This window comes from Methylobacter svalbardensis, from assembly GCF_037671525.1.
GTDB classification, from domain to species: Bacteria; Pseudomonadota; Gammaproteobacteria; order Methylococcales; family Methylomonadaceae; genus Methylobacter_A; species Methylobacter_A svalbardensis.
Genome location: NZ_JAWPOH010000010.1, coordinates 1 through 96,717 on the forward strand (window position 1 = coordinate 1; position 96,717 = coordinate 96,717).

Here is a 96,717-nt window from a genome sequence, read left to right on the forward strand (position 1 = left end):
CTTCCAATGCAATTTTGGCTTTTTGAGCCCCTGTAAAAATCTTCCGTTTGCTTTCGCTCATTTCCTGCTTCTCATTTTTCGACAGAGCATAGCTTAAACTATTGTCCGGAATTCGGGGTCCACTATAGATCGTTGATCAAAAAAAATATGTGGCTTGTATTAAAATTTTTCTTTACAAGCTTGCCATAAGTAATTAAAAAGTGAGTTTTTAAGGCTAGATTAATTATAACTATGAACATATCTAAATCTGTATCGGATAAATCCACGGCTGAAATTGGTGTCGACAAAAACAAAGACGAAGGCGATCTTGATATTGAAGGCTTCGATTTGGGTTTGAGCAATGAGTATATAGCGCTTCCTAACGAAAGTGAGAAAGCTGCAAAAAAAATGGCGGCGCGAAGAAAAATTGAACTTTATTGGGAAAAAAAACGCCTGCAAGAACAGCTTGGTGATTTTTATGACGATGATCTTGACCTTGATTTTTAATTTAGCAACAGTAAAGAGGGCAAGGCTGCGTTTATTTATCACAGAGTGATATTTTCTTTTTTTATTAAGCAACAACATGTTGGCTGTTTTTTATGGCTGGGAGTCGGATGTATAATTATGCTCAACCGATGATTTAATCCGATTTGCACGTTTTCGGTAGCCCATCCCATGGTTTTTATAATCGGGTGTTCGTGAAAATAAAATGCCGTTTATAACGCATTTATCAGGAAACAAGAGGTGCCGATATGATGAAAGAACTCTTCCCCCTGCCCAAGGTCTACGGTCTGCTAGAGCCGGGGCCTGTTGTGCTGGTCACTACCGCCAGAGAGGGTCGAGCCAACATCATGACCCTATCGTGGCACACCATGCTGGAGTTTGAGCCGCCGCTCGTAGGCTGCGTAATCAGTAACGGGAACTTCACCTTCGAAAGTTTGAAAATAACCAAGGAATGCGTAATCAATATTCCAACGGTGGAGCTGTCGAAAAAAGTAGTGGACTGTGGGAACACCTCCGGACGAACGGTCGACAAGTTCAGGGAGTTTGTTCTCACGCCAGTGGGGGCATCGTGCGTCACGGCACCGCTTATCGACGAATGCTACGCCAATCTCGAATGCAAAGTCGTCGATGAGAATCTGGTAATCAAATACAACTTCTTTATCCTTGAGGTTGTCAAAGCTTGGATAGACCCACAAATGAAACATCCGCAGACGATTCATCATCTTGGGGATGGCGCGTTCATGGTTGCCGGTGAGACGATTTATCTGCCTTCCAAAATGAAATAACCCTCGCAAACTATATTTCTATGACCCGGATAGCGGTGGTTTTTGATGGTTTTTTGATAAAACCGGCAAATAATTTTTACAGTAATCCCGCTCAGTGGTAAATATTACGTCAGTGGTGCCTTGTAAATTTAAAAGATAATGCCTAATTGGGTAAATTTTTCGATACCTTATTAATCTCCGCTTTTTGCTGTTGCGATAGATAAGTCCCGCCCAAAACCACCGTCATTATCAAAAGAAAAGCTACCGAAGCTATGCGTCTGGCTTTTTTTCCCTGTTCATAGTTGTTCATGATCGACTCCTTAAGTCTTAAAAAGTTGGAATAATACAATACTTAGTTCACGAGCGCAGCGTGTTCGTGCTGGCTTTCTCGACGACCGCATCATATTCTGGGGCATCGCTTTGGACATTGCTTTGCTCTTGGAAGAATTGCGCAAGTTTGTGGTTGACAGACTGAAGAAGTAAACGTTGGATATGTGGATTTAATAAGGCGTTGATTTTGCGCGTTTAAGCCAGCCTTAAGACTTCTTAAGCTAAGATTGGGCCAGATTTAAGTAAAAAAGGCTCTACCTTATGAATAAAATCATGCTAGCAGTTCCTGTTTTTTTAATAGGCAGTTATTTTCAAATAGCCGAAGCGTCCGGACATCGCTCGGTTAATAAAGCTTCCAACCACGCTGTAACAACAGCCCATAAAGCCAAAAAACATTCAAATAATCATCGGAGCACGGCTTCCTGGTATGGCCCTGAGTTTCATGGCAAAAAAACTGCCAGCGGCCAAACCTATGACATGTATGCGATGACCGCCGCACACAAATCGCTGCCCCTTTTGTCTTACGCCAAAGTTACCAACCTGAAAAATCATCGTAGCGTTGTTGTCCGCATCAATGACCGAAATGCTGTTCACGGAAAAAGAGCCATGGATTTATCCTATGCCGCCGCAAAAAAACTTGGTATTTCAGGACTAGGGTCTGTAGAAATTACGCCGCTGAGTCGTAATGAAGCATTATTACCATTGAATAACGACAGTAAAGCAAGCAAACACGGTTAATCTGAAAGACCGTAAATCACATCCCTCAGTGTCTCGCATCGAACCCGCTTAAACATCAAAACAGGGCGACAGAATGTCATCCATCAGCGTTAAATAACATTCTAGGGTTAGTAGCCCGCAGGGTTGTTCAAAGCAAATTTCTTGATGCGTATATCAACGTAAACTCGCTAAATTATAAATTCGTTTCGCTATCTACATGATCTTCTGGGTTAAGGCCGAAAGAATCAGGGCGTACGTTTATGATTAGGATCGTGTAAAATGTAGTCAAATAATCGACCCATTCAGCAACAAGGAATTTTTAACAAAAGCATGTCAGAAACCAATGAAACCTTAGTGATTTATCACGCCGATTGCCTGGATGGTTTAGGCGCTGCATGGAGCGCATTTTGTAAGTTGGGCTCTCAAGTCCGTTACATTCCCGCTTCCCACGGTGACGCTATTCCCGATTTTGAACAGGGAGCAATACTTTATATACTGGATTTTTCCTATCCGCCGCAGCTATTGGTCGATGCCGCAGCAAAAGCAGGGCGGATCATTCTTATTGATCATCATATAACCGCGATGGAGCAATGCGATGACTTTTTTAAGTTACAACCGCTTCCTGAAAACTTGTCGATCAATTTCGATATGTCGAGGAGCGGTTGCATCTTAACTTGGCAGCATTTTTTCCACGATCAAGAGCCACCTCAAATCCTGTTGCATATCGAAGACCGTGATATTTGGCATTTCAAGCTGGACGGAACCCGAGAAATAACCACAGCGCTGTTCGAGAGAATGCCTATCAATTTTTCTGAAATAGGCGCGCTTGATCTTGCGGAGCTGTTGGCGGTAGGCCGCATCCAGCTGGCGCAATTTACAGGAATGGTGAACAGGCTCGCAAAATCTGCACACAGTGTTACGGTGGCGGGGCGAGTCGGACTTGCGGTTAATGCGCCGTCATTATTCTCCAGCGATCTTGGGCATGTGTTAGCAGAAAAATCAGGTACGTTTGGCATGACTTATCAATACAACGGCAGAAAACAGCAATGGCATTTCTCGCTACGCTCAATCGGTGATTACGATGTGGGTCATTTGGCATTGGGTTTTGGCGGGGGGGGGCACAAGAACGCTGCGGGTTTTGTGTTGGATAACAATCCGTTTTTAACTATTCAGTAGATGTCGACTTGCTGAGAATACGGATTTTACGGGTTTAAACGGATCTTAATCCTCAGCTAATGCTATTCGGAATATAATATGTCAACTGAATTGATAGCAACCCTATAGCAGGAACCCTGATGAGCATTATTCGTCAAGACGACCTTATTCAAAGTATTGCCGATGCTTTGCAATATATTTCCTATTATCATCCGCTGGATTTTATCAAGGCTATGCATGAGGCCTATAAAAAGGAAGAGAATCCGGCTGCCAAGGACGCAATTGCGCAAATTTTAATCAACTCCCGGATGTGCGCCGAAGGCCAACGCCCGATTTGTCAGGATACCGGCATAGTCACGGTGTTTTTAAAAATCGGCATGGATGTCCGATGGGATGCAGATCTGAGCGTCGCCGATATGATTAATGAAGGTGTCCGACGCGCTTATCGGTACCCTGATAATGTGCTGCGCGCTTCGATACTGGCTGACCCTGCAGGCAAACGTCTCAACACTAAAGACAATACTCCGGCAGTGATACACATGGAAGTTGTGCCCGGCGATACGCTCGATATTGACATAGCCGCTAAAGGCGGAGGTTCCGAAGCCAAGGCAAAGTTTGCGATGCTCAACCCTTCGGACAGTATCGTTGACTGGGTGCTAAAAACCGTCCCTACCATGGGCGCGGGCTGGTGTCCGCCTGGCATTCTGGGCATAGGCATAGGCGGTACCGCTGAGAAAGCCATGCTTATGGCTAAGCAGGCGTGCATGGGCTCGATAGATATTCAGGAATTGATCGCACGCGGCCCTAATAATGCGTTGGAAGAATTGCGCCTGGAGCTGTATGACAAAGTCAACGCGCTGGGTATCGGCGCGCAAGGTCTGGGCGGTCTTACCACGGTGTTGGATATTAAAATCAACGATTATCCGACGCATGCAGCCAATAAACCGGTTGCTGTCATTCCTAACTGCGCCGCCACCCGTCATATGCATTTTGTGCTTGATGGCCGTGGCGCGGCCGAATTCAAACCGCCTCGCCTGGAAGATTGGCCGGAAATTACCTGGGATGCAGGCGCTACTGCCCGCAGAGTTAATCTGGATGCCGTGACCCAGCAGGATTTGGAAAGCTGGAAGCCCGGAGAAACGTTGTTACTCAGCGGCACCATGTTGACCGGCAGGGACGCGGCACACAAACGCATGGCTGAGTTTTTTGAACGGGGCGAAGCATTGCCTGTCGATTTTACCAACAAGTTTATTTACTACGTGGGGCCGGTCGATCCGGTTCGCGATGAGGTGGTCGGCCCGGCAGGTCCTACGACCGCAACACGCATGGACAAATTCACCGAAGTGATGCTGGATAAAACCGGTTTGCTCGGCATGATTGGTAAAGCCGAGCGTGGGCCTGCGGGAATTGCGGCGATTAAAAAGCATAAAGCCGTTTATTTAATGGCGGTTGGCGGCGCGGCTTATCTGGTGTCGAAGGCCATCCGTCAATCGCGTATTGTCGCTTTTGAAGATCTCGGCATGGAAGCCATACACGAGTTTGTTGTCGAGGACATGCCGGTCATGGTTGCTGTTGATACAACGGGCGTCTCGGTGCATCAAACCGCGCCAAAGATCTGGCAAGACCGGATAGGCAAGATTCCCGTTGTGGCGGAAGAAAGTTAAATAGAAAAGATAAATACTTTAATTAACCACGAAGAACGCAACTGACACAAGGTTTTTATCTTCATGGATTTATGCCTTAAGTCGATGTATATGCCGATATTTTTAGGTGTCTGTTGACTTTTGAAGTCGAAAAATATTATGTTGACAACTAAAATAATCGAGCTTGAATTTATAAAAATGCACCCCCATTATATTTTTCGGTTGCCAGGTTACATCAAGGGAATTCAGAAGATATACAGTTTTAGATGAAAAACAGCCTGAAAGTAGAGTATTGAATTGTGTTGATTGGTAATTGCAGTTATCTTAAGCAATAATTATTAAAATAATAAGGAGAAATCGGATGTCAAAAGGTCAAAATTTACAGGATAATTTTTTAAATGCGCTTCGAAAAGAGCACACGCCTGTGTCTATTTTCCTTGTTAACGGGATAAAGTTACAAGGCAAGGTGGACTCATTTGATCAGTACGTCGTTATGCTGAAAAATACATCGAGCCAGATGGTTTATAAACATGCCATATCTACCATTGTCCCGAGTAAAGCGGTAAAAATGCCGCATGAAAACGAACCTCATGAAGAATGATTAAGCCTTTAAGTGAATGTCCTTTGCTGCAGGAAAATCTGCAAGGCAGCGGCGGTCTCTGTAGGAAAAATAAGCATTTTTTTATAATTACACCTATGAGGTATTTAATTGTTTGATCGTCCCGAATCAGGTGAACGAGCCGTTCTTGTTCATCTGACACTTCGTTCCATGCATGAAGATCTTTTAGAATTAAAAGAATTGGCCAAGTCCGCAGGAACCGATCCTGTCTATGTGCTAACAGGCAGTCGCAAAAAACCTGATCCAAAATATTTTGTCGGCAAAGGCAAGGTTGAAGAGCTTAAAGGTATTATCGAAACCTATGAAGCCGACATCGTCTTATTTAATCACCCGCTTTCACCCAGTCAGGAAAGAAATCTTGAAGGTTATTTAGGCGTTCGCGTGGTCGACAGAAATGGGCTGATTTTGGATATTTTTGCCCAGCGTGCGCAGACCTTTGAAGGCAAATTACAGGTAGAATTGGCGCAATTGCAGCATTTATCAACACGGTTGGTTCGCGGTTGGACGCATTTGGAACGTCAAAAAGGCGGTATCGGTCTTCGCGGGCCGGGTGAAACTCAGCTGGAAACCGATCGGCGCTTATTGGGTTTGCGCATCAAACAGATTCAACAGCGTCTGGATAAAGTCGATAAGCAAAGGCACCAGGGTCGCAGCAAACGGAAAAAAGCCGAAGTGCCGTCAGTTTCTTTAGTGGGCTATACCAATGCCGGTAAATCAACCTTGTTTAATAAGCTGACCGGTGCCGACATTTACGTGGCCGATCAGTTGTTTGCCACCTTGGATCCGACCTTGCGCAACTGCCAGCTGCCCAATAATAGCGAGATTGTATTGGCCGACACCGTAGGTTTTATACGGCATTTGCCGCATGAGCTGGTGGCGGCGTTTAAATCCACGCTGCAGGAAGCCAGCGAAGCGGATTTATTGTTGCATGTCATCGATGCCAGCAGCGATGACCGGGCAGAAACGATTTATCAGGTCAATCAGGTGCTTGAAGACATCAAGGCCAATGAAGTCAGGCAACTTGAAGTTTTCAATAAAATCGATTTATTGGATAACATCCAGCCGCGTATTGAACGGGATGATGTCGGTAATCCGGTGCGGGTATGGTTGTCCGCCGAAACTGGAGCCGGTGTAGACCTGCTTTATCAGGCATTGGCTGAAATATTTTCAAATACTAAAATCAAAAGAAAATGTTATTTGCAGCCTGATCAAGGCGAAATAAGAGCAAAATTATTTGCCTGCGCCAAAATAATCAGTGAAAAAACCGATGATTTCGGCGGCTGTGAGTTAGTTATTGAAATTGATACCAAGTATTCGGGTTTGCTGAAATCGGTTGACGTCGAAGAGATACTTTAAATAAAGGTACAAGGCGAAAGTCCTCGATTTTAGCCTTGTACCTTAGTCTGGTTCCAGCAAAGCTCGGAAGTAAAAGTTGTGTATGACGGATTGAAATTTAAATTGCTAACCGCATAAATAGCACCACCCAATATGTTGGGGTTCGCAAAGTTCCCCAACATATTTCTTTTTAAACCTACTCCTTTAACGCCTTCAATACCGCTTGCATCGTCGCATTGGCATCGCCAAACAACATGCGGGTGTTTTCCAGTACGAATAACGGATTACCTACGCCGGCATAGCCTGAGGCCATGCTGCGTTTAAGTACGATGGTGGTTTCGCCTTTCCAGCATTCCAGTACCGGCATACCGGCAATCGGGCTGTTGGGGTCATCCAGCGCTGACGGATTGACGATGTCGTTGGCGCCGATCACGATCGATACGTCAACATGCGCCCAATCTTCATTGATTTCGTCCATTTCATAAACGATGTCGTAAGGCACTTTGGCCTCGGCTAGCAGCACGTTCATGTGGCCGGGCATTCTTCCTGCAACCGGATGGATGCCGAAACCGACTTTCTTGCCTTTATCCCGCAACAGCTTGGTGATTTCATTAACGGTGTGTTGAGCCTGAGCGACTGCCATACCGTAGCCTGGAATAATGACGATGTTTTTTGCAGCCAGCAATAATTGTGCGGTTTCTTCAGCGTTGATCGGCGTGACTTCGCCTTCAATGACTGCGGCTTCTCCGCCTGAACCGGTACCAAAACCCCCGGCAATCACGCTGATAAAGTTGCGGTTCATCGCGCGGCACATGATGTAACTCAAGATCGCGCCGCTGCTGCCGACCAATGCGCCGGTCACAATCAACAAGTCGTTGCTTAACATAAAGCCGGTTGCCGCCGCCGCCCATCCCGAATAGCTGTTGAGCATGGACACCACCACCGGCATGTCAGCGCCGCCGATAGCCATGACCATGTGTATGCCGAACAGCAGGGCAATTACAGTCATCAGCAGTAAGGGGGATAAACCGCCGCCGGTTTCAGTTTGTTGTAAAAACAGCCAGCCCAGAACCACGGCTGCAATCAGCAAGCACAAATTGAACCAATGACGACCCGGCAATAACATCGGTTTGCCGCTGATACGTTCGCTGAGTTTGCCAAAAGCAATTACCGAACCTGAAAAGGTCACTGCCCCGATAAGAATACCGATGTAAATTTCTATTTCATGGATATTTTTTTCTACGCCGCTTAAGCTCAAAGAGCTGTCCATAAAATTGGCATAACCCACCAACACGGCAGCCATACCTACCAGGCTGTGCATGATGGCGACCAGTTCCGGCATTTGCGTCATTTCAACTTTTAATGCAGCTCTAGCACCAATAGCGCCGCCGATTAGCAAGGCAACGATTAAAATGGCGTAGGAGGTAACCGATGCGCTTAATGCGGTAGCGATAATGGCAATCGCCATGCCTAACATGCCGTAATAATTGCCACGGCGGGCTGTTTCCTGATTACTTAAGCCGCTCAGGCTGAAAATAAACAGAATGGTGGCGACGATGTAAGACATCGTGACTAAACTATGGGACATCATATTCTCCGGTTATTTTCTGAACATTTCTAACATACGGCGAGTGACTAAAAAGCCACCGGCAATATTGATAGATGCAATGAGTATCGCCAATCCGGCAAGGATGCTGATATTCTGGTCCTGAGCGGAAACCTGCACCAAAGCGCCGATCACAATAATGCCGCTGATCGCATTGGTTACGCTCATTAAAGGGGTATGCAGCGATGCAGAGACATTCCATATCACCTGATAACCGATGAAACAGGCCAGCACAAATACGGTAAAGTGCGTCATGAACGATGTAGGGGCAACTGAACCGATACCGAACAGCACCAATCCGGCAATAACTAAAGGTAGAAATTGCTTAATCACGCTTGGTTTTTGTTGTTCCTTTACCGATGCATAAGCGGGTGCTTCGGTTTGCGGGGCAGGGGCGGCGGAGAGCTTGGGAGGCGGCGGCGGCCAGGTGATTTTGCCTTCCTTAATCACCGTGGTGCCGCGGATCACCTCGTCGTCCATATTGACGTTGATCGTGCCGTTTTTTTCGGGACAAAGTTCGGTCAACAAGTGCCTGAGGTTGGTCGCATAAAGCTGGCTCGATTGATTAGCCAAACGACTGGGCAGATTGCTGTAACCGATAATGGTCACGCCGTGTTTTACCACCACCTGATCTTTCTCGGTCAACGCGCAATTGCCGCCTTGTTCGGCAGCCAGATCGACAATAATACTGCCCGGCTTCATGGATTTAACCATGCCTTCGGTGATCAACTTAGGTGCCGGTTTGCCTGGAATCAGCGCGGTGGTGATAATGATGTCCACGTCCATCGCCTGTCTGGCAAACAAGGCCATTTCAGCTTCTATAAATTCCTTGGACATGGTTTTGGCGTAACCGCCGATTCCCGAGCCTTCTTCTTTAAAGTCCAACAGCAAAAACTCGGCATCCATGCTTTCGATTTGCTCTTTAACTTCTGGCCTAGTATCGAAAGCCCTGACGATTGCTCCCATGCTCTTTGCGGTACCGATGGCGGCAAGACCTGCTACACCGGCGCCGATAACCAGCACTTTAGCGGGAGGAACTTTACCGGCAGCGGTAATCTGTCCGGTAAAAAACCGGCCGAAATGCTGTGCGGCTTCAATGATCGCGCGATAACCGGCAATATTGGCCATGGAGCTGAGCGCATCGAGTTTTTGGGCTCTGGACATGCGCGGTACGCTGTCCATAGCCAGCACCGTCGCATTTTTGGCCGCCAATTGCTGCATCAACTCTTCATTTTGCGCCGGCCAGATAAAGCTGATTAAACGACCGCCTTCGGACAACATGTCAATTTCGTCCAGCGCCAATTCGGGATGACGCTTAGGGGCGCGAACCTTCATGACGATGTCTGCTGATTTCCACAGCGTCTTGGCATTGTCAACAATCTCAACGCCCACTTCCTTGTAGGCTTCATCAGAAATATTCGCGGCAAGTCCGGCACCTTTTTCGACCAGGACGGAAAAACCCAGTTTTATAATTTGTTCGGCGGCCTCAGGCGTAGTGGCCACACGTTTTTCACCTGGGTGAATCTCTTTAGGTATACCAATCTTCATACAATCTCCAAGGGGAGTGGTTTAGAGCATAGTGAGCAAAGGTTTTAACCTTCAGTCAAAACCTCAACATGGAGGATAGGAGATTAAGCCCTATTTTTCAATAAAAAACATAAAACGGGTGGGCGAGTGCTGGTTTTGTAGGGGCAGGTGCTTTTTTTTTATGGGTATGCTTAGGGAACAGGATGTAACCTGTTTCGGCGCGCAAATTTCCCTAAGCGCTCTTTTTCTAAGAAGGACTGAACGTTCACCGACGGGCTAATGGTTTATGAAAATTTTTGCTTTTAGCCGTTTTGTGGCTGATGGTTTTAGTTTTAGTTTTAGTTTTAGTTTTGGTTGCGGTAATCTTTTTTTTATGACTCGCTTTGAGTTTGGTTTTTATCCGGCCAATACTCTTACGTTTAGAATTATGCTTGATGCGGCTAAATGTTGGTTTTGAATGGGTAACGGCTCCATTGCCGCAGTCAAGCTGGTAGGGCGGGGTGCCTGCTGAGGTTGTAGGCATGGTGATGATGTTTCTTGCTGGATAGCCGTTAGTTTGATAAGCGAAACCTGCATCCATTTTTTGCATCATTAACTGGTAGCGCTCATTGCTGCTGGTGCCGCCCATGACCACACCGATCAGATGTTTGCCGTTTTGATGGGCCGCACCGATCAGGTTGAAACCCGAGCCGCAAGTGAATCCGGTTTTCATGCCTTCGGCACCGGGATAATTGGCTGTGAATTTGTTGATGCTGTGCAGTATTGTCCCTTTGTAATTAAAGCTATGCGCAGAAAAATAGTGATAATATTCGGGGAAATTGCGCTGAGCTTTCCATGCCAGAATGGCCATATCTCTGGATGTGGTTACTTGCCAGTTATTGGGAAGGCCGGTTGCGTTCTTGAACTGGGTGTTGTACATGCCCAATGAATGTGCTTTTGCCGTCATGTTAACGGAAAAATGGTCTTCCGTGTCGCCTAGATGTTCGGCAAGAACAACTGCCGCGTCATTTGCGGAACGGGTAATTGTGGCTAAAATGGCGTCTTCGACGGTTAAATGTTCGCCGCGTCTTAAGCCCAATTTGCTATTGGGTTGCTGTGATGCATGAGTTGATACGGTTAAGGTGTCGTGCAGATGAATTTGACCGGCTTTCAAGGCGTCAAATGTCATGTACACTGTCATTAGTTTGGTTAGCGAGGCCGGATACCATGACTGAGTCGCTTCTACTTCATGTAAAACGTCGCCGTTATTTGCGTCAATGATGATGGCTGTATAACGGCCATAGCTGACCTCGGACACTGCAAATAGCCATACAACATTTAGAATAAATAGCGTTAATTTAACTTTAGTCATTTAAAGATTGTTCTCAAAAAAGGGATAATTAAAGGCACAAGTGTGATTTTCATTGGTGTTTGCTTTTATTTAAAGTGTCCTAGCAACACGGCCACGCCAAATCCTAAGCGCTGTAAATTTCAAAAAAGCGATGATTATAAATTGCGATGATCATAATGAGTAATTGGATTTTAGTTTTTAGTAAAAAGAGCCGAAAAATATGCTGCATATTGATGCATTACACGGCGTTCAGCACATTCTAGATCCTAGGAATGGTGGCTAAATAGCCTAGACAACATGGAATTATTGATGGGGCGAGTAAAGCCGCCCCACACAAATACGTTTTTATGCCTAAAAACTTATACAAGTATAAGGCGGCTCTCCTTTGCATATTCCCCAAAAACTGCCGAAGTCACCTTCTTCACTAGGCTTCCAGCTCTCTGAAAATGCTTCGAATACTACGCCGTCCCAGCCTTTTTCAGCCAGTTTTTTGAAAGTGGACTTAACGACCAGCGCTTGGTTTTTTATGCCTGCAACACCGCACTGCTGCTTGGTCAGTTTATTGATTTCAGTGCCGCCTTCGGGGCCATTCGGCCAGCCGAATTCAGTTAGAGTTACCGCTTTGCCGGGATAAGTCCGGCGTATGTCCTCAATTCGGGCAATATGAAAATCAGCGGCTTTTTTTGCCGGAATACAGGGAAAAACACCGGAATATTTATTTTCCCACCAGGGAAAAACGTTGATGCCTATCCAATCGACTTGCGCACCAAAGTTGGTTTGATGACAAGGCGTAGTGCGATTACACCATTCCCACCAAATATCAATGGTCGTAATAGGTTGGGATACGCCTGCTTTGCGCAGGCTGTCTATGCAACGGGTGATTTCACCATCAAGGGCATAACCGTGACGAGTTCTGACTTCGGAACCGCAGCTTAATTTTATGATGGTTTTGGGAAAGGCTTTTGCCACTTCAATACCGCTGGCTATGGACCGTGAATTGACTGCGATGTCGTCATCCAGCCAGATGATCGCAATGACTTTAAGCTTTCGCGCCTTGGCGGCGGCAAAAGTGTACTCCAGTCCGTTCATAACGCCGTAAGTCATGATGCAGCGGAAAGGGGTTTCCTTAATCAATTTATCCAGCAGCTGATCGATTAACTCTTTGGATGGATGGGCGCCATAATCGGGATTAAGCTTGCCGACATAGGGACTAAAAGCAGCGCATTGTAATGCGCCGCCTTTAGTGGTTTTTGTGGTTTTTTCGCGTGCCGATACATTCTGGCATACAGCTAGCATGATGAAAATCATAATGAATGACAGTAACTGTTTCATAGAACTCTCTAATAGTAGAATTATGTGGGTTGGGTTAAGCGTTAGAGACTGTGAAAGAATGAATGAGTACGGCATAAAAAGTACTATTAACCATGAAGTTCATGAAGAAAACGCCGGGGCAATCAATGCATTAAATCTTAATGCTCTTCATGTGCTTCATGGTTATTTCTTCTATATCGAATACTTTCACAGTCTCGTTAGCTTAATATTTACATCATTATCTAAGCAGAAAAACACCACGAAGATCACGTGCTACTACTGTTGTAATTATTTCAACCATTTGTTTTTTATAATAAAAAATGGGGTTACGCAGCCTATCAATACACAAACAATCAACACTGCCAGAACAGTCTGATTCCAGTCTACCGGATAAATATCGGCTTTGATAGGCGAGCTGATGCCGGGAATGCTGGGCAAATCGCCATCGCCGCCATCGACTTTCAATTGCGCTTTCATGCCTTTTTCCATATGTTGCGCGAGTTCGCAATGCACTAGGTAGGTTTTTTTCTGGCTGGGCACAATCAGCGAAGCCTTCAATTCGCCCTGGCCGTAAAGCTCCAGATGAAACATGCCTTGCGGATAGATATAACCCGGCAAGCCGTGAATCATCAATTGGTGGCGAATCTGGTCGTCATTGATAAAGGTGATGTTGATGCGGGAGCAGGGCGCGACATCCCATTCCTGAGTGTCGAAGGCAAACATTTTGCCGGGAAATTTCAGCGCGTGTTTGTGTCCGGCGCGGATGGTGATGTTGACGTCGCCGGACACTTTCGGGCAGTCTTTGGGCAGATTGTCGCTGTTGGCGTTCATGATCATGCCTTTTTCGTCCATGATCATGCTGCCGTGATACATCAAGGCCATGGTTTCATCGGCTATTGCCGAGTGGCTGTACAAGCCCAGTATGATTAACAGTGTGATTAAACCTTTCATTGCTTTTGTTTCCGTTTGTAAACCAGCGCCACAAAAACAGACAGTCCTATGGCCAAGCCAGCCGCCAGGCCGAATACGATGATGCGGAGGTAATCGGGCGCAATCAATGCGGCTTCACCGAGTAGCGGTGCAAAATCGCCTTCACCCCAGACCGCTTGTTTTTTGGCGTAGTAATCCTTGTTAAACACTTGGTCAAGAAAGGCGTCATGCATTTTCGGCATGCCTTGTTCATCAATCAGCGGCTTGTAGGCCAGGATTGCCATGTTGCCGCCGGGTTCCATGCCATCGGTGGTGGTGCCGGTGGGGACGTGGTCATGAAACATCCACAGGCCGGGGCCGTAGCTGTTTAAGCCGTTATTTTCGGTACGCAAACGCAGATCAAGCCGTTGCGCCGGTGCAATGTCGAACACGTCACGCGTTATTTGTGACGCTGCCGACAACTCAACGCCGTCGAAAGCGGTGATGGTGGCTTTGTGCCCGTGAATATGCAGCGCGACCGGAGAGCGCTGGGCGTTGGCGATATGAAGTTTTATGTCTTCGTTGTCATTGGCGACGATGACTGCATCTCGCAGTGTGTACGGGAAGGAATGGCCGTTCAGCAGAAAATAGTTTTCAAACGATTCGGTCATGTTATATTCGCGGTTCATCCGCTGTGCGATAAGCCTGGGGTCATTCGCATTCTGGATGATTTGCGCCAGCTTTTTATCCACGGACTGATAATGCAAATCATATTCCTGACTGTAGGATTCTTTCACCGCAACGGCAGGGTGGCGGACTTGTCCCGCACCAATATTAAAGGTCTGTATCCAGTTATTGGGCCGGTTTTCTTCGACGATAAACATGCTGCTCAAGCCCATTATGGTGTGCTGGGCGGTTTGCACATGGCAATGATAGAGCATGGTTCCGGCATGTCTGGGTTGTATTTCATAAGTATGGCTTTTGCCGGGGAACACCGGGTGTTCTTCCATGCCGTCATTATCGTTGCCGGCAGCGGTTTCCCAAGGGTGATCAACACCATGAAGATGGATGGTGTGCGGTAAATAATGGGTGTTTTCCAGCGTGATGTAAACCTTGTCACCTTGCTCAACCCGAATCACCGGGGACGGCGCGCGCAGCAGCGGATTGGCGACCAGCGAGTTGAAATTTTTAACGGCCATGCCGCTGGATTTGGGCGCGAAAACCCAAAGCCCCGGCTGAATGCCGGGGGCAATGTCGTAAGTATTGATCAGAAATTCGCCATCGGGACTCGCGCCGTTGAGTTCCACGACTTCCAGTTTGATGCGGATGATGTCGGGATCGCCATCGCCGTCCAGGTCGTCAGTCGTGGTCAGGGCATCCTGGGACAAATGCGATTGCATCAGGGTATTCATCGATACATTGTTGGCGCCTTTGACCGCAACGGCAATGTCGTAGGGGTTATCAGGCTCGCATGACAGCGCTGCATCGATTTTTACGCCATCGATGACCTGCGCCTGTCGCCATTCGGGGTGTTCATTAGAGCAAGGCTTTTCTACCGCATCGGTTTCTCCCGAGCGGTTGAAAACGGTCGCAGGCGGTGTAATGCCGGCTTTTTGTAACCGGGCCGGTACAAAATAAACGGCAACAGCGACTAATAAAGGGATAAGCAGTATTGCTAAAAGGAGGAGGGATCTTTTGGGCATATAACGACAGAAAATGTTCTACAAAGTAGAGTTATTGTAAAGGTCTGCCAAGTTAAAACCTAGGCGCATTTTTAAATGCGGGAAATGGCGATAATATACCGAAGTTAGATGCTCTGGAAGTCCGGCGTTATTTTAAATAACACCGTAGCGTATTATACTTGGTATAATTTCATCAGATTTTATGTTCACTGGGTGGTCTGTTGTTAAAAGAACAGACCACCTTTCCAGCCTTTGTTTGTACAAATCTTTACTTGGTATTCATGCATGTCTAATTCGAACTCGAACTCGTACAATCCTGATCTTGATTGGACCCAGGTAAGGGAAACCTCAAAAATGCTCATCTTATCGGCTATTCAAGTAGAAGATATGATGATTGAAGCTGATTTATCGGTCAATACGCTGACCGAATCGTTTACCTCTGTCGTTGAACATATGCAAGCCATTAATAAACATCTGCTTGCGCTTAATTCTTGTGACATAAGGGATGAGGCATTGGTGTGCTGCTCGGAAACAACCGACAAAATTCAGGCCTCTATAGTCGCTTTCCAGTTTTATGATCGGATGCAGCAATGTTTGCAGCATGTCACTTCAAATCTAAAGGGATTATCCGAACTGGTGGAAAATCCCAAGCGTCTTTATAATCCGACCGAATGGAAACAATTTCAGCACGAAATTCGTTCACGGTACACGATGGAATCAGAAAAACTGATGTTCGACGCCATTGTAGAAGGCAAGACTATAGATGAAGCGCTTTCGATAAAAAACACCCATCAAGAAGAATATCAGTTCGATAATATAGAGCTTTTTTAATAAATAATGTTACTTAAACGCATAGTTATCATTTGTACATTGCCATCTGTTCTTGCCGGTTGCGCTGGATTGTATGGTTCGCAGCCACCTGCTCCCGTGTATGGCGGTCAACCGAAGATTCAAAAGCCTTCAGTCGGTACACCCAAAAAACCCAAGTCGGATAAAGAAATTGTTAAAACGCAGCCGCTTAAAGACTTTTCGGAAGTAAACCCCGAACCCTTTTCCCCTTCAGAACCAGCATCTTCAAGTCCCGTTACTTTAGAAGCACTGGAACCCTCAGCGCCGACGCCACCGTCTCCTTCGGAATTAACGCCGTTTCAACCCATAGAGGCCACAGTTCCGTTGTCGCCCGTAGTAACGGCTTTAGTTTCAGCAGCCAATCAAAACACCAATGCCGGTGATCTTGATTCGGCGGCAACCTCCATAGAAAGAGCTATCAGAATCGAGCCAAGAAATGCGACTTTGTTTTATAAATTGGCGTTATTAAGATTGAAACAATCAAAGCCTCGTTTGGCAGAAGATCTGGCAAAAAAATCCGCGTTATTGGCTGCTACCGATAATACCTTGAAAAAACACTGCTGGTTGTTGATAGCTCATGCCCGAGAAATACAACAGGATTTTTCCGGAGCAAAGGCAGCTCGGGCAAAAGCAGGCAGTTTTTAATGGGTATCTTGTGACTTTAGGCCAGGGTTAGGTTAAGGAGCGATCTAGGTTGAATTCGTTTTTTGCCTTCGTCCTTCAGGGTTTCATCATATAGACTTTGGCTATTCAGAATTAAGACTGTCAACAAAACTAGAGTTTTTCAAATAAATCAGGAGAAAAGCCATGAGCAAGGTAGACGACATTAATACCGAAATACAGCATATGCAGCAGCAAATGCTGGTTTATTTGCAAACACATTGGCGACTGTTTCTGGCGGAAGGGATTTTCTTTATTATTCTTGGGCTTTTAGCGATAGTGGTGCCGCAGTTTTTTACGGTGGCGATAGTCGTATTTTTAGGCTGGATTTTGCTGTTCGGCGGAATCGTTCATGTTAGCCGTGCTTTTGTTTTTCAAAATATGCCCGGCTTTGTCTGGTGGTTATTTATGGGCATCTTGCAGGTTCTCGTCGGTTTTTTATTTATCACCAAACCGGTTGCCGGCGCACTGACTTTGACGATGTTGATGACGATGTTTTTTGCGCTGGAAGGCATTGCCAAAATTTCCGTGGCATTGATGATGCGGCCCTTGGCTAACTGGGGCCTTATTCTGTTCAGTGGCATTACGGCTTTGGTTTTTGCGCTGATCATCTGGATCAGTTGGTCTGAATCGGCGCAGTGGCTGCTGGGCTTGTTTTTGGGAGTTAATATGGTTTTTCTGGGTTGGTCGCTGGTCAAAATAAGCCTGCACCATAAAGTGCAATAAGCTGTGCAAAAAAACGATTATGCCACAAAAACACCCTAAAAATCTGATCATAAAGGTACTGGTGGTCGGCGCAATCATCGCTGTTCTGAGCTATTTATTTTATCCCGACGTCGGCCAATTTAGTATTATGATCAACGGCGAACCGGTCGCAGAGCCGCTGGTTCGCTTTGCCGCCGTACCGACATTTTTGTTGATCATGATTGTAACCGGCGTGCTGATGGTATTGCTGTTTTTGGGTGTCGGCGTGTTTATGTTTCTGTGCGTGATGTTTGCTGCATTGATAGGGATTTTTATCATGGCACCTTATTTTTGGCCGGTGCTGGTTATTGTTTTATTGATGGTAACGTTGATGACTCTGGGTAATGGCAATAAAGGCTAACAAGCAGCCGCCAAGGATTGCCCCCTACATAGCTCCATTTTTTGTTCAGGCGTTACAATATGCGCCATTGTGGTTAACTCATTGGTCTTATTCAATATGGAAAAAATAAAGGTTCTTTTCGTTTGTCTGGGCAATATTTGCCGGTCGCCTACGGCTGAAGGTGTGTTTACCAAACTGGTCAAGGATCATGATTTGGAAGATTATTTCGCTATCGATTCGGCCGGTACTCATGCTTATCATGTCGGCAAAGAGCCTGATTTACGCTCCCAAGCGGCCGCCCTTGAACGGGGTATTGATTTATCTGGTTTGCGTGGCAGACAAGTCATTAACGGGGATTTTGAGGATTTCGATTTTGTGCTGGCGATGGATGATGAAAATTATTCAATACTGATCAATGTCTGTCCTGAGCAATACAAGACCAAAGTTAAGTATTTTCTTGATTACGCGCCGCAGCTGGGTGAGCGCCAGGTGCCTGATCCTTATTATGGCGGCCAATACGGTTTTGAGCGGGTGCTGGATATGATTGAAGAGGCCGCCGCCGGTTTTTTAAAAGCCTTGCAGGAATCGGGTAGCATTAAACAAAGAGGATAATGTCATGGCAATAGTATCGAATACCGTCGCTTATCTTGATGGTGATGTAGTACTGGAGGCTTTTTTTGCCTTTGATGATCAGATTTCAAGCCGTAGGCCGGCGGTTTTAATTAGTCATGCCTGGGCGGGTCGGGATGATTTTGTTGCCGAGAAAGCCAAAAAATTGGCCGCCTTAGGTTATGTCGGTTTTGCGGTTGATATGTACGGTAAGGGCGTTTTAGGCACTAGTCCCGAAGAAAATATGAAGTTGATGCAGCCTTTTATGGCTGATCGTGCCATGTTGCAACAGCGCATGAAAGCGGCTTTGGCGGCGGTGAGATTGATGCCGTGGGTTGACGACAGCAAAATCGCCGCGATCGGTTTTTGTTTTGGCGGCTTGTGTTCGCTTGATTTGGCCAGAACCGGCGCTGATATTAAAGGCGTAGTGAGTTTTCATGGCTTGTTGGCTGCGCCTGAAAATGCGCAGGGTAACGCGACTAAGGCAAAGATTTTGGCGTTGCATGGACGGGATGACCCGTTGGTTCCGGCTGAGCAAGTGCTGGCCTTCGAGCAGGAAATGACCGAAGTCGGCGCAGACTGGCAGTTGCATACCTATGGCAATACTATGCATGGATTCACTAATCCGCTTGCCAATGACCCTGTATTTGGTGCTGTCTATCAGCCTGACTCGGATCGGCGCTCGTGGATAGCGATGCAAAACTTTTTGACGGAAATATTCGGCTGATAAAGCGAGTAGGGTGCGCCGTGCGCAGCTTGGGATTAAATCGACGCTTAACCTTCGCTCAGAGACTGTGAAGGTATTATCCAAATCGAGCTGAAAAAATTATTTACCACAGAGAATACGAAGGACACGGAGAAAATAACACCATTAATTCAATGCATTAAAAATTCTGTGCCCTCGGCAACTGCTCCTGCGTTGCTCTACCTCCTGCATAATCCACAGGGATGTGGTGAATGCAGATATTGCAGGAGCAAATATCTGTCCTTGCAGTCGTCCGTGTTCTTCGTGGTTATTTCTTAGACCCATGCTAAAAACGAATTTTTCACAGCCTCTCAGCTGTCCCGGTTTAAGTTGGTAGCCGTTTAATGTTTTACCTGTTCCCCGTAGTTTTAATTACCCTCTGTCTGAAGCAAAACGGGGTTGTTTGCAGCGAAAGATATAAAGCATTATCAGCTTCGACACTATTGAGACAATTTGTTATAATCTCTGGCTTATTTCATGCCATGTAGTCACACTTAAAACAAGAAAAACCAGGATAAGTGTGTTCGTACTTAGTCACGAAACCATGCCGGTCTGTATTAACGGCACACTGTATGTATAGGGATCAATGTCAAACTTCGCTAAAGAAATAATACCTGTCAATCTCGAAGACGAGATGAAACAGTCCTATCTCGATTACGCCATGAGCGTTATCGTCGGTCGAGCCCTTCCAGATGTCAGAGACGGCCTTAAGCCGGTGCATCGCCGCGTGTTATATGCAATGAGCGAGCTTGGCAATGACTGGAACAAACCCTATAAAAAATCGGCGCGTGTCGTCGGTGACGTGATCGGTAAATATCACCCTCATGGCGATACCGCGGTTTATGACACCATGGTACGGATGGCGCAGAATTTTTCGATGCGTTATATGCTGATCGACGGACAGGGCAATTTCGGTTCGGTTGACGGCGATTCTCCTGCGGCGATGCGTTATACCGAAGTGCGCATGTCGAAAATCGCTCATGAATTACTGGCCGATCTTGACAAGGAAACCGTCGATTTTGCGCCGAACTATGACGAATCGGAATCAGAACCTAAGGTCTTGCCGACCCGGGTGCCGACGTTATTGATTAACGGTTCATCGGGTATCGCAGTCGGTATGGCGACTAATATTCCGCCGCATAACTTGTCTGAAGTCGTCAGCGCCTGTCTGGCGATGATCGATCAGCCGGATCTTACCGTGCATGATTTGATGGCTCATATCCCGGGGCCGGATTTTCCTACAGCCGCTTTTATTAATGGCGCGGCAGGTATTTACAGCGCTTATACCACCGGTCGCGGCAAGATTTATTTGCGCGCGCGCTGCCATTTTGAAGACATCGGCGACAGCAGTCGGCAAGCGATCATCACCACGGAATTGCCTTATCAGGTCAACAAGGCGAGATTGCTGGAGAAAATTGCCGAGCTGGTTAAGGAAGGCAAGCTTGAAGGCATTTCCGGTTTACGCGATGAATCGGACAAAGACGGCATGCGCATGGTGATTGAGCTGCGTCGCGGCGAAATGCCCGAAGTGGTGCTGAATAATCTGTACAAGCAGACGCAATTCCAGACCGTGTTCGGCATCAATATGGTTGCCCTGCTGGATGGTCGTCCGCATTGCATGAATCTTCTGGAGATTATCAGCGCCTTTATCAACCACAGACGGGAAATTGTTACCCGCAGAACGATTTATAATCTGCGCAGGGCCAGGGAAAGAGCGCATATTTTAGAAGGGCTTGCGGTTGCTTTAGCCAATATCGATGAAATGATTGCGCTGATTAAAGCGGCTGCCAATCCGGCCGAGGCTAAAGTCGGTTTGTTGGAAAAAAACTGGGATGCAGGGCTGGTTTCAACGCTGCTGGAGCGCGCCGATGCGGATCGTTCGCGGCCGGAAGACTTGGCTGCAGAATTTGGTATTCATGCCGGGATTTACCGGCTGTCTGAAACCCAGGCTCAGGCTATTCTCGATTTGCGTCTGCATCGCTTGACCGGTCTGGAGCAGGACAAGATAGTCAATGAATACAAACAGCTGCTGGAACAAATTGATGAGTATCTGTTTATTCTGGGTAGCGATACTCGCCTGATGGAAATCATCAGAGAAGAGTTGGTTGTTATCAAAGATCAGTATTCTGATCCGCGCCGCACCGAAATCTTGCAAAATCATTTGGATCTGTCCGAGGCGGATCTGATTACCGAAGAAGATATGGTGGTGACCATGTCGCACGAAGGCTATGTCAAATCACAACCGTTGAGCGATTACACGGCACAACGGCGCGGCGGTCGCGGCAAGTCGGCCACAGCCACCAAGGAGCTGGATTATGTCGATAAGCTGATTGTGGCCAATACCCACGATACTATTCTGTGTTTTTCATCACGGGGAAAAGTTTACTGGCTGAAAGTCTATCAATTGCCGGTTGCCAGTCGCGCCGCCAGAGGCAAACCTTTCGTCAATTTGCTGCCATTGGAGCAGGGCGAAAAAATCAATGCGATATTGCCGATACGCGAGTTTACCGACACTAAATTCATTTTTATGGCGACCTCGGCGGGTACCGTCAAAAAGACGCCGTTAAAGGAATTTGAGCGTCAGCGCACTAACGGTAAAATCGCCATCGATTTAAGAGAAGACGATACGCTGGTGGGCGTTGCAGTGACCGATGGTCAGCAAAACGTGCTGTTGTTCAGCAGCACCGGTAAGGCGGTCTGTTTTAATGAAGCGGATGTGCGCTCCATGGGCAGAACGGCGTCCGGGGTGCGAGGAATTCGTTTGCAGGAAGGGCAAAAAGTCATTTCGCTGATTATCTCGACCGAAGGTACGGTGCTGAACATCACCGAGAACGGTTATGGCAAGCGCACCAAGCTGGAAGAGTTTACCTGCCATAAACGCGGCGGCCAGGGTCTGATTGCGATACAAACGTCGGCGCGTAACGGCGCTGTGGTTGGCGCGGTGCTGGTTAATGATAATGACGAAATTATGCTGATTACCGATGGCGGCACCCTGGTGCGTACCCGGGTTGACGGCATCTCGGTGGTCGGCAGAAATACCCAGGGTGTAACGATTATTCGATTGGGTAAAAAGGAAAAAGTCATCGGCGTGGATCGTATCGAAGGTTTAGCCGGGGTAGATGATGCCGATGATGATGAAGGTACTTTTTTAGCCGATGCCGAATCAGAGCCGGATGCATCGGATGAAACAACCAATGACGACAGTGAATCAGGTGAGGAATCGTAATGTCCAGAGTTTATAATTTTAGCGCAGGTCCGTCTGCATTTCCTGAATCGGTATTGCAGCAAGCGCAACAAGAAATGCTGGAATGGCGCGATAGTGGCATGTCGGTTATGGAAATGAGTCATCGCGGCAAGCATTTTTCCAGTATTGCCGAAGAGTTGGAAAGCGATTTGAGAGCGCTGCTGGCCGTTCCTGAAAACTATAAGGTTTTGTTCCTGCAAGGCGGAGCAACGGCGCAGTTTTCGTTGATACCGCAGAATATCCTGAACGGCAAGACCAAGGCCTGTTACCTGAATACCGGCGCCTGGTCGGAAAAGGCGATCAAGGACGCCAAGGCTTATTGCGATGTGGTGGTTAGCGCCAGTTCGGAAGCGTCAAAATTTACCACGATTCCCGATGCTGCCAGCTGGGCAATCGACAATCAGGCGGCTTATCTGCACTATACCTCGAATGAAACCATACACGGCGTGGAGTTTCAATCTTGCCCGGATAGCAAGGGCTTGCCGCTGGTGTCGGATATGTCGTCTAATATTTTATCGCGCAAGATCGATGTCAGTCAGTACGGCCTGATTTACGCCGGAACCCAGAAAAACATGGGGCCAGCGGGCGTTACCGTAGTCATCGTCAGGGACGATTTGGTCGGTCATGCGCCTAAAACGGTACCTTCGGTTTTTAACTATGCCGAACAGGCAAAAAATCAATCGATGCTGAATACACCGGCAACCTATAGCTGGTATCTGGTCGGGTTGATACTTAAGTGGTTAAAAGAGCAAGGTGGTGTTGAAGGCATAGAACAGCGCAATATCGCTAAGGCAGCGAAATTGTATCAGGCCATCGACCGGTCGACTTTGTATTCCAATCCGGTAGAGATAGCGTCTCGTTCACGGATGAATGTCCCCTTTATTTTGGCCGACGAAAGCCTGGATAAACCGTTTTTGGCGGCAGCAGAAGCCAATGGTTTGTTTGAGTTGAAAGGTCATCGTTCAGTGGGCGGTATGCGGGCCAGTATTTATAATGCGATGCCGGAAGCCGGCGTGCTGGCTTTGATCGATTTTATGGCTGAATTTGAACGCAGCCATTAATCGACAATTTAAAAATTGAATCAGGCTACTAAGGACACTTCCATGCCATCCGCTACTCCGCTTTCTGAGTTAAGAGATAAAATTGATGCCATCGATAAGCAGATTCTGCAATTGATTAATCAACGCGCATCCTATGCAATGGAAGTTGCCAAGACCAAGACTGCACAAGGTGAACAAGGGTCGTTTTACCGTCCGGATCGAGAGTCATTGGTATTGCGGCGCATCAAAGACTTAAATCAGGGGCCGTTAACCGATGATACGGCGGCTCATTTTTTCAGGGAATTGATGTCGGCCTGTTTGGCGCTGGAAAAACCGCTGGATGTGGCTTATTTAGGTCCTGAGGGCACATTTACCCAGCAAGCCGCCATTAAGCATTTCGGTTCAGCGGTTAAAACCGTACCGGCTACAACGATTAACGATATTTTTAATGCGGTGGAAAACGGCAACTGCCAGTTTGGCGTGGTGCCGGTCGAAAATTCCACCGAGGGCGTCATCAGCCATACGCTGGATCGGTTTTTAAATTCGCCGCTGAAAATTTGCGGCGAAGTTGAAATCAGGGTGCATCAAAACCTGATGGGGCTGGTAGATAGTCTGGATGAAGTCACCGAGGTGTTTTCACATCAGCAATCGCTGGCGCAGTGTCGGCAGTGGCTGGATAACCATTTGCCGAATGCCAAGCGAACTGCGGTCAATAGCAATACCGAGGCGGCAAGATTAGCATCAACCCATAAACAGGCGGTTGCGATAGCGGGCATTGTTGCGGCTGAGATTTATCGATTAAACGTCATCGAAAAGAATATCGAAGACGAATCCAATAATACCACCCGTTTTATCATTATCGGACAGCAAATATCGACGCCAACAGGTAACGATAAAACCACTCTGGTCGTTTCTACAGGCAATCAGCCCGGTGCGTTGCACAGAATACTTGAGCCTTTCGCAAGATTGAATATCGGCATGGTGCATATCGAATCCAGGCCGTCACGTCAGGGATTATGGGATTATGTGTTTTTCATCGATATCGAAGGCCACTGTGAAGATGATGATGTCAGTCAGGCGCTGGCTATATTGAAAGACAACGTTAATATGCTCAAGCTATTGGGTTCTTATCCTAAAGCCGTACTCTAAAATTTCTTTCTCATCCTTTGGGTGAGTATTAAACGATCTCAAACAGACCCCATGAACAACACTGATAAAATTTATAATCTTGCCGTGTCCGGCGTGCAAAAGCTTATTCCTTATACGCCCGGAAAGCCGATAGCAGAGCTTGAGCGTGAGCTGGGTCTGACTCACATTATAAAACTTGCGTCCAATGAAAATCCTTTAGGGCCAGGAAAAAAAGCCTTGGCTGCCATACAGGCAACTTTGAAGGATTTGGCCCTGTACCCGGATGGCAACGGTTTTGATTTAAAGCTCGCGCTGGCTGAAAAATATGCTGTCGATATGAGCCAGATTACGCTGGGCAATGGTTCCAATGAGATTCTGGAACTGGTAGCCAGGGCGTTTTTAACACCCGGACTTGATGTGGTTTTTTCGCAGCATGCTTTTGCGGTGTATCCGTTGGTGACTCAGGCAGTTGGCGCTACGGCGGTTGTAGCACCCGCCTTAAATTACGGTCACGATCTGGATGCGATGCTGGAACGGGTTACCGATAAAACGCGGCTGGTTTTTATAGCGAATCCCAATAATCCAACCGGCACATTGTTGAATCATGCCTATTTGGAGTTATTTATTAAGGCGTTGCCGGACACTTGTATCTGTGTGCTTGATGAGGCCTATTGTGAATTTGTTGGTGACCAAAGCGCCGGCAATTCAATATCCTGGCTGAAAAAATACCCTAACTTATTGATTACTCGCACTTTTTCTAAGGCTTACGGGTTGGCTGGATTGCGTATCGGCTATGGCTTATCCAGTCCGCAACTAGCGGACATCCTGAATCGGGTGCGCCAGCCTTTTAATAATAATATGCTGGCCTTGGCCGCTGCCGAAGCCGCGTTGACGGATATTGAATATCTGCAAAATACCCTTGTCGTTAATGCTCAAGGCATGCGGTTTGTAACAGAAGGCTTCAAAGCTCTGGGTTTGGAATGGATTCCATCGGCAGGTAATTTTGTGCTGGTCGACCTGAAACAGCCTGCGATGCCGATTTATGAGGCTTTGTTGCGCAAAGGGGTTATCGTCAGGCCGGTTGGTGTGTATGAATTGCCTAACCACCTGCGCATCACCATAGGTACGCAGACCGAAAATCAGCTGTTTCTACAAGCATTAACTGAAGTTATATCTGTGTTATGAATACACGAAGAATTTGTAGGGGCGACTTCATGCCGGGCTGTCCTGCCCGGCACCCTACGAGCCAGTGCAAATCTGCTCCCGGCAGATTTGTCAGTCGCCCTGGGGCGAATGAATCCGCCCTTACAGTAGCTGCTAATGTTTAATCGGCTTTGCATTATCGGCGTCGGTTTAATCGGCGGCTCTATTGCCCGTTCTGCACGACAGCAGGGTTTATGCAATAACATAGTCGGCTACGGCCGTAAGCAGGACGAGAAAAATCTGCAAGCGGCAAAGCGCTTGGGTGTTATTGATGACTATACTCTGGAGTTGGCGGAAGCCGTTCAAGGTACCGATTGTGTGGTGATTGCCACGCCGGTTGCAAGCATCGAAAGCATTTTTTCTCAGCTTAAACCCTTGTGGTCGGATGATGCGATTTATACTGATGTGGGTAGTACCAAAGGCAGCGTTATCGCCGCAGCAGAGCGGGTTTTCGGCAGGGTTCCTGATAATCTGGTTCCTGCTCATCCGATTGCCGGAGCAGAGCAAAGCGGAGTTATAGCTTCAGTGGGCGACTTGTTTGTCAATAAACGCCTGATTATCACACCGGTCGGAAATACTCAGCCTGAAGCTGTGCAAAAAATTCAAGGTTTTTGGGAAGGGCTGGGGTCGTTGGTGTCGGTGATGGAGGTGCAACATCATGACAGCGTATTGGCCGCAACCAGTCATTTGCCGCATATTCTGGCCTTTGCCTTGGTCGATATGCTCGGTCATAAGGACGAGCAGAGCGAAATTTTTCAATATGCGGCCAGCGGGTTCAAAGATTTTACCCGGATTGCATCCAGCGATCCTACGATGTGGCAGGATATTTGTACGGCTAACAAGGATGAAATCATTCCTTTAATTGAGCAGTTAAAGGATGAATTAGATAAAATACAATGTTTGCTGGAAAATGATGACAGCCAGCAACTTTTTGCAACCTTTACGTATGCCAGAAATGCTCGGCAACGCTTTCTTGATCAGTTCAATACTAATTAATATGTCAAAATCAATCACATTTCAGGTTCAACCCGGCGGTAAGTTACACGGCGAGGCACGCGTGCCCGGCGATAAATCCATGTCGCATCGATCAATCATGCTGGGTTCGCTGGCGACCGGCGTTACTCATGTAAAAGGCTTTCTCGAAGCGGAAGATGCGCTGGCAACTTTGCAGGCTTTTCGTGATATGGGTGTTGAAATTGAAGGCCCGGTTAATGGCGAATTGACCATACACGGCGTCGGCAAACATGGTTTAAAAGCGCCTAAAAAAGATTTGTATCTGGGCAACTCAGGTACGTCCATGCGTTTGCTGAGCGGTTTATTGGCAGGTCAGGCATTTAACTCGGTATTAACCGGCGATAAATCATTATCCGGCAGACCGATGAAACGGGTCACGGATCCGTTGGCAGCGATGGGTGCCAATATAAAAACCACAGAGCGCGGCACAGCGCCCTTGCATATCACCGGCAGGGCGGGGCAGTTGACCGGCATTGATTATGCGATGCCAATGGCCAGCGCACAGGTTAAGTCCTGTCTATTGCTGGCAGGCATGTACGCGCAAGGCGTAACCAGCGTTACCGAGCCGGCGCCTACCCGCGATCATACCGAACGGATGCTGTCAGGGTTTAATTATCCGGTTAAGCGGCAAGGCAATAAAGTCAGCATTACTGCTGAAGGCAGTTTGACGGCAAGCGATATTGATGTGCCCAGCGATATTTCATCGGCGGCATTTTTTCTGGTCGGGGCGTCTATTGCACCGGGTTCCGATCTGTTGTTGAAACACGTGGGCATTAATCCTACGCGTACCGGAGTCATCGACATCCTCAGATTGATGGGTGCCAACATTGAAGTGCTTAACGAGCGCACTGTCGGCGGTGAGCCGGTAGCTGATTTGCATGTTGTTTACAGTCCCCTTAAAGGTATAGATATTCCCGAACATCTAGTGCCTCTGGCTATCGATGAGTTTCCGGTGTTGTTTGTCGCCGCAGCATGCGCAGAAGGCCAAACACGGTTAACCGGAGCGGAAGAGCTCAGAGTAAAAGAGTCGGATCGCATTCAAGTGATGGCAGACGGCCTGCAAATATTAGGCGTAGATGCACAACCGACTGAGGATGGCATGATTATTCAGGGCGGTTCGATAGGAGGCGGCGAGGTTGTATCTCATGGCGACCACAGAATAGCGATGTCGTTTTCAATTGCCGGTTTGCGTGCTAGTGCGCCCATTACTATCCATGATTGTGAAAATGTGAATACCTCGTTCCCCGAATTTAGAGACCTGGCAAAACGTTTAGGTCTTGATCTTGTTTGCAGGGAAGAGTAATGAATATTCCGGTATTGACAATTGATGGCCCTAGCGGTGCCGGAAAAGGCACGGTTAGCCGGGCGGTAGCTAAAAAAATGGGCTGGAACTATCTGGATAGCGGCTCTATTTATCGTTCGCTGGCGGTTGCGGCATTAAAACAGCACGTTGATTTGGAAAATGAAGTCGCCATTGTCAATATCGCTAAGGCGATGGTGCTGGAATTTGATTGCGGTGATGAATTGGTCATCAGGCTTGATGGGGAAGACATAACCGCCCAGCTAGGTTCTGAGATTACAGGTAATGCTGCTTCCATTGTTGCGGCGCTTCCCGAAGTCAGGCAGATTTTATTGCAAAAACAAAAAGATTTTAAACGGTTGCCGGGGTTGGTTGCAGATGGGCGTGACATGGGGACAGTGGTTTTTCCTGATGCTGAAAATAAAGTATTTTTAACTGCCAGCGCCGCTGAAAGAGCCAAGAGGCGATATAAACAGTTGATAGAAAAAGGGATTGATGCTAACCTAGCGCGGATAACAAACGAGATAGAAGAACGCGATCGCCGGGATATGGAGCGTAAAGCCGCTCCGTTAGCTATGGCCAGTGACGCGCTTTATATCGATTCTTCGGATATGACGCTAGAGGCTGTCATTGAAGAAGTACTGAATTTAATCCGTTAAGGGTTTTTTATGTGGTCACCTCAAAATTGTTTGAGTGTGATTTTTTTTAACTTTGATAAAGAAAAGGCTTGTTCGAGTTTCGACAGGCTTGGGAATGGAAAATGAGCGAAAGCTTTGCTGAATTATTTGAAGAAAGTCTAATCAAGACGGAAATGCGTCCTGGTGCCATGTTAATGGGTACGGTTGTTGATATCGAAAACGATATGGTCATCGTCAGTACGCATTCTAAATCAGAAGGTGTCATTCCAAAATGGCAGTTTCTCAATAACGATGGCGAATTAGAAGTTGCCATTGGCGACGAAGTCGAGGTTGCCCTTGATTTATTTGAAGACGGCCTTGGAGCTACACTTCTTTCTCGTGATAAAGCGAAGAAAAATAAAGCTTGGTCAGAACTTGAAAATGCTTTTGAAAAAGAAGCAACCATTGTCGGTCGAATTACCGGCAAAGTTCGCGGTGGTTTCACTGTGTCTGTTGGTGCATTACGTGCTTTCTTGCCTGGTTCATTGGTTGATGTTCGCCCAATCAGAGACACGACTTTCTTAGAAAATCGTGACCTTGAATTCAAAGTTATAAAAATAGATCAAAAACGTAACAACGTGGTTCTGTCTCGTCGTGCTGTGGTAGAAAAAGAATACAGCGCAGAAAGAGAAGAATTGCTGAAAACGCTGGAAGAAGGCGCAGTCGTTACCGGCGTAGTTAAAAACCTGACTGATTATGGCGCATTTATCGATCTTGGCGGTATTGATGGTCTGTTACACATCACTGATATGGCATGGAGACGCGTACGTCATCCGTCCGAGTGTGTAGAAATCGGTCAAGAAATTAAAGTTAAGGTTCTGAAATACGACAAAGAGAAAAATCGTGTTTCATTAGGCATGAAGCAAATGGGTGAAGATCCATGGCAAAACATTGCTCGTCGCTATCCTGCGGGCACACGCGTATTCGGTAAAGTCAACAATCTGACTGATTACGGTTGCTTTGTTGAAATTGAAGAAGGCGTAGAAGGTTTGGTTCACGTTTCTGAAATGGACTGGACTAACAAAAACGTTAACCCTTCTAAACTCGTTCAATTAGGCGATGAAGTCGAAGTAATGGTTCTTGAAATTGATGAAGAACGTCGTCGTATTTCTTTAGGCATGAAACAGTGCAAAACCAATCCTTGGGATGAATTTGCAGCAACGCATAACAAAGGCGATAAAATCTCCGGAAAAATCAAGTCAATTACTGATTTTGGTATTTTCATCGGTTTGGATGGCGGTATTGATGGTCTGGTTCATATGTCCGATATTTCCTGGGCAGATGAAGGCGAAGCTTCTGTTCGTGACTTCAAAAAAGGTGACGAACTGGAAACTGTTATTTTAGCGGTTGATTCCGAACGCGAACGTATCTCTTTAGGTATTAAACAACTTGAACAAGATCCATTCCAAAACTTCCTGGCTACACACGAAAAAGGTAGTTTGGTAAAAGGAACGGTTAAAGAAGTTGATGCTAAGGGTGCGGTTATCACTTTAGATGATAATGTCGAAGGCTATTTACGTGCTTCTGAAATCCAACGTGATCGTGTTGAAGATGCCAGAACCTTGTTAAAAGAAGGTGATGCACTTGAAGCTAAATTCATTGGCGTAGACAAGAAAAGCAAATCAATTTCTTTATCTATTAAAGCTAAAGATAGCGATGAAGAGACTCACACTATTAAAGATCATTCTCAGCAATCGGTTAGTGCATCTACATCGACTACATCTACTTTTGCTGATCTCTTTAAGCAACTGGAAAAATAAAAAATCATAAGGGGTATGTACAAACCTGCCCCTTTTAATTTTATTGAGTAACTACTCAACAGAGCCAATTTTATAATGGACACGGATGCTAAAAGTGGGCGCCTCTAGGCGACATTGATTAGATGGATTTAAACGGATTTTAATAAGTCAAAGACTTAGATTTATCTGTTATTTTATCAGTAATTATCTGTCTAATCTGTGTTATCCGTAATCCATTATTCTAACTGCTGAGCAGTTGCTTTATTTGTTTGTTTTCGCAGGACAGAATGTGACAAAATCAGAATTAATTGAAGCTCTTGCCAAACATCAACCGCATCTGGCACAGAAAGATGTAGAGATAGCGGTAAAATGTATCATTGAACAAATGAATCAGGCGTTATCTTCCGGGGAAAGAATCGAGATTAGGGGTTTTGGTAGTTTTTCGCTACATTTACGTCCTCCTCGTATGGGGCGGAACCCTAAAACAGGTGAATCTGTAGCCTTATCAAAAAAACATGTGCCTCATTTCAAGCCCGGTAAGGAGCTTCGTGATAGGGTGGATGCTTCGCGAGATAAATGTAAGATAGTCGATTAATCGTTAGTGTGTTAAGGCTCTGTAAAACTTATGCAGAGCTTTAATGTTAACGTTTTTGAAGTAAAAAGCATTACCCTCCTTTGTTTTTATATCCCCCATTTCTGTTTGAGTTTTTGTTTGTTCAATGCTAGCCATTGAATGGCAATAATAGGTATTGCTGAATCTATTTCGCCGTTCTCCAGCATATGATAGACCTCGTCAAAATCAACAGCGCGTACTAAAATATCCTCGTCTTCATGATCTAAGCCATGAATGCCACCGACTTGAGTGCTATCGACTTTTCCACAAAATAGGGTGATCCACTCGGATGAACCGCCCGGTGTGGTATAAAATTCATTGATGACCATCAATTGCTGAATTTCACAGCCGGCCTCTTCCCAGGACTCTCGATATGCGACTTCCTCGGCAATTTCACCTGCTTCGATGGCTCCAGCAACAATTTCTACTAGCCAGGTTTTATCCGGATTTAAAATTGCTCCCGCTCTGAACTGTTCGATCAGTATGACCTTATCGGTGTTGGAGTCATATAACAGAACTGCGACGCAACTGCCGCGCACGAACAACTCGCGAGTTATTTCAGCACTCCATCCGCCGCCAAACAGGGTGTGTTTAAGCCGGTATTTTTCCACGCGGAAAAAGCCCTGATAAACGATGTCCTTGCTTAAGATTTCAAATTGTTTATCCATGATTGCCTTTGTGCTCAACTTTATAAATGACACCGCGCTTATCATCGCTAATTAACAGGCTGCCATCCGGCATTTCCAGAATATCAACAGGACGGCCAAGCACCTTGCCGGTTTTGGTTAACCAGCCGTCAATAAAAACCTGCTCGGCAACTGGCTGGCTTTGTTTGAATTTCACCAACACAACACGATAGCCTTGAGGCTCGGATCGGTTCCATGAGCCGTGTTCTGCGACAAACAACTGATTTTTAAATTCGACCGGAAATTGCTTGCCCCGATAAAAACGCAGTCCCAACGGTGCCACATGGGCCTTGAACTTCCATACCGGTGCGGTAAATTGTCTGCATGTTTTATCTGCTGCAAGATCGGGATCAGCAATGTCACCGCCATGACAATAAGGAAAGCCGAAATGTTCACCGGTAGTTGTCCACTGATTAAGTTCATCGGGCGGCAGATCATCGCCCATGTAATCGCGGCCATTATCGTTAAAAAACAAGGCATCGGTTTCCGGTTGCCAGTCAAAGCCCACCGAACTCCTGATGCCTCTGGCAAGAATTTCAAAGCCGCTACCGTCGGCATTTAACCTGACCAGCGATGAATAGATTGGTTTTTCAGGTTCGCAAATATTGCACGGCGCTCCGACGGTCGTGTATAGCTTATTATCGGGGCCAAAGCGAAGATATTTCCAGCCGTGATGTTGTTCAGATGGGAATTGATCGTAAACCACAACGGGTTTAGGCGGATTAGCTAATTGCTGGCTGATGCGGTCAAAACGAACAATGCGATTGACTTCTGCCACGTATAGCGTGTCGTTTTTGTAGGCAAGGCCGTTGGGCATAGTTAAACCGCTGGCGATGATGTAACGCTGATCCGCTACACCATCGCTATTGCTGTCCTGTACGGCATAAACTGCGCCTTCAGTTCCCGTGCCGACAAACACCACGCCGTTATCACCCAAAGCTAAACTGCGGGCATTGGGCAGGTTATCGGCAAAAATAGACAGGGTAAATCCTGCCGGTACATGCAGTTGTTTTACTATGTTCTGATGACTGTTTTGTTCAGCAAAGGCTAAATAAGGATTAATTAAAAATAAAGCAAGCAGTATTACTTTTATAATAGGCATCAGAATATCCTTCATCAATAAATTTAAATTATAGTCCCATTCTTAGGAGGGTTGGAATGTGTTATTCAACCCCCATATTGATCAAACCTTAACTTATCAAAAGGCTTAAGCATATGATGCGTATTTTTCTTTTTCTGGCAACCAATGTGGCAATATTGGTTGTGGTCAGTATTGTTTTTAATGTGTTGGGCTTAAGCGGCACGCTGGATGCTCAAGGCATCGACCTTAATCTGAATGCTCTGTTAGTCATGTCGGCCATCATCGGTATGAGCGGCTCCGTTATTTCTTTGGCCATGTCTAAATGGTCTGCAAAAAGAGCGATGGGAGTGCACGTTATTGAACAACCTCAAAATCAAACCGAGCAGTGGCTAATCGACATCGTAGCCAAACAAGCTAGGCAGGCGGGTATCGGTATGCCGGAAGTCGGTATCTTCCAAACGCCTGACGCCAACGCGTTTGCTACCGGCATGAGCAAAAACAGCGCGTTGGTAGCGGTCAGTAGCGGTCTGCTGCAAAACATGAACGCCGATGAAGTTGAAGCGGTTGTCGGTCATGAAATCAGCCATGTTGCCAACGGCGATATGGTGACGATGGCATTGATGCAGGGCGTAGTGAACACCTTTGTGTTCTTTTTCGCCACCATTATCGGTCATCTTGTCGATCGTGTAGTATTTAAAACCGAACGCGGTTACGGTCCGGCCTATTATATTACCCAGATGGTAGCTCAAATTGTCCTGGGGATTTTGGCGTCCATGCTGGTGATGTGGTTCTCCCGTTACCGGGAATTTAAGGCAGATGCCGGTGGCGCTAAGCTGGCCGGACGGGAAAAAATGATTGGTGCTCTGCGCGCCTTACAGCGCGGACACGAAGCAGAAGATCTGCCGGGACAATTGGCAGCCTTCGGCATTAATGGCAGCGGTGTGAGCAAGTTGTTTATGAGCCATCCGCCATTAGAAGAGCGCATTGCCGCGTTACAAAATAACCGTTAACTCAACTTACTGTAGGGGCGACTTTAGTCGCCCTTTAATACTGGGCGACTACCAAAAGTAAGCGCTTTAAGCGAAGTGGCCCCTACATCATGCCCCAACATCAATTCATTCGCTTTGCCCTAGCTCTGTCATATGACCAATACCTTAAGGTCTATCAAGGCATGGCCAAAAATGTTTCTGTCGTTGCCGATGATGGTAGAAGAATCGCCTTTCCGGCGGGCAAAGTTCAAACTTTTTTAACCAATCAAGGCATCAATGGCTATTTTGAAATGGAGTTAACGCCTGAAAACAAATTCGTCAGCATTAAAAAATTAAATTAAAGCCTTATGTTTATCCGTTTTTCAGGCGTCGATAAATTCTCATTACTCAAATTGAAGGTGTGCGATTGAAAACAGAAGTTCTGGTGCTGGGCGGTGGCCCTGGAGGTTACACGGCGGCGTTTCGTGCGGCCGATTTAGGTAAGCAAGTCACCTTGGTCGAGCGTTATCCGGTTTTGGGCGGGGTTTGTTTGAATGTCGGCTGTATTCCTTCAAAAACCCTGTTGCATGTGGCTGCGGTGCTCAATGAAGCCAAAGAAATCAAGCCGGCCGGAATCGGTTTTGCCGAACCTGATATTGATTTGGAAAAGCTGCGCAACTGGAAAAACAACATCAGTACCCAGCTTACTACGGGCTTGGCGGCGTTGGCAAAGCAGCGCAATGTAACGGTTATTAAAGGCGTTGGGCGTTTTGTTTCCGATACGCAACTGTTGGTTGAAGATGGCGACGACACCCAGACCATAGAGTTTGCGCAGGCCATTATTGCGGTCGGCTCCCAACCGGTAAAAGTACCGTCGTTTCCCAATGACGATCCCCGGCTGATGGATTCCACCGATGCGCTCAATCTTGAGCAGATCCCGAAAAAACTGCTGATTATCGGTGGCGGCATCATCGGCCTGGAAATGGCGACTGTTTATCACGCTCTAGGCAGCAAGATCACCGTGGTAGAAATGCAGGATCAAATTATCCCCGGTTGCGACAAGGATCTGGTCAGACCGTTAATGCAACGGATCAAAAAGCAATATGACAATATTTTTCTGGAAACTCAGGTAACTCATATTGAAGCGCTGTCGGAAGGCTTAAAAGTTAGCTTCGACCGTGCCAGCTCCGAACTGGCTAACGATAAAGGCAAAGACACCCCCGAAACTGATGTGTTCGACAAAGTGCTGGTTGCAGTGGGCAGGCGCCCCAACGGTCATTTAATTGATGCCGATAAAGCCGGGGTTAATGTTGATGAACGCGGCTTTATCCGCGTCGATAAACAACAGCGTAGCAACGTGAAACATATTTTTGCGATCGGCGATGTGGTCGGTAACCCGATGCTGGCGCATAAAGCCACGCATGAAGGTAAAATAGCGGCCGAAGTGATTGCCGGTATGGCGACCGAGTGGCAAGCGTTAACCGTTCCTTCTGTTGCGTATACCGACCCTGAGATCGCCTGGATGGGCTTGACTGAAAATGCGGCTAAAGCGCAAGGCATCTCTTACGAAAAAGCCGCTTTCCCTTGGGCGGCAAGCGGACGTTCGTTAAGCATGGGGCGCAAAGAAGGCGTGACTAAATTGCTTTGTGATAAACAAACCGGCCGTATTCTTGGCGCAGGTATCGTCGGCACTCATGCCGGTGAATTGATTGCCGAAGCCGTATTGGCTTTGGAGATGGGGGCGAGTGTTGAAGATTTGGCATTAACGGTACATGCGCATCCTACCTTGGCAGAAACTTTGGGATTTTCCGCCGAAATGATAGCCGGCACTATTACTGATTTATTGATTAAGAAACGATGAAAAAACTATTCAACAAAAGCTTTATTACCAATTTTATCTCGGTTGTGATCATTATTATCGGTTATGTTTGCCCGATACAGCCGGAGTTAATCAAATCCATCGGCTTTTTTGCGCTTTCCGGTGCCATTACCAACTGGTTGGCTATTTATATGCTGTTTGAGAAAGTGCCTTTATTATACGGCTCAGGCGTTATACCGGCCCGGTTTGAAGAATTTAAACTGTCGATCAAGCAGCTGATGATGCAGCAGTTTTTTACCGCAAACAACATCGAACAGTTTATCGAAACCGAGGAGCAGCAAGGCAAAGGTCTGTTGAACCTGGAGCCATTGTTGAATGCGGTCGATTATGACAAGGTCTATGAAGGCTTGGTCTCATCGATTATGGGTTCTTCGTTTGGCGGCATGTTAGCGATGATGGGCGGTGAACAAGCGCTGGTACCGTTAAAAGAGCCGTTTATCGAAAAAATGAAAATCACTCTGACCGAAATGGTCGAGTCAGACCGGTTTAAAGCTGCATTAAAGCAAGGTCTGGATGCGCACAAAATCGGCGGCGATATTATCGGCAAAATTGAAACAGTGATCGATAAGCGCCTGAATGAATTAACCCCGCAACTGGTTAAGGAAATGGTTCAGGCCATCATTCGTCAGCATCTGGGATGGCTGGTGGTTTGGGGCGGCATTTTCGGCGGCTTGATGGGCGCATTATTCGTATTTGCTTGATGGAAACTATGGAACTGGCTTTTGAGGAATTCGGCAATCCTGATAATAGCCCTCTGATTATTCTGCATGGTTTTTTTGCCTCCTCGCGTAACTGGCGGCAGGCAGCCCAAAAATTATCTGCCCGGTTTCATGTGTATGTGCCGGACATGCGCAATCATGGCGCATCGCCGCATCATCCATTGATGGATTATCCTTCGATGACCGCTGATTTGTTGCAATTTATGGATCAGCGGGGTTTGGAAACAGCCAGCTTGCTGGGGCACAGCATGGGCGGTAAGGTAGCCATGTGGTTTGCGCTGACCTCTCCAGACAGGCTGGCTAAGCTGATTGTTGCGGATATTGCGCCGGTCAGCTACAAACACAGTTTTGATCACACTGTCCTGGCATTAAAAGCGCTGCCGTTGGCTGAGCTTAGCAACCGGAAACAGGCCGAATCGCTGCTTGCGTCGCGCATACCCGAGCTGAGTTATCGCCAGTTTCTGCTACAAAATCTTATTCTAAAAGACGGCAAATATTGCTGGCGGCTTGATCTGGATATTTTTCAGCGGATGGCGCCCAATATTGCCGCCTTTCCGAATGCCGATCATTTATCCCCATTTACCGGCAAGGCTTTGTTTATCGCAGGAGGCGATTCAGACTTTGTTAAGCCTGAGGATATAAACTTATTATTTCCGGAGGCGGCTTTCAGTACCATAGCCGACGCCGGACATTGGCTGCATGTACAACAACCGGCTGTTTTTACAGCATGGGTTAAAAATTTTTTAGCGTAAAATAAAAACATAGGGGGGATTTTGCCTAAAGTACCTACTGTCGGCAGTCGCCCTTATAATCGCTCCTTTTGAGGAGCAGGGATGATCAAATGCTGAGCCTAGCATCTGATTTTTAATGATCTGTATTGTCGAGAATGTTTTAAATGAATCAAAAAATAAGAAAAGCAGTTTTTCCGGTTGCGGGTCTCGGAACCCGCTTTTTACCCGCTACCAAAGCGAGTCCTAAGGAAATGTTGCCGGTTGTGGACAAGCCATTGATCCAGTATTGCGTTGAAGAGGCAGTAGCGGCTGGAATCGATACGATTATATTTATAACCGGCCGAACCAAAAACGTGATCATGGATCATTTCGATAAAGCCTACGAATTGGAAAATGAACTGACTACCCGTGGCAAGACCGAAATATTGAAAATGGTTCGGGAGATGATGCCGCCGAATGTGTCATTCGTGTTTATTCGTCAACCAGAGGCATTAGGACTGGGTCATGCTGTGCTTTGTGCCAAGTCTGTCGTTGGTGATGAGCCGTTTGCCGTTATCTTGGCCGATGACTTGATCGCTAATCGTAACGGCGATGGCTGCATCACCCAAATGGTCGAACAATACAATAAACATCAGTGCAGCATATTAGGCGTAGAACGGGTAAATCCTCGGGAAACCGACAAATACGGCATAGTCAAAACCAAGGAAGTATCGCCAGCGGTAGGCCAAGTTGAAACGATTATTGAGAAACCTGCGCCAGAACATGCACCGTCAAATCTAGGGGTCGTCGGTCGCTATATTTTAACACCGGCAATTTTCGACAAAATTGAACATACCAAGCGCGGTGCCGGTGGCGAAATTCAGTTGACCGATGCTATCGCTGCCTTGATGAGCGATGAACAGGTGTTGGCCTATGAGTTTGAAGGCAAACGCTATGATTGCGGATCAAAACTCGGTTATTTGCAGGCAACTGTTGAATTCGGTTTGATGCATGAAGAGTTAAAGGGCGATTTTCTGGATTATTTAAAGAATCTGGCTCTCGATTAAGTCATGTGGACGAGAGCGGCAAGGACGAATTCATTCGCCCTTGCCGCTCTCGGTACTCACCATAACTTGAGCGAAACCGCCGCCAGGCGTGCGGAAGTTAGTGGTTTGCCCTTGAAATAAACGGGCGCTGGTTAACTGCACCTGTCCCTGGTAAACATACTGCCGTAAATCCAGTTTAAGATCGACCCTTTTATTGTCCACGTGCACTTGCCGCTCGGTTGGTTGCACCAGCGATTGTGCGACATAATTTCCCTGTAGAATCTCTCCGAACACCCGTTTGGTCAGTTTACCGCCTCGATATACGGCTTTGCTGCCGTAGCCTTTGGCCGGTTTAAAAAACAGCTGTTTGCGTGCGGCCCATAAAGTCTCAGCATCTTCCTTATGTACGCAAACCGTGTGGGCAATGCCTTCAAGCAGCAGGGTTCTGATTTCTGCGCTAACCTCCATATCCCGCAATGTGGTTTCATCCGTCAATATTGCCAGATTTCTTTTATCTGCGTATAGCGCATGAGCTCTTGGATGGGGCGTGACGACGACTGCTTCAGCCAGATAGGCATCGCGCAATGGTTTTAATGTATCCATTTCCAATCCGAAGTCGGTCAAGCGGTTGTAAACAAGATCAATCGGCAGTTCCTCGTGCATAAGTGTTCCGTTGCGATAATCAAGCTCGGAAGGATCACAAATAACGGTCTTAATAGGGTGTTGTTCAAACAGTTTTTTAAACAATAAAAATTCCGGCAGCATGAATTGCTCTTGCGGATTTTCATCGACGATAGCGATTGAATGTAAGGGTTGAAGGCCGCGTTCAGCTTGCCATTCTTCAACAAACATCGCCATAAACACCTGTTCCAGATTTTGGGTCATGGCCGCATTTATTTCAGCTAAAGCACAGCGAGCTATTTGCGTACTAGCCAGAATGGCATTAACCAAAGCGCCGCCGGCATTAGAATTTATTTCAATTAATTGCGATCCTTTAGGGCTTAAGTGAAAGTCATAGCCGAAAAAAACGCCGTGCGCTTTTGGAATAAACTGTGCCGTGTCGGGTGCATAAGCCAGAACACGTTGCTGATAAGCGGGCATCGCAATGACGCTTTCTATCGCGGTAATAATGTCGCGTTGCTTGCCTATACTGGCTTTGTCGACAAAAACGATAGCTTCGGCGAATAGGTGAGGACGCTCTTCAATGAGCATCCGGTATAGTAAATCGTCATCCAGTTGTTGCGATAATGCCTTGTGCATGGCCTCCCGGTCGAGTGAAACATAATGGCATTCGGTGTTGCGTTGTTCGGTCAGTTGGGTGGATTCATTGTCGGTGCTCGCTTTGGGAAATGAGGTCATGCAAATTTCATCTGTCTATTGGCTAGGACAATGCTGGATTAGCCGGTAGATTATTACAGAAAAACCCTGATTTGTAGAGCTGCAGTGATTGTGCGATTAACGTCATCTTTATGTTGCAATGGTATAATGAACTTTCAAGAATGATTTAGAAATGCACTATTTTGACAATAACGAGGCTTTTTATGAATAAACCAACTCTGTCAACTATGCCCAAAACCGGCCTGGAGGGCTTAAAAGAAAACTGGCGTAGTGATTTGCAATCTGGGTTGTTGGTTTTTCTTATCGCCTTGCCGCTGTGTCTGGGTATATCTGTGGCTTCCGGCTTCCCACCGTCGGCAGGTATTATCACGGCGGTTATCGGGGGATTATTGGTATCGCGTATTAGCGGTTCATACCTGACCATCAATGGCCCTGCTGCCGGTTTGATTGTGGTGGTTTTGGCGGCGGTACAAACGTTGGGTGAAGGCGATGCTTTGGCCGGTTATCGTTATACCCTGGCGGCGATTGTGGTAGCCAGTGTTTTGCAGATTTTGATGGGGAGATTTAGAATGGGACAGTTAAGTTCCTTTTTTCCCACGTCGGTGGTACATGGAATGCTGGCTGCGATTGGCATTATCATCATCGCCACACAAACCCATGTGATGCTGGGGGTAACGCCGCAGCCAGGCAGTCTGTTTTCGATCATCGTACAGATTCCGCATAGCTTGCTGAGCATGAATGCTGAAATCGGCCTGATCAGTTTTTTAGGTTTGCTAATACTCATTATTTGGCCATTCATAGGAAGCAAGATTCCCGCTGCGGTCATTGTAGTGCTGGTGGGTATCGTATTCGCCTGGCATTTTGATCTGGCAAAAGACGCGGTCATCGGCGGGCCGAAGATTCTGGTTGCGCTTCCCGATAATTTTCTGGCCGACTTTTATTTTCCAGACTTTTCCAAACTATTCACCGTAGTCTTTTGGGAAGCGGTGTTAAGTCTCAGTTTGGTGGGCAGTCTTGAAAGCATGTTGAGCACGACAGCGGTCGATAAGCTCGATCCCTATAAACGCACTTCTGATCTTGATCGCGATTTAACAGCTGTCGGAATCGGTAACATGGTAGCCGGTTTAATAGGCGGTTTGCCGATGATTTCTGACATTATCCGTAGCTCGGCAAATGTCAGTAATGGGGCCAAAACAGCCTGGGCCAATTTCTTTCATGGCTTGGTATTATTACTGTTTGTGGTCTTGTTTACTGGAGTTATACAGAGTATTCCGTTGGCTTCTTTGGCGGCATTACTGGTTTATACCGGTTATCGTTTAGCTTCGCCAGAAATATTCTACAGAGTAAGGGAGGTAGGTAAAGAACAGTTGTTTATGTTTGTTGTCACGATTATCGGCGTTTTAGCGACAGATTTACTGATAGGTGTCATGCTGGGTATTGCGGTAAAACTGGCCATTAATCTGGCGAGAGGCGTTTGGCCTAACAACTTGTTCAAGATCCACTTTACTATCAGGCAACAAGATAATGATACGCTGGTCGTCAAGTTATTGGGTTCCGCCCTTTTTTCAAACTTCCTGCCGTTGAAAAAAGCACTTGCGCAGCTGGACAATGGCAAGACTATTATCTTTGATTTTTCAGACGGCTACCTGATTGATCATACCGTCATGGAGTTTATCCATGATTACAGGCAGAACTATGAAGCGCATGGCGGACAATGTCAGAAAGTAGGTAAGGCGTTGGAAACATTTTCAGATCATGCGCTCGCAGCACGGCTAATGACTGCAGACGACAGGAAATGATCGGCTAAGTCGTCGTTCAAAAATCTTTTAATATTTTTGTTCACCACGGAGAACACGGAGGTAACTATTTTTCTTCTTCGTGTCCTTCGTGGTAAATAGTTTTTTCACTTTGTTAAAAAACTTTTGGTCCCTTACTTATGTGTTCGACAATTATTCTGACTCAGGGGAGCAACAAGCGGTTAATCTGTTCAAGGTCATCTTGACCAAGGCCGCTGGCCGCTTGTTTTAACTTGATGCTGTTAATCAGGTAATCGTAACGGCTACGTGAAAAATCCCGTTTTGCCCGGTATAAATTTCTTTGTTCGTTCAGCACATCGACCATGGTTCGGGTGCCTACGCCAAAGCCTGCTTCGCTCGCCTCCAAGGCGCTGGTCGCCGATATCACCGCAGCTTTTAGGGCGGTTACGCGGCTGATGGTGGAGATGACGCCGCGATAAGCGTCTTTTACCTGACGTTTTACCGAGCGTTTTTTTCTGGATAAATCCTCTTTGGCGGCTTGGTATTCATAGGCGGCCTGACGGGTCCGTGAATTTACCGCGCCGCCTTCAAACAGCGGCACATTCAGTTGCATACCGACACTCTGGGTATCGCCCCGAAAACCGAAGCTGCTGGTGTTGTCGGACGCCCCGTAAGAGGCGATCAAATCCAGTCGGGGCAGATGGCCGTTGCGTTGCAGATCTATGGCTTTACGCGATACTTCGGCCTGATTAAATGCCGAAATGATGCTGAAATTGTTGAGTTCGGCTAAATCGCTCCACGCCGAAATGTCCGCCGGTTCAGGCTTGAGTAAAGGCAGCTGTTCACCCAGCGCATTCAGCGAAACATCATTTTCACCGATGATTTCTGTTAACGCCTCTTTCTGGTTATCCAGATTATTGGCTGCGTCAATTTCGTCGGCATTGGCCTGGTCGAAACCTGCCTGTGCTTCGTTAACGTCGGTTATCGCAATAATGCCCACATCAAAACGTTGCTTGGCCTGTTCCAGTTGCCGGGCGATAGCCTGTTTTTCTGCCGAGGCAAATGCTAAATTATCCTGAGCATACAGCACATTAAAATAGGCTTCGGTTGTTGTCACCATCAGGTTTTGTAATTCGGATAAGTAAGTGGCTTCAGCCAAGGCAATTTGATTGTCGGACTGGCTTAATTGTATCCAGTGATCCCAGTGGAACAGGGGTTGGGTTAAGTTGATATTAAAGCTGTTATCCCAGTAATCCTGATGGGCATCAGGACCTCTGAACCCCCCGGTTTTTTTATTATGCAGCTGTTCTTTACGGCTGGCTCCGGTAGCCGAGATGTTGGGCAGGAACCGTGCAATACTTTGATCTTTCGATTCACCTATAGCCGATTGTTGGGCTTGAGCCTGTTTTAAAATAGGCGCATTTTGAAAAGCAAGCTCAAAAGTTTCTGATAAATTTTGTGCATGCAGCGGTGAAATCCCCGTTAACAAACTGGCAATAATGGCGGATAGTTTTACTTGTGCTTTCATGGGTAGGATCAATAAATCATTTAAGTGCTGGCGGGCTTTGATTTCAAAGAGTGTCATTTGTTTTTACCATGAAGAGCATGAAGAATTTACTGTATGGATTTCCTGCGTTTTCTATAGAGATAATTTTATAAAACAAAACTTTTTAATCTTAGAAATCCTTATTCGAAAAATCATCCAATTCTCTTTTCCTTCATTATCTTCATGTTCTTCTTGGTAATAAAAACGCGTTATAAACTGGATAAAGGAGCAAGGAGACATTGTTAAGCATCAGTATCTGTGTCATGTCCAATTAAGTGACTGTTTTTACTATTAAAATTACACATTTACATGCTATGCATTATCATCAAATAGTTTTTTTCCGGCTAGTTGATGAGTCGCTTGCTTGTTTTGAGAGCTGTTGTGAGCGACCATGTGCCCCGTTGTTAAACCCGATTCTTCAAGTTGGTTTTTTAGGTAATCCAGGTTGTGCTTGATTAGCTGAGTCGTTTGAGTCTGCTGGCTGTTGAAATAGGTACTGATAACATCGTTCTGGTAGGAAACCCTGCAATGAATCGTACCCAGTTCCGGCGGTGTAATCGTGATATTAACCGACCAGTCGCTGCTGCCGGATGGTTGTTTGTTTTTCTTGTCCAGCTGTATTTCAATCTTAACCGTTTCCGCCTGTTGCCGGTCAATAAAGGGGATGTCGATAAGCCATAGCTGCTTTGGGTTATCTTCCTTGGGCAAGGACATTAGTTGATCCAATACCAGCTTGGCAACGGTATTTTCAGTTTTATTTTGCAGGTTTTTGAGCAGGTCAAGATCGGCTTGATTTATTTGTTGTGCAGCTTGGTTTGTAAGTTCCTGTTTTAAGGCCTGAATAAATTTAAGCAAATTGGCTTTAAAATCCTCATTGCCTAAAGCTTCTGCTTTGGGTGCATCTGCGATATTGAGCTTTAAAGTTAATAACTCGGCTTCAGAAAGCTGTTTTGCAGTAGTGGCTGATGGACTATTAAGTAAAGGCTCTTTTTGGGTCAGATTTTGTAATATTTCAGCGGCAATGCGTTGCAATGATTGAGGCACAGTTTCATTTTTTATCAACTGGGGCAGCTCTTTAATCAGTTCAGCCTGAGCCATCGCTGGCGGCAGCTTGGCCTCAAGAAACAATCCTGAATTGGCAATGGCTTGTTTTAGGCCTTGGCTAGTGATCAGTTGTTCTTTTGGCGGCAGGTTCTGAATTATTTTTGCGGCTATATCCTTTAGAACTTTAGGAACGCTTTCGTTGTTCATCAGTTTCGGTAAATCCTTTATTAACTGATTTAAAAAGAGAGGGCTAGCTTCATGTCGAGGCAGAAACTGCTTTATAAATTCGGCTATTTTTGCTTCAGGGATAGCATTGGAAGTTGAAATAACTTTAAATTCAGCTGTGGTTCCTGCTCTGAGCATCTCCAGATTCAGGTTTTGCCCGATTTTTAAATTCTGCGGTGCATGGGTCAGTTGAGAGCGGTCAATAGTGATAAGGCCGACTTGTTTATTGCCCATATCCGTTGTTGATGGGGTAAAAATCTGTAGCTGGATTTTATTGCCGGTGATGCCGATTATTTTTGCGTCTAACGGTTGTCTTACGAGCGATGACCGGCTTGCGCCGTCTTGTTTGTCACCGACTGTTGGTCGCACCGGTTCCTGGCCGCTTGCGGCAATGAGTTTTAGGCGCAATTCGGCTAATTCGGGTGATGAATTGAGGATTTTAAACTCAACGACCGGGATGGTTTGAGTCACCTGGATTTTTAAATTCTGACCAGGGTTTGTCGTAATCGGCTGGTTGCTTTGTACGGTAATGTCCTTGTTACCCACCGCTAAGGTAATGACGTTTTTTGCCGCCTGAATATCCGCACTGATGACTTTTGCGTCAAGCTTTTGCCCGACTTTAAAGTTTAAGGTGTTTTCCAGCGGCCTGTTCGCTCCGAACATGGCTTTAGGGTTTATTGGCGAGTTAATATCCATTCAGCACTATCTTAAGCCAACATTTGCCAAATATGCTCGATTTCATCTTTGGCAGTATCCAGTATATTAATGCTGTCGTTTGCATTTAAATGGCTGGCCAGCTTTTTATAAGCGGGCAGATCGTCTATTTTAGGTATCTTTTTTACGTCAACTTTGCCGATAAAACTGTGCAACTGCGAGATCATGACGATGTCTGCATAATTGGCTGGATTTTTGTTATTACGAAACCAGTTTTCGGCATTAATCACCACATCTTCAAAATCCTCAGGAAAATCCCACTGGCGGATAATTTGTACGCCAATGTCTGCGCGAAGCTGCCTTACTGTGTCTACCAGGTCTCTAGGGTTAGCAATAATATCGGGATGTTTGTCGGCATAAGTCAAAATGGGCACGATACCAATATCATGAATCAGCCCGGCCAGCATGGCTCGATCAGGATCGAAGCCAGGAATTTTATGGGCGAACACGGCGCTGATGGAGGCAATGTAACTACTGTGCTTCCATAATTCGGTCATTTTTTGACGAATAAGCGGAGACTTGGCATTAAATACCGATTTCATCGCAACCGTAGTAATAATGTCTTGAGCTGTTTTTAATCCCAGTCGGGTCAGCGCTTCGGGGCAGCTTTCAATTTTTTTTCGCCCTCTATATAAAGGGCTGTTGGCGATTTGTATCAGTTTGGCGGTAATGGCCGGATCAATTTGAACGATGCGCGCTATTGAAGAGACACTGGATTTATCGTCATTAATAGCGCGGCGAATTTTAAAAGACACGTCCGGGATAGTGGGCAATACCAGATTGTCGGATTGCATATGCCGATAACAGTCCATTAAAAGCCTGTTTTTAGCCAGACTCGCGGCGATATTGCTGTTGTTGTTATGGGTTGGGCTCATGTTGTGTTTAGTTAATATTCAAACAAGCTCACAAAGTTTAGTTTAAAATCTACCCCTACGTCGAACCCTATTGACGCTATCTTACTTTGTCCAGCAATGAAAACAACTCCCTCTGAAGCTTTAACCACTTTATCAACTATTCGCGATTACATCCGCTGGGCCGCCAGCCGTTTTACCGAGGCCGAAGTGAGTTTCGGTCATGGTACGACAACGGCGCTGGATGAAGCCGCGGCACTGGTTTTACACACTATTCATCAGCCTTATAATCTGGCCGATGCGTATCTGCAAAGCGTGTTAACGCTCGGTGAGCGCCAGGCTGTGATCGATATAATCGACCGGCGTATCAACGAACGTATACCGGCTGCTTATTTAACCCATGAAGCTATTTTTGCGGGGCTGTCGTTTTATGTGGATCAGCGGGTGCTGGTGCCCAGATCGCCGATTGCCGAATTAATCGAACAGCGATTTTCGCCCTGGGTCGAGGAAGAGCAGGTCGTCCGCATTCTGGATTTGTGTACCGGCAGCGGCTGTATCGCGATAGCCTGCGCCTATGCATTTGCTGACGCTTATGTCGATGCAGTGGATTTGTCAGCCGATGCGCTGGCCGTCGCCGAACTGAATGTCGCCAAACACCAGCTGGTCGATGTGGTGACCCTTTATCAGTCCGATTTATTTAAAGAACTGCCGGATACTCGTTATGACATTATCGTCAGTAATCCGCCTTATGTGTCCCTTGAAGAATGGGAGCAATTACCCGTAGAGTTTCGCGCCGAGCCCGATATGGGCTTTAAAGGTGGGCATTCGGGACTGGATATTGTGTTGCGCATTCTGGTCGAAGCCGGGCAGTATCTGACAGAGCAGGGTATTTTGATTGTGGAAGTAGGCAGCAGTGCTGAAACCTTGCAAAACGCCTTCCCCGACGTGCCTTTTTTCTGGCTGAATTTTGAACGCGGCGGTGATGGCGTATTTTTGCTGACGGCTGAACAGCTGGGTCAATATAACGAATTATTTTTAACGGCTTTATAGACATGTCTGGAAACTCAATAGGAAAATTATTTACCGTGACCTCGTTTGGTGAAAGTCACGGTCCTGCAATCGGCTGCATCGTTGATGGCTGTCCTCCGGGCATGGCATTAACCGAAGCCGATTTGCAAAAAGACCTGGATCGCAGGAAACCCGGAACCTCACGGTACACCACCCAACGGCGCGAAGCCGATGAGGTCAGAATTCTGTCCGGCGTGTTTGAAGGCAAAACCACCGGTACGCCGATAGCCCTGCAAATCGAAAATACCGATCAACGCTCCAAAGATTATTCCAATATCGCAGAGACATTCAGACCCGGCCATGCGGATTATACCTATCAGCACAAATACGGCATCAGGGATTATCGCGGAGGAGGGCGCTCATCGGCGCGTGAAACGGCCATGCGTGTGGCGGCGGGCGGTATTGCCAAGAAATACCTGAGGGAACAGCACGGTATAGAAATACGCGGCTATTTATCGCAACTGGGACCGATAACAATCGAAAAACTCGATTGGTCTGTTATCGACAGCAATCCTTTTTTCTGTCCCGATGTCGATAAAGTCGCAGAAATGGAAGCTTATATGGATGCGCTACGGAAAGAAGGCGAATCTATCGGCGCCAAAATAGAAGTGGTCGCAACCAACGTCCCGCCGGGTTTGGGCGAACCTATCTTTGACCGGCTTGATGCCGATCTGGCTCATGCCTTGATGAGCATTAATGCGGTCAAAGGCGTGGAAATCGGTGATGGTTTTGATTGCATCAACAGCAAAGGCACACAGTTTCGCGATGAAATCACCCCGGACGGGTTTCTAAGCAATCATGCCGGCGGTATTTTGGGCGGTATTTCCAGCGGTCAGCATGTGACTGCCAGTATCGCCTTGAAACCGACTTCCAGCCTTCGGTTGCCGGGCAGAAGCATCAACTTGCACGGCGAGGCTATTGAAGTGGTTACCGAAGGCCGCCATGATCCCTGCGTCGGCATACGCGCCACGCCGATAGCCGAGGCGATGATGGCGATAGTGATTATGGATCATCTGTTGCGTCACCGGGCTCAAAACATCAACGTTCAATCGGGATTGCCTATTTTAAGATAGGGAGGTTACTTCAGTTATGTGGAAGAAGTTCATACTCATAATAAGCTTGCTTGTATCGGTTACTTGTTATGGGTTTGAACCAAAAATCGACTATGTTTTGGTGAAGAAATCTGAAAAGAGAATGTATCTTCTTTCAGAAGGAAAACCGATAAAAGAATATAAAGTGGTATTCGGTCCTCACCCGCAAGGCCACAAGCAGAAAAAAGGTGACGAAAGAACACCAGAAGGAAAATATATCCTCGATTATAAAAAAAAGAGTTCGTTTTATAAATCTATCCATATTTCCTACCCCAATGAAAAAGATAAGTCTAACGCTAGACATTTAGGGGTAAACCCTGGCAGTGCAATCATGATTCATGGACAAAAAAATGGTTTAGGTTGGCGGTCATGGCTAAACCAACGCTTTAACTGGACGGATGGGTGCATTGCAGTTACAAATAAAGAAATGGATGAAATTTGGAGATTGATCAAGGCTGGAACCCCCATTGAAATACAACCCTAAATACCTCACAAACCAATTTAACTTCGACACAAGACGTTTTCTTTCTCTCGCACTACCAATTTACCTGTTAATTGAGTGATGTCTATTCCTTACTGGCGCCTGTCAGGTTTTTACTTTTTTTATTTCGCCACGGTAGGTGTTTTTCTGCCTTACTGGGGCCTCTATTTAAAAGAAAGGGGCTTTAATCCTGTCGAAATCGGCGAACTTTCGGCGATGCTCAGCGGCACAAGAGTTATTGCGCCGGTTTTATGGGGTTGGATTGCCGATCATACCGGAAGAAACGTGCGGATTATTCGCATAGCCGCGTTTTTAACCGCCGCATTTTTTGCCGGATTCTTATTTGTTCAGGGTTATTTCTGGTTTGCCTGGATAACGATAGGCTTTAGTTTTTTTTGGAACGCCGCTTTACCGCAGTTTGAAGCGGTAACCTTATACCATTTAAAAGATGAAGCGCATCGCTACAGCCAGATAAGGCTGTGGGGGTCTATCGGTTTTATTGTTGCGGTGCTGGGCGTAGGTTGGTTATTGGATTATCAGTCCTCAAGCATCATTCCTATAGCGATTACCGCATTGATGACCCTCATCTGGCTGGTCAGCTTAATGACGCCGCCCATTCAGGCTGCGCATCATCAGACCGCCGCTCTCGGCATCATGAAAATCATCAAAAAACCGGAACTTTGGGCTTTTCTGGTCGTTTATATGCTGTTACAACTGGCGCATGCCCCTTATTATGTTTTTTATTCGATCTATCTCAAGCATTATCAATACACGGCAAGCCTGACCGGATTTTTGTGGGCGCTGGCTGTTTTTGCCGAGATTGTTTTATTTATGTACATGCGGCGTGTGTTGAAGCGTATTTCGCTAAGAGCGATTTTATTGTTCAGTATTTTATTGTCGGTGGTTCGCTGGTTGATGATTGCCTGGTGTGTCGATTATTTTTGGCTGCTGCTTTTTGCCCAACTATTACATGCGGCAACATTTGCGGGTGTTCATGTTGCCGCCATTCATTTGGTGCATCTGTATTTTGGCGACCGGCATCAAGGTAAAGGCCAGGCGGTATACGCCAGCTTAACATTTGGTTTGGGCGGGATGCTGGGCAGTTACTATAGCGGTTATTATTGGGAATCATTGGGTGCGGAGTTTGTCTATTCTATGGCGGCAGTATTTTGTGGTATCGCTTTTGTGATTGCCTATATCTGGGTTGGACGGGAAAGTTCTCAAGATAGAGCTGTATTAGGTTAAAATAGCGCCGGGTTGCGCGAATCCGGCCTGTAATTTTTTTGGGAAATAATGTGTTTGAAATCATAAAAAGCGGCGGCTGGCTGATGCTGCCCATCATACTGTGTTCAATCGGTGCCATGGGCATCATTGTCGAACGTTTCTGGTCTTTACGAAGAAAAAAGATTTTACCTCCTGAACTGGTTCCTCAGGTATGGCAATTATCCCGCGAAAAAAAGCTGGATGACGTTACCTTGCGGCACTTGAGAAACAGCTCCCCACTCGGGTGTATCTTGGCGGCGGGTCTTGCTAATAGCCAGCATGGCCGACGGTTCATGAAGGAATCTGTTGAAGAAGCGGGCAGGATGGTCGTGCATGACCTGGAACGTTTCCTTAATACCTTGGGCACTATCGCATTAATTACCCCGCTGCTGGGTTTGTTAGGAACCGTGTTCGGCATGATTAATGTTTTTTCTGCACTGATGGAACATGGTGTCGGCAATCCCGGCGTGCTGGCTGGCGGTATTTCGGTAGCATTGATCACGACGGCGGCAGGATTGACGGTGGCTATTCCCAGTGTGATTTTTCATCGCTATTTTGAAAGGTTGGTCGATGAATATGTGGTCAGCATGGAAGAGGAAGCGGTCAAGCTGATCGATATTCTGCATGGGGATCGCGGGGAATCCTGATGAAATTTCAACGCAAGAAAAAGGAAAAAATCGATATATCGATGACGCCGATGATCGACGTGGTTTTTTTACTGCTGATTTTCTTCATGGTGACGACAACGTTTAGCCGGCAGACCGAAGTCAATATCAAGCTGCCCGAGGCGGAAGGAACGGAGGCCAAAGAGCATCCCAAAACGGTGTCTCTGGTCATCGATGCCGACGGTATTTATTCCCTGATCGGTGATGACAGCTTGCCTCATCAATTAATCAATCAAACCAGGGCCGGCTTAAAACAGGAATTGAGTAAGCTTGCAGAGCATTCAAAAGCTCTCCCTTTTGTGATCAATGCCGATGATAAAACGCCTAACAAAGCGGTCATGACGGCTCTGGATATTGCCGGTCAAGTGGGATTCAGTCATATCACTTTTGCCACATTGAAACCGAGCGATTAAGCATGAAAAAAACCTTATCCCGATGGCTGATCGACGTTTGGTATACAGACCAGCTTATTGGCCTGATCTTGTTGCCGTTGGGGTTTTTATTCAGCGATTTCGTTAAATTCAGGAAATTTCTGTACCGGATCGGGGTGTTGAAAACACACACCTTGCCGGTTCCGGTCATCGTGGTAGGCAACATTACCGTGGGCGGCACCGGTAAAACGCCGTTGATTATCTGGCTGGCCGAGTTGCTTAAAAACGAGGGTTTTAAGCCCGGTATTATCAGCCGGGGTTACGGCGGGCAGGCCGAAGTCTGGCCGCAATGGATCGACGCCAACAGCACCGCGGAACAGGTCGGCGATGAAGCCTTGCTGATTGCCAAACAAACCGGTTGCCCTATGGCGGTGAGTCCGATACGGGTCGATGCGGCCAGACTGCTGCTTGAACAATCGGACTGTAATGTCATTTTGTCCGACGACGGCCTGCAACATTACGCGCTGAACAGGGATATTGAGATTGCGGTGATAGACGGGGAAAGGCGTTTCGGTAACAGCTATTGCCTGCCGGCAGGGCCGCTCCGCGAACCCATAGAAAGATTGCAAAGCGTCGATTTTATCGTCGTTAACGGAGAGAAAACAGAAGACAACGAGTTTTCGATGCAAATCACCGGAAATACCGCTGTCAACTTGGTCACCGGACAACAAAAACCCTTGCAGGACTTTATCGTATCCGGCTGTCATGCGTTGGCGGGCATAGGCAATCCCGACCGGTTTTTTAAGCTGCTGGAGTCTGCCGGACTGACCTGTAAAACGCACAGCTTTCCGGATCATTATAAATTCCAGTCTAGCGACATCTCGTTCCCAGATTCCGAGCCGGTATTAATGACCGAGAAGGACGCAGTAAAATGCATGACCTTTGCAGGCAGTCAACATTGGTATATCCCTGTCAAAGTTGTTCCTGAAATCGGTTTTGCCGAACAGTTATTAGACCTGTTACGAAAAAAACCAAATCGGCAAAACAAGGGTGTGTGATTATTTGACTCTTTCAATATGAATCATGGTTGCTCTTAAAGATGCCAGTACATCAATAAACAAACAAACCATTGAGCTGAAGATAAACAACACGCTGAATACGACAAATAAAATCAAAACTTCAGCGCTGACATGCCCGATAAATCGTGAAGATATTGAGCCCAGCATAAACACACCGCTGCTAATCGCACTGCATAACAGCAGGCCGAAGCTCCACTTGAGTACGTGACACCGGTACACCATGGTATTGAGTTCTATTTCCAGTTTTTGTGCCTGTGAATCGGTTTTTAACTCATCGTAAATGTCTCTGACCCGGCCTATGGCATGGGTATAGCGGGCATTTAAGGTCAGTACGAAAATACCGATACTGGAAAATAAAACCAGGGAGCTGGTTACCAGTTGCACAATACCATCAAGTTTGGACAGCATTTAACCGTCTTGACCGTCGAGTCTTGCATTGCTTAATATCGGCGCATAAATAAAGATGAATAAGGAGAATGCGGCCAGCCAGGAAAGTGTTGATACATACATTAAGTTTTCGTACCAGCCCGGCATCGCTATAGGCAATAAAACTCGAAACAAGGCGGCGATGTTAATCAAAGCAAAGGCAATAGCTATCGCATTGGAAGCTTTCATGGCGCGGCCGGTGTGGCCTAGTGATACTCTAGCCATCATGCCCAAGGTTAATACACCGATACCTCCCAGTGTAAAAGCATGCAGGGCCAGCGACGGCAATACTAGGGAATAGGCCGATAATGCGGTCAATATAAAGCCTAAAACGATCCAACCGTAACCGGCATAAAGCACCCATAACAGCGGTACGTAGATAACGCGTCGTACATACCAGCCGGATAGCCTGGCGATGTTGACAACCACGGCAACAATCGCCGCCAAGGCTAACAAGGTTCCAGAAATGCCGAAAAGTTGCAGAGCAAAGACGATAACGGCTGAGGCTACAGATAGGTTATCCAGCATCGGATTTTTGATAATTAGCGTTCCGGGTATGCCCCGTTCGGTGAAGAAAGGAAACACGCGGCCGGCGATCAGCAAAATCAAAATAATGATAGTCGCAACCACCAGTTGAATTCCTGTAGCTGCTGTGTTTTCCTGTAAACCCAGCATTTGTGCATGGATCAAGCCATTGCCCAGCGCCAGGAGCAGTATCAACCCGATAAAAAACAGATTTCTATACTGCTTTGCCTGAATGATCGGTTTACCGACTTGATAAGCCAGGGCAGGCAAAAAAGCAAAATCCACCGCTGCAATCAAGGCGTCTGGCAATTCGCCTGCATAAAACGGCAGAATGCGTCCATACAGCCATAACAGACACAGGCCCGCCAATTGATCACCGGTTATCGTCGGTTTGCCGGTCCAGTTTTTAACCGCTGTCAATAAGAATCCTGCAATGACGGCTACAGCGTAACCTAACAGCATTTCGTGCGCATGCCAGTAGCTATCAGGGAAATAATGTTCCGTTGTTAACGTGCCGTTGAACAGGGCATTCCAAAAGACAATTAGAACCAGTGCCGCAAGTCCTGCCAAGGCAAAAAAGGCTCTAAATCCCAGGGCAAAAAGGGGATAATCAAAAATAGGTTGTGATTTCATTGCGATGTTTTCCAGCCGGTTCAGTTCTGTGTTCGAGAATGTTGTCAATTATACTTATTTCATAACGACTCAGTGCCATCAAATACAATGGAACATTGAGTAGTGGCCTCATTTTTCTATCAAAAGAGCCTTTTGCGTTTCGATGATGATTGTTTTGATTTTACTTAGAACTTGCCGTTGCTGTTCTGGCGTCAGTTTACTCAGTTCCTGCTCGAATTCGGCCAGGCTGTAGGCCGATTCAGTGGTTGCGTTATCGGCTAAGCTAAGGCCGCAATCGGAAGCGACCTGTTTAACCGGTTCAGCGGCACCTTCTAAGAGTATTGTCGCAGATAGGACTTTGCGTATCATGGTATTGACGCGAATAAACAGGGATTTCCCTGTCAATAGGTCATTGACGATGCGTTGGGCATATTCTTCTGTATAGCCCCTGCGTTTGCTGTCCTTAAAGGTTGTCATTTGAAGCGTAACGGCGGGTTTATTGTCGATTTGATATTCAAAACCAAAGGTCCTGCCTTGCGAGGCGATCAAGCTGTTGGCGTCAATAGCCACTTGCAAGGTGTTTTCCTTGCAGATGATTTCCAGTCTGAGGTAGTCATAAAGACCGCGAGGCGGTAAAGGAGATTGGGCAAAACTATAGGTTTCATTGCTTAACCGGTCTTTTTCCTGATGATAGCTCCATGTGTTGGCAGCAAATACATTAATGGGACAAAAAATCAGCAGCGTCAAAAGGAGGAGTTGAGCGGTTTTGTTGAATAATGCCGATGGCGTGCAGTCGACTAAAGCTACTGCTGCCTGCTCACGCCGCTTATCTACATCCATGTAGTCGATGCAAAAATTACGGTGAAGTTTCATTTTTAATATTCCCGGGTTCAAAAACGCTGAACGGTTATAAAAATTAATGCTTATTCCATTAATTTGAAAAAACTTTTTGGCGCACCGCATATCGGGCAATCCCAGCTATCGGGAATGTCCGCCCAACGGGTTCCCGGTGCAATACCGCTATCAGGATCGCCTTTGGCTTCATCATAAATATGTTCACATTCTAAACACTGATATTTTTTAAAATCCGACATATTTTGCCTTGATTAAGAGAATTAAACGGGTAGCTTACGCGTTTAATTGGCCGGGTGCACGGTTAACCTTTACCGCGAGTACGGGTTCTGGTGTCTGAATTGGTAGGCGATTTATCTTTAGAGATTTCCAGCGTTTCAAAGCGTTTTTCAATGAATTTGATAATTAATTCCGCAATATCCTTGCCGCTGGCGCTCTCAATACCTTGCAGTCCCGGAGATGAATTAACCTCCATAATAACCGGGCCGTGATTAGAACGCAGGATATCGACGCCGCAGACATTGAGTCCCATGATTTTAGCGGCACGTACCGCGGTGGAGCGTTCTTCCGGTGTTAAACGCACTAAAGCCGCAGAACCGCCTCGGTGTAAATTCGACCGAAACTCACCGGTTGCTGCTTGTCGTTTCATTGCGGCAACCACTTTATCGCCGACCACAAAGCAGCGAATATCGCTACCACCGGCTTCCTTGATAAACTCCTGCACCATGATATTGGCTTTCAAGCCCATAAAAGCTTGAATAACACTCTCCGCAGCATTATGGGTTTCGGCCAAGACCACGCCAATGCCTTGCGTACCTTCCAGCAACTTAATCACCAGCGGAGCGCCGCCAACTTGAGCAATCAAATCTTCAATATCGTCAGGGTTATTGGCAAAACCGGTTACCGGTAAGCCGATCCCTTTTCTGGCCAGTAGCTGAATTGACCTTAATTTATCGCGTGAGCGTGATATGGCCACCGACTCATTCAAGGGAAATACATTCATCATTTCAAATTGTCTTAATACCGCAGTCCCGTAGAAAGTGACTGAAGCGCCTATTCTGGGAATAACGGCATCGAATCCCGTCAAGTCTTCACCCCGATAATGAATCGATGGGTTATGCGAAGTAATATTCATATAGCAGCGTAATACATCCAGTACCCGTACCTTATGGCCTCGTGCTTCTGCAGCTGTAACCAGCCGAGAGGTCGAATACAGTTTTGGATTCCGGGACAAAATAGCAATTCTCATAAAGACTTAAGTTCTCGATTTAATACATTTAAATAAAGGCATATTTTGACACGAAATAAGGCGGGATGCTTTATAAATGGGCAATGGGCAGGGTGACGCATTAAAACAGCTTTAAAAACAGGATAGTGATCACCACAATAGTGGCTGTGTTTTTCGTGGATTAATTGGTTTTTCCAGATTCAACCACGATGTCCTGGGTATTCAGACTGCCATGCAGAAACAAGTCAGTGGCTTGTCGCACCCAGGCATCGATTTGCGCTTCGTCGGGCGTTGGTTCCAAACCGAGTTGCAGTTTTTGGAAGCGTTCGCTGCGTAATGCGCTCAAGAATTGGTCGGCGAGAAAATGCGGATCCATTGCGGCAAAATAGCCTGTTTTCTGCTGCCTGGCGAAAAACTGCGCGAGATGATCGAGGGTGCGCTGGGGTCCTTGCTCATAGAATTGAGTGGCAAGATCGGGGAAGCGTAACGACTCGCCAATCAGTATGGCGCGTATGCGCACTACATCCGGCCTTGTTATGCGGTGCAGAAACTGCTTGGCAAAAGCGGTCAACGCTTCTTTCGGAGAGCGCTCCAAGACGTACTCATCAGAAAGGTCGGTGACGAATTGGTCGCTACAGCGTCTAATCACCGCGCCGAATAGCCCGGCTTTACCGCCGAACTGGCTATAAATGGTTCGCATTGAGACGCGCGCATCCCGCGCGATGGTTTCCAGGCTGAGATTGCCGTAGCCGAATTCAAGAAAAAGACTGAAGGCAGTGTCCAGTAATCGATCACGGCTTATAAGTTCCTCGCCTTTGCGAGGCCGTCCGCATTTAATCATGGGTAGTGTTCACGAAATTAATTTGTTCAAATTATAAAGCATACCTTAAATTAAATGGTAATATGTTTTACCGTTTTATATTTATAGAGCAGAGTGTAAAAGGATGAAAAAAGAAACGTGCATATCGGTTGTCATCCACCGCTTAATTTTAGCGGGAGCATCAAGTCTCGATACATGGCATCAAAGAACATCTTCGAATGAAAGGATAATAATGCAACGCACACTAATTGGCCCGCTGGCCACTGTAATTCTGATGGTCATGACCGGATGCGGAAACCATGACGATTCGGGTTCTCAGCCGGGGCAGGGACAGTTACCCAATGTCAAAATCGCCCAAGCCCTGTCACAACAAGTCACCGAGTGGGACGAATACACGGGCCGCATCGAAGCGGTCAATTCGGTAGACGTGCGTGCCCGGGTGAGCGGCTATCTGGAGAAAGTGAATTTCAAGGCAGGCGACAAGATAAGCAAAGGCGATCTTTTATTCCAGATCGATTCAGAACCGTTCACCGCCCAACTGAATTTTGCCAAAGCCGAACTGGAACGTGCCAAGTCCAAACACGAATTGGCAAAAAACGACCTGGCACGCGCCGAGCGTTTGTTTCGCGCTAAAGCCATCTCCGAAGAGGAACACGATGCCCGTAGCAAAGGCTTAAGGGAAACCCTTGCCGCCGTTCAGTCTGCACAAGCCAATGTTTATACGGCACGGCTGAATATGGACTTTACCCAAGTACGTTCCCCGATAGACGGCCGAATCGGTCGCGAGTTAATCACCGCCGGCAATTTAGTCAGCGGTGGCGGAGCCGATGCAACCTTGTTGACTTTCATCGTCTCCACCGATCCGGTTTATGTTTACGTGGATGCGGACGAACGCTCAGTACTGAAATACCGGCGTCAGGCTCAGGAAGGAGATCGCGGCAGTCTGGGTGATGAACGGACTCCGGTGGAGCTGGCTGTGGCTGATGAGCTTAGCTTTCCTCACCAGGGTCATCTCGACTATATATCGCCGCGTGAGGATGCAGCCACCGGCACGTTAACGTTGCGGGGCGTGTTCGCCAATCCGGACGAATTGTTAAGCCCCGGCTTTTTTGCCCGTATGCGGGTTCGCGGAAGCGCTCCATACCCAGCGATTCTGCTTCCCGACCGGGCTATCGGTACGGATCAGGCGCAACGCTTCGTATGGGTGGTCAATCAGCAAAACCAGGTGGAATATCGCAAGGTGGCGCTTGGCGCCCATATCGGCCAGTCCCGCGTGATCAAAGAAGGCTTGAAGCCGGAAGAATGGGCGGTAATCGAAGGCATCCAGAAGCTTAAGCCGGGCATCAAGGTGAACCCCGAACGCATCTCGCTCAGTGCGCACGATGATGAGTTGAAACCATGAATCGATTCACGCACTTTTTTATTGACCGCCCGATTTTCGCATCGGTACTATCCATTATTATTGTTCTGGTCGGAAGCCTCGCGCTGATTGGCCTGCCTATTGCGCAATATCCCGAGATCGCGCCTCCCACCGTGGTGGTAAGTGCGGCCTATCCCGGCGCCAACGCCAAGGTGGTGGCAGAAACCGTGGCGACGCCTATCGAGCAGGAAGTGAACGGCGTCGAGGATATGTTGTACATGTCCTCCCAGTCCACCAACAGCGGCAGCATGTCGCTGACCATTACTTTCAAGCCGGGTACTGATCTGGATAAAGCCCAGGTGCTGGTACAAAACCGGGTGGCGCTGGCCGAACCAAAACTGCCTCAGGAAGTGAGTCGGCAAGGCATCAGCGTCAAGAAACGCAGCCCGGACTTGAGTCTGGTGGTCAACCTGATCTCCCCGGACAAGCGCTACGACAGCGTGTATTTGAGTAATTACGCGCTGCTGCAACTCAAAGATACCCTGGCGCGACTGCCCGGTGTCGGTGAAATTCTGGTGTTCGGCGCCCGGGATTACAGTATGCGCCTGTGGTTGAATCCGGAGAAAGTTGCCGCGCGTAACCTGACCGCCAGCGATGTGGTCAACGCTATCCGCGAGCAAAATATCCAGGTAGCGGCCGGCGTGGTGGGGCAACAACCGACTAAGGAAAATACCGATTTTCAGTACACGGTCAGCACGACGGGACGCCTCATGGAGGCCGAACAGTTCGCCGATATCGTGATCAAAAAGGGCAAAGACGGCCAGGTGACCCGCCTCAAGGACGTGGCCCGTATCGAGTTGGGCGCCAAGGATTACAATGCGGGACTGTTCCTGGACGGCGAGCCCACCGTGGGCCTTGCCATTTTCCAGTTGCCCGGCTCCAACGCGCTGGACACCAAAAAAGCGGTGGTGGATACGATGGAGAAGCTCAAGCCGCGCTTTCCCGAAGGTCTTGATTATCTGCTTGTTTACGATACCGTTGTATTCGTACAGCAGTCCATCGACGCGGTGACCAAGACGCTGTTCGAGGCCATCTTACTGGTCGTGCTGGTGGTGGTGATATTTTTGCAGAATTGGCGCGCCGCCGTCATTCCGCTGCTTGCCGTACCGGTGTCTTTGATCGGCACGTTCGCGGTGATGTCGGCATTGGGTTTGTCGCTTAACACCTTATCGTTATTCGGTCTGGTGCTGGCTATCGGTATCGTCGTGGACGACGCGATCGTGGTGGTGGAGAACGTGGAACGCCACATCGCCTTAGGCTTATCGGCCCGCGACGCTACCCGAAAGGCGATGACAGAAGTCGTAGGCCCGATCATCGCTACCTCTCTGGTTTTGGTCGCGGTGTTCGTGCCCACCGCTTTCATCACCGGTGTTTCTGGTGCTTTCTACAAGCAGTTTGCCCTGACTATCGCCATTTCCACGGTGATCTCGACGTTCAATTCGTTGACCTTAAGTCCGGCTCTGTGCGCGCTGCTGCTGGATCGGGCGCACGGCGACAAGGACGGGTTCACTCGGCTCTTCGATCGACTGTTCGGCTGGTTCTTCGTCGGCTTCAACCGGTTCTTCGATTCGTTCAGTGCTGGCTACGCGCGCCTGGTCGGTAGGCTGATTCGTATGACGGCGGTAGTGCTGGTGCTTTATGTGGGGCTCAACGGACTCAATTTTCTGGCCTTTGAAAAAGTGCCGACGGGCTTCATTCCCCAGCAGGATCAGGGTTACCTGATTTTGTATGCGCAGCTGCCCGATGCGGCCTCTTTGGGCCGTACCCAGGAAATGGTTCAGCAGGCCACCCGCATTATCCTGGAAACGGAAGGGGTCAAGAATGTGAACGCCTATGCGGGCTTTTCGATCTTGAGCGGTTCTAGCCAGTCCAACGTTGCTACGATGTTCGCCCGGCTCGATGATTTTGATCAGCGCGCCGGTCATCCGGAGCTTCACGCCGATGCGGTGGTCAAAAATCTAGGCCAGCGTCTTGCCCAAGTCGAGGATGCTCATATTGCCGTATTTGCCCCGCCGCCGATCCGAGGCATGAGTTCGACGGGCGGTTTCAAGTTGCAAATTCAGGATCGCTCCAATGCCGGTATTGACGCGCTGGAGAGCACTGTCAACGAGCTCATCGCCAAGGGCAATCAGCAACCGGGCCTGGCCGGTCTGTTTACCACCTTCCGCGCGGGAGTGCCGCAACTTTTTCTGGACGTGGACCGCACCCGGGCCAAGTCTATGGATGTGCCGTTGAAAGAAGTGTTCGACACCTTGCAGATTTATCTGGGCTCACTTTATGTCAATGATTTCAATAGTTTTGGCAGAACCTACCAGGTGGTGGCGCAGGCCGATTCCGAGTTTCGGATGAAACCTTCGGATGTCGCCGAGTTGAAGACACGGAATCTTCAAGGTGGCATGGTGCCACTCGGATCTCTGATGTCGGTTAAGGAAATTACCGGTCCCGACAAGATCACCCGCTACAACATGTATCCGGCTGCGGAAATTAACGGCGGAACCTTGCCCGGAGTCAGTTCCGGCCAGGCGATTACTGTGATGAATAAACTCATGGGCGCAGAGTTGCCGCCGGGCTTCGATTTTGAATGGACCGAGCTCAGTCTGCAACAGGTCTTGGCCGGAAATGTCGCGCTGCTGGTTTTTCCGCTGAGCGTGATCTTCGTGTTTTTGGCCTTGGCAGCCCAGTATGAGAGCTGGTCATTACCATTTGCGGTGATCCTGATCGTACCGATGTGCATTCTGTCCTCCCTGGCCGGCGTGTGGTTGCGCGGTATGGACAACAACATTTTCACCCAGATCGGCTTCATCGTACTGGTGGGATTGGCCAGCAAGAACGCCATTCTTATCGTGGAATTTGCCAAGCGGCGCCAGGAAGCCGGTCTTAACCGCTTTGATGCCGCAATAGAAGCATCGAGAATTCGGCTACGGCCCATTTTGATGACCTCATTCGCTTTCATCATGGGCGTGTTTCCGCTGGTGATCGCCCAAGGGGCGGGATCGGAAACGAGACAACTGCTGGGTACCGCCGTGTTCAGCGGCATGTTGGGTGTGACGGTGTTCGGTCTGCTGTTAACGCCGGTGTTCTACGTGATCGCACAGGGCTTGGCGCAACGCTGGCAATCTTCCCGACACAAGGCCAAGGGCTTGCTGCCTCATGAACCTTCTTCCGGCCCCGACTTATGAACCAAGGAATGAAGATGCACTTCGCCGAATTTCTGCCTGTCATGCAACTTGGGCTTGCGCTTAAACGAAGCAGAATCTTTGGTCAGGCCTTCCTCTGCGCGGCTGCACTGAGCGCCTGCGCGGTAGGCCCCGATTATAAGACTCCGGCAACCGATGCCGGTCAGTCCTTCACCAATGCCGTCCACCCGGAATTCTCAGTGCAAGGTGTGGATGTAGCGTGGTGGAAGCTGTTTGAAGATAAGGGGCTAACCGAACTTGTCGAGCAGACGGTGCGACACAACCGCGATCTTCAGGCCGCCCGCGCTAATCTCCGTGAGGCGCGTTCGCTGTATATGGAAGCGGGGCTGAATTTGGCGCCTATCGTCAGCTCGCACGCCAATTATACCGAGCAGAAACGCAGCTTCGGCGCTATGAGCAACAGGGACTTCGCGCCGCGAGAGCTGAAACTCTACAACATCGGTTTCGACGCTTTTTGGGAAGTCGATTTTTTTGGCCGCGTGCGCCGCGACGTGGAAGCGAGCAGCGATGAAGTCGATGCGCAGGAAGCCAGTCTTCGGGATCTCGGCGTCAGCCTGATCGCCGAAGTAGCCAGAAATTATTTCGAGTTGCGGGGGCTGCAAAACCAGCTGGCAACGGCGAAAAAGAACGCCGGAAACCAGTCTCAAACGCTGGAAATAACCCGTGTCAGACTCGAAGGCGGGCGTGGTACCGAACTCGATACGTCGAGGGCAACAGCCCAGCTCGATTCCACCCTGGCCACCATTCCGCCTCTGGAGAGCTCCATTCATCAGGCTATTCACCGGCTCAGCGTACTCACCGGGCAGTTTCCTGGCGCCTTGACCGAGAAGCTGTCTCAGCCTGCGCCGCTGCCCAGGATTCCCAAGACCATTCACATCGGTCAGCCTGCGGAGCTACTGCGCCGCCGCCCTGATATCCGCATTGCCGAACGGACTTTGGCAGCGGCTACTGCCCGCATCGGCGTCGCTACTGCCGATCTTTTTCCGCGCGTTACCTTCGTCGGCACTATCGCATTAGAGGCCAGCACCTTTTCGGGCATAGGGGCGGCTCGTTCAGATGCCTATTCCTTGGGCCCAAGAATCAGTTGGGCAGCATTTGACCTAGGTCGTGTGTATGCCCGCATTAAAGCGGCCGATGCCCGTGCCGAGTCCAGCCTGGCCCAGTACGAGCAGACGGTGCTGAGCGCTTTGGAAGAAACGGAAAATGCGCTGGTGAATTACAACCGGGCGCGAATCCGGCGAGGATTGCTCACTTCGGCGGCCCAGGCCAGTGTAAAGGCCCATGAACTGGCTCATCTGCGTTTTGCGGAAGGTGTGAGCGATTTTCTGACGGTACTGGATGTCGAATTGCGTCTGTTGCAAGACCAGGATCGTCTGGCCCAGAGCGAAACCGCCACGGCGACGGCGCTGGCGGCGCTTTACAAGGCTTTGGGCGGCGGTTGGGAATCGAACCTTGATGTGGGTAAAACCGATTAGGCAAGAATAACGAATGCTGTTGGTTATATGCCGTGGGCGCGAATTGAATTCTTAACTTAATGGCAGCGATGTAGCCGGCAGGTAGAGCCAATCGCAATGGCGGCGGCCCTAGTCGTTTAACTTGTTTTTAAGGGTAAGCGCCGCGCCATGCAGGGCTTTGGCAAGGGTAGGGTGGGCGTGTATGGTTCTGGCCAGGTCTTCGCTGCTGGCGGAGAACTCCATAGCCAGCACGGCTTCGGCAATCATTTCGGAGGCTTGCATGCCGATGATATGAACGCCGAGTATAGCGTCGGTATCTGCGTGAGCGATGATTTTAACCATACCCTCGGTTTGGCTCATCGCGTGAGCACGGGCAGTGGCGTTTAGCGGGAAGATGCCGATTTTAATGGATTCGCCCATGGCTCTTAAACCTTGTTCGGTTTGACCTACCCAGGCAATTTCAGGATTGGTAAAAACAACACTGGGCAGGAGATCGTAGTTGATAGGGTTGTGAATGCCGGCAATTTGTTCGGCAACAAACAGGCCTTCTTCTATGCCTTTATGGGCAATCATCGGGCCGAGCAAGGTCAGGTCGCCTATGGCGTAAACACCGGGCAGGTTAGTGCGGCAGTTTTCATCGACATGGACGTAGCCGTTTTCGTCGAGCAGTAAATTGGCTTCATCGGCGGCCAGATTTTCGGTATTGGGTTTTCGGCCGGATGCAACAATCAGTTTATCGACACGCAGGGCATGAGTGCCGTCGCTATCCTGGTATTCTACGGTGACTTTCTTATTGCCTTTTTTGGCTGAAATAACCCGCGCACCCAGGCGCAGTTCCAGTCCCTGTTCGGTGTAGATACGAAAGGCTTCCAGCGCAATTTGCTGGTCGGCCATGCTTAAAAATGTTTCCTGCGCTTCCAGCAGAATGGTTTCTGCACCGAACCTGTTCCAGATGCTGGCTAATTCTAGGCCGATAACCCCCGCACCGATAATGGCTAAGCGCTTGGGTATTGCGTCGAGATTTAAAGCCATCGTGGAATCGATGATAAATTCATTGTCTATCGGCGCACAAGACAAATTAATGGGGGAGGAGCCGGAGGCCAGAATAATATGCTTGGCTTCGAGCATTGAAACACCCGATTGATCAAGAGGCGTAATTTCCACCTGTAGATCATTGAGTAACCTGGCCTCTGCCTTCATGTAGGTAATTTTGTGATCCGCAAACGAGTCGGCAATTTGTCGGCTGAGTGCGTCAATAATGTTGTTTTTGCGCTGCATCATTAGCGCAATATCCACAGAAACCGCCTCTGCCTGAATGCCGTGCTCTTTTAGGTGATGGTTCAGCGAGTGATAAATTTTCGCTGATTCCAGTAACGCGATAGACGCAACACAACCCGCGTTGAGATAAGTGCCGCCCAGGCTGACTAGGCCTCTTTTGTCGCACCAATTGTCGATGCAGGCAGTTTTTAAGCCGAGCTGGGCGCATCGGATAGCGCTGGAATAACCCGCCGGTCCAGCGCCGATGACGATCACGTCAAATGACGTTTGCATGTGTTTTTTTTGCATGGCTTTATATATTTAGCAATAAGTGGGCGGGTGCTTCCAGGCATTCTTTGATGGTGACTAGAAATTGCACGGCTTCTCGACCGTCAACCAGCCGATGGTCGTACGATAAAGCCAGATACATGATCGGCCTGATAACGATCTGGCCGTGTTCAACTACAGGACGTTCTTTGATCGCATGCATGCCCAATATAGCGCATTGCGGCGGATTGAGTATCGGTGTGGACAGCATGGAGCCGAAAATGCCGCCATTGGTAATGGTGAAGGTGCCGCCTTTCAAGTCGTCGTAGGTCAGGGTGCCTGCCCTGGTCTTGGCGCCGAAATCGACGATGCTTTGTTCGATGCCGGCAAAATCGAGTTGATCCGCATCGCGCAGTACCGGCACAATCAGGCCGCGCTCGGTGCTGACCGCAATGCCTATGTCATAGTAGCCGTGATAGATAATGTCGTTGTCGTCAATGGAGGCGTTGATCGCCGGAAAGCGTTTTAATGCCTCGATAGAGGCTTTGACAAAGAAAGACATAAAGCCCAGTTTGACATGATGTTTTTGTTCAAAGCGTTCTTTGTACTGGTTGCGAAGATCAATCACGTTTTGCATGTTGACCTCATTAAATGTGGTCAGCATGGCCGCATTTTGCTGTGCCTGCAACAGGCGTTCGGCTACCTTGGCTCTTAGCCTAGTCATGGGAACACGCTGTTCCGGCCGCAAATTTAAAATCCCCCTGCCTTCGGCTTCCTTCTTAGGCGCAGGATGGCTGGCGGCGGTAGCTTCCTCCTCCTTTGTCAAAGGGGGGCTGATGGGGATTTCTTTGGCCGCCGGGACTATGAGCTGGGCTTCCTGCAGGGTTTTTTTATGCAGATAATCTAATACATCGGTTTTAGTCAGGCGGCCGTCTTTTCCTGAGCCTTTGATGACGGAAGGATCCAACGTGTTTTCAGCAATTAGCCGACGTACCGAAGGGCTTAGCGGGATGTCCGACTCCTCGTCATGTTCGGGTTCGGCTGCCGCTGTTGTTGGGTTTTCTTCTACGGCTTGAGGTTCGAGCAAGGCCAGTACATCGCCGCCGACCACAATAGCCCCGTCTTGCTGGAGTATTTTGCTAAGGATGCCTGATTCCGGCGCAGGCACTTCAAGCACCACTTTGTCCGTTTCAAGGTCGACGAGGTTTTCGTTCTTAATCACGGTGTCGCCAGGCTGCTTATGCCAGGTGATCAGCGTGGCATCGGAAACGGATTCGGGTAAGTTGGGAACTAGGACTTCAATGCTCATTGTTATTTTCCTGAAAGGTTGCCGTAAAGAGCCGAGTGAACGACAGCTTTTTGTTGTTCGATATGGACGCGGAAATTACCGACCGCAGGCGCCGCCGAGGCATTTCTACCGGCATAAGTTATGCTGATTTTTTGGTCTAAATTGTCGGAAAAGTGATGTCTGGACTGATACCAGGCGCCTTGATTCTGGGGTTCTTCCTGGCACCAGATAAATTCTTTAAGTTGCGGGTATCTGCCGACTTCCGTTTTAAATAACTCATCGGGAAAAGGGTAGAGTTGCTCTATGCGGGCAATGGCGACGTGCTTGAGGTTGTCCTGATGCCTCGTTTCGATCAGATCGTAATAGACTTTGCCGGAACACATGACCAGGCGGGTCACTTTTTTGGGATTGATGTCGTCCTGGTCACCGATAAGGGGCTGAAACCGACCGTTGGTTAAATCTTCCAGCGTGGAAATCGCAAGTTTATGACGCAATAAACTCTTGGGGCTCATGACTATCAATGGCTTACGATAGGGTCGAAGCATCTGGCGACGCAACAAGTGAAATATTTGTGCGGGCGTAGTCGGGCTGCAAACCTGAATATTATGTTCGGCGCACAGTTGCAGGTAGCGTTCCAGTCGAGCGGAGGAATGTTCCGGTCCCTGGCCTTCAAAGCCGTGCGGCAGCAGCATGACCAGGTTGCATAAGCGACCCCATTTGGTTTCGCCGGAACTGATAAATTGATCGATAACCACTTGCGCGCCGTTGGCAAAATCGCCGAATTGCGCTTCCCATATAACCAGGGTATTCGGCATCGTTGTGCTGTAACCGTATTCGAAACCTAGAACACCTGCTTCTGACAGCAGGGAGTCGAAAATCTGCGCGTTGCCCTGATCCTTGTCTAAATGTTTGATCGGTGTATAGGTTTTATTATTGAGTTGATTATGCAAAACAGCATGGCGATGCACAAAGGTGCCGCGACCGACATCCTGGCCGGTTAAACGAACGTTATATTTATCCAGCAGCAGCGTCGCATAGGCCATGTTTTCGGCAAAACCCCAGTCCAGCTGCATGGCTCCAGCCGCCATTTTACGCCGGTTATCCATGACTTTTGCGACTCGGGCGTGTAATTCGAAACCGGTCGGCAGGCGTTGCATTCTGTCGTTACAAAAGCGCAGATGATCCATCGAAACTGCGGTATTGCAGACTGGATTCCAGTCGCTGTTCGGGAATTTATTCCATTGGTTGGTGTACGGGTAGGGGCCGTCGGCCAGGATAGGTCTGGAAACGACTTCGCCGGCTTCGAGCAGTTTTTGGTAATTTTGTTCCAACTCTGCAGCTTGTTCAGCAGTGATAAGCCCGGCTTTGATGAGTTTTTCGGCGTAAAGCTTCCGCGTAGTCTTGAGTTTGCGGATTTTTTTATACATCAAAGGCTGGGTAGTCGAGGGCTCATCGGCTTCATTATGCCCAAGTCTGCGATAGCAAATAAGGTCGATGACCACATCTTTATTAAAGGTCATCCGGTAATCCATTGCCAGTTTGGTGACAAAGATAACGGCGTCGGGATCGTCGCCATTGACATGGAAAACCGGTGCCTGGATCATACCGGCCACATCGGTGCAATAAAGCGTGGATCGTGCATCCAGCGGATTGCTGGTAGTAAAGCCGATTTGGTTGTTGATGACGATATGCACGGTTCCGCCGGTGGAAAAAGCGCGGGTTTGCGACATATTCAGGGTTTCCATGACGATGCCTTGTCCGGAAAAGGCGGCGTCTCCGTGGATTAAAATGGGAATTACCGTATTTTTGCCGTTTCCTCCCGCTCTGTCCTGACGGGCCTTAACCGAGCCTTCGACCACCGGATTGATGATCTCCAAATGTGAAGGGTTGAATGCCAGCGTTATATGAAGAGGGCCGCCGGGCGTACTGATGTCGGATGAAAAGCCCATGTGATATTTCACATCGCCGGTGCTGACGCCCGGAGAAAGCGGCGAAGTGCCGGCAAATTCATTAAACAGGCTGGCAGGACTCTTACCCAGGATGTTGACCAGCACATTCAAGCGGCCTCGGTGAGCCATACCGATCACAACTTCATTAACGCCTTTGGTGCCAAATCCTTGAGTTAATTCATCCAGAATGAGAATCAGCGATTCGCCGCCTTCCAGAGAAAAACGTTTTTGGCCGACAAACCGATTGTGTAAATGGTTTTCTATGCCTTCGGCGGCAGTCAATAATTTTAACAGCCAGTGTTTTTTTTCAGGAGTCAGCTCCAAATTGGTTTTAGAGCTTTCCAAGCGATTTATGATCCAGCGCCTGATATGGGTGTCGACTATGTGCATGTATTCAGAGCCGATACTGCCGCAGTAAATTTCTTGCAGGTTCGCAATAATGTCGCGCAAAGGCAGTCGGTCAATACCGTAAAGTGAGCCGGTATCGAACAGGGTGTCCATATCAGGTTCGGCAAGACCGTAATAAGCGGGATCCATATCGGGAGGAGGGGGCATGGTTTTCCCCAATGGATTATTGGCGGCAATCTGATGTCCGCGAACCCGGTAATGATTAACAAGCCGGGCAACAGCCGATTGTTTTTTGACACTTTCTTCGGTAAAGCCTTGTAGTTTTGCCAGTCTGTCTTGAGATTTAACGGCGAGTTGCGCAAAGCGTTCTACGACCGGGCTGTGAGGGGTCTCAAAATCAGCGCCGCGGTGAATTTTGGTAAATTCTTTTTGCCAGCTGGGTTCAACCGAGTCGGGGTCTTCCAGGAAGCGTTCATATAAATTTTCAACAAAGCTGGCGTTGCTGCCGTACAGAGAAGAAGAGTCTTGAAAAAGTTTAAGCAGCTTACTCATTTTGAATATCCAATTTATTCTGCAAGGATTTTGTCTTTGTTTGAACGCTTAAGGAGTATATTACCAAGATTTAACGCATTCGCTGACTAAAATATGCGGTGTTAAGATAAGAAAAGCAACCGAGTGTTTTCACCTAAAGCAGGGTAGATATGATTTTATGACCGACAAACGAAACATTGTAATTCAAGTTAAATATCCTATATCTGGACAAGCGACAGTGGACTTGGCGCCAAAGATGATAACGGAGTGGAATATCAAAAGGATATTGCTAGCAGCCAGTGTACTGGTTATGATTTTAATATCGTTGTTTTATTTTATTCATAGTGATACGCAGGATAATGCGGCGGTGATAGTTAATGCTATAGAAAAACAGGTGGCGCCGCAGGCTGAGCTTAAGGAAGTCGAGATAAAAAACCTGGACATATCGACGCAGGCAATTGTGGAAGCCAATCTCTTGGCCAAGTCGAGAAAAGAGCTGAATAAGAACAGCAAACAAACTGCTGCAATTCCAGTTAAAGAAGTTATAAAAAAACAAGCCAGCAAAAAAGTTATTAAGGAGCAGGAACATCTAAAAGTTAATACTAATGAAGTGAGAGCAGTATTAACTTACAAGATTAATAATAAAGAGCCGGTAGGTGAAATAGTGAGGTCTGTGAACCTTAACAACAAAAAGCCGACATGGATTTATTATTTTACTGAATTGAACGCAATGAAGGGTAGCAAGGTTTATCATGAATGGTTGAAAGAGGGTGTTGTCGTTACCAGGAGGGCGTTAATTATATCGGGTAATAGATGGCGTACTTCAAGTCGTAAGTTATTTTCTGATGCTGAAAAAGGTAACTGGTCTGTAAGGCTGTTTGATAAAAACGACCGATTATTAAATGAAAAAAACTTTAAGATTGAATAATCACTTCCTGCTGTATGATAAATCGCCTGATTCTGTAAAACTTAACTTGGAGTAATTCGCAAAAAATCATGTTGTTGTCAAAGTAAGATGAGGCGGTACATATTTGTTGTCGAATAATTTAATATATTTATATTAAAATTAATGATAAAGTTAATATATGTTTTTTATTTATTTTAAGGGCTAAAAATGACCGAGTATCAAGATCTTTCTGAGCATGAATTACAAGCTGTTATTGTAAACGCAGAAAAAGCATTAAAAAATATGCAGGCTAGCAAGCGTAAAGAGGTTATGGCGCAAATTAAAGAATTGGCGGCCTCTATCGATGTTATTGTAGAAATTCACGAGACCGAGAAGAAGTCGGTTCGCAAGGGTGCAAAAGTTGCCATTAAATATCGTCATCCCGATGATTTTAACAAAACATGGACAGGACGCGGGGTGGCGCCAAAATGGATGCAGGAGTTGCTGAATGCTGGGCATCAACGTTCTGAATTTGAAGTGTAGCGTTCTTTATATACAACGAGTGCATTCAAGCCTGTTTCCTGCGCGGTAATTGGCTTGGTTTAGCGAAAACTGAAGAGCCGTAACCGTAATTAAGTTTATACATTATGGATGCGAATAAATTCACGTCCATAATGTACGCCCCAATCATCTTCGGCTTATCTTTATAGCAGCATTTCTCTGTGTCTAACACAGCGGGAGCGTTACAGGATTCATCCCTCGCTCCCCACCCTTCATCATAAAGCGTCTCATCCTGCTCCATAAATAGTCGCTCAAAAGTTTTTTAACATTTTTGTTCACCACGGAGAGCACGGAGAGCGAGAAGATAATTATTTTTCTTCGTGTCCTTCGTGGTAAATGGTTTTTTCACTTTGTTAAAAAACTTTTGGTCCCTACTTATTTCCAACCTTGCCGTTGCATCGCTCCATAAAAAGCTTTGCTTCCATAAGTGAAATATTGCTGTCTCTAAGAGTGGAACAACACGAAATTGTTCCAGCCTAGCCCTTTTTCACTCCTTATGAAAATACCGGTTATATGATCCGGTTATATGATATAGTTATCTTAATGAGAATGATTGTTGATAACTCCCGGAGCGTTTGGTTTTAATGCACTTTATTTCAATACTTAAATTTATGGCTATAAGCTTAAAAAACCTGGCAGTGGGTGATTCGGGAAAAATCATCGGCTTTGAGCCATCGGGAAAGGCTTATCGAAAACGCTTGCTGGCTATGGGCTTGACGCCGGGAACCGAGTTTAGCGTCACCCGTTTTGCGCCGATGGGAGATCCGGTTGAGATTAAGTTGCGTGGATTTTCATTAACCCTGCGTAAGGATGAAGCAGCAATATTATTGATAGAGAAACTCTGATGAAAACTGATTTTACGGTTGGCGTAGTCGGCAATCCGAATTGCGGCAAGACCACACTATTTAACGCATTAACGGGTGCCAGACAGCATGTAGGCAATTGGCCCGGCGTTACCGTCGAGAAAAAAACCGGTGAATACCGCTTCGATCTTAAATTGATCGAATTAGTCGATTTACCCGGCACCTATTCATTGGAAGCTGCCGACGATCAGGTCTCTTTAGATGAAAAAGTCGCTCGTGATTATGTCGCCTCCAAGCAGGCCGATTTAATCATTAATATTGTTGATGCTTCCAATTTGGAACGAAATCTGTATTTGACCTCGCAACTCATCGAGATGCGGGTGCCGATGATTTTAGTGCTCAACATGATGGACGCCGTTAAACAACGCGGCATTAAAGTAGATGTCGATTATCTTGAGGATTTTCTGGGTTGCCCGGTTATTCCGATTAGCGCTTCGAATAAGGACGGTATCGGCGCATTAAAAGTGGCCATCAATAGTGCTGCTATCGCCAAGCCTATACCTTCGGTAAAAATCAGCTATATATCAGCTTTAGAGCAAGCTATCAATGACATTTCACCGTCGTTGATTGAGGCCGCACAGCAGCATGACTGCGATCTGCGTTGGCTGGCTATTCGCTTGCTGGAAGACGATACCTTGGCCAAACAGATTGTAGGGGAGGCCTTGGTCGCCCAAGGGCGAATAAATTCGCCCCTACAAACAGTTGCGCAATTACAACGCCGGGTAGAAACCGAAACCGATGACGAAATCGACATTCTCGCCGCCGACGCCCGTTACGGATTCGTCAATGAATTAACCAATGGCGCAGTCTGCAAGCTAACCGAGGTAACTCGTCACACAACCGATAAAATCGACAACATCGTTTTAAACCGCTTTCTGGGTATCCCGATTTTTCTGTTAGTCATGTACGCGATGTTCATGTTTACCATTAATATCGGCAGCGCCTTCGTCGATTTTTTCGATCAAGCCGTAGGCGCGTTATTGATCGACGCGCTAAGTCTGACGCTCACCGAGCTGAACTTGCCGCAATGGCTGATCGTATTAATCACCAATGGCGTGGGCGGCGGCATACAGGTAATTGCCACCTTTATCCCGATTGTCGGCTTCCTGTTTATGTTTCTGTCGGCACTGGAAGACTCCGGTTATATGTCCAGGGCGGCTTTCGTTATGGACCGATTCATGCGCATGATCGGTTTGCCCGGTAAATCCTTCGTACCGATGATCGTCGGTTTCGGCTGTAATGTCCCGGCGATTATGGCCACGCGGACTCTGGAAAACCAACGTGACCGGATATTGACCAACTTGATGAATCCGTTCATGTCTTGCGGTGCCAGATTGCCGGTTTACGCCTTATTTGCCGCCGCATTTTTCCCGGTCGGCGGCCAGAATCTGGTGTTCGGTTTGTATTTGTTGGGCATTGCAATAGCGGTGTTAACCGGTTTAATCATGCGCCATACCTTATTTAAAGGGGAATCATCCCCCTTTATTATGGAATTGCCCGCTTATCACATGCCGACAGTGCACGGCGTTTTTATCAGAACCTGGGATCGACTAAAGTCGTTTTTATTCAATGCAGGCAAGGTTATTGTACCGATGGTGCTGGTACTGAACTTTCTTAATGCGCTGGGTACGGATGGTTCATTCGGCCAGGAAAACAGCAATAAATCGGTATTGAGCGAGATTGGTCGCGGCCTGACACCGGCGTTTAAACCGATGGGCATAGAAAAAGACAATTGGCCGGCAACGGTCGGTATATTTACCGGCGTTTTAGCCAAAGAGGCCGTGGTCGGAACCCTGGATGCCTTATACAGCCAGCTTGCGGTGGCCGATACAACAGCCGCCGATAAAGCACCGTTCAATCTTCAACAGGCTTTGATTGACGCCTGTTTAACCGTGCCTAAAAACCTGCACGACGTTGCCGATAATTTGTTGGATCCATTGGGTTTGAATATCGGCAACGTCGACGATATGACTGCGGCAGCGGGTGAACAGGAAGTCAATGCCGGTACTTTTGCCGCCATGCAGCAAAGTTTTGATGGCAAGGCGGGGGCTTTCGCCTATTTATTATTTATCTTACTGTATGCCCCTTGCGTTGCGGCAACCGCTGCAATTTACCGGGAAACCAACATGAACTGGACGGTGTTCGTGGTGTTCTGGACGACCGGTATCGCCTACATGACCGCCACGATTTTTTATCAAGCGATGACCTATAGTGAGCATCCAGATTATTCGCTGGTCTGGATAAGCGGACTAATCATTGCCTTTTCAGCGGTATTGCTCGGCCTGTGGCTACTGGGTAAAAACGCTGAGGTCACAGAGGTAAAACATCGGAGGGAATCTGTACATGATACTGTCTGATTTGAGAGCCTATTTAAGGGCGCAGCACCGAATTGCGTTGGCGGATTTAATTATCCATTTCGACATGGATGCCGATGCCCTAAGAGGCATGCTCGACAAATGGATCAGCAAAGGCAAGGTGCGCAAACTGCCGTTGACGGCATCTTGCGGTACCAGTTGCTGTCAATGCGATACGACTTTGACGGAGATTTATGAGTGGGTTGATGAGTAACATGGTCCACGAAAAACACGAAAAAACCTTACAGTTGACATGTCGGGCAACGAAAAGCTGTTGTTTGATCTGTCTCTGAAAAAGAAATAACCATAAACCTAAAAATCGCAGTTAGTCCACGAAAAGCACGAAAGACACGAAAGAAATCAGTATGTTATATTACGCAGTCATTCATCCTTTGGGTGACGATCTACAACTGGGTATCTCTTTGAATATTTTCGTGCTTTTTGTGTCTTTCGTGGATTGATTTCGGTATATCCACTACTCGAAAAACCGCTTCAGATACATCCCGGTATGCGAGGCTTCATTTTCAGAAATCTGTTTAGGCGTGCCTTCTGCAACCAGCGTTCCGCCGCCATCGCCGCCTTCGGGTCCCATATCGATGATCCAGTCTGCGGTCTTGATCACATCCAGGTTATGTTCGATCACGATGACGGTATTGCCGTGATCGCGCAGGGTATGCAACACATTCAACAATTGCTTGATGTCGTGGAAGTGCAGGCCGGTGGTCGGCTCATCCAGTATGTACAAGGTTTTTCCGGTGTCGCGTTTGGACAGTTCTTTGGCGAGTTTTACCCGCTGCGCTTCGCCGCCGGACAGCGTGGTCGCATTTTGTCCCAGGGTGATGTAACTTAAACCTACCTGAACCAGAGTTTGTAATTTACGGGCTAATGTCGGCACCGGACTGAAAAATTCGGCCGCATCTTCTACGGTCATGTCCAGCACCTGATGGATGGTTTTGCCTTTATAGCGGATCTCCAGCGTCTCCCGGTTATAGCGTTTGCCGTTGCACAAATCGCAATGAACGAATATATCCGGCAGAAAATGCATTTCGACTTTGATCACGCCATCGCCTTTGCAGGCTTCGCAGCGGCCGCCTTTGACGTTAAAGCTGAATCTTCCTGGCGTATAGCCGCGCGAACGCGCTTCGGGCGTTGCCGAAAATAATTCGCGTATCGGTGTGAACAGACCGGTATAGGTGGACGGATTCGAGCGCGGTGTGCGACCTATCGGGCTTTGGTCTATATCGACGACTTTATCGAAATGCTCCTCCAGGCCTTCGATCGCGTCACAAGGCGCGGGAATGACTCCTGCACGGTTGATTAACCGGGCCGCGTGACGGTACAAGGTATCGTTAATCAGCGTCGATTTTCCGGAACCGGATACGCCGGTGATGCAGGTAAACAAACCGATAGGGAAGGCAATATCGACATTTTTCAGATTATTGCCGTGCGCATTGCGGATGGTGATTTGTTTATCTTTATCTGCCGGCGTTAATGTTTCGGGAATGGTAATGCCGATTTTTCCCGATAAATATTGGCCGGTTAACGAGTCTTCATTATTAAGTATATCCTCCAGGGTGCCTTGCGCAATGATGCGTCCGCCATGGACGCCGGCACCGGGGCCTATATCGACAATATGCTGCGCCGAACGGATCGCATCCTCATCATGCTCGACCACGATCACGGTATTGCCCAGGTCGCGCAGGCGGAACAAGGTGTTCAGCAAGCGCTGGTTGTCGCGTTGATGCAGGCCTATCGACGGCTCATCCAGCACGTACATCACGCCGACCAAGCCCGCGCCGATTTGGCTGGCAAGACGGATGCGTTGCGCTTCGCCGCCGGAAAGCGTGTCCGCACTGCGATCCAGAGTTAAATAGTCGAGTCCTACATTGACCAGGAATTCCAGTCTTTCCTGGATTTCCTTGACGATTTTTGCCGCAACTTCGCCGCGTTTTCCAGGCAGGTTCAGGTGCTTAAAAAAGTCTAAAGATTTGCGGATCGGGAAACGGGTCAGATGGTGTATCGGCAAATCTTCAACAAACACATTTCTGGCGGAAATATTCAGCCTAGCGCCCTCGCATACGTTACAAGGTTTTTGGGATAAATATTTAGCCAGTTCATCGCGCACCATTTGCGAATCGGTCTCATGGTAACGCCGTTCCATATTGGCAATAATGCCTTCAAAGCTATGGCGTTTCTTTTTGACCGAGCCGGTTCCGACCATGAACTTGAATTCAATAACTTCAGGGCCGCTGCCGTAAAGAATAATCGCCTGAGTTTCTTGTGACAATTCCGAAAACGGCGCTTCCGGGTCGAAGTTATAGTGCCTGGCCAGCGAACAGATAATTTGATAATAATAGGCATTGCGTCGATCCCAGCCGCGAATCGCGCCCCCGGCAAGGCTGATGTCGGGGTTATGAATAATCAGCTCGGGATCGAAATGCTGGCGTACGCCCAAGCCGTCGCAACTGCTGCATGCGCCTTTGGGATTGTTAAACGAGAAGATGCGCGGTTCCAGTTCGGGCAGCGAGTAGCCGCATTGAGGGCAGGCGTAGCGCTCGGAAAACATCAACTCGGTCGCGTCATCAATGCAGGCGGCGATCGCGATACCGTCGGCGATGCGCAGAGCCGTCTCGAAGGATTCGGATAAGCGCAAGGCGATGTCGTCGCGAATCTTGAAACGGTCGACAATAACCTCGATGGTATGTTTCTTTTTTAAATCCAGCACCGGCGGCTCATCCAGGTCGTACACGGTGCCGTCGATTCTGGCGCGGATGAAGCCCTGGGCGCGCAGGTCGTCTAGCAACTGGATATGCTCGCCCTTGCGGTCATTGACCACCGGGGCCAGCAGCATCCAGCGCTGATCGGGTGCTTGCGACAATACATGGTCAACCATCTGGCTGACCGTTTGCGCTTCCAGTGAAGCCTGATGTTCGGGGCAACGCGGCGTACCGGCGCGGGCATACAGCAGTCTTAAATAATCGTAGATTTCGGTGATGGTGCCGACGGTGGAACGCGGGTTGTGCGAGGTGGATTTTTGTTCAATCGAAATAGCCGGTGACAGGCCTTCGATATGGTCGACATCGGGCTTTTCCATGATCGCCAGAAACTGCCGGGCATAGGTAGAAAGGGATTCTACATAGCGTCGCTGTCCTTCGGCATAAATGGTGTCGAATGCCAGTGATGATTTGCCCGAGCCGGAAAGACCGGTGATGACGATGAGTTTATCTCTGGGCAGATCGAGATCGATATTTTTCAGGTTATGTGTTCTGGCACCACGAATGCTGATCGTATCCATTAAATAATTCCGGCAATTTAAACAACCATATAATATACGTTCAAAGTTATCCTAATACAAACAACGAACACTACCGCACTGATGCGATTAGCAGGTTTTAAATAATGATCAACACCTTAAATTCATTCGTTTTCAAATATATTCGGTTTATCGAAATGCTTGGCGTGCTGATGCGAATTTTCAGCTTCTCCCTGGTCAGTTGGCTGGGCGCGGAAAGTCCGTTTCTGTTTGTGTGGGCTTTCAACACCACAGATGCAGTAATCCTTTCCTGGTGTTCGATACTCAAGAAAGACAGCGCCTATACCTTGCTGAACGTGTTCTGGATTATGGTCGGCATTATTGGAATGGTTAGAGCCAGTCAAATTTCAGTCATTGATGTTAAAACCATCTGGCTGCATTTGATAACCCAGACCATAGCGCTGTTCAGTTAAACAGCAACCCAAACACAAATGAGCGAAACCTATAAATAAAGCTTGTTATAATGGACGCCATTAAAATAATGAGATAAACCACTGGCTTAGTCCGGCATTTGCAGTTGATTGTAAAGCCTGCGCTCAGCTGCGTTTGTTTTTCTTGATAATTCTGGTTCAAAAAGGAGAAGCTGGTTTTGACAACAATGCAAGACATTACAAGCTCGATGACTTCATCGGAAAAACGCGCTACCTGGTCTTTGGCGGGCATTTATGCTTTGCGGATGCTGGGGCTATTTATGATTTTGCCGGTATTATCTTTATTTGCCGGGCAGCTGGAAGGCTCAACGCCTGCGCTGATCGGCTTGGCTATGGGTATTTACGGTCTACCTCAAGTTCTGTTGCAAATCCCTTTCGGCTTATTGTCGGATCGCTTCGGTCGCAAAAAAATCATTATCATCGGCTTGGTGTTATTTTTTATCGGTAGCGTGATTGCTGCACTATCGACAACCATTTACGGGGTTTTGGTGGGACGGGCTTTTCAGGGTGCCGGTGCGGTTTCGGCCGTCATTATGGCGCTGGCTGCTGATTTGACTCAGGAGGTTCATCGCACTAAAGCCATGGCGATTATCGGGATTAGTATCGGTGCATCGTTTGGCGTCGGCATCATAGCCGGGCCAATTATTTCCGGGTTCGGCGGGGTACAGAGTGTTTTTGCGGTAACTGCGGTACTTACCATTCTGGCTATTTTAGCGATAATTTTTATCGTCCCCGATCCTCATCAATCCAAATTGCATCGGGATGCCGAGTTCGTTCCCGAAGAAACCATGCAGGTGCTGAAAAACCCGGATTTATTGCGCCTGAATTACGGTATCTTTACCTTGCACCTGATTTTAATGGCCATTTTTGTCGTTGTGCCTTCGTTGATGAGGAGTGCGGGATTATTGGCTGGGGATGAGTGGAAGGTTTATTTGCCCGTTTTTGTTATTTCGATGGCATTTGCCGTGCCGTTTGTGATCCTGGCGGAAAAAAAACGTAAAATGAAACAGGTGTTTCTGGGTGCTATCACGGTGTTGATAATGGCTGAATTGGGCTTGTCGGCAGTTCATCAAAACCTGATCGGGATTATAGGGTTTTTATGGCTGTTTTTTTGCGGCTTTAACCTGCTGGAAGCGACACTGCCTTCGTTAATATCAAAGACCGCTCCGGCCGATTTAAAAGGCACGGCTATGGGCGCCTATTCAAGTTCCCAGTTTATGGGGCTGTTTATGGGCGGACTGGTGGGTGGCTGGTTTAACGGCGAATTCGGGGTTACGGCAGTGTTTTTATTTTGCGCCGCTGCGGCTTTCAGCTGGTTGCTGGTGTCTTTTTGGATGCAGCCTCCCCGTTATGTGGCAAATCTGCTGATATCGCTGGAAAAACTCAGCGAACCGGATGCCAATGAATTCATTGCCGAAATGGGTAAACTCAGCGGTATAGAAGAAATCACACTACATTATGAGGAGGCTTTGGCTTATCTTAAAGTCGACAATCAGCAGTTGGATAAAGACAAGTTACAAAGTTTGATTACACAGTACGTCAGTGCTTAACCCGATAAAATCCGCGAAAACAATTGGAGAAATAGATGCTTAATAAAGTGATGTTAATAGGAAGGTTAGGTGCCGATCCTGAGGTGCGTTATTTGCCTAGCGGCAGTGCCGTTACGACCATTCGTCTTGCGACTTCCAGACGCTGGAAAGATAAGCAAACAGGGGAGCGTAAAGAAGAAACCGAATGGCATCGTGTGGTGTTTTTTAATCGTTTGGCTGAAATCGCCGGTGAATATTTAAAAAAGGGCAGTCAAGCCTATGTTGAAGGCCGTATTCGTACGCAGAAATGGCAAGGTCAAGACGGTCAGGATCGGTATAGTACTGAAATCGTTGCCGACAGCATGAACATGTTGGACAGCCGTAGCGGTAGCGGCGGCACCGCCGAGTTTGGTGGTGATCAGTCGCAGGGCGGATATTCGGCGCCTTCATCAAGACCGGCCAATCAGCCCAAGCAATCGGCACCGCAAAACGATTCCGGTTCATCCATGCCGCCTGCGCCGCCACATTATGATGACTTTGATGATGATATTCCGTTCTAATCGATACAAGCGGTATAACGCCTCATTCCTTTAACCTAGAAAAATCATTTGATCCACGAAAAACACAAAAAGCACGAAAATATTCAAAGAGATACCAAGTTATAGGTATCACCCAAAGGGTGAATGACTGCGTAATACAACATACTGATTTCTTTCGTGTCTTTCGTGCTTTTCGTGGACTAACTGCGGTTTTTAGGTTTAAACCTAAAAAATCAGTTGAGCTTAATAAATTTGAGGGCAAATGGTAGTTATGAAGTGTGTTCGGCAATTTTCATTATGCCGTTAATTACCTAAAATGGCTGTCCGACTTTCTCATGAGACCCATTTACCTTTCGGGTGATACCTATAACTTGGTATCTGTTTTGACTGTTTTCGCGCTTTTGCGTCGCTTACTGTTGGTTTTCGCGGATCAAATGAATTTTCTAGGATAAATAATATCCCGGGTTTCTCCGGCAAAATACCGGATCATGACACCTATCAGGGTGAACCGTTTTCGACGCTGTTTTACAGTGGGTATACCCCAAACCTGAGCTTTTTTGCTCATCAGCCAATGCGACTCGTCGTTGCTAAAATTCTATTTGCTGCCGCTTGCACAGAAAATACATCCGAAAGCAATTGCTTGGCGTTTTCCCCCAGAGTTTTTCTCAACAAACTATCATGCAATAATTTCAAAGCGTTATTGAGTAAGCCTTGATCATCCCCGTTAATAGTTATCAACCCCGCCCCTGTTTTTTCCACAATATCTTTTAAATCATTATCAGGATTAACACTGCCCAAAATGGGCTTTTCTTGAACCATATAGCCCAATAACTTGCCGGGAAAGTTATGCGTCGTATGATCGCGATGCAAGCTAAATAAGCCTATATCAAACTCAGCCAGCATTTTTTTAAATTCATCTTGTGTAACCGGAGGAAGCAGGGTCATATTATTCAAATTATGTTGCGCTATCGAATTACGCACCAGCTCGACTTCATCCCCTGCACCCACTAAAACAAAATGTGCGTCCTGTTCGGAGCGCATCGCTTTAGCCAAGCGAACTATATTCATCATGTCTTGCGCATGACCAATATTGCCGCCGTAAAAATACACCACTTTATTTTCCAAGCCCAGCTTTTGGCGGTAATAGCTTTTACCTGCAGGAACCGGATCATCAGCGGCCCAGTTATATAAAAGATCTAACGGCTTTTTGATGGTACAGGTTTTTGAAAACCAGGCCAGATTCTTTGGCGATTGTACGCCTATCGTATCGGCGGCACGGTAACTTAACGACTCAAAAAATCTGAAATAACGGGTGATCGGTGACTTGGCGCTTAACATGCCGTTGTCGATCACCCATTGCGGAAAAAAATCACGCAACACTAAATAACTGGTAGCTCCCCACAATTTCTTTAAACGATTGACCAACTGTCCCCAAAAAATGGTAGGTGAATAATAAATAATTAAATCATGCGGATGTTGCTGAAAATAGGGTTTATAGGCTTGCCATGCATGGTAAGAAAGCAGCGTTTCGTTGATGGCCCGTTTTACTTTGGAAACATTCTTTATCTCGCCGGAGCGGAAACGGCAAACAGTAACGCCGTCGAGTTCCGAGATTTCAAATCGACTGCTCAAACCCGGAGCGGGAGTCACAACGGTAACCGTATGCCCATGTGATACAAACTCCGATGCCAATTCATGCATCATTTTGGCGCCGACTTTTATACTCGTCGGCAAATAATCATCGATAATTAAACAAATTTTCATAATATTTTATTTTTTTGCCAAACCACGCGATTAACGTAATCGGTATAGGAAAGAATAATCCGCACAACCTTATCGGCGACATTAGGCATTGAGTAATCACTAACGGGGCGTGTCACTCTGACTTCAATATTGCCTTGGGCTTCTAAAACCATCAAGCCTTGCATAATGCGCTCTTTATTCAGTCCAACCATCATTACCGAAGCTTCTTCCATCGCTTCAGGCCTTTCATGAGCTTCGCGAATATTCAGGGCAGGAAAATTCAGAATAGACGATTCTTCAGAAATCGTGCCGCTATCGGATAATACGGCTTTTGAATCTAACTGGAGCTTGACATAATCGATAAAACCCACAGGTTTCATTAGGTTAATTAACGGATTAAATACGACCCCCGTTTCCTCAATTCTTTTACGGGTCCGCGGGTGCGTAGACATAATGATAGGCAATTGATAATGCTCAGCCATCGCATTCAAGGTGTCTATCAAGGCAAAAAAATGGCGGTCAGAACTGATATTTTCTTCTCTGTGCGCAGAAACAACAAAATACTCGCCTTTTTTAAGATCCAAGCCATCAAGCACTGAAGACGCGTTAATCTCTTCAAGACGGGAATGAATAACCTCAAACATCGGGCTGCCGGTTTTTATAATACGATCCGCCGGCAAACCTTCTCTTAACAGGTACTCTCTGGCAATGTCGCTATAGGTCAGATTAATATCGCTGATATGGTCGACAATTTTACGGTTCGTCTCTTCAGGAACTCGCTGATCAAAACAGCGGTTGCCGGCTTCCATATGAAAAATGGGGATTTGGCGTTTTTTGGCCGGAATCGCACAAAGACAACTGTTGGTATCGCCTAAAACCAGAAAAGCATCCGGTTGTTCTTTTTCCAGGACAGGATCAACATTAATCAGGATATTGCCAATGGTTTCAGTCGCATTTTTTCCTGCTGCATTCAGAAAATAATTCGGTTTTCTTATGCCGAAATCCTGGAAAAATACTTCATTGAGTTCGTAATCATAATTTTGCCCCGTATGCACCAATACATGCTCGATGCTTTCGGTTGCATCCAGTTTTTTAAGCACTGAAGAAAGCCGGATAATCTCAGGTCTTGTACCAACTACAGTCATTACTTTTAGTTTTTTCATATTAAACCTTGCTTGCAATCGTATCAGGTCGATCGCGATCAAAAATCTCATTGGCCCACAACATCACCACCATTTCTTCCTCACCCACATTGGTAATATCATGCGACCAACCCGGAATGGTTTCCACAATCGTGGGCTGTTCACCCGAAGTAACCAGTTCGTAAGTTTCGTCGGTCAGAATGTGACGAAATCCGAAACGCGCCTGTCCCTTGATAACCAGAAACTTTTCAGTCTTGGAGTGATGATAATGCCCGCCACGGGTAATGCCCGGATGCGCGGTAAAGAAAGAAAACTGCCCGGAATCCTTGGTCTTGAGCATCTCGACAAAAACGCCTCGAGGATCACCGAATTTCGGCACTTCATAAGCAAAGGCCTCGGGTGACAAGTAACTCATGTAGGTCGAATAAAGTGCACGTACCAGGCCGGCTCCCACTTTTTCCGAAATCAACGAAGTACGGCTATCGCGGAACGCTTCCAGTTGCTGCGCCAGTTCGCCAACCGTAGTCTGATACTGGATAGGCACAGAGCAAAACTCCGTAGCCTCAAGATGCAGCTTGTTTGTTAGTGCACGAATAAATTCGTCGACGACATCATCCACATAAACCAACGATAATGCGGCATTGCTATCGTTAATTTGAATCGGCAAGCCTGTTGCGATGTTATGGCAAAACGTTGCTACCGCCGAGTTATAGTTAGGTTTACACCATTTGCCAAAAACATTGGGCAAGCGATAGATATAAACCGGTGCCCCGGTTTGTGCGGCATAGCGTCGTAAGGTCTGTTCAGCATCAAGTTTGCTTTTACCGTAAGGATTATTAAGCGCAGCCTGTGTTGAAGACGTGAAAATAACCGGCACTTGCCGTCCGCAGTCAAGCAGTGCCAGACACAAGCTCTGTGTAAGGCCTGTATTGCCGGATACAAACTCTTCCGGCGATGGCGGGCGATTTACGCCGGCTAAATGCACAACCGCGTCAATATCTGAAATAAGACCGGCCAGTTGCGTTTCAGGCATTTGCCGTGAAAACGTGACCGTTTCAAAGCCTTCCAATTCGTTAAGACGAACCATCAGATTTTTGGCGACAAATCCGTTTGATCCAGTAACTAAAATCTTCATAACTGTTTAAGCTCCCATGCCTGGAGTTCATCCTTGATGTAATCCAGCTTCATCAGCAGCTCAACCATACCGTCAACATCCAGGCGTTCGGTATTCTCTGAAGTATAATCCGGCTCTTGAGATAGCTCCTGCTCCCCTTTGTCGTAATACATCCCGTAATTCAAGTCCCTCGTATCCGCAGAAACTCTAAAGTAGCCACCTAAATCCGCAGCTTTCAAATACTCTTCTCTACTCAACAAGGCTTCATGCTTTTTTTCACCATGCCGTGTACCCAAAATGCGAATTTCATTATCGGCATTGAAGATTTTCTTTAACGCTTCCGTCAACGTTAAAACTGTTGCGGCAGGCGCTTTTTGCACAAACGTATCACCCTGTACACCATTCTTAAAGGCGAATAAAACCAGATCAACCGCATCGGGTAAGGACATCATAAAACGCGTCATATCCGGATCAGTGATGGTCAGCGGTTTGCCTGTTTTAATCTGCTCAACAAACAAAGGGATAACAGAACCTCTGGAGGCCATCACATTACCATAACGGGTATTACACATGGTTGTCCCGCCTGCCGGCACATTGCGCGATGTCGCAATAGTCACTTTTTCCATCAATGCCTTACTCATACCCATCGCATTAATCGGATAAACGGCTTTATCGGTACTTAAGACAATAACGTTTTTAACGTTATTTTTAATCGCCGCTTTCAGGGTGTTTTCAGTACCCAGAATGTTGGTTTTAACGGCTTCGATCGGGTAAAACTCGCAAGAGGGCACTTGTTTTAACGCGGCGGCACTAAACACGTAATCAACACCACACATTGCAGTATCGATACTGTCAAAAGAGCGTACATCGCCAATGTAAAACTTGATCTTATCGTTGTTATAGAGGAGCCGCATATCGTGCTGTTTTTTTTCATCACGGCTGAAAATGCGAATCTCCTCAATGTCAGTATTGAGAAATCTGTCCAGCACAGCATTGCCGAAAGAGCCAGTGCCGCCGGTGATGAGTAGTTTTTTACTTTTAAACATGAATAATCCTTAAATTTTAAATTGAGTTGTATGGCTAATCTAGCCAAATTTTTTCTGCAAAAAATCTCTAGAGTTTCCTTAGTGAGAGTCTTTATGGGTTAAAAATGGGCGATATTTTCATCTAAATAAAGTCGATATTAAGAAATGCGATACCAATCAGCATGTTGATTTCATCAGCACCATAGCTTCAAGAACTGTCAGCCAGCCGGGTTGGCAGGTTTTTTGTTTGCCAGCACTTTAAGAATCTCGTCAATGAGCAACTCGCGGATGGCGGCAACATCCCTGTTTTTGCCGAGCAGGGATGTTGCCCACGCACGCATCTCTGCTTCGGTGCGATTCGGATCAAGATCCAGCAATGTCGCCAGGTAGCGCGTATCGTCGATCCCTTCCCGAAAGCCCTCCCACTGGACAGTATCAATGACGCCATCGGACGTTGGATAAGTAAACATGTGGTCGCGGTAGCGTTTCTTGGGGTCGTCAAAATCGTTCCATGTCGCTCCGAAGGGAAATTGATAAGCGAAATTCATGGCGCCGTCATAGCCGGCGGCAAACATGCCAAGGCCAAAATTCTTGCGATAAATCTCAGGGTCTTCGACGCCGACTTGAGGATTGGCATACAAAAACACCTGACTTGCCCCATGGCTGCGCCACGCTGCAATCTCCTCTGCGGTTCTTTCGCCGGCGAGTACCGGGGCGTCGAGTAGGTTCCCTGCTGCCGCGATAGAATCTACGGTGGAGGCTTTCGAATTTACCGCCGTAAACACCTTGGCCCCCAACTGGTGTACTGCTTCAAAGAAAGGGCGCTCCTGAGCCAAAACAGCCAAGGAAGCCTCATCAACGCCGTAGAAATGCACATTGGAAAAAGCGTTTTTGGCGGCCACCTTCATGACTGAGCCGGCCACATGTTTGAATTTCTGTATTTCTTCTGGAGTAGAAGAAGACAGATGGATCCCGGAATTACCCAGTTCATATAGGCGGTCAGTGGGAAGACCGGCAGATTTCATCATGGTCAACCGTTTTTCCAGGTTGGCAAGGGGTTCGTAGACGGTAGGATACTTTATTCCATGATCGCGCATGTTGGTGAGTTCGGCCATGATTTGAGCGCTCGATTTGGCATTGGAAAAACCCGGCTTATCGCCCTTAGACAGCACCGACGAATAGTAAATGCCGTATTCAAGACGCGACTGGCTCAGGGTGAACGGTAAAACCGTCAGGCTCAAGTTAACCGTGTTGGCGTGTCCGTCGGCGTCACGGATATTTAAAGCCCCCTTATAAAGTCCGAGCTTGGCGTTATCCGGCACATGAAATGTTAGCCAAATTTGCTGGTTGTAGTGGGGTACAAGATTAAATGGCTGCAGGGTTTTGGCATCAGATATCGAAGCTTCACCTGGAAAAGTCGCAGCTGGCGCAGTGATGTCGATGTAAGACTGTGGGGCGTTCGGCAATGTTACCCGTAGCGCATTGGTTTGTGCCGCTGCGTCAACCCGCACCAGGCTGTCATCTTTTAATAACAGTTCGGATAGATGATGCTTGTCTGGCGTGTAATTCACTTGGCCATCGTTGGACTGATACCAGCGCTTCACGACACGGATATCGATATTGGATGCGGAAATAACGCCTCCGTCAGCCGCCACAAGATCGGTTGGCTGGATAGCGACATTGGATACGCCGCGATGGGTTGCGCGGATCACAAACGATGCGGCTTCAAATGTGCCGCGCGCCATGCGAACAGAAAGTGGGTCCATGTTTTTGTCCTTCGGACGCGGCCCATTGGGCAGTTTTTTTGTCGCTGGCCAAGGAAATATGACTATATTTTCAGCGCTCGAATCATCCTCGAGCAACCCATCAAGCACTTGCCAATGGTCGCTCACTTTTTGCAGAGACCGGGCAGGGGTTTTTAATGCGCCTTTAAAATTATGCAGTACCTCTGAAAAGGCTGATTCAGCGCCCGCTAACAACTGAACTTTTTCTGGACTGGCTTTGGCCAGATACTGTTTTAATGTGTCGATTTTGCTTTGGTTTTCTGAATTGACGGATTCCATCCTGACGAGATGGGAAGCCCATGCTTCTGTCGTTGATTTTTTGTATGGCTTTGGATCGTCAACAGCGCCTTTAATCGACAACTCGTCGATATAAACTTCAATCCTGTCGCCGGGTGAACCGAAAACATAAAGTCCGACCTTGTCAGTCCAGAATCCCGTGTCTTTGTCGGTCGCTCCGTAGTCGGCAAGAGCCTGGGGCATCCTGGCCGCGGCGATCAGATCCGACGTTTGCGTGACCCATGCCGTGGATGGCTGGCTTAGACGCTCAATGATATTGACACCGCTTATTGGCGACGGAGACAAGGAGACGTTCGTTCCCAACGATGCGGAACCGTGTCCTTCGGCTTCCTTGACATGGATTTTTCCGCTGAAATTCAGTTTTCCCCTTGCCGATGGGATAGGGGAGAGGGGTATATAAAAATACGCGTAGCTTGCTGTATCAAGCGTTATGTCGAGTTTGAAATATCTGTTCCCTAAAAGGGGAACGTCTTGTTCCAAACCTTTGAAGTTGACGGTGTATGTCCCATTGCTTGCCCAAGGGCGAAAGGGATCCGAAGTTTCAAAGTTTTCACTGTAATTAAAATCATACGCATGCACTAATGGGTTTGATAATAACCAGCATGCGACAATGAACAGGCTTCTTTTGCAAATAATAGTCAGGTATGGCATGGCTCTTTTATTCCGATTGATGGGTGATATTGTTGACAGAAGCTGCGAGGAACAAGCCTACATAAATCAGAGCATTAAACCAATAGCAGCCTGATCAGTAGCAGTGGCAGCCAATTACCATTAAAATTTCCGGTTTTCAGTTGGAAGGATGGCATAACCCAATAAATTTTATCTCTGCTGCAGGAATTAACAATAATCTGCATCGTCATCTGACGACACCTTATCTACTACAATATATTCAATATCAGGGTAAGCCGGGGCAAAACAAAATAAATTACATCAGAAATTGTCGGCTGATTATTGTACTGAGGTAATGACAATGATTTTGACGCACCAGTTCTAGTGAAATAATTGCTCTATATTAATTGTTAGCGAAAATAGGTTTATTGTCATGCAAAAGCCTGTACTTTCCTTGCCTGAACAACAAAAGAAATTTTTTATGTTTTTCAATATCTTGATCAGGAAAACGTTTTTTTATGAATTTTGCTGGCACGCCAGCATAAATTGAATAGGGCGGCACATCTTTTGTCACAACTGAATTTGATGCAATAATACTGCCTTCTCCTATTGTGATCCCACGCATAATGGTTGCGCCATGCCCTATCCATACATCATCATGGATAACTGTCTCAAGCAATTCATAGTTATTTGGCCTGCCAGCTAAAGTAACTGGTACTCCGACAACATCATGTATATGATCATTACCAATAATATGAACGCTATCAGAGATAAGAACAAAGTTTCCCAAACTGACACTTGGGCCTATGAAGCATCTATATCCGATTTGAACACAAATTCCAGATTCAAAGTTTTTTAGTATCTTAGTATCTTTCCCTACTAATAAGAATTTTCCAACAGTTTGATTACGAAATAGCTTGCCAAATACATTAAACCGCAATATTGACGGAAAATAATATCTAATTAACCTATAGAAAAAATAAATATCAAATTTCATAACAAAGCCATCAAGATAGTGAATTGATTGAGTCAACAGCATTTAAAACCATTTTTTCCATTAACAAATTCTCTTTTGCATAAGTTAAACTATTTTCACTATAGGTCTTTATCTTATCCTTATTTAAGGAATTAATAAATTCAACCATATCATTAACATCTTCAGCTATGTAACTGTTTTTTTCGTTCAAATAAGCATATTCGACACATTGCTTTATTTCTGGCGAACGTTTAAATGTTAGAATCGCTTTTCCGTAAGCCAGCGCCTCATTTGCAGACAAACCTATCCATGCTGGTTGCAGGTATAAATCAGCCAAATCAAATAACTCATTTTTTATATGCGTATCATAAACTTTTCCAAGGCACAGCACATTTGGCATTCCAGTAAAATCAGGCCTGTACTGGCCTTCACCGATAATTATAAATCCGAATTTAGAAGGATCGAGTTTTTTAATTAGCTCAAGCAGCAAATCAGCACGCCTTTCTAATATCGTAAACCTTGCACAAAAAATAAAATTAATTGGCGTTTTTATTCCATACTTAGCCAATAGATATTCCTTATCTGATTGCGGCCTATTCAAAATATCAGCAACATTGATCGTATTATTTAAAGCGGTAATTTTATTTTCAGGGAAATATTTTTTGTAGATAGTTTTTTCCGCTTCGGTGTATAGCCATATATGATTAGCTAACTTATGAAACCAGATGCGAAAAGGATGCAGATTTTTCTCTTCTTGCAGATAAGAATGAATACTAATCCCATGCCCCCACAATATAGTTTTGACGCGAAACAGTCTTAACAATATTAACAATAGCGGTATGGTTATGACTCTTATTTCACCGCTCAATATAACCAGGTCATAATTACCTCTTAAGACAGAAAAGAAATTAAATAATTTTATCTTGGAAAAAATTTTTATTGATTTTAATTTCTTTACGCTAATGGAAGAAATATCAAAATGTTCTTTTATGTTATCAACATCATTTTCATAAACATAAATATCTATATCAAAATTCTTAGCAAGGGCATTAAAAAAATCTTCTCTGTAATGCGAAATTCTTGGATAAACTATAGCTATTTTCATATTTAAGACAACCTCCAATTCGTCACAATTTTTTTACTTGCATGACAGAAAATAAGGTAATCATAAAACCCTTTTCGACAAGCTTGAATGGTGTCAGTAATAATAGTTATTTTTAATATATTGTCGTTCATATTATATTGAATAATCCATAGTGATTTCATAAAACAATTGCCAATTTTCTTCGAGGAAAGACAACAAATGTTTAGCTTAAATATAGTGTTTTTATTTTAATATACTGTTATTAACCTTCGATGAAGGTAAGGTATTTATTAATCGCTAAAACCTCATGAAATCGAATCTATAAGGAGAGCACATATTAGATGAGTTATAAATAGTTGTTAAATACAGAACAAAATACAATGTTACTAGTCCAGTTGGAATAATCCTGTATTTCCTGCTTCTCCAAAGATCAATTACAATAATAGCCAAAACAACTGAACGTAAAACAAGGAAATACACATTGACTCGACCTATCAACTGAAACGTAGAGAATAAGTTAAAAATAATTGCTCCACAAAAATATAGAATAAAATATACTTTTGTTTGTGGATATTTATCAATAACTGACTTGCTAAAAATCAGAATGAATATTGTAACTAAATGTTTAAAATAAAAGCCTAATCCTCGAACTTGTTCCCTGGCTTCAAATCTTTCAACATCCTCAAAATATTGCAGATAAGCAGATAAAACTGGAATTAACTCGAACAGGTTTTTAAATACAGTTGTTATTCCGTTAATTAAAGCAGGTGTATTTGAAAAAATAAATGATGCTATAAAAGCAACTATCCAAAATTTCTGATTATAAAGCTTCTGAAAAGGAACAAAATATAAAGGAGCAACAAGCAAGATACTGGTGTGAAATAGAAAACCAAAAATAATTAATATCAGATAAACCTTATAGTTTCGCGTAATTATAAATTTAATGGAACATAAAAATATACTTGCTGCAACAAATTGCCTAACCCCATTCATAGACCAAAAAAAGAATTCATCAGTTATAAGAAAATAAAGAACCAATGGTAATAAGGCAGCAGGTACGCTTTTAAAAATGAAATACCAACTTATAAAAGCAACTACAAAAAACATTAATGTGTAACTGCCGCCTAGTTCAGCAACAACCTTATTAATCGTCCAATAACCCCATTCCATGTGTGCATCTTGAAAAGAAGCTGATTTATTCAGTCGTATAAACTCGAAAGCATCTTTATAACCTTCCCAATCAATACCAACATAATATCTAAAGCCAACAATAAAGCTAATCAATAAGAGGGCAATAAAGTGGTTTATCCGTAATCTATTTGGCCGTGTAATTAAATCAATTGCACTGTCCTGGTAAGCATGGGTTTTTAACAGTAGCAAAAAAATAGATAAAAAGAGTACGGGCACATATATAAAATATGTAAAAAGATCTATCATAGGGGTGTCTAATTATTGTAATGCATTAACAATAGCTTACGTAATATTTTTGGATATTTCATAAAATGAAACTCAAGAATATGAAAATATGATTTTGAGCATTTGACATGGAAATATAAATATTTCAAGTTACTCAGCAATTCAATTGCTTTATTAAAAACATCTGGAGATTTTGTTGTGCCACATAACGCGCTATTCATGCAACGAGCAATATGAATTTCAAAAATATGCTGTACTTCTGGTTTTAGGTTGTTTGTTTTTATATATTCAATGTATGATTCAATTACCCTAATGTAGTCCAGTTTTCGAGAATAATCGACTGACCTAGTAGTAGAGTCTTCTCTAATAAGTACGTTGTAAAAACATTTATTTAAATAAGAAAATGAAGAAGACTTCTCAAAAATTTTTAGCATAAATTCATTGTCTTCATAAAAGATATTTTCCAGAAAATAAATTTCATTATCCAGTAAAAAATCTTTTTTATATACATGAAACGGAACGCACACACTAAATTTATTCTCTAATAAAACTTCGTGCTGGTAATATATCTGATGTGGAATATGATGGCACGATCTTATTTGTGCGGTATCGTTATAGGTACGGCGATCTGCTCCGTCAAATCTTAAAATATCTAAATTGTGAATATATAGATATTTGACAATCTCGGAAATAGCATTTGGTTCTATCCAGTCATCAGAATCAATAAACCAGATGTATTTACCTTTTGCAAGTTTCACCCCATTATTTCTTGCTGTACCTTGTTTTTGATTTTTTTGAGAAATAACAGTTACATTTTTATTTTTCTGTTCAAAATCCCTGACTATATCAAGACTATTATCCGTAGAGCCATCGTTAATAACAATAATTTCGTAATTTTCTTGGTCAGCCGTTTGATTTAAACAACTATTTAAACACCGGGATACATATTTCTCGGTATTATAAACAGGGATTATAATGGATAATTTTATCATGAAATAAAAATCTTATAATAAACTGTTTTTAAGAAATTCAATTGATTTGTTTCTTTCTTTTTCTAATATTTTTTCTACTTCATCATAATTAATATCATTTACAAATATTTCATCTTCATTTATTTGGCTCAAACTTGTAATAAGTCTTGATTCCAGGCCAACTAATTTCAGTAAGTTTTTCAAGCGTGTTACGCCAGTTCTTTCATTGGAAATACAAATAAATTTTTTGCGAAATATAATGGAAAATGCCACGCAATGAAATGAGTCTGTTATAACAATTTCAGCATTTTTTATATAGAAAAGCCATCTGCTGATACTATTCAAAAAATAGAGATGTTTTTTCGGTGAAATTGTTATTCCTCTGATTTTTATGAAATTTAAATTATTTTTTGTTGCTAAATTTTTGAAATAAACTTCTTGATTCAGAGACTCATCGAGTAACATATAGGCTATGTAACTATGAGGGCTTGTTTTATTGAGCTGTGTACGATTTGCAATTTCATGGAAGTATGTACTATCCAATACCAAAGTTGGATCAAGTACTTTTGTTCCCTCTATACCCATTATGTCTCTGCAAATATCAACTCCTGATTCTTCTCTAAGAGATATTGAATGAAATCGATTCATCAGCTTACCGACATGCTGAGTTACTTTTTCATTGCCATGCCACTGGTCTATTCCGAAACTTGCAGCATAAGCAATTTTTGGTTTGTCATCGTTAACAAAATCAAAGAAATATTTATAAAGGTACGTGTGATTATCTCTATACCTCCATACTTGATCACTGCCAACAACAAAATAATCTAGGGAATTATTCAATTCTTTCAGATCGTCAATACTATCGACCTCCTTAAGAATATTGGGTATATACTCTTTTCTAAATAAATCGAATTGAAATCCAAGTACCTTTTTTAAAGCGAAAAATACCTTCGCTTTAAAAGATGGATCTTTTGGGATAAAGTTAATAATATAGGGTTCGTAGCCTAACTTTTTAATAAGCTGATAAATGGAATATGTTTGTAATACAGCGCCATAATTGTCCAGGGAGTGATGAAATGTTAATATCCCGACTTTTTTGTTTTCTGATTTAAGCATGTTTATTTGTTTTTTTATTAAAAATTACGATTGAATTAAAAATATCTATTTATTATTCCGGAAAATATAATCATATTTCGGCCCTGCTTTTTTCCTTTAAAAACGTATTACTAATTTTATTTTACGTTTTTAACGTATTTTTTTTAAATAAGTATGTATCGCAAAAGTTTGCATCATAACATCCTGATTTCCAGACCAATGAAAAGTAAGTATACCTATTTTCATCTTATCGGGACTCTCATCAATATTTCATCAGTAGAGCGCCTCAAAGATAAAGCTGTTTTAAATTTATCCTGTGGTATCCCGACTGCAACTAAGCAAATGACCTTTTCGGAATCTGACATATTTAATAAATTATTTACTTTTTTATCAGAATCATTATTTAGCCCCCAATGAGCAGGACATGCAGCCACTTTATAATAATGCAAAGCATATAAAAGGTTCATTAAGAAAATGCCCCCGTCAATATATAGCTGATTTCTCTCCCCAACAGAATAAAAATAGTTCCGGTCACTTACCACCACTAACAATTGTGATACCTCATCAGAGTGCCCTTTCAATCCTTTTTGAATTGCAAAAATATTATCAATATTCTTCTTGTCATCAATATAATACACTTTTACAGGCTGTCTATTACAAACAGAAGGTGCATTTTTTGCAAGTTCAATTACATTTTGTATCGTATCAAATGGAATTTTATCACCGGTAAAATCTCTCACGCTACATCTTGAGTTGGAAAAATGATAAAAGTCCTTATCAGAGTTTTCAAAATAGTTAACGAGTTGGTGTTCTTTAACGCTAGACAAATTTGAAACAGAATATTCCTTGAAAAGATCATAATCTGCTTCATCAAAGTAACTAGAAATGTCGATATTGTGCTCTACATGTGATTCATAATAACTACATAATGCTAAATAGGCTGCTGCAATTTGAGTTCGATGTCGCTTAGATATTACGTCTTTTCTTTTTAATAATTGACATAATTCTATGACATATTGTTTTCCAAATTGATGCTTTATTTCTTTGTGAAGTAATCCCTTTTCTAATGAGTGATATTTTAAAATTATTAATGTCTCAATTTTATTGAATGTATCTTGCTCAAAAACAATAGAATGTTTTTTGTACAACAAGTAATCTAAATAGAAATTTCTAGGGAGAGATATAAAACGTTGTTTATATAAGCTCAGTTTTCCGTAAGAATTATTTCCTAGAAAAAAATGAACTATTTTTTTTATTTGTTGCATCAACTGCATCCTGTTGTCTGTGTAATTTTTGTTGATATTATGGTGAAACATCTGCGGTAATATTCTTTTTATCTCTCTTTAGTTTTAAAAACAAATTTCCGCAATTTGTTTTTCATAAAAACTTGCTCTTCATTTCTTAATCCTAACAAGTATATAGAAATTGTAACCGATAGAATCGAAGCTATACCTACAGTAAAGAGCTGGATTAATTCCTGATTAATATTACATTTCAGTATTAAAGGAAAATATACAGTCAAGTACTGGATTAATTCTTGATTAAGATTATATTTCAGTATCAAAGGAAAATATATGGCCAAGTATTGGATAAATTCTTGATTAACGCTGTACTTAACTATCAAAGGGAAAATAACCGATATCACCGCAACCAGTAAAATAGGAATTAATACGGTCCGTGTAAATTTAAGAATAGACAAATTTAATAAAGGTCTTAAAATAAAAAGCCTTGCAAGCAGGGCAATGATAGAAACAGAAATACTCACATATAAAGTTATCTCTGGAGGAAATCCTTTTTTTAATAATACATATGAAATGGGTAAAATTAATAATAAAAAACCGCCCACCACCGCTTGATATTTTTTTATTTTTCCGGTTGCCTGAGCTGCCGTCATTAAAGGGCCGGATATGCAATCAATTAATGTATTTATTAGCACCAACCTACAAAATAGAACCGTATGTTCCGGAACGATTTTTAACCACCATCTAAGAATGATTTCAGCTTCCATAAATATGGGTAGGGCGATAAAAAATAGTAAAAAAAAAGAATACTTTGAACCTTGAAATATTAATTGATGCATATACTTCCTATCATCGGCTGCATAGGATTTGATGATTTGTGGATTCATAGCCATTTGGAAGTTAATCACAAATCCGCTAACAGCTCCATTGATTTGAAAGGCTATGCCTCTTGCCGAATTGACAATCGGGCCGAAAAAAAGATTCAGCAATATATTTACGCCTTGCCCCATTGCTATAGCCGCTATATTGCCAAAAAGATTCCAGCCTGCATAATTCATCAAGGTTTTGTATAACGATTTTTCCCAAAAAAAACGGTAATTCGATTCGGGAAAATTACGTTTGCAATAGACTTTATAGGTCATCCAAACAATCACGGATACGCAAGAAATCAAAATGGCGTACATCTTTAATTTGTCATATCCAAACCGGACAAGAGCAAACACGACAATTAATTTTAATGCCACTTCGACAACACTGACAAAGGCATATACATTCATGCGTTCGTTTGCAATGATGGTAGCGTTATACGGAACGCCCATCATGGTCAGCACAAATGATAAAATAGAAAACTGGTATACCCAATTGGCTGCTTCCATTCTCTCTAGAGGGATAATCAACTTAGTATTCAGAAACCAAAGTCCTGCAGTTTCAGCCAAAATAATAACGATAAGTGCAATAATGACATGAATGTTAACACTCATGCTAAATACCTTTTTTAGCTGCTCGTAATCGTTCTTGCCTATTTCATAAGAAAGAAAACGTTGTGTTGCGGAGGACATGGCGCTGTTCAAAAAAGAAAACATTATCACCACGCCACCGACTACATTATAAATACCAAAGTCCACTACCCCTAATGTGTTCAGTACAATTCGAGAGGTATATAGCGTGACTCCCAACGTGAGCAGCATTCGAAAATATAACAATATTGTGTTTTTGGCGATTATTTTATTTTTAGACATTCAATATTATTTTATTTTGGATAAGCCCTAGAGATCAGGACTAATGGCATTTGTTATTTAAGCGCTAAAATTGTTCTATTTGGGTTACTTATTAACGCCAATTTGGATATATTCAAAGCCCATGGCTTCCATTCGCTGTTGTTTAAACTGATTGCGCCCATCAAAAAATAAGGGGGTTTTGAGTAATTTTTTTATTTCATCAAAATCGGGACTTCTAAATTCTTGCCATTCTGTTATTAATAATATGGCATCTGCATTTTTAAGGGCTTCGTATTTGCTATCGACATAACTGACATTTTTATTGCCTTTAAGGTAAAAGCTTTCCGCTTCGTGTCGTGCTTTAGGGTCGTAAGCCACTACTTTTGCACCCTGCGTGGTCAGCATATTAATAATGGTAATTGCGGCGGCGGCGCGCATATCATCAGTTTCGGGTTTAAATGCGAGTCCCCAGACGGCAAAGGTTTTGCCGGTTAAATCTTTTCCCAAGCGATTGATGACTTTATGGGCAAGCACGGATTTTTGATCGGTATTAACGGCTTCTACCGCTGCTAATAACCGGGGGTTATAACCATTATTTTTTGCTGTTTTAACCAGGGCTTGTACGTCTTTTGGAAAGCAGCTGCCGCCGTATCCACAGCCTGGATAAATAAAGCTGTAACCTATTCGATTGTCAGAGCCAATGCCATGCCTAACCTGATTGACATCAGCGCCAACTTGTTCACAAATATTGGCTATTTCATTCATAAATGAAATTTTGGTAGCCAGCATCGCATTGGCGGCATACTTTGTCATTTCGGCACTTTTAATGTCCATGCCTATAAACCGATCATTCTTAGTCATGAAGGGGGTATAGAGTTCGCGCATGATGTCCATCGCATTGGCGTTATCAGCACCAACGACAACACGGTTTGGTTTCATGAAGTCTTCTATGGCTGCGCCTTCTTTAAGAAACTCCGGGTTTGATATGACATCAAAAGTTAGGTTGCAACCGCGTTGATTTAATTCGGTTTGAATGGTTTCGCGCACTTTTTCAGCTGTACCCACAGGAACGGTCGATTTATCAACGACGACAACGTGGCTTTGCATATGCTGGCCAATATTTTTTGCAACCGCCAAAATATATTGTAGGTCGGCACTGCCGTCCTCACCCATGGGCGTGCCGACGGCAATAAATATTATTTTTGATTCGGTAATGGCTTTTTGGCTATCTGTGGTGAAATGTAAAGTGTTTTGTTTAAGATTTTCCTGGATCATTTCGTCTAGTCCAGGTTCGTAAATGGGCACAATGCCTTGCTTAAGATTGGCTATTTTGCTTTCGTCAATATCTACACAGGTGACGTCATTACCCATTTGGGCGAAACAGGCGCCACTTACCAGGCCAACATAGCCGCTACCGATCACACTGATTTTCATTTATTTATTTCCAGTTGCTTTATATCTACGTTAATTTTATTAAGAAAATATCTTATATGCATCGTATACCAATTATCAAACTTGCAAAGCAATATACCTTTGGGAAAGTACTCGGTGCCTGCCAATGTCAAAAGCCGTGTAAGTCGGATTAGCATGAGCGTAACCCGACAATTCCCGGAATGTGCCATGCGTACCTTCGAAGACTGTTAATGGTTTGTACCCATCTCCTTACACACAAATACTAAACCAGTCCATCTAGCTTGCGGGCTATCTGTATTCCATACACGCAGTCTTGTATTCTCTGGAACCCTTTCCATATGCTTTTAGCGCCGGGCTCTCCATCCGATTTCCTGCCTAAAAAACCACCTAACGTCGCTAAATTCCTTAGCACCTCATTAAGCGTAGGTGTTTGTTCTGGAATGTCCTTGTCGGCTAATACAAAAGAGGACTTCCATTCTAAAGGGTCAAATATCAAGTCTGCTGACAAGTCAGGACAGACCCGCCCTAATCGCATTAAATA

83 protein-coding genes and 1 pseudogene are annotated in these 96,717 nt (G+C 45.9%); 47 read left to right on the plus strand and 37 right to left on the minus strand.

Annotation, left to right across the window (positions count from 1 at the left end):
• The first annotated feature begins 231 nt into the window (after positions 1 to 231).
• Together RW114_RS05890 and RW114_RS05895 are read left to right on the plus strand one after the other, a co-directional pair.
• Positions 232 to 486 (plus strand): PA3496 family putative envelope integrity protein, encoded by a 255-nt coding sequence (locus RW114_RS05890; protein WP_340121803.1) that lies wholly within the window; start codon positions 232 to 234, stop codon positions 484 to 486.
• A 245-nt stretch (positions 487 to 731) separates the two neighbouring features.
• Positions 732 to 1,268, plus strand: a complete 537-nt coding sequence (locus RW114_RS05895; protein WP_340121804.1) for a flavin reductase family protein — start codon at positions 732 to 734, stop codon at positions 1,266 to 1,268.
• Positions 1,269 to 1,410: 142 nt separating this feature from the next.
• Here RW114_RS05895 and RW114_RS05900 read toward each other — a convergent pair whose 3' ends face one another.
• Positions 1,411 to 1,557 (minus strand): hypothetical protein, encoded by a 147-nt coding sequence (locus tag RW114_RS05900; protein WP_340121805.1) that lies wholly within the window; start codon positions 1,555 to 1,557, stop codon positions 1,411 to 1,413.
• A gap of 281 nt (positions 1,558 to 1,838) precedes the next feature.
• On the opposite strand from RW114_RS05900, the gene RW114_RS05905 reads away from it, so the two are divergent.
• The 5 genes from RW114_RS05905 to hflX all read left to right on the plus strand — a co-directional run bounded on the left by RW114_RS05905 (position 1,839) and on the right by hflX (position 7,067).
• The gene (locus RW114_RS05905) at positions 1,839 to 2,315 is read left to right on the plus strand and encodes a septal ring lytic transglycosylase RlpA family protein (RefSeq protein ID WP_340121806.1); all 477 of its coding nucleotides are present in this window, start codon (positions 1,839 to 1,841) and stop codon (positions 2,313 to 2,315) included.
• A gap of 309 nt (positions 2,316 to 2,624) precedes the next feature.
• Entirely contained in the window at positions 2,625 to 3,470 is an 846-nt protein-coding gene (locus tag RW114_RS05910) for a DHH family phosphoesterase (protein WP_340121807.1), read from the plus strand.
• Between the two features lie 119 nt (positions 3,471 to 3,589).
• Positions 3,590 to 5,113, plus strand: coding sequence for a fumarate hydratase (locus tag RW114_RS05915; protein WP_422614792.1), 1,524 nt, complete (start codon positions 3,590 to 3,592; stop codon positions 5,111 to 5,113).
• Between the two features lie 340 nt (positions 5,114 to 5,453).
• A complete protein-coding gene (gene hfq / locus RW114_RS05920) occupies positions 5,454 to 5,693 on the plus strand; it encodes an RNA chaperone Hfq (RefSeq protein ID WP_340121808.1) in 240 nt (79 codons plus the stop codon).
• A 108-nt stretch (positions 5,694 to 5,801) separates the two neighbouring features.
• Positions 5,802 to 7,067 (plus strand): ribosome rescue GTPase HflX, encoded by a 1,266-nt coding sequence (gene hflX / locus RW114_RS05925; protein WP_340121809.1) that lies wholly within the window; start codon positions 5,802 to 5,804, stop codon positions 7,065 to 7,067.
• Positions 7,068 to 7,242: 175 nt separating this feature from the next.
• Here hflX and pntB read toward each other — a convergent pair whose 3' ends face one another.
• The 6 genes from pntB to RW114_RS05955 all read right to left on the minus strand — a co-directional run bounded on the left by pntB (position 7,243) and on the right by RW114_RS05955 (position 15,432).
• Entirely contained in the window at positions 7,243 to 8,634 is a 1,392-nt protein-coding gene (gene pntB, locus RW114_RS05930) for a Re/Si-specific NAD(P)(+) transhydrogenase subunit beta (protein WP_340121810.1), read from the minus strand.
• Between the two features lie 12 nt (positions 8,635 to 8,646).
• Entirely contained in the window at positions 8,647 to 10,200 is a 1,554-nt protein-coding gene (locus tag RW114_RS05935) for a Re/Si-specific NAD(P)(+) transhydrogenase subunit alpha (protein WP_340121811.1), read from the minus strand.
• Positions 10,201 to 10,444: 244 nt separating this feature from the next.
• Positions 10,445 to 11,530, minus strand: a complete 1,086-nt coding sequence (locus tag RW114_RS05940) for a D-alanyl-D-alanine carboxypeptidase family protein (protein WP_340121812.1) — start codon at positions 11,528 to 11,530, stop codon at positions 10,445 to 10,447.
• 330 nt (positions 11,531 to 11,860) lie between these two features.
• Positions 11,861 to 12,841 carry a glycoside hydrolase family 17 protein gene (locus RW114_RS05945; protein WP_340121813.1) on the minus strand — a complete coding sequence of 327 codons (981 nt, stop codon included), beginning with the start codon at positions 12,839 to 12,841 and terminating at the stop codon, positions 11,861 to 11,863.
• Positions 12,842 to 13,108: 267 nt separating this feature from the next.
• Positions 13,109 to 13,771, minus strand: coding sequence for a cupredoxin domain-containing protein (locus RW114_RS05950; protein WP_340121814.1), 663 nt, complete (start codon positions 13,769 to 13,771; stop codon positions 13,109 to 13,111).
• On the minus strand, positions 13,768 to 15,432 hold the full coding sequence (locus tag RW114_RS05955) for a multicopper oxidase domain-containing protein (protein WP_340121815.1): 1,665 nt from the start codon (positions 15,430 to 15,432) through the stop codon (positions 13,768 to 13,770). Before RW114_RS05955 ends, RW114_RS05950 begins: the two co-directional genes overlap by 4 nt.
• 264 nt (positions 15,433 to 15,696) lie before the next feature.
• Between RW114_RS05955 and RW114_RS05960 the strand changes: the two genes are divergently transcribed.
• The 15 genes from RW114_RS05960 (at position 15,697) to RW114_RS06030 (ending at position 31,298) form a co-directional block, all read left to right on the plus strand.
• Positions 15,697 to 16,242: a hypothetical protein gene (locus RW114_RS05960; RefSeq protein ID WP_340121816.1), complete on the plus strand. Its 546-nt coding sequence runs from the start codon at positions 15,697 to 15,699 to the stop codon at positions 16,240 to 16,242.
• Positions 16,243 to 16,248: 6 nt separating this feature from the next.
• Positions 16,249 to 16,905 carry a tetratricopeptide repeat protein gene (locus tag RW114_RS05965; RefSeq protein ID WP_340121817.1) on the plus strand — a complete coding sequence of 219 codons (657 nt, stop codon included), beginning with the start codon at positions 16,249 to 16,251 and terminating at the stop codon, positions 16,903 to 16,905.
• 162 nt (positions 16,906 to 17,067) lie between these two features.
• Positions 17,068 to 17,646 carry an HdeD family acid-resistance protein gene (locus RW114_RS05970; protein WP_340121818.1) on the plus strand — a complete coding sequence of 193 codons (579 nt, stop codon included), beginning with the start codon at positions 17,068 to 17,070 and terminating at the stop codon, positions 17,644 to 17,646.
• 19 nt (positions 17,647 to 17,665) lie between these two features.
• On the plus strand, positions 17,666 to 18,025 hold the full coding sequence (locus tag RW114_RS05975; RefSeq protein WP_340121819.1) for a hypothetical protein: 360 nt from the start codon (positions 17,666 to 17,668) through the stop codon (positions 18,023 to 18,025).
• A 96-nt stretch (positions 18,026 to 18,121) separates the two neighbouring features.
• Positions 18,122 to 18,616, plus strand: coding sequence for a low molecular weight protein-tyrosine-phosphatase (locus tag RW114_RS05980; RefSeq protein WP_340121820.1), 495 nt, complete (start codon positions 18,122 to 18,124; stop codon positions 18,614 to 18,616).
• Positions 18,617 to 18,620: 4 nt separating this feature from the next.
• Positions 18,621 to 19,340 (plus strand): dienelactone hydrolase family protein, encoded by a 720-nt coding sequence (locus RW114_RS05985; protein WP_340121821.1) that lies wholly within the window; start codon positions 18,621 to 18,623, stop codon positions 19,338 to 19,340.
• A gap of 604 nt (positions 19,341 to 19,944) precedes the next feature.
• Entirely contained in the window at positions 19,945 to 22,584 is a 2,640-nt protein-coding gene (gene gyrA, locus RW114_RS05990) for a DNA gyrase subunit A (protein ID WP_340121822.1), read from the plus strand.
• Positions 22,584 to 23,663 (plus strand): 3-phosphoserine/phosphohydroxythreonine transaminase, encoded by a 1,080-nt coding sequence (gene serC / locus RW114_RS05995; protein WP_340121823.1) that lies wholly within the window; start codon positions 22,584 to 22,586, stop codon positions 23,661 to 23,663. The genes gyrA and serC overlap by 1 nt, the downstream gene beginning before the upstream one ends.
• A gap of 42 nt (positions 23,664 to 23,705) precedes the next feature.
• Positions 23,706 to 24,791, plus strand: a complete 1,086-nt coding sequence (gene pheA / locus RW114_RS06000; protein WP_340121824.1) for a prephenate dehydratase — start codon at positions 23,706 to 23,708, stop codon at positions 24,789 to 24,791.
• A gap of 51 nt (positions 24,792 to 24,842) precedes the next feature.
• Positions 24,843 to 25,955, plus strand: a complete 1,113-nt coding sequence (gene hisC / locus RW114_RS06005; protein ID WP_340121825.1) for a histidinol-phosphate transaminase — start codon at positions 24,843 to 24,845, stop codon at positions 25,953 to 25,955.
• 135 nt (positions 25,956 to 26,090) lie between these two features.
• On the plus strand, positions 26,091 to 26,969 hold the full coding sequence (locus tag RW114_RS06010; protein ID WP_340121826.1) for a prephenate dehydrogenase: 879 nt from the start codon (positions 26,091 to 26,093) through the stop codon (positions 26,967 to 26,969).
• 1 nt (position 26,970) lies between these two features.
• Entirely contained in the window at positions 26,971 to 28,290 is a 1,320-nt protein-coding gene (gene aroA, locus RW114_RS06015; protein ID WP_340121827.1) for a 3-phosphoshikimate 1-carboxyvinyltransferase, read from the plus strand.
• Positions 28,290 to 28,946 carry a (d)CMP kinase gene (cmk, locus tag RW114_RS06020; RefSeq protein WP_340121828.1) on the plus strand — a complete coding sequence of 219 codons (657 nt, stop codon included), beginning with the start codon at positions 28,290 to 28,292 and terminating at the stop codon, positions 28,944 to 28,946. The genes aroA and cmk overlap by 1 nt, the downstream gene beginning before the upstream one ends.
• Positions 28,947 to 29,047: 101 nt before the next feature.
• The gene (rpsA, locus tag RW114_RS06025; RefSeq protein ID WP_340121829.1) at positions 29,048 to 30,724 is read left to right on the plus strand and encodes a 30S ribosomal protein S1; all 1,677 of its coding nucleotides are present in this window, start codon (positions 29,048 to 29,050) and stop codon (positions 30,722 to 30,724) included.
• A 235-nt stretch (positions 30,725 to 30,959) separates the two neighbouring features.
• Positions 30,960 to 31,298, plus strand: coding sequence for an integration host factor subunit beta (locus tag RW114_RS06030; RefSeq protein WP_340121830.1), 339 nt, complete (start codon positions 30,960 to 30,962; stop codon positions 31,296 to 31,298).
• A gap of 86 nt (positions 31,299 to 31,384) precedes the next feature.
• Here the strand turns inward: RW114_RS06030 and RW114_RS06035 are convergent, their stop codons facing one another.
• Both RW114_RS06035 and RW114_RS06040 read right to left on the minus strand, forming a co-directional pair.
• Complete coding sequence (locus tag RW114_RS06035; protein WP_340121831.1) at positions 31,385 to 31,984, minus strand: NUDIX domain-containing protein; 600 nt, start codon at positions 31,982 to 31,984, stop codon at positions 31,385 to 31,387.
• Positions 31,977 to 33,104 (minus strand): PQQ-dependent sugar dehydrogenase, encoded by a 1,128-nt coding sequence (locus tag RW114_RS06040; RefSeq protein ID WP_340121833.1) that lies wholly within the window; start codon positions 33,102 to 33,104, stop codon positions 31,977 to 31,979. Before RW114_RS06040 ends, RW114_RS06035 begins: the two co-directional genes overlap by 8 nt.
• Before the next feature lie 113 nt (positions 33,105 to 33,217).
• On the opposite strand from RW114_RS06040, the gene htpX reads away from it, so the two are divergent.
• From htpX to galU, 6 genes are all read left to right on the plus strand, one after another.
• Positions 33,218 to 34,093, plus strand: coding sequence for a protease HtpX (htpX, locus tag RW114_RS06045; protein ID WP_340121834.1), 876 nt, complete (start codon positions 33,218 to 33,220; stop codon positions 34,091 to 34,093).
• An 89-nt stretch (positions 34,094 to 34,182) separates the two neighbouring features.
• Complete coding sequence (locus RW114_RS06050; protein WP_340121835.1) at positions 34,183 to 34,413, plus strand: DUF2835 domain-containing protein; 231 nt, start codon at positions 34,183 to 34,185, stop codon at positions 34,411 to 34,413.
• A 59-nt stretch (positions 34,414 to 34,472) separates the two neighbouring features.
• Positions 34,473 to 35,912: a dihydrolipoyl dehydrogenase gene (gene lpdA / locus RW114_RS06055; RefSeq protein WP_340121836.1), complete on the plus strand. Its 1,440-nt coding sequence runs from the start codon at positions 34,473 to 34,475 to the stop codon at positions 35,910 to 35,912.
• Positions 35,909 to 36,631, plus strand: coding sequence for a DUF445 domain-containing protein (locus RW114_RS06060; RefSeq protein ID WP_340121837.1), 723 nt, complete (start codon positions 35,909 to 35,911; stop codon positions 36,629 to 36,631). The genes lpdA (RW114_RS06055) and RW114_RS06060 overlap by 4 nt, the downstream gene beginning before the upstream one ends.
• Entirely contained in the window at positions 36,631 to 37,401 is a 771-nt protein-coding gene (locus RW114_RS06065; RefSeq protein WP_340121838.1) for an alpha/beta fold hydrolase, read from the plus strand. The genes RW114_RS06060 and RW114_RS06065 overlap by 1 nt, the downstream gene beginning before the upstream one ends.
• Before the next feature lie 143 nt (positions 37,402 to 37,544).
• Complete coding sequence (gene galU, locus RW114_RS06070) at positions 37,545 to 38,426, plus strand: UTP--glucose-1-phosphate uridylyltransferase GalU (protein WP_340121839.1); 882 nt, start codon at positions 37,545 to 37,547, stop codon at positions 38,424 to 38,426.
• 30 nt (positions 38,427 to 38,456) lie between these two features.
• Here the strand turns inward: galU and RW114_RS06075 are convergent, their stop codons facing one another.
• Positions 38,457 to 39,764, minus strand: coding sequence for a hypothetical protein (locus RW114_RS06075; RefSeq protein ID WP_340121840.1), 1,308 nt, complete (start codon positions 39,762 to 39,764; stop codon positions 38,457 to 38,459).
• 182 nt (positions 39,765 to 39,946) lie between these two features.
• On the opposite strand from RW114_RS06075, the gene RW114_RS06080 reads away from it, so the two are divergent.
• Positions 39,947 to 41,542 carry a SulP family inorganic anion transporter gene (locus RW114_RS06080; RefSeq protein WP_340121841.1) on the plus strand — a complete coding sequence of 532 codons (1,596 nt, stop codon included), beginning with the start codon at positions 39,947 to 39,949 and terminating at the stop codon, positions 41,540 to 41,542.
• Between the two features lie 160 nt (positions 41,543 to 41,702).
• Here RW114_RS06080 and RW114_RS06085 read toward each other — a convergent pair whose 3' ends face one another.
• The 3 genes from RW114_RS06085 to RW114_RS06095 form a co-directional block, all read right to left on the minus strand.
• Positions 41,703 to 43,028, minus strand: a complete 1,326-nt coding sequence (locus RW114_RS06085) for a TolC family outer membrane protein (protein ID WP_340121886.1) — start codon at positions 43,026 to 43,028, stop codon at positions 41,703 to 41,705.
• A 330-nt stretch (positions 43,029 to 43,358) separates the two neighbouring features.
• A complete protein-coding gene (gene fliK, locus RW114_RS06090; protein ID WP_340121842.1) occupies positions 43,359 to 44,978 on the minus strand; it encodes a flagellar hook-length control protein FliK in 1,620 nt (539 codons plus the stop codon).
• A gap of 44 nt (positions 44,979 to 45,022) precedes the next feature.
• On the minus strand, positions 45,023 to 45,904 hold the full coding sequence (locus RW114_RS06095; RefSeq protein ID WP_340121843.1) for an HDOD domain-containing protein: 882 nt from the start codon (positions 45,902 to 45,904) through the stop codon (positions 45,023 to 45,025).
• A 96-nt stretch (positions 45,905 to 46,000) separates the two neighbouring features.
• On the opposite strand from RW114_RS06095, the gene prmB reads away from it, so the two are divergent.
• From prmB to lpxK, 7 genes are all read left to right on the plus strand, one after another.
• Positions 46,001 to 46,930 carry a 50S ribosomal protein L3 N(5)-glutamine methyltransferase gene (gene prmB / locus RW114_RS06100; protein WP_340121844.1) on the plus strand — a complete coding sequence of 310 codons (930 nt, stop codon included), beginning with the start codon at positions 46,001 to 46,003 and terminating at the stop codon, positions 46,928 to 46,930.
• Between the two features lie 2 nt (positions 46,931 to 46,932).
• Complete coding sequence (gene aroC, locus RW114_RS06105) at positions 46,933 to 48,021, plus strand: chorismate synthase (RefSeq protein ID WP_340121845.1); 1,089 nt, start codon at positions 46,933 to 46,935, stop codon at positions 48,019 to 48,021.
• A gap of 100 nt (positions 48,022 to 48,121) precedes the next feature.
• Positions 48,122 to 48,523 carry a L,D-transpeptidase family protein gene (locus tag RW114_RS06110; protein ID WP_340121846.1) on the plus strand — a complete coding sequence of 134 codons (402 nt, stop codon included), beginning with the start codon at positions 48,122 to 48,124 and terminating at the stop codon, positions 48,521 to 48,523.
• A 78-nt stretch (positions 48,524 to 48,601) separates the two neighbouring features.
• On the plus strand, positions 48,602 to 49,765 hold the full coding sequence (locus RW114_RS06115) for an MFS transporter (protein WP_340121847.1): 1,164 nt from the start codon (positions 48,602 to 48,604) through the stop codon (positions 49,763 to 49,765).
• Between the two features lie 50 nt (positions 49,766 to 49,815).
• Entirely contained in the window at positions 49,816 to 50,430 is a 615-nt protein-coding gene (locus RW114_RS06120; RefSeq protein ID WP_340121848.1) for a MotA/TolQ/ExbB proton channel family protein, read from the plus strand.
• Positions 50,430 to 50,861 carry an ExbD/TolR family protein gene (locus RW114_RS06125; protein ID WP_340121849.1) on the plus strand — a complete coding sequence of 144 codons (432 nt, stop codon included), beginning with the start codon at positions 50,430 to 50,432 and terminating at the stop codon, positions 50,859 to 50,861. The genes RW114_RS06120 and RW114_RS06125 overlap by 1 nt, the downstream gene beginning before the upstream one ends.
• A 2-nt stretch (positions 50,862 to 50,863) precedes the next feature.
• A complete protein-coding gene (gene lpxK / locus RW114_RS06130) occupies positions 50,864 to 51,877 on the plus strand; it encodes a tetraacyldisaccharide 4'-kinase (protein WP_340121850.1) in 1,014 nt (337 codons plus the stop codon).
• Here the strand turns inward: lpxK and RW114_RS06135 are convergent, their stop codons facing one another.
• The 6 genes from RW114_RS06135 to RW114_RS06160 form a co-directional block, all read right to left on the minus strand.
• On the minus strand, positions 51,878 to 52,306 hold the full coding sequence (locus RW114_RS06135) for a DUF2721 domain-containing protein (protein WP_340121851.1): 429 nt from the start codon (positions 52,304 to 52,306) through the stop codon (positions 51,878 to 51,880).
• The gene (locus tag RW114_RS06140) at positions 52,307 to 53,482 is read right to left on the minus strand and encodes an NnrS family protein (RefSeq protein WP_340121852.1); all 1,176 of its coding nucleotides are present in this window, start codon (positions 53,480 to 53,482) and stop codon (positions 52,307 to 52,309) included.
• Positions 53,483 to 53,590: 108 nt separating this feature from the next.
• Positions 53,591 to 54,334: a hypothetical protein gene (locus RW114_RS06145; RefSeq protein ID WP_340121853.1), complete on the minus strand. Its 744-nt coding sequence runs from the start codon at positions 54,332 to 54,334 to the stop codon at positions 53,591 to 53,593.
• 50 nt (positions 54,335 to 54,384) lie between these two features.
• Positions 54,385 to 54,555, minus strand: a complete 171-nt coding sequence (locus RW114_RS06150) for a rubredoxin (RefSeq protein ID WP_340121854.1) — start codon at positions 54,553 to 54,555, stop codon at positions 54,385 to 54,387.
• Positions 54,556 to 54,617: 62 nt separating this feature from the next.
• Positions 54,618 to 55,562 (minus strand): 30S ribosomal protein S6--L-glutamate ligase, encoded by a 945-nt coding sequence (gene rimK, locus RW114_RS06155; RefSeq protein WP_340121855.1) that lies wholly within the window; start codon positions 55,560 to 55,562, stop codon positions 54,618 to 54,620.
• A gap of 160 nt (positions 55,563 to 55,722) precedes the next feature.
• Positions 55,723 to 56,382, minus strand: a complete 660-nt coding sequence (locus RW114_RS06160; protein WP_340121856.1) for a TetR/AcrR family transcriptional regulator — start codon at positions 56,380 to 56,382, stop codon at positions 55,723 to 55,725.
• A gap of 211 nt (positions 56,383 to 56,593) precedes the next feature.
• On the opposite strand from RW114_RS06160, the gene RW114_RS06165 reads away from it, so the two are divergent.
• From RW114_RS06165 to RW114_RS06175, 3 genes are read left to right on the plus strand one after another with little or no spacing between them, the layout of a single operon-like run.
• A complete protein-coding gene (locus RW114_RS06165) occupies positions 56,594 to 57,763 on the plus strand; it encodes an efflux RND transporter periplasmic adaptor subunit (RefSeq protein WP_340121857.1) in 1,170 nt (389 codons plus the stop codon).
• Positions 57,760 to 60,960 (plus strand): efflux RND transporter permease subunit, encoded by a 3,201-nt coding sequence (locus RW114_RS06170; protein ID WP_340121858.1) that lies wholly within the window; start codon positions 57,760 to 57,762, stop codon positions 60,958 to 60,960. Before RW114_RS06165 ends, RW114_RS06170 begins: the two co-directional genes overlap by 4 nt.
• 14 nt (positions 60,961 to 60,974) lie before the next feature.
• Positions 60,975 to 62,453, plus strand: coding sequence for an efflux transporter outer membrane subunit (locus tag RW114_RS06175; RefSeq protein ID WP_340121859.1), 1,479 nt, complete (start codon positions 60,975 to 60,977; stop codon positions 62,451 to 62,453).
• 108 nt (positions 62,454 to 62,561) lie between these two features.
• Here RW114_RS06175 and lpdA (RW114_RS06180) read toward each other — a convergent pair whose 3' ends face one another.
• Genes lpdA (RW114_RS06180) through RW114_RS06190 form a run of 3 tightly spaced genes read right to left on the minus strand, consistent with a single transcriptional unit; the run spans position 62,562 to position 68,093 of the window.
• A complete protein-coding gene (gene lpdA / locus RW114_RS06180) occupies positions 62,562 to 63,998 on the minus strand; it encodes a dihydrolipoyl dehydrogenase (protein ID WP_340121860.1) in 1,437 nt (478 codons plus the stop codon).
• A gap of 4 nt (positions 63,999 to 64,002) precedes the next feature.
• On the minus strand, positions 64,003 to 65,265 hold the full coding sequence (odhB, locus tag RW114_RS06185; RefSeq protein WP_340121861.1) for a 2-oxoglutarate dehydrogenase complex dihydrolipoyllysine-residue succinyltransferase: 1,263 nt from the start codon (positions 65,263 to 65,265) through the stop codon (positions 64,003 to 64,005).
• Between the two features lie 2 nt (positions 65,266 to 65,267).
• Positions 65,268 to 68,093 (minus strand): 2-oxoglutarate dehydrogenase E1 component, encoded by a 2,826-nt coding sequence (locus RW114_RS06190; RefSeq protein ID WP_340121862.1) that lies wholly within the window; start codon positions 68,091 to 68,093, stop codon positions 65,268 to 65,270.
• A 157-nt stretch (positions 68,094 to 68,250) separates the two neighbouring features.
• On the opposite strand from RW114_RS06190, the gene RW114_RS06195 reads away from it, so the two are divergent.
• From RW114_RS06195 to RW114_RS06215, 5 genes are all read left to right on the plus strand, one after another.
• Complete coding sequence (locus tag RW114_RS06195; protein WP_340121863.1) at positions 68,251 to 69,000, plus strand: DUF2914 domain-containing protein; 750 nt, start codon at positions 68,251 to 68,253, stop codon at positions 68,998 to 69,000.
• A 186-nt stretch (positions 69,001 to 69,186) separates the two neighbouring features.
• On the plus strand, positions 69,187 to 69,501 hold the full coding sequence (locus RW114_RS06200; RefSeq protein ID WP_340121864.1) for an H-NS histone family protein: 315 nt from the start codon (positions 69,187 to 69,189) through the stop codon (positions 69,499 to 69,501).
• A gap of 629 nt (positions 69,502 to 70,130) precedes the next feature.
• Entirely contained in the window at positions 70,131 to 70,364 is a 234-nt protein-coding gene (locus tag RW114_RS06205) for a FeoA family protein (RefSeq protein ID WP_340121865.1), read from the plus strand.
• Positions 70,364 to 72,739 (plus strand): Fe(2+) transporter permease subunit FeoB, encoded by a 2,376-nt coding sequence (gene feoB / locus RW114_RS06210; RefSeq protein WP_340121866.1) that lies wholly within the window; start codon positions 70,364 to 70,366, stop codon positions 72,737 to 72,739. The genes RW114_RS06205 and feoB overlap by 1 nt, the downstream gene beginning before the upstream one ends.
• Complete coding sequence (locus RW114_RS06215) at positions 72,726 to 72,950, plus strand: FeoC-like transcriptional regulator (RefSeq protein ID WP_340121867.1); 225 nt, start codon at positions 72,726 to 72,728, stop codon at positions 72,948 to 72,950. Before feoB ends, RW114_RS06215 begins: the two co-directional genes overlap by 14 nt.
• A gap of 261 nt (positions 72,951 to 73,211) precedes the next feature.
• Here RW114_RS06215 and uvrA read toward each other — a convergent pair whose 3' ends face one another.
• Positions 73,212 to 76,031 (minus strand): excinuclease ABC subunit UvrA, encoded by a 2,820-nt coding sequence (gene uvrA / locus RW114_RS06220; protein ID WP_340121868.1) that lies wholly within the window; start codon positions 76,029 to 76,031, stop codon positions 73,212 to 73,214.
• 104 nt (positions 76,032 to 76,135) lie between these two features.
• Between uvrA and RW114_RS06225 the strand changes: the two genes are divergently transcribed.
• The 3 genes from RW114_RS06225 (at position 76,136) to ssb (ending at position 78,569) form a co-directional block, all read left to right on the plus strand.
• Positions 76,136 to 76,462: a hypothetical protein gene (locus RW114_RS06225; protein WP_340121869.1), complete on the plus strand. Its 327-nt coding sequence runs from the start codon at positions 76,136 to 76,138 to the stop codon at positions 76,460 to 76,462.
• A gap of 185 nt (positions 76,463 to 76,647) precedes the next feature.
• Positions 76,648 to 78,030: an MFS transporter gene (locus RW114_RS06230; RefSeq protein WP_340121870.1), complete on the plus strand. Its 1,383-nt coding sequence runs from the start codon at positions 76,648 to 76,650 to the stop codon at positions 78,028 to 78,030.
• Between the two features lie 35 nt (positions 78,031 to 78,065).
• On the plus strand, positions 78,066 to 78,569 hold the full coding sequence (gene ssb / locus RW114_RS06235; RefSeq protein WP_340121871.1) for a single-stranded DNA-binding protein: 504 nt from the start codon (positions 78,066 to 78,068) through the stop codon (positions 78,567 to 78,569).
• Positions 78,570 to 79,112: 543 nt separating this feature from the next.
• Here ssb and RW114_RS06240 read toward each other — a convergent pair.
• The 14 genes and pseudogenes from RW114_RS06240 to RW114_RS06305 form a co-directional block, all read right to left on the minus strand.
• Complete coding sequence (locus RW114_RS06240; protein ID WP_340121872.1) at positions 79,113 to 80,312, minus strand: glycosyltransferase family 4 protein; 1,200 nt, start codon at positions 80,310 to 80,312, stop codon at positions 79,113 to 79,115.
• Positions 80,309 to 81,454: a non-hydrolyzing UDP-N-acetylglucosamine 2-epimerase gene (wecB, locus tag RW114_RS06245; RefSeq protein WP_340121873.1), complete on the minus strand. Its 1,146-nt coding sequence runs from the start codon at positions 81,452 to 81,454 to the stop codon at positions 80,309 to 80,311. The genes RW114_RS06240 and wecB overlap by 4 nt, the downstream gene beginning before the upstream one ends.
• A gap of 1 nt (position 81,455) precedes the next feature.
• Positions 81,456 to 82,568, minus strand: coding sequence for a UDP-2-acetamido-2,6-beta-L-arabino-hexul-4-ose reductase (wbjC, locus tag RW114_RS06250; protein WP_340121874.1), 1,113 nt, complete (start codon positions 82,566 to 82,568; stop codon positions 81,456 to 81,458).
• Positions 82,565 to 83,593, minus strand: coding sequence for a polysaccharide biosynthesis protein (locus RW114_RS06255; protein ID WP_340121875.1), 1,029 nt, complete (start codon positions 83,591 to 83,593; stop codon positions 82,565 to 82,567). The genes wbjC and RW114_RS06255 overlap by 4 nt, the downstream gene beginning before the upstream one ends.
• Before the next feature lie 197 nt (positions 83,594 to 83,790).
• Positions 83,791 to 86,304 carry a glycoside hydrolase domain-containing protein gene (locus tag RW114_RS06260; RefSeq protein ID WP_340121876.1) on the minus strand — a complete coding sequence of 838 codons (2,514 nt, stop codon included), beginning with the start codon at positions 86,302 to 86,304 and terminating at the stop codon, positions 83,791 to 83,793.
• Positions 86,305 to 86,748: 444 nt separating this feature from the next.
• Positions 86,749 to 86,926 (minus strand): annotated as a pseudogene (locus RW114_RS06265) (DapH/DapD/GlmU-related protein); the annotation flags it as partial.
• A gap of 343 nt (positions 86,927 to 87,269) precedes the next feature.
• A complete protein-coding gene (locus RW114_RS06270; RefSeq protein ID WP_340121877.1) occupies positions 87,270 to 88,343 on the minus strand; it encodes a glycosyltransferase family protein in 1,074 nt (357 codons plus the stop codon).
• A 276-nt stretch (positions 88,344 to 88,619) separates the two neighbouring features.
• Complete coding sequence (locus tag RW114_RS06275) at positions 88,620 to 89,759, minus strand: EpsG family protein (protein WP_340121878.1); 1,140 nt, start codon at positions 89,757 to 89,759, stop codon at positions 88,620 to 88,622.
• 8 nt (positions 89,760 to 89,767) lie between these two features.
• Positions 89,768 to 90,730: a glycosyltransferase family 2 protein gene (locus RW114_RS06280; protein WP_340121879.1), complete on the minus strand. Its 963-nt coding sequence runs from the start codon at positions 90,728 to 90,730 to the stop codon at positions 89,768 to 89,770.
• A 12-nt stretch (positions 90,731 to 90,742) separates the two neighbouring features.
• Positions 90,743 to 91,825 carry a polysaccharide pyruvyl transferase family protein gene (locus tag RW114_RS06285; protein ID WP_340121880.1) on the minus strand — a complete coding sequence of 361 codons (1,083 nt, stop codon included), beginning with the start codon at positions 91,823 to 91,825 and terminating at the stop codon, positions 90,743 to 90,745.
• 221 nt (positions 91,826 to 92,046) lie between these two features.
• Complete coding sequence (locus RW114_RS06290) at positions 92,047 to 93,069, minus strand: nitroreductase family protein (RefSeq protein ID WP_340121881.1); 1,023 nt, start codon at positions 93,067 to 93,069, stop codon at positions 92,047 to 92,049.
• A gap of 68 nt (positions 93,070 to 93,137) precedes the next feature.
• Entirely contained in the window at positions 93,138 to 94,784 is a 1,647-nt protein-coding gene (locus RW114_RS06295; RefSeq protein ID WP_340121882.1) for an MATE family efflux transporter, read from the minus strand.
• 84 nt (positions 94,785 to 94,868) lie between these two features.
• Positions 94,869 to 96,197, minus strand: a complete 1,329-nt coding sequence (locus tag RW114_RS06300) for a UDP-glucose dehydrogenase family protein (RefSeq protein WP_340121883.1) — start codon at positions 96,195 to 96,197, stop codon at positions 94,869 to 94,871.
• A 241-nt stretch (positions 96,198 to 96,438) separates the two neighbouring features.
• The coding region (locus RW114_RS06305; protein WP_340121884.1) for an IS4 family transposase at positions 96,439 to 96,717 on the minus strand (279 nt) is incomplete at its 5' end.

Coding starts and splice junctions, on each gene's coding strand:
- RW114_RS05890 (WP_340121803.1), top strand. CDS start 232: ATGAACATATCTAAATCTGTATCGGATAAATCCACGGCTGAAATTGGT.
- RW114_RS05895 (WP_340121804.1), top strand. CDS start 732: ATGATGAAAGAACTCTTCCCCCTGCCCAAGGTCTACGGTCTGCTAGAG.
- RW114_RS05900 (WP_340121805.1), bottom strand. CDS start 1,557: ATGAACAACTATGAACAGGGAAAAAAAGCCAGACGCATAGCTTCGGTA.
- RW114_RS05905 (WP_340121806.1), top strand. CDS start 1,839: ATGAATAAAATCATGCTAGCAGTTCCTGTTTTTTTAATAGGCAGTTAT.
- RW114_RS05910 (WP_340121807.1), top strand. CDS start 2,625: ATGTCAGAAACCAATGAAACCTTAGTGATTTATCACGCCGATTGCCTG.
- RW114_RS05915 (WP_422614792.1), top strand. CDS start 3,590: ATGAGCATTATTCGTCAAGACGACCTTATTCAAAGTATTGCCGATGCT.
- hfq (WP_340121808.1), top strand. CDS start 5,454: ATGTCAAAAGGTCAAAATTTACAGGATAATTTTTTAAATGCGCTTCGA.
- pntB (WP_340121810.1), bottom strand. CDS start 8,634: ATGTCCCATAGTTTAGTCACGATGTCTTACATCGTCGCCACCATTCTG.
- RW114_RS05935 (WP_340121811.1), bottom strand. CDS start 10,200: ATGAAGATTGGTATACCTAAAGAGATTCACCCAGGTGAAAAACGTGTG.
- RW114_RS05940 (WP_340121812.1), bottom strand. CDS start 11,530: ATGACTAAAGTTAAATTAACGCTATTTATTCTAAATGTTGTATGGCTA.
- RW114_RS05945 (WP_340121813.1), bottom strand. CDS start 12,841: ATGAAACAGTTACTGTCATTCATTATGATTTTCATCATGCTAGCTGTA.
- RW114_RS05950 (WP_340121814.1), bottom strand. CDS start 13,771: ATGAAAGGTTTAATCACACTGTTAATCATACTGGGCTTGTACAGCCAC.
- RW114_RS05955 (WP_340121815.1), bottom strand. CDS start 15,432: ATGCCCAAAAGATCCCTCCTCCTTTTAGCAATACTGCTTATCCCTTTA.
- RW114_RS05960 (WP_340121816.1), top strand. CDS start 15,697: ATGTCTAATTCGAACTCGAACTCGTACAATCCTGATCTTGATTGGACC.
- RW114_RS05965 (WP_340121817.1), top strand. CDS start 16,249: ATGTTACTTAAACGCATAGTTATCATTTGTACATTGCCATCTGTTCTT.
- RW114_RS05970 (WP_340121818.1), top strand. CDS start 17,068: ATGAGCAAGGTAGACGACATTAATACCGAAATACAGCATATGCAGCAG.
- RW114_RS05975 (WP_340121819.1), top strand. CDS start 17,666: ATGCCACAAAAACACCCTAAAAATCTGATCATAAAGGTACTGGTGGTC.
- RW114_RS05980 (WP_340121820.1), top strand. CDS start 18,122: ATGGAAAAAATAAAGGTTCTTTTCGTTTGTCTGGGCAATATTTGCCGG.
- RW114_RS05985 (WP_340121821.1), top strand. CDS start 18,621: ATGGCAATAGTATCGAATACCGTCGCTTATCTTGATGGTGATGTAGTA.
- gyrA (WP_340121822.1), top strand. CDS start 19,945: ATGTCAAACTTCGCTAAAGAAATAATACCTGTCAATCTCGAAGACGAG.
- serC (WP_340121823.1), top strand. CDS start 22,584: ATGTCCAGAGTTTATAATTTTAGCGCAGGTCCGTCTGCATTTCCTGAA.
- pheA (WP_340121824.1), top strand. CDS start 23,706: ATGCCATCCGCTACTCCGCTTTCTGAGTTAAGAGATAAAATTGATGCC.
- hisC (WP_340121825.1), top strand. CDS start 24,843: ATGAACAACACTGATAAAATTTATAATCTTGCCGTGTCCGGCGTGCAA.
- RW114_RS06010 (WP_340121826.1), top strand. CDS start 26,091: ATGTTTAATCGGCTTTGCATTATCGGCGTCGGTTTAATCGGCGGCTCT.
- aroA (WP_340121827.1), top strand. CDS start 26,971: ATGTCAAAATCAATCACATTTCAGGTTCAACCCGGCGGTAAGTTACAC.
- cmk (WP_340121828.1), top strand. CDS start 28,290: ATGAATATTCCGGTATTGACAATTGATGGCCCTAGCGGTGCCGGAAAA.
- rpsA (WP_340121829.1), top strand. CDS start 29,048: ATGAGCGAAAGCTTTGCTGAATTATTTGAAGAAAGTCTAATCAAGACG.
- RW114_RS06035 (WP_340121831.1), bottom strand. CDS start 31,984: ATGGATAAACAATTTGAAATCTTAAGCAAGGACATCGTTTATCAGGGC.
- RW114_RS06040 (WP_340121833.1), bottom strand. CDS start 33,104: ATGCCTATTATAAAAGTAATACTGCTTGCTTTATTTTTAATTAATCCT.
- htpX (WP_340121834.1), top strand. CDS start 33,218: ATGATGCGTATTTTTCTTTTTCTGGCAACCAATGTGGCAATATTGGTT.
- RW114_RS06050 (WP_340121835.1), top strand. CDS start 34,183: ATGCCCCAACATCAATTCATTCGCTTTGCCCTAGCTCTGTCATATGAC.
- RW114_RS06060 (WP_340121837.1), top strand. CDS start 35,909: ATGAAAAAACTATTCAACAAAAGCTTTATTACCAATTTTATCTCGGTT.
- RW114_RS06065 (WP_340121838.1), top strand. CDS start 36,631: ATGGAAACTATGGAACTGGCTTTTGAGGAATTCGGCAATCCTGATAAT.
- galU (WP_340121839.1), top strand. CDS start 37,545: ATGAATCAAAAAATAAGAAAAGCAGTTTTTCCGGTTGCGGGTCTCGGA.
- RW114_RS06075 (WP_340121840.1), bottom strand. CDS start 39,764: ATGACCTCATTTCCCAAAGCGAGCACCGACAATGAATCCACCCAACTG.
- RW114_RS06080 (WP_340121841.1), top strand. CDS start 39,947: ATGAATAAACCAACTCTGTCAACTATGCCCAAAACCGGCCTGGAGGGC.
- RW114_RS06085 (WP_340121886.1), bottom strand. CDS start 43,028: ATGAAAGCACAAGTAAAACTATCCGCCATTATTGCCAGTTTGTTAACG.
- fliK (WP_340121842.1), bottom strand. CDS start 44,978: ATGTTCGGAGCGAACAGGCCGCTGGAAAACACCTTAAACTTTAAAGTC.
- RW114_RS06095 (WP_340121843.1), bottom strand. CDS start 45,904: ATGAGCCCAACCCATAACAACAACAGCAATATCGCCGCGAGTCTGGCT.
- prmB (WP_340121844.1), top strand. CDS start 46,001: ATGAAAACAACTCCCTCTGAAGCTTTAACCACTTTATCAACTATTCGC.
- aroC (WP_340121845.1), top strand. CDS start 46,933: ATGTCTGGAAACTCAATAGGAAAATTATTTACCGTGACCTCGTTTGGT.
- RW114_RS06115 (WP_340121847.1), top strand. CDS start 48,602: ATGTCTATTCCTTACTGGCGCCTGTCAGGTTTTTACTTTTTTTATTTC.
- RW114_RS06125 (WP_340121849.1), top strand. CDS start 50,430: ATGAAATTTCAACGCAAGAAAAAGGAAAAAATCGATATATCGATGACG.
- lpxK (WP_340121850.1), top strand. CDS start 50,864: ATGAAAAAAACCTTATCCCGATGGCTGATCGACGTTTGGTATACAGAC.
- RW114_RS06135 (WP_340121851.1), bottom strand. CDS start 52,306: ATGCTGTCCAAACTTGATGGTATTGTGCAACTGGTAACCAGCTCCCTG.
- RW114_RS06140 (WP_340121852.1), bottom strand. CDS start 53,482: ATGAAATCACAACCTATTTTTGATTATCCCCTTTTTGCCCTGGGATTT.
- RW114_RS06145 (WP_340121853.1), bottom strand. CDS start 54,334: ATGAAACTTCACCGTAATTTTTGCATCGACTACATGGATGTAGATAAG.
- RW114_RS06150 (WP_340121854.1), bottom strand. CDS start 54,555: ATGTCGGATTTTAAAAAATATCAGTGTTTAGAATGTGAACATATTTAT.
- rimK (WP_340121855.1), bottom strand. CDS start 55,562: ATGAGAATTGCTATTTTGTCCCGGAATCCAAAACTGTATTCGACCTCT.
- RW114_RS06160 (WP_340121856.1), bottom strand. CDS start 56,382: ATGATTAAATGCGGACGGCCTCGCAAAGGCGAGGAACTTATAAGCCGT.
- RW114_RS06165 (WP_340121857.1), top strand. CDS start 56,594: ATGCAACGCACACTAATTGGCCCGCTGGCCACTGTAATTCTGATGGTC.
- RW114_RS06170 (WP_340121858.1), top strand. CDS start 57,760: ATGAATCGATTCACGCACTTTTTTATTGACCGCCCGATTTTCGCATCG.
- RW114_RS06175 (WP_340121859.1), top strand. CDS start 60,975: ATGCACTTCGCCGAATTTCTGCCTGTCATGCAACTTGGGCTTGCGCTT.
- lpdA (WP_340121860.1), bottom strand. CDS start 63,998: ATGCAAAAAAAACACATGCAAACGTCATTTGACGTGATCGTCATCGGC.
- odhB (WP_340121861.1), bottom strand. CDS start 65,265: ATGAGCATTGAAGTCCTAGTTCCCAACTTACCCGAATCCGTTTCCGAT.
- RW114_RS06190 (WP_340121862.1), bottom strand. CDS start 68,093: ATGAGTAAGCTGCTTAAACTTTTTCAAGACTCTTCTTCTCTGTACGGC.
- RW114_RS06195 (WP_340121863.1), top strand. CDS start 68,251: ATGACCGACAAACGAAACATTGTAATTCAAGTTAAATATCCTATATCT.
- RW114_RS06200 (WP_340121864.1), top strand. CDS start 69,187: ATGACCGAGTATCAAGATCTTTCTGAGCATGAATTACAAGCTGTTATT.
- RW114_RS06205 (WP_340121865.1), top strand. CDS start 70,131: ATGGCTATAAGCTTAAAAAACCTGGCAGTGGGTGATTCGGGAAAAATC.
- feoB (WP_340121866.1), top strand. CDS start 70,364: ATGAAAACTGATTTTACGGTTGGCGTAGTCGGCAATCCGAATTGCGGC.
- RW114_RS06215 (WP_340121867.1), top strand. CDS start 72,726: ATGATACTGTCTGATTTGAGAGCCTATTTAAGGGCGCAGCACCGAATT.
- uvrA (WP_340121868.1), bottom strand. CDS start 76,031: ATGGATACGATCAGCATTCGTGGTGCCAGAACACATAACCTGAAAAAT.
- RW114_RS06225 (WP_340121869.1), top strand. CDS start 76,136: ATGATCAACACCTTAAATTCATTCGTTTTCAAATATATTCGGTTTATC.
- RW114_RS06230 (WP_340121870.1), top strand. CDS start 76,648: ATGCAAGACATTACAAGCTCGATGACTTCATCGGAAAAACGCGCTACC.
- ssb (WP_340121871.1), top strand. CDS start 78,066: ATGCTTAATAAAGTGATGTTAATAGGAAGGTTAGGTGCCGATCCTGAG.
- RW114_RS06240 (WP_340121872.1), bottom strand. CDS start 80,312: ATGAAAATTTGTTTAATTATCGATGATTATTTGCCGACGAGTATAAAA.
- wecB (WP_340121873.1), bottom strand. CDS start 81,454: ATGAAAAAACTAAAAGTAATGACTGTAGTTGGTACAAGACCTGAGATT.
- wbjC (WP_340121874.1), bottom strand. CDS start 82,568: ATGAAGATTTTAGTTACTGGATCAAACGGATTTGTCGCCAAAAATCTG.
- RW114_RS06255 (WP_340121875.1), bottom strand. CDS start 83,593: ATGTTTAAAAGTAAAAAACTACTCATCACCGGCGGCACTGGCTCTTTC.
- RW114_RS06260 (WP_340121876.1), bottom strand. CDS start 86,304: ATGCCATACCTGACTATTATTTGCAAAAGAAGCCTGTTCATTGTCGCA.
- RW114_RS06270 (WP_340121877.1), bottom strand. CDS start 88,343: ATGAAAATAGCTATAGTTTATCCAAGAATTTCGCATTACAGAGAAGAT.
- RW114_RS06275 (WP_340121878.1), bottom strand. CDS start 89,759: ATGATAGATCTTTTTACATATTTTATATATGTGCCCGTACTCTTTTTA.
- RW114_RS06280 (WP_340121879.1), bottom strand. CDS start 90,730: ATGATAAAATTATCCATTATAATCCCTGTTTATAATACCGAGAAATAT.
- RW114_RS06285 (WP_340121880.1), bottom strand. CDS start 91,825: ATGCTTAAATCAGAAAACAAAAAAGTCGGGATATTAACATTTCATCAC.
- RW114_RS06290 (WP_340121881.1), bottom strand. CDS start 93,069: ATGCAACAAATAAAAAAAATAGTTCATTTTTTTCTAGGAAATAATTCT.
- RW114_RS06295 (WP_340121882.1), bottom strand. CDS start 94,784: ATGTCTAAAAATAAAATAATCGCCAAAAACACAATATTGTTATATTTT.
- RW114_RS06300 (WP_340121883.1), bottom strand. CDS start 96,197: ATGAAAATCAGTGTGATCGGTAGCGGCTATGTTGGCCTGGTAAGTGGC.